This window comes from Bradyrhizobium sp. HKCCYLRH1030 (assembly GCF_051168395.1).
Taxonomy (GTDB): Bacteria; Pseudomonadota; Alphaproteobacteria; order Rhizobiales; family Xanthobacteraceae; genus Bradyrhizobium.
Genome location: NZ_JBNPUY010000009.1, coordinates 1 through 113421, shown reverse-complemented (window position 1 = coordinate 113421; position 113421 = coordinate 1). Strand labels below are relative to the sequence as shown.

Sequence of the window (113421 nt, the reverse complement as noted above, 5' to 3'; positions counted from 1 at the left end):
GCTGGTCGGCGGCGCGACGCGGCTGACCGAATCCGGGCTGTCGATCGTCGAGTGGAAGCCGGTCACGGGCACCTTGCCGCCGCTGTCCGCGCAGGCCTGGACCGACGCCTTCGAGGCCTACAAGACCATTCCGCAGTATCGGCAGATGAACGCCGGCATGACCCTGCACGAATTCAAGACGATCTTCTGGTGGGAGTGGAGCCACCGGCTGCTCGGCCGGGTCATCGGCATGGTCTACCTGCTGCCCTTCCTGTGGTTCCTGTGGCGCGGCGCCGTCTCCGGGCCGCTCGGCCGCAGGCTGTGGCTGATCTTCGGCCTCGGCGCGCTGCAGGGCGCGGTCGGCTGGTGGATGGTGGCCTCCGGCCTCACGGAGCGCACCGAGGTGGCGCCGGTCCGTCTCGCGACGCACCTCTCGCTGGCGCTGTTGATCTATGCGTCGATCGTCTGGACGCTGCGGCGGCTCGCGCCGCGCGAGGAGGCCGAGGTGCCGGCGCGGCTGCGGCTGACGGCCTGGGTGCTGGTCGGCGTCACCTTCGTGCAGCTCTATCTCGGCGCGCTGGTCGCCGGCCTGCGCGCCGGCCTCGTCTACAACACCTGGCCGGAGATCGACGGCGGCCTGATCCCGAAGGCGGCCAATCTGTGGATCCATTCGCCGTGGTGGATCAATCTGTTCGAGAACGATCTGACGGTGCAGTTCATGCATCGCATGACCGCCTACACGCTGCTGGCATTGGCAGCCTGGCACGCCTTCGACGTGATGCGTGCCGGCGTCGGCCGCGACGTGGTGCGCGGCGCGCACCGGCTGCTCGCCGCGATCCTGGTGCAGGCCGTGCTTGGGATCTTGACCCTGCTGGCGCTGGTGCCGATCTCGCTCGCGCTGCTGCATCAGGGCACGGCCATCATCGTGCTGACCTTCGCCGTGCTGCAAGCCGAACGCCTGTCGCCGCGACGTGTCGCTGTTGTCGCCGTGCCGCGGACGGCCGTGGCGGCCGGGCAGGCGGGGTAGGGCGTTCTCGCGCTCGCTGTTGCAGCGACCTCCGCCGTCATTCCGGGGCGCCCGCAGGGCGAGCCCGGAATCCATTGAGCCGCGAGACACGCTGGAAAATGGATTCCGGGCTCGTGCTGCGCACGCCCCGGAATGACGGTGGAGAGACATTCGCGCAAGCCAACAAGCGTGACTACGCACGCTGCGCAATGATGTGAAGACAAACATCCTCTTCCTCGCGCGCCATCACGCCGAGTTCTGCCGGTCGTTTCACCCTCGAAACACGCGAGGGCGCAGGGAAGGCCGGATGCCTGGCCGGCACCCATGGCCCGCGTGCAAAGAAAAGAGCACGCGGCGGTCACCACAGGTACGGCCTGATACATCCGGCCTTCCCCGCGCGATGGTTTTAACGCTTATACGCGATCTCCCCGGGGACCGGGCTCTCTTGCCCCCGTCATCTCGCGCGATGCGTTGAGCACCGACACGAGACTTAGCGCCAGCGTCGGGGCGCCAGGACCACGCGACTTCGCCGTCCGTAACGGATCGCTCGTCCGCGCGAACTTTCGTCCGCGCACGGCCCGCCACGTCCACCGCATTCCTGCCCTACGCAACTGGACGATCCGGAAGCGCCCCTCGGCTGGACAGGAACAAAAAGAGAACATAAGCTGATTTGCGTCGTTTGGCAAGCGTGGCGTGTCGCGGACATCACCGGGTGGGGCGGACCATGCAATTCGAGTTCGATTGGGATCCGGCCAAGGCAGAGAGCAATCTGCGCAAGCATGGCGTTGCGTTTGAGCGGGCGATGAGCATCTTCGGCGATCCGTTGGCGCTCTCGCGTCTCGATGACGGATCTGGCGCAGGCGAGGAACGATGGGTTACGATGGGACGCAATATTGCTCACGAGCTACTGCTGGTCGTGCATACGTACACGGAGCTATCGGCAGACCGCGCAGCGATCCGCATCATTTCTGTCCGTCGCCCGACCCGGCGCGAAATCCGCTCCTACGAGAATGGGTGATCCGATGAAGGATGAATACGATTTCTCGAACGCCGAACGCGGCAAGTTCTTTCGCAAGGGCGCGCGAATGCTGCCTCCGGTGCATCTCGAGCCTGATGTGCTCGATCACCTGACCGGGCTGGCCAGCGCGCGGGGCGTCTCGTTGACCGAATTGGTCAACACGCTTCTCAAGGAGGATATTGAGCGGATCGAGGCTGCGAAATAGCTCTTTGGGAGTTTATGCGAGCACCTCATGATGCCTTGGCGATCAGACTTCCGCGACACGGTTCGGGCGCGCGCGGACCGCGATCCGGCGTTTCGCGAGGCGTTGTTCCAGGAAGCCGTGAGTGCGCTGCCGCGCGGAGAGGTCGATGACGGCCGCGCCGGCCTGCGTGCGTATATCAACGCAACGATCGGCTTCGAGGCGTTGAGCAACGCGCTCGGGCGGCCGTCGAAGAGCCCGATGCGCATGTTAGGGCCATCCGGCAATCCCACGGCCGAGAACCTGCTTGGCGTGATCGGCGTGTTGCAGGCAGAGACAGGCGTGCAGTTCGACGTGCGCGTCGTGGTCGCGGAGTGAGTTACTGGCGCGCGCGGATCAACAAGATCACAGCTGCTCTCAACCAATGAAGAACGAATACGACTTCTCGAACGCCGCCGCTGATCTCGGCAATATCCGATGGCCGTCTGTCGCAGGCGACCGCGGCGGATGAGGCTGTCTCCGCCGTTGCCGTTTGCACGGATACCGCGGGCTTCAATCGGGCGCATACGCGTCCGGGTCGGGACTGCTGCTGGGCGACTTGAACGCGGCGCGCAGGGGGGCCGGCATCTGGTAGTTGAAGTTGATCCCGGTCGGCGGCACCGGTGATTCGAACCACTTCTTGTAGAGCGCCTCGATGGCGGGGCTCTGATAGAGCTCGGCGGTGACGCGATCGGCGATGGCCTTGAACGGCGCATCGTCCTTGCGCAGCATGATGCCGAAAGGTTCGGGCTTGGAGAATGCGTCGTTGCTGATCATGTACGCCGCCGGGTCCTTCGACCGTGCGATGGCGACCGCGAGCTGGACGTCGTCGAGCACATAGGCCTGAGCCCGGTCGGTCTCCAGCATCAGGAACGCTTCGGCCTGGTCCTTGGCCGGAACGATGTTGATGCCGAGCTTGCGTTCGACATTGACCTTGTTCAGTTGGGCGATGTTGGTCGATCCGGCGATCGCGACGGCCGTCTTTCCCCTGAGGTCGTCGATCGTCTGGAGCGAGAGCGATTTCTTGGCCGCATAGCGTGTGGCGCTGAGAAAGTGCGTATTGGCAAAGGCCACGAGCTTCTGACGTTCGGCGTTGTTGGTGGTGGAGGCGCACAGGAGGTCGATCGTGCCGTTCGTCATCAGCGGGATGCGATTGGAGGACGTCACCGGAACGGTTTCGATCGTGAGGTCAGGAAGCCCCAGCTCCTTTTTGACCGCATCCGCGATCCGGCCGCAGATGTCGAGCGCGTAGCCCACCGGCTTCTGGTTGCCGTCGAGATAGCTGAACGGCACCGACGATTCCTGGAAGCCGATCGATATCCTGTTCGTCTCTTTGATCTTCTGGAGCGTGCCCGTCAGTTCCTCGGCGCCGGCGGCGTTTGCAGCGAGCGCTGCCGTCAGCAGAAGTCCCCAAATGCGCATCAAAGCCTCTCCTCGCAGCAATCCTCTTCGCGCGTGCAGCGTTGCACGCGCAGCGACGATGCAGCCTCGCTGCGTCCAGCCTGGATGAAAAGGGATAAAACCGCCTTCTTTCTCATTCCTGGAGGTGATGGATCGCCGCGCCGGGCGTCGTCGCCGGGTTCACCTACCCGGTCTAACCTTCGAGTTGACGGCCGAAATCGCAGGTCTGGCGCGCCAGCTCCGCTACGGCGGCCGCGAAGGCCGAGGGTCTGTCGTTGCGATACATGGCCGCATAGGGCACGGCCGGCAGCGTCGGCTTGACGGGCAGGATGACCAGCTTCTTCTGCTCGAACAGAGGACGAAAACAGCGTTGCGGAAGATAGCTGATGCCGAGGCCGGCCACGGCGAGCCCGACCAGCGCAGTCAGATTGTCGACCGAGATGGCGCGCTTGAAGGAGACGCCGTTGGCCGCGAGCCATTTGTTGACGAAGAGGCCGGAGCCCGAGCGACGGCCCTGCATCAGAATCGTATGATGACCAAGCTCGTCGAAATCGAGGCTCCGGCGCGATCTGACCAGGCCGGGGCGCGCCGTCCACACGTTCTGCACTTCGGCAAGCCGCACCGACGTCACCTCCGGGTCGGAGAAGACGTCCGGGATGACGACGAGATCGAGGCTGCCCTCGATCAGCCGATCGTAGAGGCTTCGGGAGGTTTCGACCTCAGGCTCGATCATCACCGCCGGATGGGCTTCGCGAATCGCCGAAACCAGACGCGGCAGCCATGTCAGCGCTGACAGCTCCGTCGCCCCGAGCCGCAGGCGGCGGGCCGGTGACTGCCGGCCGTCCTTCAACTCCAGGATCTGGTCCTGCAACGCCAACATCTGCCGGCCAAGAGCAAGGATCTGCTCGCCACGTTCGGTCAGGCGAGCCCCGCGCTGGCTGCGATCGAACAGCGGAACGCGCGCGGAGGCCTCCAGCTCCTGGATGCGCTTCGAGATCGCCGATTGCGTCGTGTTCAGCTTGGCTGCGGCGCGTTCGAACGTGCCGAGCTCCGCGATCCAGTTCAAAGCTTCCAGCTGCTTCAGGGTGACCATTTTTCGCATTCAAAAAAGAGATGGATCGATATCTCCATTTATCGGTTTTCTGAATTCAAGACGAGTCCTACACCGCCGAGGCGGGTCGCTATCGGGCGACGCTCTGGACTGTGCAAGACGGGGAGCGAGAATGGGTGAGGGACAAGCGCAGCCTGGTGCGCCGATCGATGCGGCGGTCGTCGCCGCGTTCAAGAGCGTTTCCACGGCCGTGATCAGTGACAACCTTCAGCGGCTGCCTGGTGCAGCCAGTCTACGGCCATTCTATACGGGCTCGCCGATGGCCGGGATCGCGCTGACCGTGAATACGGCGCCGGGGGACAATCTCTTCATTCATCGCGCGCTCGATCTCATCACGCCCGGCGACGTCCTCGTCGTCAATGGCGGCGGCGACGAGACGCGGGCATTGGTCGGCGAGATCATCGCCGCCATCGCGAGGGAACGCGGCGCGGCCGGGATCGTCGTCGACGGCGCGATCAGGGACTCCGGCGTGCTGATGAAGTCCGACTTCCCCGTGTTCGCGCGTGCGGTCAATCACCGCGGCCCCTACAAGAACGGTCCGGGTGAGATCAACGTGCCGGTGTCGATCGGCGGCATGATCGTCACGCCAGGCGATATCGTGGTCGCCGACGCCGACGGGGTGGTCGCTTTCGCGCCGGCGATCGCGTCCGAGCTGCTCGAGTCCGCCCGCGCGCAGGAACAGCGTGAAGCCGAGATCCTGGCGAGCATCCGCGCAGGGCGCTATGCCGGTGCCTACGCAAAATAGCCGGCTATTGCGGTCGTCCGCACGAGCCTCGGTGGTATGCGGAACCTCGTCCTTGTCGTCCCGGATGTCGCTTCGCCCATCCGGGCTACTTACATGCCAACGGCACCCCGCTCAGCAATACCCATACACGCCACACGCGTAGGGCAGGCGGAACATGTAGTTGGTATAGCCTTCGCCGCCGTAATAGGGGCCCTGGTAGTCGTAGGAGAAGGCGCGGCCGTAATAGCCGGGCAGCTCCTGGCGGCCGAACAGCAGCGGCGTCGAGGGCCACATCGGGGAGATCAGCGAGTCCTGGTCCCTGACGACGACGACCGTCGGCGGCGGCGCTCTCACGGCGCGGCGGGCCTTGGTGTGCACGATCTTGTCGTGGACGGCCGGCAGGTCGGCCGCGAGCACGACGCCGTTCGCCGCGATGGCCGCCAGCAGCATCATGATCACCAACGTTCGCATCCTGCTCTCCTCGACTTCTGTTCGGGTGGCGTCGGCGCTTCGCGATACATCCACCGCTGCTTTCACGCGGGTCCGGAAGGCGATTCCACGGGCGGCAGGATGAGCCGGGTATGGTTAACGAAATCCTTCCGGCATCCGACAGTTGGCTGCAATCATCCGTAGAAGGACGGGCATTTTCAGCTTTTGTTAAGTTCTGCGGGTGCAAGTTTACTGCTGCCGGCGATTTTGAAGGTCGGCCGAATGCAGCCCGGCCGCTGCGTCCGGGCGCGAAAATCTCTGCTGCATTTCATCAGAGTCTCAGACCAGAAGGTTTCGAGCATGTCGGTGATCATGTTTTCGGCGTCGGCGCGCCAAAATCTCCAATCACGGACCGGCTTAGTCAACGCTGAACTCGCTGCCATCGACGAGCGCGCCGCCGGCCTGCAGGCGCTGTCGGCGAGCCGGCTGATCGCGGCCTCCGCGCTGCCTCTGGCCGGCCAGATGCACGCGCGCCTGTTGCAGCTGATGAGATGATCACCTGGAGTTAACGAGGGCGCGGTCCGAGAAGCCGGCAACGGCCCGGCCGTGGGACGAAGGAGAGCGCGGAAGCCCAAGGGGGCCGCCCGCGCTCTCTTTGTTTTCGGGGCCGCTTGCTGCCTCAGCTGTCAGTTGTTCGTCATGCGCGGGCTTTTCCCGCCTGCGGGGCCGAAGCGCCTTCGGCGCGGCGACGGCCCGCGCATCCACGTCGTCATTGCCGGGGCAAAGACATGAATGGCCGGGACAAGCCCGGCCATGACGTGGTGAGAGATGCGCTCGTCATGCCGCATGTCGACGCGCGGCGCGATCCGTGGAGCGAAACGCGCCTTACGCGCTCAGCGCCTGCTCGAGGTCGGCGATCAGGTCTTCCTTGTCCTCGATGCCGACGGAGATGCGGACGATGTCGGGGCCGGCGCCGGCCTTGATCTTCGCGGCGTCGTCGAGCTGGCTGTGCGTGGTCGAGGCCGGGTGGATCACCAGCGAGCGGGTGTCGCCGACATTGGCGAGATGCGAGAACAGCTTCAGGTTCGACACCAGCTTGACGCCGGCGTCGTAGCCGCCCTTGAGCGAGAAGGTGAACACGGCGCCGGCGCCCTTCGGGCAGTATTTGCGGGCGAGCGTGTAATACTTGTCCTCGGGCAGGCCGGCGTAGTTCACCGAGGCCACGCCGGGATGCTTGCTGAGATATTCGGCGACCGCCTTGGCATTGTCGCAGTGCTTCTGCATGCGCAGCGGCAGGGTCTCGATGCCGGTGAGGATCATGAAGGCGTTGAATGGCGACAGCGCCGGTCCGAGATCACGCAAGCCCAGCACGCGGCAGGCGATCGCGAAGGCGAAATTGCCGAACGTCTCGTGCAGGCGAATGCCGTGATATTCGGGACGCGGCTGCGTCAGCATCGGATATTTGTCGCCACTGCCGGCCCAGTCGAAGGTGCCGGCATCGACGATGACGCCGCCGATCGAGTTGCCGTGGCCGCCAAGGAACTTGGTCAGCGAGTGCAGCACGATGTCGGCGCCGTGATCGATCGGGCGGATCAGGTAGGGCGAAGCCAAGGTGTTGTCGACGATCAGCGGCACGCCCGCCTTGCGCGCCACCTGCGCGACCGCCTCGATGTCGGTGATGGTGCCGCCGGGATTGGCGATCGACTCGATGAATACAGCCTTGGTGCGTGGGCTCACCGCCGCCTCGAAGCTCGCGACGTCATCGGTGTCGGCCCACACCACGTTCCAGCCAAAGCTCTTGAACGAATGCGTGAACTGGTTGATCGAGCCGCCATAGAGTTTTCGCGCGGCGATGAACTCGTCGCCGGGGGACAGCAACTGCTGCAGCGCCACGACCTGCGCGGCATGGCCTGAGGCAACGGCAAGCGCGGCGGTGCCGCCCTCGAGCGCGGCGACGCGCTCCTCCAGCACGGCGTTGGTCGGGTTGCCGATGCGGGTGTAGATGTTGCCGAATGCCTGCAGCCCGAACAGCGAGGCGGCGTGGTCGGCATCGTTGAACACGAACGACGTGGTCTGGTAGATCGGCGTCGCCCGCGCGCCGGTGGTCGGGTCGGGCTGGGCGCCGGCGTGAATGGCAAGGGTGGCAAATCCCGGGGGACGTTCGGTCATGGTGTTTCCTCTTGGCTTGATCCGTTGCGCGCCGGCGCCGGCTGGCGCAGGGATCGATGATGGGAGACGGTGTCGATAGCGCGCATCGTGCGCCTCCGCGTCATCCCGGCGGAGGACATTTGCCAGCGGCCAGGATGGCGTCAAGGCTGCCGGCGCCGATCGCTCCGATTTGAAATGCGCTGCTGTGTCGCGCCGTCGTCGCGACACGTTCCTTTCGCAGATGCGTCAGGCGGGATCGCTTCTGTCCTTCGCGGCGCGGTCGGCCGCGGCCGTCGTGCCGCCGCCGACGCTGGTGCGGTTCAGCGACAGCCGCATGCCTTGCGTCGGGATCGGCGCGCGCTTGGCGCTGATTGTGCGCGAGTTGACGCCCATCCAGGAGATCTCCGACGACAGCCGGCCATATTCGATCTTGGGGCAGCGGTTCATCACGACCTTCAGTCCAGCGGCCTCGGCCTTTTCGGCCGCCGCATCGTCACGCGCGCCGAGCTGCATCCAGATCACCTTCGGCAAAGGTGAGAGCTTCAGCGCCTCGTCGACGACGGGCATGATGTGCTGCGAGCTCCGGAAGATGTCGACCATGTCGAGCGGGCGGCCAATGTCGGCGAGCGAGGCGACGAAGGGGCGGCCCATCAGGCTCTTGCCGACATGGCCGGGGTTCACCGGGATCATGTCGTAGCCGCGCTGCACCAGATATTTGAAGGCGAAGAAGCTCGGCCGGATCTCCGACGGCGAGGCGCCGACCATCGCGATCACCTTCACGCCGTTGAGAATGCCGCGGATGTAGTCGTCGGGATAGGTGTCGTGATTCATGAGCGGTGCAATCTGTTAGTTGCTGTCATTCCGGGGCGTGCGCAGCACGAGCCCGGAATCCATACTCCCGATCGTGGTTATGGATTCCGGGCTCGCCCTCCGGGCGCCCCGGAATGACGAGCCAGTTTCAGTTTCTGTCATTGCGAGGAGCACTTGCGACGAAGCAATCCAGGGGCTCGGGCGGGACTCTGGATTGCTTCGCTGCGCTCGCAATGACGAAGGAGAGAGCAGGGCGAGCTTCACTCGTCCCGCCAATTCGGCGTCCGCTTCTCGATGAAGGCGCCGATGCCTTCTTCCGCGTCGCGGGCCAGCATGTTTTCGGTCATCACCTCTGCCGCATAGCGATAGGCGTCGGCAAGGCTCATCTCGGCCTGGCGGTAGAATGCCTCCTTGCCGAGCTTGATCGTATAGGCTGATTTGCGCGCCACTTGTTGTGCCAGCGCAATCGCGGTGTCGCGTTCCGTGCCGGCCGTGACCACGCGGTTGACGAGGCCCAATTCGCGGGCGCGGACAGCGGGAACCGGCTCGCCGGTCAGCAGCATCTCCATCGCCTGCTTGCGGGGTACGTTGCGCGACAGCGCCACCATCGGCGTCGAGCAGAACAGGCCGATGTCGACGCCGGGCGTGGCGAACGAGGCGCGCTCGGAGGCGACGGCGAGATCGCAGCTCGCGACCAGTTGGCAGCCGGCGGCGGTGGCGATGCCCTGCACGGACGCGACAACCGGCTTGGGCAGATGCACGATCGCCTGCATCATCGCGCTGCAGGCGTTCATCAGCCGGGCGAAGAAGGCGCGGCCGCGGTCGGCCTCGCTGCGATGCGCGGTGAGTTCCTTGAGGTCATGGCCGGCGCAGAACGCAGGGCCATTCGCTGCGATCACCACGGCGCGCACGGCCTTGTCGGCGCCGATCTCGGCCAGGGCCTGATGCAGCTCTGCGATCAGCGGCTCCGACAGGCTGTTGCGCTGTGCCGGGCGGTTGAGCGTGAGCACGGCGACGGGGCCCGCCATCTCGCGCAACAGAATCGGCGTATCGGCGGCGTCGGCGAGGGCAGGGACGGACATTGCGATTTCCATATGGGCGCGTCGATGCAGCTAATGTAACAGATGAGCAACGACGAGAGCAGGGGGAGAGATGACGGCGAAGATGACCATCGCGGAGCTGGAAGCGTTCCTGCACGCGGAATTTCCCCAGGCGTTCCGCACCGGCGGTGACATTTCGATCGAGAGCGCCGACGGCAAGAGCTGCCGGATGCGCCAGCGCTTCAATGAGCGCATGTTGCGCCCCGGCGGCACCGTCTCCGGGCCGACATTGATGGCGCTGGCCGATTTCGCGATGTACGTGGTGCTCTTGTCGGCGATCGGCCCGGTCGGTCTTGCCGTGACCACGAATCTCAACATCAACTTCCTGCGCAAGGGCGCGGCCGGCGCCGATGTGCTGGCGGAGGCGCGGCTGCTCAAGCTCGGCAAGCGGCTCGCGGTCGGCGAAGTCACGCTGCTGTCAGGGGAATCGCCCGATCCGATCGCCCATGTCACGGCGACCTATTCCATTCCGAATGCGTAGGGTTTTCGTGGGTATTATTGCACCATATTTGCAAGCTGCTGTTTTTGTTGTATTAATTTGACGCCGATGGCGTTGACGAATGCAGGCCGCTTCTCTAGAAGCTGCGATCAGTTCGGTGCGTCACCCGCGCCGCATTCTCCCTGTCACGGATATCTCTCATGAAAACCTTTTCGGCAAAGCCGGCCGAGGTCCAGAAGAAGTGGGTCGTGATCGACGCCAAGGGTCTGGTCGTCGGCCGTCTCGCCACGCTGGTCGCCATGCGGCTGCGCGGCAAGCACCTCCCGATCTACACGCCGCACGTCGACTGCGGCGACAACGTCATCATCGTCAATGCCGCGCACGCCGTGCTGACCGGCCGCAAGCGCGAGCAGAAGGTGTACTACAAGCACACCGGCTATGTCGGCCACGTCAAGGAGCGCACCGCGCGCCAGATCCTCGAGGGCCGCTTCCCCGAGCGCGTGATCGAGAAGGCCATCGAGCGCATGATCCCGCGCGGGCCGCTCGGCCGCGTGCAGATGGGCAATCTGCGTGTCTATGGCGGACCCGATCATCCGCACGAAGCGCAGAACCCCGAGAAGATCGACATCGCCAAGTTGAACCGCAAGAACACGAGGGCCGCATAAGATGGCCGAAAGCATCCAGTCTCTCGATCAGCTGTCGCAGCTCAAGGGGGCCGTCACGGCTCCCGACGCTCCGAAGTATGAGAAGAAGGTCGACAAGTTCGGCCGCGCCTATGCCACCGGCAAGCGCAAGGACGCGGTCGCCCGCGTCTGGATCAAGCCGGGCTCCGGCAAGGTCACCGTCAACACCCGCGACATCGAGGTCTACTTCGCCCGTCCGGTGCTGCGCATGATGATCGAGCAGCCGATGGTCGTCGCTGCCCGCAAGGGCCAGTACGACGTGATCTGCACGGTCGCCGGCGGCGGCCTGTCCGGCCAGGCCGGTGCGGTCCGTCACGGCCTGTCCAAGGCGCTGACGAATTTCGAGCCGGAGCTGCGCGGCGTCCTCAAGAAGGGCGGCTTCCTGACCCGCGACTCGCGCGTCGTCGAGCGTAAGAAGTACGGCAAGGCCAAGGCCCGCCGCTCCTTCCAGTTCTCGAAGCGCTGATCGCCTGGCTCCGGCTCCGTCCGGATCCATCAGCTTCAAATACGAACGGGCGCCCTCGCGGGCGCCCGTTTTGCTTTTGACGCAGGCTTGCGCGGGTCAGGCGCTGGCGCGGCGCGCGGTCAGCCATTGGCTCGGCGCCAGCGGTTTCGACACCACGCGGACCTCGCCGATGCTGCCGATGAAGCCGTCCGACGGGGCGCGGTCCCACCAGCCGCAGCCGAGTGCCCAGGGCTGCGACGCCGCCGTCGAGGCGATGCCGTTGCCGCCGATGACGCTGCGCACGACCGGCGCGCCCTCGATGTAGAGCACGGTCGAATTGTCGGCGGGATCGTTGACGATCGCGAGGTGATACCAGGTGTCGAGCATGATCTCGCCGGACCAGTCGGTCTGCGGCTGCCGGGTCGAACTCGACGGCACGACCTCCCACTGCACCTCGCGCAGGTTGGAGATGGCGAACAGGATCGGCGGTGACTCCGGATCGCCGCCGGCATAGCCCGGCAGCCAGCCGCGGTTGCCGAAGCGGGTCAGGATGTTGCACCAGGCGTGGTCGGCGGCCTTCCAGTTCGGATCGATCTTGATGAAGGCTTCGACGGTGTAGCCGGATGCGAACGTTGCCGCGTTGATCGGCGCGTTGGCCGCGGTCGTGAACCAGCTGAAGCGGCCGGCGCCCTGCTTGGTCGTGTTGAGGAACTGCACGCTGCCCGGCGCCGACGACAGGCGATGCTTGTCGGCTGTGAAGACGACGTCGGCGACCTCCGCGGCACCCGCCAGCGTGGCGCGCTGCATCGGGTTGGCGGCGGTGAGGTCCGACAGCGCGGTGCCGGCGGCCACGGCCTTGCCGATCGCCGACGACGTGATCCGCCAATGCGCAACGGTCTCGGCCACGAGCGGATAGTCCTGCTCGTTCGCGGGCGGCACCACCACCGGTTCGGGCGCCTCGGTGTAGTTGACGTAGAGATCCTGCTTGAGGCGCGGCAGGATCGGCGTGCCGGCGAAGGCCGGCAGATGGCAGAAATTGGTGAAGCGTGAAAAACGCCGGCGGAAGTCGACGGGAATCGAGAACGCGTGATTGTCCTCGGACAGCCAGGCGCGGTCGAACTGCTTCAGGCTGTCCTTCGGCTTCTCGACCACCCAGGGCGAGAACGAGGCGACGTCGATCTTGTTGGCCGTGAAGTCGAACTCGTACAGCCGCATCAGGCCGTTGCCGCCCTGATAGGCCATCTGATAGTCGACCACCATCTGATGGACGGGGTTATGGAAGTCGTTGATCTTCGTCAGCAGCGCGCCACCGTGATAGTGGCCGTTCAGGGTCATGAAGATCTGGTCGTTGCTGCGGATCAGCTTCTCCCACAGGTACTGGCCGTAGGCGACCTCGAGCGGGCTCGTGCCGTCATTGGCGATGTTCAGCAACTGGTGATTGGCGAGGATCACCGGCAGCATCGGATGCCGCGCGATCATGCTGCGCGCCCAGGCGATCGCATCGTCCGAGGCGCGCCACGACAGCGACAGCACCATGAAACTGACGCCGCAGGCATGGAACACATGCGCCTCGTGCCAGCCGCTCGGATGCCGCTCCAGGAAGGTCCGCTGCTTCGCGGCGCGGCTCGTCGGAAACCATGTGAGATAAGGCTCGGACGCGCCGCGCTGCGCATCGGTGCCCGCGCCCTGGCTCGCCGCGTTCTCGAATTCCAGCGCCGAAAGCACGTCGTGATTGCCCGCGAGCACCGAATACGGCCGGCCGGCGTTCTCTAAGAGCTTCATCGCGGCATCGGCGACCGCCCATTGCTGCGGATGCTTGGACTGGTCGACGACGTCGCCGAGGTGGATCGTGAACGGGATGTGGTACTTCGCGGCGTTGTCGACGATGAACTGCGTCTGCGCGGGGTAGGGCGTGCTGCCATATTGCCGCTGATAGGCCTGGCCTTCTTCTGACGTCGCATAGCGCGAGTAGAACTGCGTATCGGGAAGGACGGCGAGCGCGAAGCTGGTCGTGACGTGACGATGGTGACGGTGCATGCGCCAATGCGCGTGCGCCGCCTGGCCGGGCAGCAGGCTGGCGCCGAGGCCGAGCGCCGAGACGCCCATGGCATTGCGCAGCAGGGTGCGGCGATCGACGCCCTGCGCCGGCTGCGGGTCGCGCGCCGGATGATCGCCTGCGGCCGCCTTGTTGTTCGATGAATCGTCGTCGAAAGACATCCTTGTCCCCACCTCGAGCGGCGGATCGCGCCGCGGTCGGGACGTGTTAGGGAGAGATGATCTCAAATTTGAGAAGGTTTCTTATCGTTTCGATGAGTGTTCGCCGCAGGACGGGAAACCATTGATTCCGCACGATGGGGCGCACAACTATCAATGAATGACGCTGTGCCGTGTACAATCAGGGCGGGCGGTCGCGCGGATTGCCCCGGCATTTTTGAATCCTGTTTGCAGATTTCTTGCGCAGCAATTTGCTGACGAGTTGTGCCGAGCTTTTCGAGAAAACTTGGTATCCCAGGCAAACCTCTTTCCAACAAACCGCCCGCTAGGTTGATCGCGATAAGGCCGCGCTAACCCTGAATTTCCGCGCCGCCGCAGCAAGCGAGGTGATCGATGGCGCTTGATAGCATGACGCTCGACATCGTAGCGACCATGGTCGCAGCGCTGCTTGGCGCTATGTTGCTCCACTTCGGCCGGCAGGAGAACACGCCGGCGCTGCGCTGGTGGGGCGCGGCCTACGTCCTCGGCGCGGTCGCGATCGCGCTGTGGACCTTGATCGGCGAGCTCTACGGCGAGGTGGTGTCGCTGTTCCTGAGCTCCATCGGCCTGATCGCCACCGCCATGGTGTGGAACGCCGCGCGCGTGTTCCACGGCAAGCCGGCGAGCGTGCCCGGGCTCGTGCTCGGCGCGACGGTCTGGATCGCCAGCGGCATGCTGCTCGATGCGTCGGCGCAGGCGCTGCGGCTGACGATCGGCGCAGCGATCGTCGTGATCTACGCCATGCTGACCGCGGCCGAGCTGTGGCAGGAGCGGCGGCGGACCCTGCACAAGCGCTGGCCGGCGCTGATCGTACCGGTGATGCATGGCTTCGTGCTGATGTTGCCGATCCTGCTCGGCAACATGCTGCGCGATTCCGACGGCGCCTTCGCCGCCGCCTGGGTCACGATCTTCTCGATCGAACTCGTGCTGTATGCGGTCGGCACCGTGTTCGTGATCTTCATGCTGGTGTCCGAGCGCATCGTCAGCGCCCACAAGCGCGCGGCGACCACCGACCCGCTGACGGGCCTGCTCAACCGCCGCGGCTTTGCCGAGTCCTGCGCGCAGCTGATCGAGCGCGAGGCGCGCGAGCAGCGCCCGGTCAGCGTGCTGATCTTCGACATCGATCATTTCAAGTCGATCAACGACCGCTTCGGTCACGCCGAGGGCGACGAGGTCCTGAAGCTGTTCGCAAACGTCGTGGTCAACAATCTACGCCTCACCGATCTCTCGGGCCGGATCGGCGGCGAGGAGTTCGCAGCACTTCTGCCCTGTTCCATCGAAGAGGCCATGGTCGCCGCCGAGCGTGTCCGCGAGGCGTTCGCGGCCTCCGGCGTGGTGTGCGAGGACAAGCCGGTCGATACCACCGTCAGCATCGGCGTTGCCGGCGGGCCGGGCGGGACCGATCTCGACGTGCTGCTCGCGGCCGCCGATACCGCGCTCTACAAGGCCAAGCGCTCCGGTCGCAACCGGGTCGAGGCCTCGGCGGAGCTGCCGCTGTCGCTCGACCGCTACCGCCGCCAGCGCGCTGCCGCGGCTGCCAGCCTGCCGCAGTCGGGAGAGGCGGTGTTGTCCAGCTGAGGTGCGGCTTTCGCTCTCCCGAGGTCTGGGCTAGACAAGCGGCCCACACCAGGGGAGGCCGACAGAACATGATCACGGAAATCGCCCAGATCGACGTCAAGCCGGGCACGGAGAAGGATTTCGAGGCCGCGGTCGCGAAAGCACGCGCCGCCTTCGGCCGCTCCAAGGGCTTTCACGGCTTCGAGCTGCACAAATCGATCGAGAAGCCGCAGCGCTACCGCCTGATGGTGAAGTGGGAAACGCTCGAGAACCACACGGTCGATTTCCGCGGCTCGGAGAACTTCACCGAATGGCGTGGCCTGGTCGGGCAGTATTTTGCCAATCCTCCGGATGTCGAGCACACCGAGACGGTGCTGACCTCGGCCGGCTGAGGCCGCGCGTCAGCGCTGCTCCGCCACGGAACACAACATGACGCACGACGATCTGGTCGAAGCCTACTCTGCCGGGGGACGGCACTACCACGATCTTCGCCACGTCCAGGATTGCCTGGACCAGCTCGATCGCGTCGCGGACCTCAGCGTCCGCGAGCGCGAGGTCCTGACGCTGGCGATCTGGTGGCACGACGCCGTGTATGATCCCACGCGGTCCGACAATGAAGAGCAGAGCGCCATCCTTGCCGAGCGTCACGTCGCGCCCGAGCTGCGCGACGAGGTCGGACGCCTGATCCGGCTGACCCGGACGCACGATGTCGCGCCCGACGATCGGCTGGGCGCGCTGCTCGTCTCGATCGATCTCGCCATTCTCGGCGCCGACGAGGCCAGCTACGACGTCTACGCGGATGCGATCCGGCGCGAATATGCGCATGTGCCGGACGACGCCTACCGCGCCGGGCGCGCGGCGGTGCTGGAGCGGTTCGCGCGGCGCCCCGTGATCTATCCAGATGCGGGCTTTGCCGCTGCGCTCGACCAGAAGGCGCGGGCCAACCTCGCGCGCGAGCTGCGCGGCCTTCGATCATAAGCAGGATCGGCTCAGGCGTTTCGCGCGGCCGCGTCGCCGCGGCAATGCAGGCTGCGCAGCATCGCATGTGCTGATAGCGCTTGTCTTTTGCCGTGGCCCGACATGCAATGGGATGACATGCGCGTCGCCATGACGCGCTCCTCATTTTCTGGAACTCCGTCATGCCGATCATCAACCGCGCCGCCGAGCTGGCGGAAGACGCCAAGGTCTGGCGCCGCGATTTCCACCAGCATCCCGAGCTCCAATATGAGGTGCATCGGACGGCCGGGCGCGTCGCCGAGCTCTTGACCTCGTTCGGTGTCGACGAGGTCGTCACCGGCATCGGCCGGACCGGCGTCGTCGGCGTCATCCGCGGCCGCGAGTCGTCGCCGCGGGTGATCGGCCTGCGCGCCGACATGGACGCGCTGCCGCTGCAGGAGGTCAGCGACATCCCGCACAAGTCCACCATTCCCGGCAAGATGCACGCCTGCGGCCATGACGGCCACACCGCGATGCTGCTGGGCGCGGCGCGCTATCTCGCCGAGACGCGCAACTTCGCCGGCACGGCCATCGTCATCTTCCAGCCAGCCGAGGAGGGTGGGGCCGGTGGCCGTGCGATGGTCGAGGATGGCCTGATGGAGCGCTTCGGCATCGAGGAGGTCTACGGCCTGCACAATGCGCCGGGCCTGCCGCTCGGAACGGTCGCGACGCGCACCGGCGCGGTGATGGCCGCGGCCGACACCTTCGAGGTGCGTCTGAAGGGCCTCGGCGGCCACGCCGCGCGGCCGAACAAATGCGTCGATCCGATCATCGCCGGCGCGCAGATCGTGACCGCGCTGCAGACGATCGTGGCGCGCAACGTCGATCCGGTCGAAAGCGCGGTGCTGTCGATCACGCGCTTTCACGCGGGGACGACCGCCGACAACATCATTCCGCAGACCGCTGTCATTGGCGGCACCGTGCGCACGCTCGATGAGGACATCCGCCGCTTGATGGACGAACGCTTCAAGGGCCTGGTGACGGCGCTCGCGAGCGGCATGGGCGTGGAGGCGGAGATCGACTACGAATGGGGCTATCCGGTCGTCATCAACCATGCGGAGCAGACTGCGTTCGCGGCCGACGTGGCGCGCAGCGTCGTCGGGCCGGAACAGGTCATCACCGACATGCCGCCCCGGCTCGGCGGCGAGGACTTCGCCTACATGCTGCAGGCGCGGCCCGGCGCGTTCGTCTTCATGGGCATCGGCGATGGGGCCGGCGTGCATCACCCGGAATATGATTTCAACGACGACGTGATCCCGCACGGCATCAGCTATTGGGCCAAGCTGGTCGAGACCGCGATGCCGGCCGGCTGAGCGGGCTCTGACCGGGCCTCAGATCGCGGCCGCGGCGTCCTTGGTGCGGCGGTCGCTCTTGAAATAGTCGATCATGACCTTGGCGATCGCCATCAGCGGCAGCGCCAGGGTCAGGCCCCAGACGCCGAACACGATGCCGAGCAGGATCTGGAACGCAAACAGCGTGGCCGGCGGGATGTCCAGCGCCTGGCGCTGGATCAGCGGCGTCAGCACGTAGCTCTCCATCGCGTGCACGCCGAGGAACAGCACGAAGGCGCTGACCGCAGCGACCCAGCCGGAGGCGAGGCTCGCCAGCACCACGATGACGCCGGCGATGATCGCGCCGACGGTCGGAATGAACGCCAGCAGGCCGGCCTGGATGCCCAGGATGAACGAGCTCTGCACGCCGATGATGGCGAGGCCGATCCAGGTGACGAGGAAGACTGCGAACATCGTCGTGATCTGGGCGATCAGCCAGCGTTCCAGCGTGTAGCTGATGCGGTCCACGATCACGGTGGCCTGGTCCCGGTACTTCGCCGGCGCCAGGAAAAGCAATCCGCTGCGGTAGACCGCCGGCTGGGCCGCGAAGGCCAATCCCAGGAACAGCACGATGAAGAAGTTGCCGACGGCGCTGACGGTGCCGAGCAGCAGCTTGAAGGTCTGGCTGACGATGGCGCCGCCGGAGGAGGCCAGCGCGCTCGGCGAGGGCAGGCCGCCCGGCAGGCCATGGGACGGCGTCTGGGTCGGTGTGGTCGAGCCGCCATCAGGCGCGGCAGTGGCCGTGCTCGCGGCGTTGAAGTCGAAGAAGCTGGTGTCGATGCCGTTGCGGTCGAGGAAGCCCTTGATGTTGCCGAGCTGCGACTTGATCGTATCGCTCAGCACCTTGGCCTGGTCCGCGATGGTGGTGCCGCCGAGGAAGACGATGCCGACGAGCACGGCCGCGAGCGCCAGGCAGACGATGACGAGCCGCGCCGGATGCGGCCAGGGCAGGACGCGGCCGAGCAGGCTGGTCATCGCGTTGAGCGCGACGCCGAGCAGCATGCCCGCGAACAACAGGAAGATCGCAGCCGCGTAATACCAGGTGAAGGCCATGCCGGCCATGAACAGGGTTACCCCGATGCCGCCCACGGCAATGGCCCAGGCCAGGTCGCTGCGGGCCTGGAGGCGTGGGTCGGCGGGGGCGGTCATGAGGCATCCTCTGTGCTGATCGGCCCCCACACATTGGCGAAAACGGCTGGCGGATCAAGCACAGGCTTGGGGAAGCGGGGTGCTGCAGGACGCTTGCGGGGGTGTCGGAATTGGCATTGGGGACCCGCGTGGCCATATGTTGATCCTGCCGTGCGACGCAGGCATGATTTGTGCCTGCCACACTGGCGGACGCGGCCGCCAACGGCCACATAAGAGGGGAGAGAAACAAAAACAATGAAACGTCCGGTGGTCGGCGTGATCGGCAACAGCCATCGCGTCGAGAACAGGTTCACCGTGCAGATGGTGGGCGAGCGCAACCTGAGCGCCGTGGCCGAGGTCGCGGGCGCGCTACCGCTGATGTTTGCCGGCGTTCCCGAGATCACCGACATCGCCGCGCTGCTCGATGTCGTCGACGGCGTGGTGCTGACCGGCGCCCGCGCCAACGTGCACCCGACCCGCTTCAACACCGAGCCGAGCCTCAAGCACGAGCCCTACGACGTCCATCGCGACGAGGTCGCGCTGCAGCTGTCGGAAGCCTGCGTCTCCAGAGGCATCCCGCTGTTCGGCATCTGCCGCGGCTTGCAGGAGATGAACGTCGCCTTCGGCGGCTCGCTGCATCCGGAGATTCGCGAAATTCCCGGCCGCATGAACCACCGCATGCCGAGGCTGGAGAACGGCGAGATCCATCCCGATCCCAACGTCGTGTTCGCCGATCGCCACGAGGTGCGGCTCGCGCCGGGCGGTGCCTTCGCCAGCATCCTCGGTTGCGACAGCATCAAGGTCAATTCGCTGCATGGTCAGGGCATCCTGGAGCCGGGCGACCGCGTCGTGATCGAGGGCATCGCCGAGGACGGCACCATCGAGGCCATCCGCATCGCGGACGCGCCATCCTTTGCGCTCGGCGTGCAATGGCATGCCGAATATGACCCGCAGAAGAACCCGATCAATCGCAAGCTGTTCGAGGCGTTCGGTGAGGCGGTGAGGAAGCGGCAGCTGTCATCCTGACGTCGGGGCTGAACCGGGTTTCCAAAACGGCAGACGAAGCTGCAGAGACGGCTCATCGTGAGCTCGTCACAAGGAATCCGTGATGCGCCACGTCCTGACTGTCGCCATTGTGCTCCTCGCCGCTCCGGCCTTGGCCCAAGGCACGCCGCCGATGGAAGGCCCGATCACCTGCTCGTCGCCGGTCGCGGCCACCGATTCGGCAAACAGCCTCAAGCAGCGCTATGGCGACGAGGCCGTGGTTCAGGATCTGCCGGGCGCCGAGGGCGAGACCTACAAGGGCCTCGTGCTGTTTCCGCGGGCGATGGACCGGCGCATCGAGGTCGGCTTCATCGACGATAAGGTCGCGACGGTGTCCGGGCTCACCTTGCGCGATACGGCCAAGACGAGCCGCTGGAGCGTGGCCGGCATCACCATCGGGGCCAGCCTCGTCGAGGTCCAGAAGGCCAATGGCAAGTCGTTCGTCGTGAGCGGCTTCGGCTGGGACTATGGCGGCTTCGTCACCGACTTCAAGAACGGCGCGCTGGGACGCATCCTGCCGGGCGGCTGCTCGATCACCGTGCGCTTCGGCAAGGACAAGGACCCACCGCGAGCGCTCTCGGGCGATGGCGTGAAGGTGTCGTCCGACAATCCGGCGCTGGTGAAATTCGCGCCCGTCGTCACCGAGATCGGCATCAATTTCGCCGCGAAGTGATGGCTTCATAGTCGCAGGACTGACCGGGATGAGCATGCGCCGAACGAGCTTGTTGTTGATGCTTCTGGCTGCGCCGGCATGGGCACAGACCGCGCCGCCTGCCGATGGGCCGATCACCTGCACCTCGCCGGTGTCGGTCACGGACTCCGCCAAGAGCCTGATGCAGCGCTACGGCCAGGAGGCGGTGGTAGACGACCAGTTGTTCACCGGGGTGGAGGACATCACCTATCAAGGCGTCGTGCTGTCGCCAAAAGTGCCGGACTGGCGTATCGAGATCGGCTTTGCTGACGAGACGATGCGGCGGGTGTCACGTCTCACCTTGATCGACTCCAAGACGAGTCATTGGAACGTTGCCGGCGTGACGCTCGGCTCCACTTTGGCCGAGGTGCAGAAGATCAATGGCAGGCCGTTTCTGATCCGCGAGTTCTTCACCGATGGTGGCGGCTTCGTTGTCGACTGGAAAGGCGGCACGCTGAGCCGTCCTTTGCCGGGTGGATGCTCCGTCAGCGTTCGCTTCGGCAGTGACGACCACGAGGGAAACCCGATCGGTGATCGCATCCGACAAGGCGGAGTTGCGCAAATGGGGACCGGTGGTCGAGCAGATCGTGGTGAGGTTTCCCGAGAAATAGCGGCTGAATGCGCCCTCGGGCCTCATGGTTCGAGACGGCGCGCACTTCTGTCGGATGATCTCATTGACTCATGGGCGCGCGCCTCCTCACCATGAGGAGAAACCGCGGCCTCGCGCGACCTCCATCTCCTCATCCTTAAGGAGCTTGGCGATAGCCGAGCGTCTCGAAGGACGAGTCCCGTTGGATCATCGTAGATGAGCAGCCACCAACAAAAGGCGCCCGGTGAAGGGCGCTGGGGGCAGGGGTGGTGCGGCAAGATCTCCATCAGGAAAGCTTGCCGCGTTTCTCGATAGCCACGACAACGCAGCGCTCGTCAATGGGCGCCGGTCGCAGGCGCGTCCGGCGGATTCTCCGAGAGCGGCCGTCTCCTACGGCCAAGCCCAATCCGTGCAGTTCGTCCCGCGCGTGGCGAGAGCGCAGCTCCGCTCAGGGCTTTGCGAGATGCCAGGCGTTGTTCAGGAAGCCGTCGCCTGTGATGTCGCCGGGCTTCTGATCCTTGGCGAAGGTGTAGAGCGGCTTGCCCTTGTAAGCCCACTGCCTGGAGCCGTCGTCCCGGGTGATGATGGTGTAGTTGGCGTCGGCCTTGTCGCTGGCTTCGGCTTTCAGGACCGGCCAGTTGGTCGCGCAGGGACCGTTGCAGGCTGATTTGCCGTCGACGTCCTTGTCGAACGTGTAGAGCGTCATGCCCTTGTTGTCGGTGAGGATGTCACCCTTCGTGCTGCTGCCGCTCTTGGTTGGAGGCGCCGCGCTGGCGGACGAGATCGCCGCGAGTGAGATTGCGGCGGTCAGGAAGAGGCGCGAGATCGAAAGCCTGGTCATTCGAAATCTCCCAATGCATGTGGATCACAGGGATAGAAACTCATTCCGGCCCGATCTATTCCTTGCGCCTGTCCCTATTCGTCATTGGGAGGAATGTCGTACCGCCGTTCTGGCGCTCATGCCGGCCTTGGCATTCGCAGCACGGCACTGCGACACCAATGAAAAGGGCGCCCCGTGAGGGGCGCCCTGGTGTCGTCATCCGCCGATCAATCGGGCTGTCAGCCCGAGTAGTACATGTCGAATTCGACCGGGTGCGGGGTCATTTCGAAGCGCTCGACCTCGGTCATCTTCAGCGCGATGTAGCTGTCGATGAAGTCGTCGTCGAACACGCCGCCGGCCTTCAGGAAGGCGCGGTCCTTGTCGAGGTTCTCGAGCGCCTCGCGCAAGCTGCCGCAGACGGTCGGGATCTGCTTCAGCTCCTCCTTCGGCAGGTCGTAGAGGTCCTTGTCCATCGCCGGGCCCGGATCGAGCTTGTTCTTCACGCCGTCGAGGCCGGCCATCAGCATCGCGGCAAAGCCGAGATAGGGATTGGCGAGCGGATCGGGGAAGCGGACCTCGACGCGCTTGGCCTTCGGCGACGAGGTATAGGGGATGCGGCAGGACGCCGAGCGGTTGCGCGCGGAGTAGGCGAGCAGCACCGGCGCCTCATAGCCCGGGACCAGACGCTTGTAGGAGTTGGTCGACGGGTTGGTGAAGGCGTTGATGGCCTTGGCGTGCTTGATGATGCCGGCGATGTAGGACAGGCAGGTCTCCGACAGGTCGGAGTACTTGTTGCCCGCGAACACCGGCTTGCCGTCCTTCCAGATCGACTGGTGGACGTGCATGCCCGAGCCGTTGTCGCCATAGACCGGCTTCGGCATGAAGGTGGCGGTCTTGCCGTAGATGTGCGCGACCTGATGGATGCAGTATTTGTAGATCTGCATCTGGTCGGCCATCAAGGTCAGCGTGTCGAACTTCATGCCGAGCTCGTGCTGGGCCGACGCCACTTCGTGATGGTGCTTCTCGACCTTGACGCCCATGCGCGCCATGGCGCCGAGCATCTCCGAGCGCATGTCCTGCACCGAGTCCTGCGGCGGCACCGGGAAATAGCCCGCCTTGGTGCGGATGCGGTGGCCGAGATTGCCGCCCTCATATTCGGTGTCGGAGTTGGTCGGCAGCTCCGAGGAGTCCAGGCGGAAGCCGGTGTTGTACGGCGACGAGCTGTAGCGCACGTCGTCGAATACGAAGAACTCGGCTTCGGGGCCGACGAACACGGTGTCGCCCACGCCCATCGACTTCACCATCGCCTCAGCCTTCTTGGCGATGCCGCGGGGGTCGCGGTTGTACGGCTCGCCGGTGGTCGGCTCGAGCACGTCGCAGGTGATGATCATGGTGGTCTCGGCGAAGAACGGATCGATCGTCGCGGTCACCGGGTCGGGCATCAGGCACATGTCGGATTCATTGATCGCCTTCCAGCCGGCGATCGAGGAGCCGTCGAACATCGTGCCTTCGGCAAAAATGTCTTCGTCGATCATGCTGACGTCGAAGGTCACGTGCTGCCACTTGCCCCGCGGGTCGGTGAAGCGGAGGTCGACGTATTTGACGTCATTGTCCTTGATTGCTTTCAAGACGTCCTTGGCGGTCTTCATGAATACCCCTCTTGGCTTATAACGTCACGGCCCGGCGCGGGACGGCGTCCGCGGGTCATGCTCCATAGCCTCGTGCGGGAGCCAAGACAACATCGGAAACGGCAAAACGGCCGCGTGCAAGCGCCTCGCAGAGGACACTCGAGCTGCCGTGGGGGCTGCTGGCGCAGCAAACGTTCCGTGGGGGGCCCGGAGCGGACGGTCCGTTGAGGCCCCCCGGTCAGGCTAGATCGCGTCCAGCCCGGATTCTCCGGTTCGGATGCGGATGGCTTCCTCGATGTTGGACACGAAGATCTTGCCGTCGCCGATGCGGCCGGTCTGGGCGGCGCGGCGGATCGCCTCGATCGCGCGCTCGACCAAATCGTCGCCGATCACGATCTCGATCTTCACCTTGGGCAGGAAATCAACGATGTATTCGGCGCCCCGGTAGAGCTCGGCATGGCCTTTTTGCCGGCCGAAACCCTTCGCTTCGGTAACGGTGATGCCCTGAAGTCCCACCTCCTGAAGCGCCTCCTTCACCTCGTCGAGCTTGAACGGCTTGATGATGGCTTCGATCTTCTTCACTGAGCGCCTCCCGGGCATTCCGCTATAAACAACATGTGGGTCATCGTCAGGCTGCGCCCACGCGCAAGTCGTTCGATCATTTCGTTACCGGGCCCAACACTCTCCGGCGGAGGCCCGGTGATTGATTGCCCGACTTGCCCCGTGCCGAAGTGGCTCCACAAAAGCAGGGTCTATGCCAAGTCGTTAACGGGCCCAAATGGAGCCGATATTCAGGCATTTCACCAGCACCCGACGATTCCCTCAAGGAACGTCTAGAATACCGGAGCCTTGAGATTAGGCAAACAGATCAAACATTGTGCAGGTCTTGACGGCGGAGCCGCGCGTTGTCCGAAATGCCCAGGGAAAAGGCGACGTGCCGGGTTTCGTTGCGTCTTGCCAGATGTGCAGCGCCCTTGGAAGTTGCGGGCTGCCGCGGCAATAGGGAGCGCGGGATTCGCCCGCACCGGCTCCGAGGGACGGGGCGCCGACGTCCGCTGCGAGGCGACGGGGACGACATCACGCAGCCGGCGCAAGACGGCGGCTGGGGACGAGAGCGGTAATGGACATCTTGACCACGAGCGAAATGGAGCGCGCCGACCGGCTGACCATCGCGGCCGGCACGCCGGGCTTTTCGCTGATGCTGAGCGCCGGACAGGCGGTGGCCGAGGCGGCCATGGACCTGGTCGAGACCGGGCCGATCGTGGTCGTGTGTGGGCCGGGCAACAATGGCGGCGACGGCTTCGTTGCCGCGGCCGAGCTCGCCGCGCAGGGCAGGGACGTGTCGGTCATCCTGATGTGCGAGCGCGACGCGCTGCACGGCGACGCGGCCTCCGCCGCCAAGGGCTGGAAGTTTCCGGTGCTGCCGTTCACGCCGCAGGCGATCGGCAAGCCGGCGCTGATCATCGACGCGCTGTTCGGCGCAGGTCTCAGCCGGCCCGTCACCGGCGAGCCCCATGACGTCATCGCAGCGATCAACGGCAATGGCGCGCCGGTGCTCGCCGTCGACCTGCCGAGCGGCATCAACGGCACCACGGCCGCGGTGATGGGCATCGCGGTCCGCGCCACCGAGACGGTGACCTTCTTCCGCAAGAAGCCGGCGCACCTGCTGCTGCCGGGCCGCCAGCATTGCGGGCGCGTCCGGCTCGCCGACATCGGCATCGATCCCCAGGTGCTCGCCGAGATCAGGCCGCAGGCCTTCGAGAACGATCCCGAGCTGTGGCAGGGCCATTTTCCGGTGCCACGCATCGACGGCCACAAATACGCCCGCGGGCACGTGCTGGCGATGTCCGGCGACGTCACCGCCACGGGCGCGGCGCGGATGGCCGCGCGGGCCGCATTGCGGGCGGGCGCCGGCCTGGTCACGCTGGCCTCGCCGCGCGATGCGCTGGCGGTCAATGCTGCGGCGCTGACGGCGGTGATGGTGCGCGCCGCCGACACCGCGATCGAGTTCGGCGAGCTGCTCGGCGACAAGCGCTACAACACCTGCATCATCGGGCCCGGAACGGGCGTCAGCGAGCGCACGCGCGACCTCGTCTTCACCGCGCTGTCGGCGCAGCGTCATCTCGTGCTCGATGCCGACGCATTGACGAGCTTCGCCGATGCGCCGGAGCGGTTGTTCGAGCAGATCAGGGCGATGGCCGACGCGCAGATCGTGCTGACGCCGCACGAGGGCGAATTCCCGCGCCTGTTCTCGGATCTCAGCAACAAGCATCCCGGCCGCTCCAAGCTGGAGCGCGTCCGCGCGGCGGCCGTGCGCTGCGGCGCCGTGGTGCTGTTGAAGGGCGCCGACACGACGGTGGCCGCGCCCGACGGCCGCGCCGCGATCGCCGCCAACGCGCCGCCCTGGCTCGCCACCGCCGGCGCCGGCGACGTGCTCGCCGGCATCATCGCCGGCTTGCTGGCGCAGGGTGTGCCGGCGTTCGAGGCCGCCTGCATCGGCGTCTGGATGCATGGCGAGGCGGGCAACGAGGCGGGACCGGGGCTGATCGCGGAGGATCTGACGGAGACCTTGCCTGCGGTGTTCCGGCGGCTCTATGACCGGTTCGGCGTCGAGTATTGATTAGGGGCGAGTCGTCGCCTCAACCACGCTGTCATGCCCGCGAAGGCGGGCATCCAGTACGCCGCGGCCTATCGATTTAGCCACCGATGTCTCGGCGTACCGGATCGCCCGGTCGCGGGTGATGACAGTTGGGGGTGAGGCGGCGACGGCGCGTCCTGCTCTTGGCTGTGCTCACGTCACCTGATATTTCGCCACCGCGCTCTCGTTCCAGGCGAGGCCGAGGCCGGGACCTTTGGCTGTCACCTTGCCATCCACCACCCGCAGCGGCTCGGCGAGAATGGCGCCGGCGAAGTCCAGCACCTCGAGCCAGTGCGCCGTCGGCGTCACTGCCAGCACATGGGCGCTCGCCTCGGGCAGGATGTGGCTCGACATCGGGATCGAGGCGGCGTCGGCTTGCCCCGCGACGTTGAGCCAGCCGGTGATGCCGCCGACCTTCATCAGGTCGGGCATGATGAAGTCGGAGGCGCCGGCGGCGATCGCCTCGGCAAAGCCGCGCGGAAACCACCAGTTTTCGCCGGCCTGGATCGGGATCTCCGAGCGCTCGCGCACCCGGGCATGGCCGGAGAGGTTTTCCTGCGGCACCGGCTCCTCGATCCAGGTCAGGTCGTAGGCAGCAAGGTTGGTAATTCGACGTGTCGCCTCAGCGGGATCGAGCGACTGGTTGAAGTCGAGCATCAGCGCCGTGTCCGGGCCGAGCAGGGCGCGCAGGCCCTTGATCATCGCTTCGTCGGTCGCGAGATCGCCATGACCGCCCTTGGTCTTGATGGCGCGGAAGCCGTGCTCGTCGCGCGCGGCGCGCAAGGTGCGCTCGTCGTCCTTGGCATCGAGCACGCCATAGCTGTCATAGGCCGGAATCGGCCGCGCCGTGCCGCCGAGCAGCTCGACGACGGGCTTGCCCGCGAGCTGACCGAGCGCATCCCAGAACGCCATGTCGAGGCCCGAGACGGCCATGCCGACGAGGCCCTGCCAGCCGAGCAGGCGGAATTTGGCGTCCATGAGTTTCATCAGGTCGAACGGGACCAGGGCTTGGCCCTTGAGCTCTCGGCCGATCTCCTCGACCAGATGCAGCAGCGGTTTCAAGGCGAGCCTGGTGTAAGCGAACAGGTAGGAATGGCCGGTAACCCCCTGATCGGTTGCGACGTCGATCAGCACCAGCGGTCCGGAGTCGATGATCCCGAACGCGTTGCGCAGGGGGCGCTTCATGGGCGTGATCACGGCGCGCGCCGTGACCCCTGTGATGGCGGCAGTGGTCATGGGGACTGTTCCCTCAGGTTCGTTTCCTCACCTGATCTCATACCACCGCAGCAGCCGCGGCGCCGCCCAGTTGGTCGCCATGCTCTCGACCAGGAATCGGCCGGATTGCTCGGCAAGGAATGCAATGCGCTGGGTCTGGCCGGCCTCCAGCGCCAGCGTGTCGAGCCAATAGGGCTTCCAGCCGTCGTCGAGCCGGTCGAGCAGCCGAAACGGCTGGCCATGAAGGTGGACCACATGGGTGCCGGCGGTCTTGTTCGCCAATGCCAGCACGACCACTTGGCCGGCCTTGGCCTGGAAGGTGGGGGCGCCGGCGGCGTTGAACGCGGCGGGCGGTTGCCAGCCGGCGCCGTCGAGCGCGAGCTCGGCCCGAGCGGCGGTCCTCAGGTCCAGCTTGTCCGGCAACCCGTTCGACGGCAAAGGCGGCGCCGGCGGCGGTGGGGCGGCACGGAGCGGCGGCTCGCTCGACGCCACCAGCCGGGCGAGGGGACGCGGATTGCTGCCGTCGTGCAGCAGCACGGCCAGCACCGTCTTGGCGGCGGGCATGTCGATGAAGACGTCGGTGCGGCCGCCGGGCGGCAGCACCACCGCGCCATTTCGAGCCAGGAAAGGCTCGGCCGGCTGGCCGTCGATGGCCATCACGCGGACGGCGTCGAGGTCGGCGATTTTGATCGCGATCACAGCGCGTTGACAGCCGTTGATGAACCGCAGCCTGACCCGCTCATGGGTCCGCAGCGCGATCTCGGGCAGGACGTGCCCATTGACGGTGTAGATGAGCTCGGTGTCTCGCGCTTCGGTTCCTGGCGCAACCGCGGTGCCGTCCGCCTTGAGCCTGAAATCCTCGACCAGGAAAATTTCGTCGCGGTCGACAGTTACCGTCGCGGCCTCATCGACGATGACAGGCAGCGGGCGGATCGGCACGGCGTCGGCGAGCAGCCGCAGGTCGAGCAGGCCGGTCCCGGCGCGCGACGCCAGGGCTGGAATGGTGGCCCGGCCGCCGGGGCCGATCTCCGCCTGCGCCAGCAGCGGTGCGGGCAAAGCGAGGCCGCGGCTGGACAATGCGGCCGGGATCGAAAGGCCATTCGAAAGGTCAAGGTCGAGCGCCGTGCCGCGGGCGAGCCGGACCACCGGGGCCGGTGCAGCCAGCCGCCAGAGCGGGCTGGCCGAACGTCCCTGGGCCAGCACGAGAGATTCGCCGCGAGCGCTCAACGAAACCGAGATTCGGCCACCGGCCCGAGCCGAGCGGGCAAACGAGGCCGCGCCGGCTGCCGCAAGGCCGCCGAGCAGGGCGCGGCGGCTGAGCCCCTCCGACGGTTCCGTCATGCGACAAAACATCGTGCGATGAGGGGGATGCGGATCATGCTGTTTTCCCTTATCTGTGCGTGCGACACGGTCGATCGGCCTGCCGGTGGTGCTTTCGACAGCCCATTTTTTTGCTGCGGACGGTTTCGTGCGTGGTATAAGCCGCGCCGCCCGCGGCACCGCGGCCGGGCTATCGATGCAGTTCACGCGGGCGTGGCGGAACTGGTAGACGCGCTGGATTTAGGTTCCAGTGACGAAAGTTGTGGGGGTTCGAGTCCCTCCGCCCGCACCAAGCGCTTCTCCGGCGTTTGCCCCAAGTTTTACCGGCAGACCCGCTCTCTCGCACAGAGAAGCGGGGCCGCCGATCCCACCGGCGCAAAGCCTTTTGCTGCGCGTCGTCCACAATTGAGTCAGATGTGTCCGGATCGCAAGGGTTCGGACCGAAGCGGAAGAAGATTGACGCCATGCAGGTCACAGAAACCTTGTCGGAAGGCTTGAAGCACGAGTTCCAGATCAGCGTTCCGGCGGCGGATCTCGACGCCAAGGCGGACGCCAAGCTGGTCGATCTCAAGGACAAGGTCCGCATCAACGGCTTCCGCCCCGGCAAGGTGCCGGTCGCGCATCTGAAGAAGATCTATGGCAAGTCGGTCATGGCGGAGACCATCGACCAGACCATCCGCGACACCAACACGCAGATCTTCACCGAGCGCGGCTTCCGCCTCGCCACCGAGCCGAAGGTGACGATGCCGACGGAGGAGGCCGAGGTCGAGAAGATCCTCTCCGGCCAGTCGGACCTGACCTACACCGTGGCCGTCGAGGTCGTGCCGGCGATTGCGCTCGCCGACTTCAAGACCTTCTCGGTCGAGAAGCCGGTGGCCGACATCACCGATGCCGATGTCGACGAGGCGATCAAGCGCCTGGCCGATGCCAACCGCAGCTACGCGGCGAAGGCCGAGGGCGCGAAGGCCGCGAGCGGTGACCGCGTGAAGATCAACTTCAAGGGCACGATCGACGGCGTCGCCTTCGAGGGCGGCACGGGTGAGGGCATCGACGTCGTGATCGGCTCGAACACCTTCATTCCCGGCTTCGAGGACCAGCTGATCGGTATCGGCGTCGGCGAGACCCGCACGCTGAAGGTCACGTTCCCGACCAATTATCTCAACAACGAGCTGGCCGGGAAGGCGGCGGAGTTCGAAACCACCGCCACCGCCATCGAGGCGCCCGAAGACAAGGTGGTGGACGATGAGTTCGCCAAGACGCTCGGCCTCGAATCGCTCGACAAGCTGAAGCAGTTGATGCGCGATCGTCTCGCCGGCGAGTTCAGCCAGGCGACCCGCCAGCGCGTCAAGCGCGCGCTGCTCGACCGTCTCGACGAGACCCACAAGTTCGATGCACCGCCGTCGCTGATCGACGAGGAGTTCAACCTGATGTGGAACTCGGTCAAGGCCGAGATGGATTCCAGCGGCAAGACCTTCGCCGACGAGAACACCACCGAGGACAAGGCGAAGGAGGAGTACCGCACCATCGCCGACCGCCGCGTGCGCCTCGGCCTCGTGCTGTCGGAGATCGGCGAGAAGAACAAGATCACCGTGACCGACGACGAGGTCAGCCGCGCCGTGATCGAGCGTGCGCGCTCGATGCCGGGCCGCGAGAAGGAGGTCTGGGACTTCTATCGCAGCAACCCGCAGGCGCTCGCGCAGCTGCGCGCGCCAATCTACGAGGACAAGGTCGTCGACTTCATCCTCGAACTCGCCAACGTGACCGAGAAGAAGGTCTCCAAGGACGAGCTGTTCAAGGACGACGACAGCGACAAGGCGGCCTGATCAGGCTGTCCATCGTAGGGTTCGCGACATAAGCGCGAGATTAAGGTTGACCGGCGAAAGCGCCGGTCGTCCAGGTTCCGGCGCTGGCCGCCGCCGCGGGAATCAGCTTGAACAGGGCAACGACCTCGCTTGCGGCGGCCCAGGGCACCCGGTCTTGTCACCGGCAAATTGGTCCATATCTGTGGGCTCGGTCTTGAAGTTCTGCATCACGGGACACCTGTCCGTCGCTGCTCGTTGAAATGAGCCTCACCTGCGGCGGCCGGTCGTCTCAACTGCTGGTCCAACCCTTGGGTGATTCATGCGCGATCCCGTCGAAACCTATATGAACCTTGTGCCTATGGTGGTCGAACAGACCAACCGCGGCGAGCGCGCCTACGACATCTTCTCGCGCCTCCTGAAGGAGCGCATCATCTTCGTGACCGGTCCGGTCGAGGACGGCATGGCGACCCTGATCGTCGCTCAGCTCCTGTTCCTCGAGGCCGAGAACCCGAAGAAGGAAATCGCGATGTACATCAACTCGCCCGGTGGCGTGGTGACGTCGGGCCTCGCGATCTACGACACGATGCAGTTCATCCGTCCGGCGGTGTCGACGCTGTGCACCGGCCAGGCGGCCTCGATGGGCTCGCTGCTGCTCTGTGCCGGCCACAAGGACATGCGCTTCTCGCTGCCGAACTCGCGCATCATGGTGCATCAGCCGTCCGGCGGGTTCCAGGGCCAGGCGACCGATATCATGCTGCACGCCCAGGAGATCCTGAACCTGAAGAAGCGGCTGAACGAGATCTACGTCAAGCACACCGGCCAGCCCTACAAGGCGATTGAGGACGCCCTGGAGCGCGACAAGTTCCTCACGGCGGAAGCCGCCCAGGAGTTCGGCCTGATCGACAAGGTCATCGACAAGCGGCCGGAAGATCCGGCGGCGATGGGCAAGTGAGCCAACAGTAAGCGACGCGGGGCCCGATGGACGGGCCTGGGGGATGTAACGGCGGCTCCTTTACCGGCTTCGGTCGGCAAAGGTGCTGAGGTAGGGTCCCAAAAGAGCCGCAACCTTGCCGTGCGGCCGGCAAATAGGCGTGGCAAACACGCAACGCTCCGCTGATTTCGCGTGTTATTGCCGTGTCAAGCCCCAAAATCACGGTAATGTCACGGTCTAGGGTCTGTGCTCCGATTAGCGAATTCTTGATAGTCGGATGACAGCATGATTGGCTAGAGTGTCGAGTTATGGATCGTGGGGGATTCGCGTAGGTCGTGGGTGCACGACAGGTGAAGAACAAGGTGTTAATTTTGGTACGAAATTTGCTCTTTCACCAGTCTGGTCCGGCCCGTGCCGGATCGGGACGAACGAGCGGACAAGAGCGAACCGCGGACGGAGACAGGAATGAGTAAGGTCGGCACGAGCGACTCGAAGAACACGCTATATTGCTCGTTCTGCGGCAAGAGCCAGCACGAAGTCCGCAAACTGATCGCAGGTCCAACCGTCTTCATCTGCGACGAGTGCGTCGAACTCTGCATGGACATCATCCGCGAGGAGAACAAGTCCTCGCTGGTCAAGTCGCGCGACGGGATTCCGACCCCGAAGGAGATCTGCAAGGTTCTCGACGATTACGTGATCGGTCAGAACCATGCGAAGAAGGTGCTCTCGGTCGCCGTCCACAACCACTACAAGCGGCTGAATCACCAGACCAAGCACTCGGACGTCGAACTCGCGAAGTCGAACATCCTGCTGATCGGTCCGACCGGCTCGGGCAAGACGCTGCTCGCCCAGACGCTCGCCCGCATCCTGGACGTGCCGTTCACGATGGCGGATGCGACGACCCTGACCGAGGCCGGCTATGTCGGTGAGGACGTCGAGAATATCATCCTGAAGCTGTTGCAGGCGGCCGACTACAATGTCGAGCGCGCGCAGCGTGGCATTGTCTACATCGACGAGATCGACAAGATCAGTCGCAAGTCGGACAATCCCTCGATCACCCGCGACGTGTCGGGCGAGGGCGTCCAGCAGGCGCTGCTCAAGATCATGGAGGGTACGGTTGCGTCGGTTCCGCCGCAGGGCGGCCGCAAGCATCCGCAGCAGGAGTTCCTGCAGGTCGACACCACCAACATCCTGTTCATCTGCGGTGGTGCGTTCTCCGGCCTCGAGAAGATCATCTCGGCGCGCGGCCGGTCGACCTCGATCGGCTTCGCCGCCCAGGTTCTGGCGCCGGAGGACCGCCGCACCGGCGAGATCTTCCGTCACGTCGAGCCTGAGGATCTCCTGAAGTACGGCCTGATCCCCGAGTTCGTCGGCCGTCTTCCGGTCGTTGCGACGCTCGAGGACCTCGACGAGAACTCGCTGAAGAAGATCCTGACCGAGCCCAAGAACGCGCTGGTGAAGCAGTATCAGCGGCTGTTCGAGATGGAGAACATCGAGCTCACCTTCGCCGACGAGGCGCTGGGCGCGGTGGCGCGCAAGGCCATCGAGCGCAAGACCGGCGCGCGTGGTCTGCGGTCGATCCTCGAGAGCATCCTGCTCGAGACGATGTTCGACCTGCCGGGTCTCGAGGGTGTCGAGGAAGTGGTCATCTCGCGTGAAGTGGTCGAGGGCACCGCCCGCCCGCTGTACATTTACGCCGATCGCTCCGATCGCGCGGTGGAAAGCAGCGCCAGCGCGTGAGGCGCGCTGGTACGAGAGACAGAAGACCTCGATTTATTAGATCGGCGATCGCCGCGGACGTCATGTCCGCGGCATCGCAGCGTTTCAGCGTCCCGCCGCGTAAAGCCATTTTTGGCGGGTGTTTACCGATACTTGACACCCCCCGGGTCGATAGCCACCTAATGTCGCGTGGCGATACAAATCTCAATCCCGGGATTCGCCTCAACAACGATCCGAAACAAGCGGGCGATATCGACGCGTCAGTGATGTCCGGATCAGATCGCACCTTGTGGCGGTTGCGCACGATGGCGGACTGCGTGCAAGGGGGCTAAACAAAAGGAACAGGCCATGACGACCCCCAAACCCCGGCCGACCATCGTTTACGGCGAGAGCCACGCCTATCCGGTTCTGCCGCTCCGCGACATCGTCGTCTTCCCGCACAACATCGTTCCGCTGTTCGTCGGCCGCGAGAAATCCATCCGCGCCCTCGAAGAGGTGATGAAGAACGACGCGCTGGTGATGCTCGCGACGCAGAAGAACGCGTCCGACGACGATCCAGCTCCGGATGCGATCTACGAGACCGGGACGCTCGCCAGCGTGCTGCAACTCCTGAAGCTGCCCGACGGCACCGTGAAGGTGCTGGTCGAGGGCCTGGAGCGCGCGCGCGTCGAGAAATACACCGATCGTGCCGACTACTACGAAGCCACTGCCGTTGCGCTCGAGGACACCGACGCCAAGTCGGTCGAAGCCGAGGCACTCGGGCGCTCCGTCGTGTCGGATTTCGAGAGCTATGTGAAGCTGAACAAGAAGATCTCTGCAGAGGTCGTCGGCGTCGTTCAGTCGATCACCGATTTCGGTAAGCTGGCCGACACCGTCGCCTCGCATCTCGCCGTCAAGATCGCCGATCGCCAGGGCATCCTGGAGACGCTGTCCGTCACCACGCGCCTGGAGAAGGTGCTGGGCCTGATGGAGAGCGAGATCTCGGTGCTGCAGGTCGAGAAGCGCATCCGCTCGCGTGTCAAGCGCCAGATGGAGAAGACCCAGCGCGAGTACTACCTGAATGAGCAGATGAAGGCCATTCAGAAGGAGCTGGGCGACGAGGACGGCCGCGACGAGCTCGCCGATCTGGAAGAGCGCATCAACAAGACCAAGCTCTCCAAGGAAGCGCGCGAGAAGGCCCAGCATGAGCTGAAGAAGCTGCGCCAGATGTCGCCGATGTCCGCGGAAGCGACCGTCGTGCGCAACTATCTGGATTGGCTGCTGTCGATCCCGTGGAACAAGAAGTCCAAGGTGAAGAAGGATCTGGAGGCCGCGCAGGCGGTTCTGGATGCGGATCACTATGGGCTGGAGAAGGTCAAGGACCGTATCGTCGAGTATCTGGCGGTGCAGTCGCGCGCCAACAAGCTGACCGGCCCGATCCTGTGCCTGGTCGGACCTCCCGGCGTCGGCAAGACCTCGCTCGGCAAGTCGATCGCGAAGGCCACCGGCCGCGAGTTCGTTCGCGTGTCGCTGGGCGGAGTGCGCGACGAGGCGGAGATCCGCGGTCATCGCCGGACCTATATCGGCTCGATGCCCGGCAAGATCATCCAGTCGATGCGCAAGGCCAAGACCTCGAACCCGCTGTTCCTCTTGGACGAGATCGACAAGATGGGCTCGGACTTCCGGGGTGACCCGTCGTCGGCGCTGCTGGAGGTCCTGGACCCCGAGCAGAACACGACCTTCAACGATCACTATCTGGAGGTCGACTACGACCTGTCGAACGTCATGTTCATCACGACCGCGAATACGCTGAATATTCCCGGGCCGCTGATGGACCGCATGGAGATCATCCGCATCGCGGGCTACACCGAGACCGAAAAGCTCGAGATCGCCCGCAAGCACCTGATCCCCAGCGCGATCTCCAAGCACGGACTGGACTCGAAGGAGTGGTCGATCGACGACGACGCATTGCTGCTCGTGATCCGGCGCTACACCCGCGAAGCGGGCGTACGTAATCTGGAGCGTGAGATTTCCACACTGGCCCGCAAGGCCGTGAAGGAGCTCATGATGTCCAAGAAGAAGTCGGTGAAGATCACCGAGAAGACCGTCGAGGAATTCTTGGGTGTTCCGAAGTTCCGCTTCGGTGAGATCGAGAGCGACGATCAGATCGGGATCGTCACGGGTCTGGCATGGACCGATGTCGGCGGTGAGCTGCTCACCATTGAAGGCGTCATGATGCCCGGCAAGGGCAAGATGACGGTGACGGGCAATCTGCGCGACGTCATGAAGGAGTCGATCTCGGCGGCGGCGTCCTACGTCCGCTCGCGGGCGATCGTCTACGGCATCGAGCCGCCGATGTTCGACCGCCGCGACATCCACGTCCACGTTCCGGAGGGGGCGACCCCGAAGGACGGTCCGTCGGCGGGCGTCGCGATGGCAACCGCAATCATCTCGGTCATGACGGGCATTCCGATCCGTCACGACGTCGCGATGACCGGTGAGATCACCTTGCGTGGTCGCGTGCTGCCGATCGGCGGTCTGAAGGAGAAGCTCCTGGCCGCGGCCCGCGGCGGCATCAAGACGGTGCTGATCCCCGAGGACAACGCCAAGGATCTCACGGAGATTTCCGATGCGATCAAGGGCGGCATGGAGATCATCCCGGTCTCCCGTCTCGACGACGTCGTCGCCCGGGCCCTGGTCCGCAAGCCGGTGCCGATCGTCTGGGAAGAGGACACCAAGGTCCCGGTGAAGGCCGATGGCGACGAAGCCGCCGGCGGCCTGACCGCCCACTGAGGTCCGAACTGATCCCAGGAAACGGCGCCCGTAAGGGCGCCGTTTTCGTTTGGGGGATCGAGCCACCGACCCTTCGAGCGTGCGTGGTCTGCCCCCACCGGTCCCGCTGCGGCGGTTTCTCGCTGCCGCCGCGTGGTTCCGGCGTTGATTGAGGATCGGGCAGGGGGTAAAGAAGCGCGACGTGAGGGCGGCTAGCTCAGCTGGTTAGAGCATCTCGTTTACACCGAGAGGGTCGGGAGTTCGAATCTCTCGCCGCCTACCATTAGCATCCGCTGGGACGCACCCTCGCAATGGTGACGCTGCTATTGTGGTGCGTCGATTTTCCAAGCTGATGGCGATACTCTCCAGAAGCGCGTTTGTGCGTCGGGTTTCATCGATCTGCTGCTCTCCAAGCTGAGCCACCTTGCCATCGAGCCTCGGCGGCTGAGCCAAACCCACGTCCCGATCACGATGATGGCGCCGCCGAGTGCTCAATTCGGACAAGGGTTCAAAATCCTTTGCGACAGCTGGTGCGAAGCGCCCGGACGATTTCGCGTGGCGATGAACCGTTCTTCGGCTAGCTTGGCGCGCGGCGTGAACATCGCGGGCGAACCGATGACCGACTTCCTGCGCCACTGCACCGGCGGACATGAGCGCGCCATTCCGGCGGGCACCATGCTGCTCGAGGAGGGGCACAACACTGGGCATCTCTACATCCTGCTCGACGGAGAGCTGGAGGTGATCAAGGCCGGCGCCACGGTGGCCGTCATCTCCGAGCCGGGCGCGCTGTTCGGCGAGATGTCGCTCCTGCTGGAGCAGCCGCACACGGCGACCGTGCGGGCGCTCGTCGATTGCCGGATCTACGAGATCCCGGATGCGCCACGCTTCCTCAGTGAAAATCCCGAGGCGACGCTCGCGATTGCGCGCATGCTGGCGCAGCGCCTCAACGTCGCCAACAGCTATCTCGCCGACCTGAAGCGGCAATATGCCGGCCATGGCACCCATCTTTCGATGGTCGGCGAGGTGCTGCAGGGCATGATCAACCTGCCGCCGCAGCAGGTTTCGCCAGGAACGGATCTGGAATCCGATCCACGACTCTGAGCCAGTCCGGCGCCGCCGTCACCGGCTGCGCCGGGCGTTGCAGGGGGCCGGCGAGATCGATCCATTCGGCTTGCCCCGCCGCCAACCAGAAGGCGCGCCCTTCGTCGGTGTCGAGCACCATGTAGGTCGGCGGTCGCCCGGGTTGCCGCCCGGTGTTGAAGACCCAAGTCTCACCGACGCGATCGAACCAGGACCCATCCGTGATGAAGGGCGACTGGTGGACGTGGCCGGAGATCACCATCGCCGGGCGGTGCCGCGCGATGAAGCCTTCGAGCTCGGTGTCGCCGAAGAAGCGCTTGCCGCCCCAGCTCACCGGCGAGTTGGCCGGCGGCGCATGATGCACCCAGATCCAGCGGGCTGTGTCGCGCCTCGCGGCGGCATCGAGCTGGCTTGCGATGGCGGCCTTGACGAGAGGACCGTCCCACCATGGGCAAACCGAGAACAGCGTGTCGCCGATCAGAAGGTCATCGCCGTCGGCTGCGATGCCGAGCTCGCGGACCGTCCTGATCCAGGCCGCGATCTTCTCGCCATCCGGGTTGCGCTCCTCCAGGTCATGATTGCCCGAGCAGATCATGACCCGCGTCTTGGCCGCCAGGAGCGCGAGATATGTCTTCACGACCACGATCTGGGCGCGAATGTCGACGATCGAGGCGAGATCGAGCGCATCGCCGGCGAACACCACCGCATCAAAATGATCGGCAGCCGCCACCAGCCAGTCGAACTGCGGCAGCGAGTAATGAAGATCGGCAACGAGGAGTGCGCGCATGTGGCTCCTGACGCACCTGATCGAAGCAAGAGCGAGACCAGACCCGACGACACCAGAGGCTGTCCCGCTATTGCATTGCGCTACGGCGCTCGCCAGCAGGTCCGCGCGCATCTATCGATCCCTCACCCGCGGCGGTATGATGGGGCCGTTGTTCAGCCGCAGCTGCCAATTGCGAGTGTCCCATGTCTCGTCGTCCGCGACCGCCAATGACTGTTTCCTTCGTCCGCACCGGCGAACGCCGCTACGCGGTGCGCGCGACGCTCGGCGACGGACACACCCTCGAAATGAGCCCGGCGCCTGGCTTCGATCCCTGGATGCCGCATGATCTGCAACACTTCATCGTCGAAAAGCATCTCGGGATTGACGGCGCCGTATTCGGGCGGCTCGCGGCCGGCGGCACGGCCGGGACCTTTCATTTGGTCCCGCATGCGACCTCGTCCCGCGAGGCCGCGCGGCTGCGTCGCAGGCATGAGACCAGGGACCAGCGCCTGATGCCGGATCGCAGCGAGGACTATGCCCGCTCCGAGCGCGCTACATATGTGTGCTGGCAGGACTGGCTGCAGCAGGCTGACGATCCGGCGCTGCGGGCGCGCGGGGCCGAGATGGCACCGTCGGCGCGCAGTCTGCTGGACGGGATGTCAGCGGAGGAGCGCGCGGCCTACACGCCGGCGCGGCGCGACGCCATCCGACAGAAGTTCGCGCGTCTGAGCCGACGTTGGAGCGCTCTCGCCATCGGCGAAAGTCTCTCCGAACCGTGGTGAGGAACGGCCCACTTTCTTCCTCAAGCGCATCGCGGCCTCGTGCCTTGACAGGACAGGCGGCTGCATGCGCCATGCCGGCTCTTGCGATGACCTCAATCAGACAGGGCACATCATGCAATTGCCGGCAGGGGACGACCGCAACGCCGACCAGATCGCCTATTGGAACGGGCCCGGCGGCCAGCGCTGGTCCGATCGCCAGGAGGCGCAGGATATCCTGCTCGCACCGGTGTCGCAGATCCTGATCGAGCGTATCGCCGCGAAGCCGGGTGATCGCATTCTCGACATCGGCTGCGGCTGTGGTGGTTTGTCGATCGCACTGGCCGGGCAGGTGGCGCCCGGCGGCTCCGTTCTCGGCGTCGACATCTCCGCACCGATGCTCGAGCGGGCGCGCGCGGTGGCGCCGGCCGGGCTTCCCGCCGAGTTCGTGCTGGCCGACGCGACCGTGTATCCGTTCGCGCCGGCGAGCTTCGATCTGCTGGTGTCGCGGTTCGGGGTGATGTTCTTTGCCGATCCGGTGGCGTCGTTCGCCAACATCCGCCGCGCGCTGAAGCCGAGCGGCCGGGTCGTGTTCGCCTGCTGGCGCGAGCCGAAGGCCAATCCCTGGATGATCGCGCCGCTGCAGGCGGTCTATCGTCACGTCCCGAAGCTGCCGGAGATGGCGCCGGAGGATCCTGGCCCGTTCGCCTTCGCATCCGAAGCGCGAGTGGCGCGGATCCTGGGCGAGGCCGGCTTCAGCGACGTCGCGCTGGAGGCGCATGCGCTGTCACTCGACATCGCCCGCGGGCAGGGTCTCGAGGCGGCAGTGGAGTCGGCCTTCGAAATCGGCCCCGCCAGCCGCGCGCTGGAGGGGCATCCCCAGGAGACGCGCGAGGCGGCGCGGCAGTCGGTCCGCGAGCTGCTGACGCAGCATGTACGCGGCGACAGCGTGACGCTCGCCGGCTCGATCTGGCTGGTGACGGCGCGCGTCTGACGCGCGCCGGACGGCGCTCAGGATCGCTCTTCCCAGATCATCGCCAGATGGACGATGGTCTGCGCCGCCTTCTCCATGTCCTGGACGCTGACCCATTCGAGACGCGAGTGGAAGGCATGCTCGCCGGCAAAGATGTTGGGGCAGGGCAGTCCCATGAACGACAGCCGCGAACCGTCGGTGCCGCCGCGGATCGATGTCCTGACCGGCGTCAGGCCGGCGCGGCGGATCGCCTCCTCGGCATAGGTCACGATCTCCGGATGCAGATCGATGACCTCCTTCATGTTGCGGTATTGCTGCCGAACCTCCATCCGATAGCTCGAGCGCGGATAGTCCTTCAGGACATCCCTGACGATGTCCTCGAGCAGCGCTTCCTTCTGCCGCAGGCCCTGCTCGCTGAAATCGCGCACGATGAAGTCGAGTCGCGCCTGTTCGAGCGCGCCGGAGATCCCGACCGGATGCAGGAAGCCTTCCTTGCCCTCCGTCGTCTCCGGCGAGCAGCCATCCTTCGGGAGCCGATCGACGATTGCGGACGCGATCTTGATCGCGTGCTCCATCTTGCCCTTGGCAAAGCCGGGATGGGCGCTGACGCCGTTGATGAGGATGGTGGCGCCGTCGGCGGCAAAGGTCTCGTCCTCGATGTTGCCGGCGGTTTCGCCATCCATCGTGTAGCCGAAGTCGGCGCCGAGCTTCTTCAGGTCGACCCGGTCGACGCCACGGCCGATCTCCTCGTCCGGCGTGAACAGGATCTTGATGGTGCCATGCTTGATCTGCGGATTGCTGATCAGGAACTGCGCCGCGTCCATGATCTCGGCGATGCCGGCTTTGTTATCGGCCCCGAGCAGGGTGGTGCCGTCGGTGGTGACGATGTCGTTGCCGATCTGGTCCTTCAATGCAGGATGCTCAGCCGCACGGATGATCTGGCTCGGGTCCCCCGGCAGCACGATGTCGCCGCCCTGGTAGTTGCGCACGATCTGCGGCTTCACGTTGGCCCCGGAGCAATCGGGCGACGTGTCCATGTGCGAGCAGAAGCAGATCACCGGCACGGCCTTGTCGGTGGTGGCGGGGATGGTCGCATAGACGTAGCCATGGTCGTCCAGGTGGGCGTCCGAGAGGCCCATTGCCTGCAGCTCGGCTGCGAGCATCCGGCCGAGATTCTTCTGTTTGAGCGTCGAAGGACAGGTCGGCGACGTCGGGTCCGACTGGGTGTCGATCGCGGCGTAGCGGAGCAGGCGCTCGGTGACGGAGTGGGTGTAGCTGCGAAGCGGGTCGGACATGGGCACCAAGAGAGAGAGAGGGAGACGTTACTGGAGGTATCAGTATACTAATATATCAGTTATTGCATGCCAGATACCAGGGGGTGGCAACCTATCAATGGTTTCCGCTCTGATCAAAGATCGTCCGCCAGCTCCCGTGCGGAATACGGCGGGTCGCGGGCCGGCGTTGATCAGCACCGCCTCGCCGACAGCAGGATTGCGCACTCCGGCGCGCGCCACCTGCAGGATACCGACTCCGGCGATTCGAAGCTCATCTTCCTCGCACCGGTGGCGGGCGATTCGTGGGCAGCGTCCGCGAGGATTCTCCTCTCACTCGCTTCCTGGTCAGCAAGTGCGCCTCGGTGGGGACCGCGGCCGGAAATTTCAATGCCCGGTCGGAAGCATGCGCGGTCGGACTTGGCGCCCATTTTGCCATATCCGGCCTGCGACGTCGTCGCGAAGCGACCGCCAGCGCCGCCGCCGCGGGGCGGGGTTGCCGCGGTCCGGAAGGAGAGACGCGGGACAGGTCGATTTGGCCCGTCACCGTGCGGCGACTAACGTCGGCTGCCCGGGCCCAGCCAAGGAGATCGGGCGTCCTGCATTGCTCCCCCATCAAGGACTTCGCACAGCTGTCGGTTCATTGTCCTTGACTTCGAAACATCGCCCCTTTAAGTCGCACTCCTCCGCGGATTTCGCGATCACGCGGGAGTAGCTCAGTTGGTTAGAGCGCCGGCCTGTCACGCCGGAGGTCGCGGGTTCGAGCCCCGTCTCTCGCGCCATGTTTTCAATGGCTTAGCTTTTGATGTGATCTGTCCGCTGGCGCAATCAGCGCCGCCGCGCGATCCCCTCCCGTCTACGACCTGGCGCTCCGCCGGACTGCAAGTGCTCCGTCGCCGATTTTCCGATCGGGCATGAAAAAGGCCACCCGGCGGGTGGCCTGCGATTGCCGTCAGATGGCAGCGGAGCAGTGGCCTCAGCGGACGACCATCGAGTCGCTGGAACTCGTCATGGTCACCGGCTTGCCTGCCTTCACGACGTGCGATGCCGTCTGGCTGTAGTCGACGTTGGCGCGGGTCGCGATGCCGAAAGCGGTCACCGCGATGCCGGCGACCAGGGCAACGACGACGATCTTCAGATGGGTCGATCGGTCTGCGGAATGCAGCGAGTGGTTCATGTCAGCCTCCCGGCGTCTCAGAGCGCCACTTTGTTGCCTGGACATGTACCCCCGCTTTGTTTCGATCCCGTTTCTTCGTTTCCTCAAAATGGTTTCATCGGTTGCAGCCGCCGCGGCGGCAATCGGGAGTATGCGGCCGGGGCTAACAGCGCGCGGCGGTGCCGGTATCGACGGCGGCCGTGGATGATCTTGATCCGGTGGCCCTTCGTGACCATCTCCCGCGGTAACGGAAGCCTATCGGGTGACGGTCCCGTCGCCTCGTTTGGATCTCCCGATCGAGCGCTGATCCGCATCCGTCTCCGACCAGCCAGCCTGCGCACACCGGCGTGCGTCCTCGCGATTGCTGATCGCCTCAGCGTCCTGCGTTGGACCGTGCGGCACCGTAATGCTGCGGGTCTGCAATGCGGCTCCTGCACGCGTCATCCGCGGCGCCGTTGCTCGGTGTGTCCGGGTTTCCGCAATGTGGGGAGGGATGACACCGGCGAGACGGCTTGTCTTGCGCGGCTTGGTGCGCTGCGCTAAGGCTTCGACCAATTCCAATGCAACGAGTCTGCGGTTTGCACCGAAACCGCAGAGGAAAGTGGCGCCGATGACCGGCATCCTTCAGAACTATCTCCCCCTCGTCGTTTTCATAGGTGTCGCAGCCATCATCGGGGTGGTGCTGCTGATCGCGCCGTTCCTGGTCGCCTACCAGCAGCCCGATCCCGAGAAGCTCTCCGCGTACGAGTGCGGCTTCAATGCGTTCGACGACGCCCGCATGAAGTTCGACGTCCGCTTCTATCTGGTTGCCATCCTTTTCATCATCTTCGACCTCGAAGTCGCCTTCCTGTTCCCCTGGGCAGTCGCATTCGGCAAGCTCGGCGCGGCCGGCTTCTGGTCGATGCTGGTGTTCCTGGCCGTGTTGACGGTCGGGTTTGCCTACGAATGGAAGAAAGGCGCGCTTGAATGGGATTGAGCCCGACCACGTCCTCGACCGGGCCGGCGATCGCTCCGGCCCCGAAGGGCATTCTCGATCCCGCGACCGGCAGGCCGATCGGTGCCAACGACCCGTATTTCCTCGAGGTCAGGCACGAACTGTCGGACAAGGGATTCTTCGTCGCCACCGCTGACGATCTCATCACCTGGGCCCGCACCGGCTCGCTGATGTGGATGACGTTCGGCCTGGCCTGCTGCGCCGTCGAGATGATGCAGGTCTCGATGCCGCGCTACGACGTCGAGCGGTTCGGCTTCGCGCCGCGCGCCTCGCCGCGCCAGTCCGACGTGATGATCGTCGCCGGCACGCTGACCAACAAGATGGCGCCGGCGCTGCGCAAGGTCTACGACCAGATGCCGGAGCCGCGCTACGTCATCTCGATGGGGTCGTGCGCCAATGGCGGCGGCTACTATCACTATTCTTATTCGGTGGTCCGCGGCTGCGATCGCATCGTTCCCATTGACATCTACGTGCCCGGCTGTCCGCCGACCGCCGAAGCGCTGCTGTACGGTGTGCTGCTGCTGCAGAAGAAGATCCGGCGCACCGGCACCATCGAACGCTGAAGGTTTTTCGTTATGGACGACGGCAGGCTCGACACCCTTGGGCAGACGATCGTAAGCGCGCTCCCGGGCGCCGCGATCGGCCATACGGTCGCTTTCAATCAGCTCACGGTGAACGTGGAGCCCGCCCGGATCGTCGAGGTCGTGACACATCTGCGCGACGATCCGGCTCTCCGCTTCGTCAACATCACCGACATCACGGCGGTCGACTATCCTGAGCGCGCCAAGCGTTTCGATGTTGTCTATCACTTCCTGTCACCGACGCTGAACGCGCGCATCCGGCTGAAGGCCGAGGCCGACGAGACGACGCAGGTGCCGTCGCTGATCGATGTCTTTCCGGGCGCCGATTGGTTCGAGCGCGAGGCCTACGACCTCTACGGCGTGATCTTCGTCGGCCACCCGGACATGCGCCGCCTGCTGACGGATTACGGATTCGACGGCCATCCGCTGCGCAAGGACTTCCCGACGACGGGGTTCGTCGAGGTGCGCTACGACGATCAGGAGAAGCGGGTCATCTACGAGCCGGTGCGGCTCAACCAGGAATTCCGCAAGTTCGATTTCCTGTCGCCCTGGGAAGGTGCGGACTATCCGCTGCCGGGCGATGAGAAGGCGACGAAGTGAATTGGGCGAATAGGGAATAGCGAGTAGCGAATAGGGATGATGGTTGACCTCGCAGCCGATAAATTCATATCGCGACCTCCGGGTTTGGCAGGATGCCATGTCCCTTGCGGAGGCGTGTTATCGGCTGACGCGCCAATTTCCTCGCGAGGAGCAGTTCGGACTGACGTCACAGATCAGGCGGTCATCAGGTTCGATTGCCGCCAACATCGCCGAGGGGCACGGGCGAGAGAACACCGGCAGCTTCGTCCAGTCTTTGCGAATCGCGCAAGGCTCACTGAAAGAACTCGAAACACATCTGATCTTGGCGGAGCGTGTTGGCCTTTTGCCGTCGTCGGACCTGAAAGCCTCGCTCACGCAATGCGAGAACTTGGGCAAGATGGTTCGCGCGCTCATCCGGTCGTTACAGGACAAGTCGCCGAAATGACGTTCGCTATTCGCTATTCGCCATTCGCTACTCGCCAGGAAGCGGGAGCTTCAGCATGAACGAGCAGAGCCCGGCCCTCCGCAACTTCACGATCAATTTCGGCCCGCAGCATCCGGCGGCCCATGGCGTTCTGCGCCTGGTGCTGGAGCTGGACGGCGAGGTGGTCGAGCGCGTCGATCCGCATATCGGCCTGCTGCATCGCGGCACCGAGAAGCTGATCGAGACCAAGACCTACATGCAGGCGATGCCCTATTTCGATCGGCTCGACTACGTCGCGCCGATGAATCAGGAGCATGCCTTCTGCCTCGCCGCCGAACGCCTGCTCGGCATCGAGGTTCCGCGCCGCGGCCAGCTGATCCGCGTGCTCTACTCCGAGATCGGACGGCTGCTGTCGCATCTGCTCAACGTCACCACCCAGGCGATGGACGTCGGCGCGCTGACGCCGCCGCTGTGGGGCTTCGAGGAGCGCGAGAAGCTGATGGTGTTCTATGAGCGCGCCTCCGGCTCGCGCATGCACGCCAACTACTTCCGCATCGGTGGCGTCCACCAGGACCTGCCGCCGAAGCTGATCGACGACATCGACGCATTCTGCGATCCGTTCCTGAAGGTGGTCGACGATCTCGACCGGCTCCTCACCGGCAACCGCATCTTCAAGCAGCGTAACGTCGACATCGGCGTCGTGACCCTGAAGCAGGCCTGGGAGTGGGGCTTCTCCGGCGTGATGGTGCGCGGCTCGGGCGCGGCCTGGGACCTGCGCAAGTCGCAGCCCTACGACGTCTATGCCGAGATGGAGTTCGACGTTCCGATCGGCAAGAACGGCGACTGCTACGACCGCTATCTGATCCGCATGGAAGAGATGCGCCAGTCGGTGCGTATCATGAAGCAGTGCATCCAAAAGCTGCGAGCACCGGACGGGCAGGGCCCGGTGATGATCACCGACAACAAGATCGCTCCGCCGCGCCGTGGCGAGATGAAGCGCTCGATGGAAGCGCTGATCCACCACTTCAAACTCTACACCGAGGGCGTGCACGTGCCGGCAGGCGAGATCTATGCGGCCGTCGAGGCGCCGAAGGGTGAGTTCGGCGTCTATCTCGTCGCCGACGGCACCAACAAGCCGTACAAGTGCAAGATCCGCGCTCCGGGCTTCGCGCATCTACAGGCGATGGATTTCATCTGCCGCGGCCATCTGCTCGCCGACGTCTCGGCCATTCTCGGCTCGCTCGACATCGTGTTCGGAGAGGTGGACCGCTGATGGGCCATGCGCCGATCCAGTTCGATCGTGCTTCCGGAGCGCTCGAAGGAGCGAACCTCTGGGAGCGCACGGCTGCATTGGCGCTGTCGACCGGCTCGAAGATTTCCTCGCATTTCTCGCATCGCGGCTACAACCGCTGTGCCAATCTGCTGCGGCTGGCGCTGCCCGAACGCGACATCGCGGTGAAGCTCAACCCGGACGCCGTGTTCGAGTTTCCCTATGGCGACGGCTATTGGAGCAAGCTGCTCAACCGCGACTATCACTATGAGGACGAACTCGAGTTCCTGTTTCTCGGCACTGTCGATGTCGACTACACCTTCATCGACGGCGGGGCCAATTACGGCTACTGGTCGGTGCTGGTGTCGAGCACGCCCTACGGCGCGCACAAGGCGATCGCGATCGAGCCGTCCTCGGCGAACTTCGCCAAGCTCGCGAACAATGCGCAGATCAACGGCGGCCGCTTCGAAGTGATGAAGTGCGCCATCGGCGAACGCCGCGGCGTCGCGCATCTCACCGGTACCAAGCACGAGGCCTTCAGTATCGCCGGCGACAACGCCGGCGGCGAGCAGGTGCCGGTGATGGCGCTCGACGATCTGATCGACGACGGCAAGGTCGCCGCTTCCGGCAAGTACCTGATCAAGCTCGACGTCGAGGGCGTCGAGATCGAGGCGATCAAGGGCGGGGCGCGGCTGCTCGCGACCGACAGCATGATCCTGTGCGAGGAGCACGGCCAGGATCGCAACCATACGGTCTCGCGCTACATCCTCGATCAGACGCCGATGCAACTGATGGTCTACGACCCCGCAAGCGGCCGCCTCGAGACCGTGACAGAGCTGTCGATCCTCGACCGGATCAAGGCGTCCGCCCACGTCGGCTATAACGTGTTCGGAACTGCAAGTGCCTTCTGGCAGAATCGCGTCGCAGCGCTCAATGCAAGTGCCGCGCGCCGCATGCAATGAAAGATTGAAGAGCCATGTCCGTCCGCCGTCTTGCCCCGAAGGAAGTCCAGCCCGCGAGCTTTGCGTTCACGGACGAGAACCTTGCCTTCGCCAAAGCGCAGATCGCGAAATATCCGGAAGGCCGCCAGGCCTCGGCCGTGATCGCGATCCTGTGGCGCGCGCAGGAGCAGAACGAGGGCTGGGTGTCGGAGGCGGCCATCCGCGTCGTCGCCGACATGCTCGGCATGCCCTACATCCGCGTGCTCGAAGTCGCGACCTTCTACACGATGTTCCAGCTGCAGCCGGTCGGCAAGAAGGCGCATGTGCAGGTGTGCGGCACCACGCCGTGCCGTCTGCGCGGCGCCGAAGAACTGATCGAGGTCTGCAAGCATCGCATCCATCACGATCCCTTCCACCTGTCGAAGGACGGCGACTTCAGCTGGGAAGAGGTCGAGTGCCTGGGCGCCTGCGTGAACGCGCCGATGGTGCAGGTCTGGAAGGACACCTATGAGGACCTGACGCCGGAGAGCTTCGGCAAGGTGCTCGACGGCTTCGCGACCGGCAACCTGCCGACGCCGGGTCCGCAGAATGGCCGCCAGTTCTCGGCGCCGGCGGGCGGGCCGACCACGCTGAAGGAGAAGACATGAGCCGCAATCGCACCCGCGTTGCGGCCCTGACCGAAGAGGGCGCCGCAATGAAGAACTGGCGCTACGTGGCACTGCATACGCTCGCAGCCGCCGCTTTCATTTTCGTGCTGCAGCGGTTCGCGCTCAATGCGACGCTGGAGTCCAGTCTGCTGTGGGCCTTGGTGTTCGGCGGCTGCGCCGCCTTCATCGCCACCATGCAGTCGAACCGCTGACACCCGAGGAAGCCGTCTGATCATGCTCGACGACAAGGACCGCATCTTCACCAACCTCTATGGCCTGCATGATTGGGGCCTCGAAGGCGCACGCCGGCGCGGCAGCTGGGATGGCACCAAGGCGCTGATCGAAAAAGGTCGCGACTGGATCATCAACGAGATGAAGGCTTCCGGCCTGCGCGGCCGCGGCGGCGCCGGCTTCCCGACCGGCTTGAAATGGTCGTTCATGCCGAAGGAATCGACCGACGGTCGGCCGAGCTACCTCGTGGTCAACGCCGACGAGTCCGAGCCCGGCACCTGCAAGGATCGCGAGATCATGCGGCACGATCCGCATCATCTCGTCGAGGGCTGCCTGCTGGCCAGCTTCGCGATGAACGCGCATGCCTGCTACATCTATGTGCGCGGCGAGTTCATCCGCGAGCGCGAGCGGCTGCAGGCGGCGATCGATCAGGCCTATGAGGCCAACCTGATCGGCAAGAACAACATCCATGGCTGGCCGTTCGATCTCTATGTCGCGCATGGCGCCGGCGCCTATATCTGCGGCGAGGAGACCGCGCTGCTGGAGAGCCTCGAAGGCAAAAAGGGCCAGCCGCGGCTGAAGCCGCCTTTCCCAGCGAACGTCGGCCTCTATGGCTGCCCGACCACCGTCAACAACGTCGAGTCGATCGCGGTGGCGCCGACCATCCTGCGCCGCGGCGCCGCGTGGTTTGCCGGCATCGGCCGTCCGAACAATGTCGGCACAAAACTGTTCTGCATCTCCGGTCACGTCGAGCGGCCTTGCAACGTCGAAGAGGCGATGGGCATCCCGTTCCGCGAGCTGATCGAGAAGCATTGCGGCGGCATCCGTGGCGGCTGGGACAATCTGAAGGCGGTCATCCCCGGCGGCTCGTCCGTGCGCATGGTGCCGGCCGAGCAGATCATCGATACGCCGATGGATTTCGACAGCCTGTCGAAGCTGCGCTCCGGCCTCGGCACCGCGGCCGTGATCGTGATGGACAAGTCGACCGACCTGATCCGGGCGATCGCGCGCATTTCCTACTTCTACAAGCATGAGAGCTGCGGCCAGTGTACGCCGTGCCGCGAGGGCACCGGCTGGATGTGGCGCGTGCTGACGCGCATGGCCGAGGGCCGGGCGCACAAGCGCGAGATCGACATGCTGCTCGAAGTCACCAAGCAGATCGAGGGCCACACGATCTGCGCGCTGGGCGACGCGGCAGCTTGGCCGATCCAGGGGCTGATCACGCATTTCCGTCACGAGATCGAGGCGCGCATTGACCAGTATTCGCACAAGGCCGATGTCGACGACGTGGGCGTGCGCGATCCCGCGCACATGGTAGCGGCGGAGTAGGTGATGGCGGCCCGGTTCGCCAGCAACGTTTTCCCCGCGCTCGCGCCCTCACGGTGCGCAGCGGCGCGGTGGTCCGTGGTTTGAGAGAGATGTGAGGCAATGACCAAGATCATCATCGATGGCAAAGAGATCGATGTGCCGCCGGAGTACACGCTGTTGCAGGCGTGCGAGGCGGCGGGCGCCGAGATCCCGCGCTTCTGCTATCATGAGCGGCTGTCGATCGCCGGCAACTGCCGGATGTGCCTCGTCGAGGTGAAGGGCGGACCGAAACCGGTCGCGAGCTGCGCCTGGGGCGTGCGCGACTGCCGGCCGGGCCCGAAGGGCGAGCCGCCGGAGATCTCGACGCGGTCGCCGATGGTCAAGAAGGCGCGCGAAGGCGTGATGGAATTCCTTCTGATCAACCATCCGCTGGACTGCCCGATCTGCGACCAGGGCGGCGAGTGTGACCTGCAGGACCAGGCGATGGGCTATGGTGTGGACACCAGCCGCTTCGCCGAGAACAAGCGCGCCGTTGAGGACAAGTATCTCGGCGCATTGGTCAAGACCTCGATGAACCGCTGCATCCAGTGCACGCGTTGCGTCCGCTTCTCGGCGGAAGTCTGCGGCGTGCCGGAAATGGGCGCGATCGGCCGTGGCGAGGACATGGAGATCACGACGTATCTCGAGCAGGCGCTGAGTTCGGAGCTGCAGGGCAATCTGGTCGACATCTGCCCGGTCGGTGCGCTGACCTCGAAGCCCTACGCTTTCGCCGCACGCCCCTGGGAGCTCGGCAAGACGCAGTCGATCGACGTCATGGACGGCGTGGGCTCGGCGATCCGTGTCGACACCCGTGGCCGCGAGGTGATGCGCATCCTGCCGCGCATCAACGATGCCGTGAACGAGGAGTGGATCTCCGACAAGACCCGCCATGTCGTCGACGGCCTGCGCACGCAGCGGCTCGATCGTCCCTACGTTCGCGAGGATGGCAAGCTGCGCGCCGCCTCCTGGCCGGAGGCTTTCAAGGCGATTGCCACCAAGCTGTCGCGCATCGACGGCAAGCGCATCGGCGCGATCGCCGGCGATCTCGCCGCGGTCGAAGAGATGTTCGCGCTCAAGGATCTGCTCGCCAAGCTCGGCTCGACCAACGTCGCGGTGCAAGGCGGTGACAGCTTCGATGCCAAGCTCGGCCGTGCGTCCTATCTGTTCAATCCGACCATCGCGGGTATCGAGCAGGCCGACGCGATCCTGATCATTGGCGCCAATCCGCGCAAGGAAGCGGCCGTGCTCAACGCCCGCATCCGCAAGCGCTGGCGCTCGGGCCAGCTCAAGGTCGGCGTGGTCGGTCCCAAGGCCGACCTGACCTATGCCTATGAGCACATCGGCGCGGGCACGGACTCGCTGAGCGACGTCGCCGCCGGCAAGCACTCGTTTGCGACCACCTTCCGCAACGCCAAGAACCCGATCGTGCTGGTCGGTGCCGGCGCCGCGGCGCGCCACGATGGCGGCGCGATCCTGTCGCTGGCCGCCAAGATCGCGATGGACGTCAACGCCGTGCGCGACGACTGGAACGGCTTTGCCGTGCTGCACGACACCGCCTCGCGGGTCGGCGCCCTCGACATCGGCTTCAACGGCACCGGCCTCACGGCTGCGCAGATGACGACGTTCGGCACCATGGACGTGATGTTCCTGCTCGGCGCCGACGAGGTCGATGTGCCCGAGGGCGTTTTCGTCGTCTACATCGGTACCCATGGCGACCGCGGTGCCCATCGTGCCGATGTCATCCTGCCGGGGGCTGCCTACACCGAGAAGTCCGGGCTCTACGTCAACACCGAGGGCCGGGTGCAGATGACGGGCCGGGCGTCATTCCCGCCGGGCGAGGCACGCGAGGACTGGGCGATCATCCGGGCGCTGTCCGACGTGCTCGGCAGGAAGCTCGGCTACGACTCGCTGGCCGCGCTGCGCGTTGCGATCATCAAGGCCGTGCCGCATCTTGGCCGCGTCGACCAGATCGAGGCGGGCAAGATCGCCGACATCAAGACCCTGGCTGGCAAGGGCGGCAACCTCGAGAAGGCACCGTTCAAGCCGCTGATCGACGACTTCTATCTCACCAATCCGATCGCGCGCGCATCGGCGGTCATGGCGGAATGTTCCCGTCTGGCTTCCGGGCAGATGCTGACGGCAGCGGAGTGAGCGTGACCTGATGGCTGATTTCTTCGCAAGCTCGTTCTGGACCGGCTTCCTCTGGCCGCTGATCATCATGGTCGCGCAGAGCGTCCTGCTGCTCGTCGTCCTGTTGGTCGCGATCGCCTACATCCTGCTGGCCGACCGGAAGATCTGGGCGGCGGTGCAGATCCGCCGGGGTCCCAACGTGGTCGGGCCCTGGGGCCTGTTCCAGTCGTTCGCAGACCTGCTGAAGTTCGTGCTCAAGGAGCCGATCATTCCGGCCGGCGCCAACAAGGGCGTGTTCCTGCTGGCACCGCTGGTCTCCTGCGTGCTGGCGCTGGCGGCCTGGGCGGTGATTCCGACCAATCTCGGCTGGGCGATCGCCGACATCAATGTCGGCATTCTCTTCATCTTCGCGATCTCGTCACTGTCGATCTACGGCATCATCATGGCCGGCTGGTCGTCGAACTCGAAGTATCCGTTCCTGGCGGCGCTGCGCTCGGCGGCGCAGATGGTGTCCTACGAGGTCTCGATCGGCTTCGTCATCATCACCGTGCTGCTCTGCGCCGGCACCTTGAACCTGTCGGCGGTGGTCGAGGCGCAGCATGCCCGCGGGCTTGCGAGCCTGATCGGCCTGCCGCAGCTGACGATCCTGAATTGGTACGTCTGGCCGCTGTTCCCGATGTTCGTGGTGTTCTACGTCTCGGCGCTGGCCGAGACCAACCGTCCGCCCTTCGATCTCGTCGAGGCGGAATCGGAGCTCGTTGCCGGCTTCATGGTGGAATACGGCTCGACGCCGTATCTCCTGTTCATGCTCGGCGAGTATGTCGCGATCACCACGATGTGCGCGCTGGCGACGATCCTGTTTCTGGGCGGCTGGCTGCCGCCGATCGACCTGCCGCCGTTCAACTGGGTGCCGGGCGTCATCTGGTTCTCGCTCAAGCTGTTCTTCATGTTCTTCCTGATCGCGATGGCGAAAGCGATCGTGCCGCGCTACCGCTACGACCAGTTGATGCGACTGGGCTGGAAAGTGTTCCTGCCGCTGTCGCTGGCCATGGTGGTCATCGTCGCAGGCGTGCTGCACTTCGCCGGCATCGCGCCGAAATGAGGCTGTCATGAACATTTCCGCCACCGCACGGTCGCTGCTGCTGCAGGAGTTCGTCTCCGCGTTCTTCCTCGCGATGCGCTACTTCTTCCAGCCGAAGCCGACCCTGAACTATCCGTTCGAGAAGGGCCCGATCTCGCCGCGCTTCCGCGGCGAGCACGCGTTGCGGCGCTATCCCAATGGCGAAGAGCGCTGCATCGCCTGCAAGCTGTGCGAGGCGGTCTGTCCCGCGCAGGCGATCACGATCGAGGCCGGTCCGCGCCGCAACGACGGCACCCGCCGCACGGTGCGCTACGACATCGACATGGTGAAGTGCATCTATTGCGGCCTGTGCCAGGAAGCCTGTCCGGTCGACGCCATCGTCGAAGGACCGAACTTCGAGTTCGCGACCGAGACCCGCGAGGAGCTGTATTATGACAAGGCCAAGCTGCTCGCGAATGGCGACCGCTGGGAGCGCGAGATCTCCAAAGCCATCGCGCTCGACGCGCCATACCGCTGAGGCCGTCCGATGATCCTTCCTGCGCTCTTCTTCTATCTCTTCGCGGCGGTCTGCGTGGCCTCGGCCGTGATGGTGATCGTCTCGAAGAACCCCGTTCACTCGGTGCTCTATCTGATCCTCGCCTTCGTCAACGCCTCCGGCCTGTTCGTGCTGATGGGCGCCGAATTCCTGGCGATGATCCTCGTGGTCGTCTACGTCGGCGCGGTCGCGGTGCTGTTCCTGTTCGTGATCATGATGCTCGATGTCGACTTCACGGAGCTGCGCGAGGGCTTCCTGCAGTACATGCCGATCGGACTGGTCATCGGCGGCATCTTCCTGTTCGAGCTGCTGCTGACGGTGTCCTACTGGGTCATCAACCCGACGACGCCGAAGGCGATCACCGCGGCGATCCCGACCAACGTCACCAATACCGAGGCGCTCGGCCTCGTGCTCTATACGAAGTACATCCATTACTTCCAGCTCTCCGGCATGATCCTGCTGGTGGCGATGATCGGCGCGATCGTGCTGACGCTGCGCCACAAGGCGAGCGTCAAGCGCCAGGACATCAACGTCCAGAACGCGCGCACGCCGGAGATGGCGATGGCGGTCCGCAAGGTCGCGGTCGGGCAGGGGCTGCAGGACACGGACGCGGCGGAGTGGGTGAAATGACCATCGGATTGGGGCACTATCTCGCCGTCGCGGCCATGCTGTTCACGCTCGGCATCCTCGGCATCTTCCTGAACCGCAAGAACATCATCGTCATCTTGATGTCGGTCGAGCTGATCCTGCTTGCGGTGAACATCAATCTGGTGGCGTTCTCGACATTCCTGGGCGACATCGTCGGGCAGGTGTTCGCGCTGCTGGTTTTGACAGTTGCGGCGGCGGAAGCCGCGATCGGCCTTGCCGTGCTGGTGGTCTACTTCCGCAACCGCGGCTCGATTGCGGTCGAAGACGTCAATATGATGAAGGGCTAAGGGCGCATGATCCGCACAGATGGGGGCCGGCTCGCCGGCAAGGTCATGCGTAAGGGAACGGGCGAATGATCCAGGCCATTGTCTTTCTGCCGCTGCTGGGCGCGATCCTGGCCGGCCTGATCGCGCTGCTCGGCGCGCATGCGCGCCATCCGAGCGGTGATACGGTCGAGCATCATCACGACGACGGTCATCACCACGGCGCCGCCGACGCGCACGCGCACGCGCATGACGATCACGGCCACGGACACGACGACCATCATGTCGCCGAGCCGCCGGCCTCCGGCACCTGGGCGGCGCAGGTGATCACGACGGCGCTGCTGTTCGTGTCGGCCGGCCTGTCCTGGGCGATGCTGATCAGCGTCGGCTTCATGCACCACGAGGCGGGTGTGAAAGAGCTGTTGCCCTGGATCAATTCCGGCGAGCTGCAGGTGTCCTGGGCGCTGCGTGTCGACACGCTCACGGCGGTGATGCTGGTCGTTGTGACCAGCGTGTCCTCGCTCGTCCACCTCTATTCGATCGGCTATATGGACGAGGATCCGAACCGTCCGCGCTTCTTCGCTTATCTGTCGCTGTTCACCTTCGCGATGCTGATGCTGGTGACCGCGAACAACCTCGTGCAACTGTTCTTCGGCTGGGAGGGCGTCGGTCTGGCGAGCTACCTGCTGATCGGCTTCTGGTTCCAGAAGCCGTCGGCCAACGCTGCCGCCATCAAGGCCTTCGTCGTCAACCGCGTCGGCGATTTCGGCTTCGCGCTCGGCATCTTCGCCGTGTTCCTGCTGGCGAAGTCGACCGACTTCGAGACCATCTTCGCCGCCGCGCCGAGCTTTGCCGGCAAGACGATCAACTTCCTCGGCTGGCATGCCGACGCGCTGACCCTGACCTGCCTGCTGCTGTTCATGGGCGCCATGGGCAAGTCGGCGCAGTTCCTGCTGCACACCTGGCTGCCGGACGCGATGGAAGGTCCGACCCCGGTCTCGGCGCTGATCCATGCCGCGACCATGGTCACTGCCGGCGTCTTCATGGTCGCGCGCCTGTCGCCGCTGTTCGAGCTCGCCCCGAACGCCCAGGCCGTCGTGATGTTCTTCGGCGCGACCACGGCGTTCTTCGCAGCGACCGTCGGCCTCGTGCAGAACGACATCAAGCGCATCGTCGCCTACTCGACCTGCTCGCAGCTCGGCTACATGTTCGTGGCGATGGGAGCAGGGGCCTACTCGGTCGGCATGTTCCATCTGTTCACGCATGCCTTCTTCAAGGCGCTGCTGTTCTTGGGCTCTGGCTCGGTGATCTACGCGATGCATCACGAGCAGGACATCCGCAACATGGGCGGCCTGTGGCGCAAGATCCCATACACCTTCGCGGTGATGACGGTCGGCACCCTGGCGCTCACCGGCTTCCCCGGCTTCGCAGGCTTCTTCTCCAAGGATGCGATCATCGAGGCGGCGTACGCAGCGCACAATCCGTTCGCGACCTACGCGTATTTCCTCACCATTGTCGCCGCCGGCCTGACCTCGTTCTATTCCTGGCGCCTGGTGTTCAAGACCTTCTTCGGCACGCCGCACGATCAGCACCATTATGATGCCGCACATGAGAGCCCGATCTGGATGCTGATCCCGATCGGCGTGCTCGCGGCAGGCTCGATCCTGGCCGGCCTCCCGTTCAAGGGCGTGTTCACCGATCCCCATGGCGTCGAGCACTTCTTCGGCGAGTCGCTGAAGATGAACCCGCACATTCTCGAAGACATGGAGCACATGCCGGCCTGGCTCGCTCAGCTTCCCTTCGTCATGATGGTGCTGGGATTTGTGGTCTCCTACATCTTCTACGTCAGACGTCCGGACATCCCGGAGGAGCTCGCCGCGCAGCAGCCGCTGCTCTACAAGTTCCTGCTCAACAAGTGGTACTTCGACGAGCTGTATGACGTGATCTTCGTCCGTCCGGCGAAGTGGCTCGGCCGCTTCCTCTGGAAGAAAGGCGACGGCTTCGTCATCGACGGCTTCGGTCCGGACGGTGTCTCGGCGCGGGTGCTCGACATCACGCGCAACGTCGTCAAGATCCAGACCGGGTACCTCTATCATTACGCCTTTGCCATGCTGATCGGCGTCGCCGGCCTGATCACCTGGTTCATGTTCATGGGGGGCCAGCAATGACCACCTGGCCAATTCTCTCCGTCGTCACCTTCCTGCCGATCGTCGGTGCGCTGCTGATCTATCTGGTCCGCGGCGACGACGAGGCGGCTAGGCGCAATGCGCGCTGGATCGCGCTGTGGACCACGCTGATCACGTTCGCGGTGTCGGTGATCCTGGTACTGCGCTTCGATCCCGCCCAGACCGACTTCCAATTCGTCGAGAAGTCGAACTGGCTGGCGGCCGGCATCAGCTACCACATGGGCGTCGACGGCATTTCGCTGCCGTTCGTGATCCTGACCACCGCTTTGATGCCGTTCTGCATCGTCGCGAGCTGGAAGTCGGTGACCAACCGGCTGCGCGAATACATGATGGCGTTCCTGATCCTGGAAACGCTGATGGTCGGCACGTTCTCGGCGCTCGACCTCGTGCTGTTCTATTTGTTCTTCGAGGGCGGCCTGATTCCGATGTTCCTGATCATCGGGGTCTGGGGCGGTCCGCGCCGGGTCTACGCCTCGTTCAAGTTCTTCCTCTACACGCTGCTCGGCTCGGTGCTGATGCTGCTCGCCATCATGGCGCTGTACTGGAACGCCGGCACGACCGACATTCCGACCTTGATGCATACGGCGGTGCCGCGGTCCTTGCAGACCTGGGCGTGGCTGGCGTTCTTCGCCTCCTTTGCGGTGAAGATGCCGATGTGGCCGGTGCACACCTGGCTGCCGGACGCGCACGTCGAGGCGCCGACCGCGGGCTCGGTGATCCTGGCCGCGATCCTCTTGAAGATGGGTGGCTACGGCTTCCTGCGCTTCTCGCTGCCGATGTTCCCGCTGGCCTCGCACGACTTCGCGCCGCTGGTGTTCACGCTCTCGGCGATCGCGATCATCTACACCTCGCTGGTCGCGCTGATGCAGGAGGACATCAAGAAGCTGATCGCCTACTCATCGGTGGCGCATATGGGCTTCGTCACCATGGGCATCTTCGCGGGCACCATGCAGGGTGTCGCCGGAGGCGTGTTCCAGATGATTTCGCACGGTATCGTCTCGGGCGCGCTGTTCCTTTGCGTCGGCGTGGTCTATGACCGCATGCATACCCGCGAGATCGCGGCCTACGGCGGCCTCGTGAACCGGATGCCGGTCTACGCGCTGGTGTTCATGGTGTTCACGATGGCCAATGTCGGCCTGCCCGGCACGTCCGGCTTCGTCGGCGAGTTCATGACTCTGCTCGGCACTTTCAAGGTGTCGATCCCGACCGCGTTCTTCGCGACATCAGGCGTCATCCTCTCGGCGGCCTACGCGTTGTGGCTTTACCGCAAGGTGGTGTTCGGTGCGCTGACCAAGCCGTCGCTCGCCAGCATCAAAGATCTCACCCTGCGTGAGGGCGTGATCCTGTTTCCGCTGGTGGCGCTGACCATCCTGTTCGGCGTTTATCCGAAGCCGATCCTCGACATGTCGGCGGCGTCGGTGCAGCAGCTCGTCAACAACTACAATACCGCCGTGACGGCCGTGAAGGCCGCCGCGCTGCTCCAATGATGAGACCTTGAGGGGTCGGGACACAGACGATGATCGAGAATCTTGGGCCTCAGCTTTGGGTGGTGCTGCCGGAGCTGTTGTTGGCCGTGGGGGCCATGGCGCTGTTGATGCTGGGCGCGTTTCGCGGGCAGGAGACGACGGGGCTCGTCACGTGGTTGGCGGTCGCTCTGCTGATCGTGGTCGGCATCCTCGTGCTCAGGCAGCCGGGCGGCCAGGCCTTCGGCGGCAGCTTCATTGCTGACAGCTATGCGCGCTTCCTGAAGATCCTGGCGCTGATCGGCTCGATCGCGACCCTGATCATGTCGGCGGAGTTCCTGTCGAAGCCCGATCGTCGTATCTTCGAATATGCGATCCTCGTGCTGCTCTCGACCTTGGGCATGCTGGTGCTGATCTCGGCCGGCGACCTGATCACGCTCTATCTCGGCCTCGAGCTGATGTCGCTCGCGCTCTACGTTGTCGCGGCCAGCCATCGCGACAACGTCAAGTCGACCGAAGCCGGCCTGAAGTATTTCGTGCTCGGCGCGCTGTCCTCCGGCATGCTGCTCTACGGCGCCTCGCTGATCTACGGCTTCACCGGCACGGTGAGCTTTGCCGGGATCGCGGCGGCGACGAAGACCGGCAGCGTCGGCATCATTTTCGGCCTCGTCTTCCTGTTCGCCGGCATGTGCTTCAAGGTCTCGGCGGTGCCGTTCCACATGTGGACGCCGGACGTCTATGAAGGCGCGCCGACGCCGGTGACGGCGTTCTTCGCCTCCGCGCCCAAGGTCGCGGCGATGGCCGTGTTCGCGCGCGTCGCGCTGACGGCGTTTCCCGGCATCACCTTCCAGTGGCAGCAGATCATCGTGTTCGTCTCGATCGCCTCGATGGCGCTCGGCTCGTTCGCCGCGATCGGCCAGACCAACATCAAGCGCCTGATGGCCTATTCGTCGATCGGCCACATGGGCTTCGCGCTGGTCGGTCTCGCCGCCGGTACGGTCGAGGGCGCGCAGGGCGTGCTGACCTACATCGCGATCTATGTCGCGATGACGCTCGGCTCGTTCGCCGTGATCATGGCGATCAAGCGCAACGGCCAGTCGTTCGAGAAGATCAGCGACTTCTCGGGGCTGTCGCGCACCAATCCGCTGCTTGCCTTCTTCTTCGCGATGCTGCTGTTCTCGCTGGCCGGCGTGCCGCCGCTCGCGGGCTTCTTCGCCAAATGGTACGTCTTCGTCGCCGCCATCAAGGCCGGGCTGTTCACGCTGTCGGTGATCGGCGTGCTCACCAGCGTGGTCGGCGCCTACTATTATCTCCTGATCGTCAAGACGATGTATTTCGACGAGCCGCTGCCGACGCTCGATCCGGTCCGTATCGAGCTGCGCACGGTGCTCGCGATCTCCGGCGTCTTCAACATCCTGTTCTTCGCCTATCCCGGCCCGCTGGTCAGCGCGGCCGCGGCCGCGGCGAAGTCGCTGTTCTAGATGACGTTTGCGCTAGGGTCCCAGGCTGACAAGGCTGGCTACCGACTCGTCACGTTCGACCAGACCGGCTCAACCAATGTCGAGGCGCTGAAGTCGGCCCGAGAGGGCGGCAGGGCGCCGTGCTGGTTCGTCACGTCTGAGCAGACGGCCGGGCGCGGCCGGCGCCAGCGCCCGTGGATCGCCCCGCGCGGCAATCTGGCCTCGAGCGTGCTGGAAGTGCTGAACGTGGCTCCTGCGATCGCAGCCACACTCGGCTTCGCCGCCGGCCTCTCCATCGAGAGCGCGTTGCGCCAGGTGAGCATCGAGGCCGCGCTGCGGTCCGGAGCACGCGCGTCATTCGCGCTGAAATGGCCCAACGACGTGCTGGCTGACGGCCGCAAGATCGTCGGCATGCTGCTCGAGGCGGAGCAGGTGGCTCAAGGGCTTGCGGTGGTTGCCGGTATTGGAACCAACGTGGTCGCGGCGCCGCTGGATACCCCGACACCGGCGGTGTCGTTGGCGGACCTCGGCATCCAGGTGACCGCCGAGGACCTGTTCTCGGCGCTGTCGGATGCCTGGGTCGAGTATTTCGGCATCTGGAACGAGGGACGGGGCTTCGGTGACATCCGGAAACTCTGGCTCGAGCGCGCCGCAGGCCTCGGCCAGCCGGTCGCCATCAGGTCCGGACATGCTATCATCGAGGGGATTTTCGACACGATCGACGAACAGGGTTGTATGCTGGTGCGGACCGCGGAGGGACGATTGGAGCCGATCACGGCCGGTGATGTTCATTTCGGCTCGGTCGCATCCAAAGGAGCGGTCTAGATGGCACGTCCCGACGAACTGACATTTGCGCCGCTCGGAGGTGTCGGCGAGATCGGCATGAACCTGTCGATCTACGGGCTCGGCAATCGCCACCAGCGCTCGTGGCTCGCGATCGATCTTGGCGTCTCCTTCGGCGACGAGGAGCATCTGCCGGGCATCGACCTGATCATGCCCGACGTCGCTTTCCTGGAGAAGGAGCGCAACAATCTCGTCGGCCTCGTGCTGACCCACGCGCATGAGGATCATTTCGGCGCGATCATAGACCTGTGGCCGCGGCTGAAATGCCCGATCTACGCGACCAAGTTCAGCGCCGCACTGTTCGAGGCCAAGTGCGAGGCCGAGCGCCTCCCAGCCAAGATCCCGGTCAAGGTGATCCCCTCCGGCGGCCGCGTCGACATCGGTCCGTTCAACGTCGAGTTCATTCCGGTCGCGCATTCGATCCCTGAATCGCACGCGCTGGCGATCCACACCGAGGTCGGCACTGTCCTGCATACCGGCGACTGGAAGATCGATCCGACGCCGGTGCTGGGCGCGCCGACCGACGAGAAGCGGCTGCGCGAGCTCGGTGATGCCGGATTGCTCGCACTGATCGGCGATTCCACCAATGCCGTGCGCGAGGGACGCTCGCCGTCCGAGGCCGAGGTTGCCAAGACGATCGCGGCTTTGGTGAAGGAAGCAAAGGGCCGCGTGGCCGTGACCACCTTCGCCTCCAACGTCGCGCGTATCCGCGCCGTTGCCGAAGCGGCGCGCGAGGCCGAGCGCGAGGTCGTCATCGTCGGCCGTGCCATGGAACGCGTGGTCCAGGTCGCGCGTGAGACCGGTTATCTCGACGGCGTGCAGAACTTCCGCGGCATGGATCTCTACGGCCATTTCCCGGCCGACAAGGTGCTCGCGCTCTGCACCGGCAGCCAGGGCGAGCCGCGCGCGGCGCTCTCGCGCATCGCCAATGACGATCATCCGCTGGTCACCTTGAACAAGGGCGACACCGTCATCTTCTCGTCGCGCACCATCCCCGGCAACGAGAAGGCGGTCGGCGCCGTCATCAACGGGCTGGTGCAGCAGGGCATCGAGATCATCACCGACCGCAACCATCTCGTCCATGTCTCCGGCCACCCGCGCCGCGACGAGCTGCGCGACATGATCGCGTGGACGCGGCCGCAGCTCCTGATCCCCGTGCATGGCGAGGCGCTGCATCTGCACGAGCACGCGAGGCTGGCGCGCGCCTGCGGCGTGCCCAAGGTCATCACCTGCCGCAATGGCGACCTCGTCAAGCTCGGCCCCGGTGATCCCGGGATCATCGACCAACTGCCGGCGGGGCGGCTCTACAAGGACGGCAGCATCGTCGAGGATTCGAAGTCGCGCGCCGTGGTCGAGCGTCGCAAGATGGCCTTTGCCGGCTGCATCTTCGTGGCGCTTGCCATCACCGAGAAGGGCGAGCTGGCCGACGATCCCGAGGTCGACATGGTCGGCATCCCCGAGAAGAATGCGGCGGGCGAGGAGATGGACGACATCGTCTTCGATGCTGTCGTTTCCACCTTCGAAGGTCTTCCGCGGGCGCGTCGGCGCGATTCTGACGCAGCGGCAGAATCCGTCCGGCGGGCCGTGCGTTCGGCGGTCAATGAGCAGTGGGGCAAGAAGCCGATCTGTCTCGTCCATGTGTTGGAAGTCTGACGCGGGCCTGCTGAACGGCCTTTCAAAAAGAAGAAGTGGAGGATGTCATGCTGGGCCGGCTCAACCACGTCGCCATCGCGGTCAAGGACGCCGAAAAGGCCGCCAGGATTTATGGCGCGGCATTCGGTGCTGAGATTTCGGCGGCGGTACCGCTGCCGGAGCATGGCGTGATCACGGTGTTCGTCACTCTGCCCAACACCAAGATCGAGTTCATCCAGCCGCTGGGCGAGGCGTCACCGATCGCCAAATTCCTCGAGCGCAACGCGGACGGCGGCATCCATCACGTCTGCTACGAGGTGGCCGACATCATCGCCTCGCGCGACACCCTGATCAAGGAGGGTGCCCGCGTGCTCGGCGACGGCCAGCCGAAGATCGGCGCGCATGGCAAGCCGGTTCTGTTCCTGCATCCGAAGGATTTTTCCGGCGCGCTCGTCGAGATCGAGCAGGCCTGAGGCAGCGGGGCGACCATGGCCTATACGATCTCCACCTGGCTCGCGATCTACTTCGTGATGTGGTGGGTCACGCTGTTCGTGACCCTGCCGTTCGGCATCCGCAGCCAGCACGAGTCCGGCGGAGGCCCGCTAGGCACCGACCCCGGTGCGCCGACGATCAGCCGAATGGGGCGGCGCCTGATCTGGACGACGCTGCTGTCGGCCGCGATCTTCGCCCTGTCACTCGTGGCCTATCAGGCCGGCTATCTCAGCGTTGAGCGGCTTTCGCGGCTGATGGGGATTCCGTTCTAGCCCCGCTCGCATCGCACAACGTTCTCTCGAAGCCGATGCGCGGACGTGCGTCGGCTTTTTTGCTATAGGAGGTCAAAACAAGACCGACAGGGAGGTTGCGCGTGATGACATCGGCCGAGGCCCGGAACGGGACGCAATCGGGCTATCGCATTCTGAACGAGGTTGATCTTCGAAACTATCTCGCGGGGATCCCTTCAGTTGCAGGGCAACTCGGCGGACCGGCCGAGCGCTGGTCAATCACCGAGGTCGGCGATGGCAACCTCAATCTGGTCTTCATCGTCAAGGGATCGTCCGGCGGTCTCGCGGTGAAGCAGGCGCTGCCTTACGTGCGGCTGGTCGGCGAGAGCTGGCCGCTGCCGCTGTCACGCGCCCACTATGAGCATCTGGCGCTGACGCATCAGAACCGCCTTGCCCCCGGCCTCGTGCCGGCCATCGTTCATCATGATCCGGCGCTGGCGCTGACGGCGATGGAGTTGCTGGAGCCGCACATCATCATGCGCAAGGGGCTGGTCGCGGGCACAACCTATCCGGCCTTCGTCGATCACATCACGACCTTCATGGCGCGGACGCTGTTCTTCTCGTCCGACCTCGCACTGTCTGCCGCCGAGAAGAAGGAGGCGATCGCAAGCTTTGCCGGCAATCATGCGCTGTGCAAGATCACCGAGGATTTGATCTTCACCGATCCCTATCGCATCGCCGAACAGAATCGCTGGACGTCACCGTGGCTCGACGCGACCGCGGCCGACATTCGCGGCGATCTCGATCTGCACGTCGCGATCTCCAGGCTCAAGCTGAAATTCCTGTCGTGTGCCGAGGCGCTGATCCATGGCGACCTGCACACCGGGTCGATCATGGTGACGGACACCGAGACCAAGGTGATCGACCCCGAATTCGCCTTCTACGGTCCGATGGGATTCGACGTCGGTGCGGTCCTCGCCAATCTGCTGATGGCCTATTTTGCGTCCGAAGGACACGAGCAGCGGGCGGGCGAGCGGGAGCACTTCGAGGGATGGGTGCTGGCGGCAGTCGATGAGGTCTGGAACGGTTTCGCGGACAAGTTCCTGGCGCTGTGGCGCAGCGAGGCGACCGGCGACGCGTATCCGCGGTCACTGTTTCCGGGTGAAGCGGGCGCCGCACGCCTGGAGACCGAGCGTCAGGCCTACGTGGCGAGATTGTTCCAGGACGCCATCGGTTTCACCGCAGCCAAGATCATTCGTCGCATCCTCGGCCTCGCTCACAACATCGATTTCGAACTGATCGAGGACGCCAAGCGGCGCGCGACCTGCGAGGTGCGGGCACTGCGGTTGGCACGGTCGCTGATGGTGGAGACGACGACGTTCACGACGATCGGGGCGGTGACGCGGGCTGCCCGCGAGTTGCGCCACTGGCAGCCGGGGCTTTAATTTCGTCGCCTCGTTTTTTTGCGTCGTTATGAGGAGCGAGTTGCGCTCGCAACGTCGCGGAAGAGCTCGTAGCCCGGATGAGCGAAGCGACATCCGGGTTTTCCGATACGGCTCGTGTGATCGCGGATGTCGCTTCCGGGCTACGGCAGCGCGCGTCGCAGCCCGCTCAATCCGCCGCCTTCGCCCGCAGCCGTTGGGCATAGACGTTGATCACCAGGGCGGCGAGCAGGATCAGGCCGCGGATCAGGATCTTCAGGAAACTGTCGATGTTGACGTGGTCGAGGCCGTTGTTGAGCACGCCGAGCACGAACAGGCCGACGATGGTGTTGCCGATGCCCCCGCGGCCGCCGAACAGGCTGGTGCCGCCGACCACGACGGCGGCGATCGAATCCAGCAGGTAGGTGTCGAACTCGTTCTGCTGCGCGCTGCCGAAATGCGCTACGCCGAGCATGCCGCCGATCCCCGAGCAGACGGCTGAGATCACCATCACGCTGCCGAGGATCAGCTTGACGTTCAGCCCCGAATACTCCGCCGCCTCGCGGTTGCCGCCGACCATGTAGACGTAGCGGCCGAACCGCGTGTAGGTCAGCACGAGGTGACCGAGCAACAGCATCAGGGCGGCCACGATCACGATCCAGGGCACCCCCGCCACGGAACTGGAGCCGAGCGTCGTGATGATGGGGGGAACCTTGTAGGCGATCTGGCCGCGCACCAGCATCGCCGAGATGCCGGCGGCGATCTGCATCATCGCGAGCGTCATGATGAAGGAGGGAATGCCGATCACGGTCAGGCCGAAGGCGTTGACCAGCCCGAGCAACGCGCACAGCGCCAGCGCGAGCAGGATGGCGACAAAACCGGGCATCGGCACGTTGGCGATGTTGACGTAGGACTCCTGCATCGTGAAGTAGGCAACGGCGATGCCGGTCACGTTGGCGATGGCGGCGATCGACAGGTCGATCTCGGCGCACAGGATCACGAAGGTGAGGCCGACCGCGATGATGCCGGTGACCGACACCTGGGTCAGGATGTTGCCGACGTTGTCGAGCGTGGCGAAGGACGGACTCGCGATCGCGAAGAACGCCGTGAGGAAGATCAAGGTCAGGAACGGCGCGATGTTGCGCATCTGCGAACGCAGCAGCGATGCGACCCCGCCTGCGCGCCGCGACGGCGCCTCCGGCATCGGAACGGTCTCGCCATGCGCCATGACAATCTCCCTACGCCGCCTCGAGCAGACGGTCTTTGCTGATGGTTTCGCCGGCAAATTCGCGCACGACCTCGCCGCGCTTGAGCACGATGACACGGTCGGCCATCGACAGCACGGTCTCCGGCTCGGTCGAGAGCACGATCACGGCGATGCCCTGGTCGCGCAGCTTCCGCACGATTCCGATGACGTCGCTCTTGGCGCCGACATCCATACCGCGGGTCGGCTCGCACAGCACGAGCAGCCGCGGCGGATGGCTCAGCCATTTGGCCAGCGCGACCTTCTGCTGGTTGCCGCCGGAGAGCAGGCCGAGGTCGATCTCGACATCCGCGGGCCTGATCTGCAACTGCTCGACCTGGCGCTTGGCGAGCGCGCGCTCGCGCGCCGGCTTCAACAGCACGGCGTTGATGCGGTCGAGGATGCTGATCGAGATGTTCTTGTAGACGGGCTCCTGCAGGAACAGCATGTCGCGCCGGCTCTCCGGCACGAAGGCGATGCCGGCGCGGCGCGCATCCGCCGTGCTCTTGAAGCGGTTGCGCTGGCCTGATACGCGCAGCTCGCCGGCGTCGGGCGCAAGCTTGCCGAACAGGATGCGCGCCAGCTCGAGCTGGCCGCAGCCCATGAAGCCGTAGATGCCGAGCACCTCGCCGGCACGCACGGCGAACGAGACGCGCTTCAGATTGCGCGCCAGCGACAGGCCCTCGGCTTCGACGACCACGGGCTTGTCGGCCGTCGGCGCGGGCAGGGTGATGTCGTGGGTGTAGCTGTCCTCCAGCGCATCGCGTCCCTTGCCGATCATGGCCTCGATCAGCGCGGCCTTGCTGGTGTCGGCGGCACGCGTCTCCATGATCTTGCGGCCGTTGCGGAACACCGTGACCTCGTCGGAGATCAGCAGGATGTCCTCGATGAAGTGTGAGATGAAGACGATGCCGGTGCCCTGCTCGCGCAGCTTGCGCAACGCCGCGAACAGCCGCTCGACCTCGGGCGGCGACAGCGCCGAGGTCGGCTCGTCCAGGATGATGATGCGCGCGCCGGAGAACAGCACCCGCGCGATCTCGATCAGCTGCTGAACGCCGATCGGCAGATCTCCCAGCCGGCTCATCGGATCGGCGTCGATGCCGAGCCGCTTGAGCTGCTCGGTGGCCTCGCGTGCCATGCGACGCCACTGCACGATGCCCAGCGCATTGGTCGGCTGGTTGCCGAGAAACACGTTCTCGGCCACGGTGAGGTCCGGCGCGACGCTGAGTTCCTGGTGCACCATCGCGATGCCGGCCGCGCGGGCGTCCCGCACGGAGCTGAAATGAACCTCGCGGCCGTCGAGCAGGAAACGGCCGGAGAAACCGGTGTGCACGCCGGCGATGATCTTCATCAGCGTGCTCTTGCCGGCGCCGTTCTCCCCGACGAGACCATGGATCTCGCCGGGGCGAAGAGTGAAGTCGACGCCGCGCAACGCGGTGACGCCGCCGAACGACTTGGTGATGTCCTGCAATTCCAGAAGAGGCGGGCGGCTGTTCGACATGGGGAGGGACTTCAGATCAGGAAGTGATCCTCCATCCATTGCATGCCGGCGGCATTGGCCTTGGTCACGACGGGTCCGTCGGTGATGACGTGCTTCGGAATGCCCTGGCCGCTCTTTTCGCCGGCGGTGACCGCGGCGACGCCCGCGACGATCGCGCCGCCATGGATGCGGCAGGACGGATTGCGCACGGTCGCGAACATGCGGCCCTCGCTGACCGCCTGGATCGCCGGCGGCATGGCGTCGACACCGCCGATCAGGATGTTGGTGCGGTTGCGCGCCTTCATGATGTTGTAGGCGGCGAGGGCCATGTCGTCATTGTGGAAGAACGCCGCGTCGATCTGCGGATATTTCGTGAGATAGGTCTCCCACAGCCGTGCCGCCTTCGACACGTCCCAGTCGGCCGGCTGCGTGTCCAGCACCTCGATGTTCGGAAACTGCTTGATCACCGAGTTGAAGCCCTTGGCGCGGCCCTGCGCGCCGGTGTGGCCGAGCGCGCCCTGCGTCATGATGATCTTGCCCTTGCCGCCCATCGCAGTCGCCAGAGCCTGCGTGACCGATGCGCCCATGAACTCGTTGTCGGGTGCGAGGAAGGAGTGGACGTTGATCTGATCGAGCGGCGCGATCAGCGTGTCCATGTCGATCACGGGAATGCCGGCATCGATCATCTTCTGCACCGGCTGAGTCAGGGTTCCGATGCCGAACGCCTGGATCGCGACGAAGTCCCACTTCTGGGACGCCATGTTGTCGATCGCGGCGCGCTGCTTCACCGCATCGAGTTGGCCGTCGAACCAGGTCACCTCGACATTGAGCAGCTTGCCCCACCATTCCGCAGCCTGCTTGCCCTGGGCGCACCAGGTCGCCTGCAAGCCGGCATTGGAGAAGGCTGCCTTGAGCGGCTTTTCGGAGCGGCCCATCTCGGCGGCCATCGCCGGAGTGATGCCAAAGCCGGCGAGAAGGGCCGCCGCAGAGCCCGCGGCCGTCGCCGCCTGGAGAAGATCGCGCCTCGTCGTGGACGTTTTTTTAGTGCCGGACATCCCGTGCTCCCTGTCCCATCGTTGTCCGGCGGCGTCATTGATCGCGCCGCCGAGAGCAGCAGTGTTTCACAACCCCATTGATCACGCCACAGCCGGATGTTGTGCGTTGCACCGAGCGACCTTCGCGCTGCACGCGCGATGTCAGAAAACCGTGATGCGCCCGTGGTACGCGGCAGCGCAGCTTTGGGAGAGAGCCTTTGGCAACGACGCGCATCGCCGTGATCGCCGACATCCATCACGGCCGGGATACGCCCACGAAGCGGGGATCGGTGGCGCTGCAATTGCTCGAGCGCTTCGTCACGGAAGTGAACGCCGAAGACATCGATGCGGTCATCGATCTTGGCGACCGGATTTCTGACGAAGATCCCGAGCGCGATCGGCTGCTGCAAAGCGATGTCGCGATGTGCTTCGCGAAGCTCGCACCGACGCATCATCACGTCAGTGGCAATCATGATGTCGCATTGCTCAGCCTCGCCGACAATGAAGCGATCCTCGATCGTCCGAGCGGATCGCGCGCGGTGATCGTCGGTGATGTCAGATGTGTGTTCTGGCAGCCCGACGTGAGTCTGACGCCGACGCGCGGCTTTCGCCTGTCCGCGAGCGATCTCGACGCGCTGGTCCAGCTGCTCGCTCAGGATGACCGGCCGACCTTGCTCGTCAGCCACGTGCCGTTGTCAGGACATGCTCAGACCGGCAACTACTACTTCGAAGCCAATCCGGGACACGCGGCCTATGCCGAGACCGACGCGATCCGCGCGGCGATCGCGGATGCGCCGTGCCCGATCGTCGGACTCGCCGGCCACGTTCATTGGAATACGCTGACAACGGTCGATGGCACACCGCATCTGACCTTGCAGTCGCTGACAGAGACGTTCATCTCGGGCGATCCAGCCGAAGCGGCGGGCATCCTCACGATCGGCGATGGTTCGTTGCGCTGGACCGTGACTGGCCGCGAACCGCTGTCGGTGACACTGCCATGGCCGAGGGCCAAGGCGCGGTGGTGCGCTCCGTTGTCGTGTTTTGCGACGGCTGCGATGGCCTGAGGTGATTGCGTGTTCAGACAGCGTTCATGCGGCCCGCGATACCGTCAGCGGGAAATATTGTGGCGCGCTGCGACGACTGCCAAAAAAATAGAGCAGGGCAGCGGGCCCTGCTCGGAAATTGTGTCGACCCTTTAGATATCCCGCAAGTTCAGATTTGATCTTGTTAAGCGGGGTGACGCTGCTTGTTGCGCGCCAGGGCTCCTCCCGAGACTTGGACCACCAGACTTCCGCAAGCGATAGCCTGAGGCCCGAATTCGTAGACGATCTTTTGGCGTTTGTCATCCTTTTCGGCAACGATTGTTCAAATTTCGCGCACTTCCTGAAATGATCGGTAAGTGCTTGCAATTGACGAGCTTTATTTTCGAGTCTTCTCGCGGTAGGTGCTGAATTACCTTGGAGGCTGGCGTCCCGCGAAGGCCCATCCGGGCGTAGCGGATTGTTCTTAATCAACGACCGCTGGCGAAATGTGCTGACTGTGCCCTGCGCGACCTCGACTCCGGGCGTTCGCTCGGGCACAACAATTCAGTTCATTTGGCAGGCTTTCATGCGGCAGCGGCTGCAGGCGTTTCTCCCGATCATGCTGATCGCACTGATGGTGCAGATCCTGGCGCCGATCGGCGTTGCCTGGGCGGCCGCGTCAGCCGTGGCTGATCCCTTGCACGGCCTCGAAATCTGCCACAGCCAGCCCGGTTCCCAGTCGGTGGACGACGAGTCGCCGGCCAAGCCCGCGCTCCACGGCTGTTCGCTGTGCTGCCTGGCGCAGCCGGTCACCCTGGATGGGCCGGAGCTGTCCGTCATCGCCACGCCGCAACGGGATTCGGGCGAGGTCGTGTGGCGGGCCGGTGATCCGGCCGGCCGGATGACCAAGGCCTTCTCGAACGCGCAGGCAAGGGCTCCGCCCGCAGCGTGACGCGCTGGCCGCTGTGCGGCCCTCATCTCCCAAATCGCAAGATTACGACCTGCGTTGTCTGCTCGGCCCTAGCCGTGCGGACACGCGCCAATCGATCAAGCTGGCGCATCGCCGCCAAGAAAAGGATAACGACATGACCTTCCTCGGACGCTCTCTGCTCGCATTCGCTCTCCTGTTGGGAGGATCTTCTGCCGCCTTCGCCGCGGACGTGAAGGCCGGTGACCTCGTCATCACCCAGCCATGGAGCCGCGCCACGCCGGGTGGCGCCAAGACGGGCGCCGGCTATCTGACCATCGAGAACAAGGGCAGCGCGCCGGACCGCCTCGTCGCGGTGACCGGCGATGTCGCCGGGCGAGTCGAGATTCACGAGATGGCCGTCACCAACGGCGTGATGACCATGCGTCCGCTCGACAAGGGAGTCACGATTGAGCCGGGCAAGACCGTCGCGCTGGCGCCGGGCGGCTATCACCTGATGCTGATGGATCTGAAGAGCCCGCTGAAGCAGGGCGACAAGCTGCCGGTCACGCTGGAGTTCGAGAAGGCCGGCAAGGTGTCCGTGACGCTCGAGGTGCAGGCGGTCGGCGCCAAGGGGCCGGGCGGAGAGGGCGGCAGCATGATGAAGCAGCACGATCATTCCGGCATGAAGATGTAGGCCGGGCGCCCCGCGACTCCGACGGAGGGCCGGTCTCGATGAAGCAACGGGTGTTGAACGCCGCCATGACAGCCGGTTCGCGCGCGAGCCGGCTGGTGGCGGCTGACCGTGCCCGACGTCCTGCCAATGTCCGTCAGAAGCTTGGCCGATATCTGCCGGTCGTGCTGCTAGCAATGCTGTTGCAGGTGCTGGCGCCAGTGGCGGCGTCCGCCCTGAGCGCCGCGACGATCGCGACGGCCGATCCGTTCGGCGGGATGGCGATCTGTCATGCCGAGACGGATGCGGCGCCCCCTGGTGGCGATACCGACCGCACCGCCTGCGGCCTTGACTGCGTCATGTGCTGCGTGCTGCACGCCGCCGCGGCGCTCGATACGCCGCCCGCGCCGTTCGATGCGGCTCCGCTGGGTCTGACGGCGTCCATCGTCTGGACGGCGCGCGAGCTCCGCCTCGTTCATCTGCTTGCCCGGGCACAGGCGCAACCAAGAGGACCTCCCTCCCTCTCCTGAGGACAGAAATCGTCATCGGCCGCAGCCGCGCGCCGATCCGTTTTGAATCAGGAAGACCGGCCGTGCAGAGCCGGCATCGGGGAAGTCAAACATGTTCCGTCGTCATGCCCTGGGTGGTGTGAGCGTGCTCGCACTGCAGCTCTTGCTGCTGCAATCGTCCACGATCGCGCGCGCCGAGACCGAGAAGGAATTGCCGTCCGTCACCGTCGACGCGCCGCGTGCCGCACCACAACGGGCCGTGCGCAAGCCGGTCACGCAGGCAACGTCCGTCCGCGCGCGCGCGCCAAAGCCGGCTGCCGCATCCGTGGTCAGCAGCTCCGGACAGGGAGGAGCGGTGTCCGACCGAGCCTCGGGTGCCGGCGCCGCCCGCAACCAGCTCAGCCAGTCGCCGACCGGCCAGACCGCGACCACGATCGACCGCAGCCGCTACGATGACCGGCCTGCGTTTTCCGTCGGCGACATCCTGCGCGAAAGCCCCGGCGTCTCGCTCAAGCAGGGCAACGGACCGCGCGACCTTGGCATCTCGATCCGCGGCTCCAATGCCCGCAACGGCTTCGGCATCCGCAACATCGTGCTGTTCGAGGACGGATTTCCAGTCACCCAGCCGGACGGGCTGTCGCGCAGCGACCTGATCGATCCCCACGCCTATGGTGCGGTCGACGTGATCCGCGGGCCGTCCTCGGCGCTCTACGGCAACTATGCGACCGGAGGCGCGATCAATTTCCGCACCCGCCCGGGCAGCAGCATCGACGGTGCGGAGATCGGCAGCGAAGGCGGCAGCTTCGGCTATCTCAGCAACTACATGACGTTCGGCAAGAAGGTCGGCAATTTCGAGGGCTCGTTGTTCACCAGCGACGTCCGCGGCGATGGCTATCTCGGCAACAGCTGGTTCAACACCCAGACCGTCAACTTCCTCGGCACCTACAAGGCGACGCCGGATGACCGCTTTACGGTCAAGATCATCAACAACGACCTGTTCACGCGGCTGCCAATCCGGTCGTCGCTGAATCAGTACTATCAGAACCCTTATCAGCAGGGCTGCGCGACGTGGACGACAGCAGCCGCGGGCTGCGGCAGCGTCACGTTGTTCAACAACGGGTTCAACAACTCGGCTGGAACTGACAAAGAGACGGCGCTGCAGGCCGGGCTCGGCCGCAACGACCGCCGCACCATCGTCGGCGGGCGCTGGGAGCACGATTTCGACAACAACACGACCTGGCGCAATCAGTTCGTGTTCGATGACCGCAACATCAGCCAGCCGACCGGGTCGACCAGCGCGGTCGGCGACTATCCGTCCTACAACTACATGAGCGACATCACCCGGCGGGGCGAGATCTTCGGCCTGGAATCGACCAGCTTCTTCGGCGCCTTCTACAATACGCTCACCGCGTCCGGAGACACGTTCAACGTCATGCCGGGCGGCAACGGCACGCTCGGCCGCTTGTCGACCAACCTTCTGAGCGAGACGACGAATTTCGGCGTGCGGGCGCGCGAGGAGCTCAAGCTGACGTCGGCCTTGACCGCGGTGGCCGGTCTCGGCTGGGAGCGCACCCACCTTCGCGGCGTGAACACGGCAGGGGGGACCGGGACGACGCTCACGACCGCGGACCGGCAGTTCGACAATCTCGCGCCCGAGTTTGCGCTGCTCTACAAGGTGAACAGCGACTGGCTGGTGCGGGCGCGCGTCGCATCGGGATATGGCACGCCGCAGGTCTCGAACCTGTTTGTGCTCCCGAGCGGCACAGCCGGAAACAACACCAATCTCGCCTCGCAAAGCAATCTCGGCTACGATTTGGGCTTTGACTGGACTCCCAACAAGTCGGTCACCCTGAGCGCAACCGGCTTCTACGAATTCTTCCGCAACGAGATCGTCAACCAGGCAACGCCGGTTGTCGGCGTGACCTATGCGTTCAACGCCCCGCGCTCGGAGCATCGCGGCGTCGAGCTGGCCGCCGACTGGAGATTCCTGCCCGGCTGGCGCTTCACGGCCGCCTACACCTATCTCGACGAGATTTATACCGACTATACGGAGAACCTGACCTCCACGACGGCGCCGACAAGCGGCACGGTCTTCCGCTTCAACCGCGCCGGCAACAAGATTCCAGGGATTTCCCCGAACGAGCTGACGGCCCGACTGGGGTATGATCACGCCAGCGGAAGGCTTGCAGGGCTGGGTGCCTTCGTCGAGGTCCAATGGAAGGATTCCTTCTATATGGACAACGCGAACCTGCTCAGGGCGTCCGGCTACGAGCTGGTCAACCTGAACGTCCACTACAGGACCGAGCTTGCGTCCGAAGCCTTCAAGTCGCTCAACGTCTTCTTCGAGGTCAGGAACGTGTTCGACCGCACCTATATTGCGTCGGCCAACAACATCGCGAACTCGGTCACGTCTGCAGGCGTTCAAAATCCCGCCAGCGTTCTGGCCAATACCACTGGCTCGATCTATGCCGGCTCACCGCGCGCCTTCGTCGCTGGCATGAAGGTGGCATTCCGATGAGGCACAACATGACAAGGACGCCATTGCTTCGAGGCTGCGTCGTCGGACTCGCCATGGCCCTGATGTGGCCGCTGTCCGTACAGGCCCAGATGGCGCACCAGCACGGATCGGAGGCAGCATGCGAGGGCACCGAGCTCCGATGCGCCACCAAGGTGACGCCGTTCTTCGCTGAAGACGGCAAGCTCTGGCTCGTCTGGATGGCCGGAGGACGGGTGTCGGTGGCGGGCTCGACCGACGGCGGGAAAACGTATTCCGCCGCCGTACCGGTCACCGAGCAGCAGCTCAATCTCGACTGGGGGCCCGATGCCCGTCCGAAGCTGGTGGTCGACGGCAAAGGCGTCATAGCGGTGGCGTTCTCGATCTTCCGCGACCAGGCGTTCAACGGGCAGGTGCTGTACTCCCGGTCGGATGATGGCGGCAAAAGCTTCGCGGCGCCTCGTCCCATCACGCCAAACAACGAAAGCCAGCGCTTCGAGGCGCTGGCGCTGGACCAGGACGGCACCGTCTTCGTGGCGTGGCTCGACAAGCGCAACCGGGTGCCGGCGAAGGCCGCCGGGCGCGCCTACGAGGGCGCGGGATTGTTCTTCTCATCATCGCGCGATGGCGGCGCCACCTATGCCGAAGCGACGCTGGCCCAGGACAACACCTGCGAATGTTGCCGGCTCGGCGTTGCCTTCGCGGGGCCGGGACGTCCGGTGGTGATGTTCCGCAATATCTTCGAAGGCAGCGTGCGCGACCACGCCGTGATCACCTTCAGCGACCTCGCCAAACCGGGCGAGGTCTACCGGGTCAGCACCGATGATTGGCAGATCAAGGCCTGCCCGCATCAGGGGCCGAGCCTGACCGTGTCGCCGGCGGGCACGTATCATGTCGCCTGGTTCACAAGCGGCAAGGTTCGCAAAGGGCTGTTCTACGCGCATTCGCGCGACGGTGGCCGGACGTTCTCGGAACCCATGGCGATCGGCCAGGCCGACCGCAATCCGACGCGGCCCTATGTGCTCGCGACCCAGGACAGCACGACGCTGGTGTGGAAGGAGTTCGACGGCGAGCGCACCACGGTGATGGGAATGCAATCGCGGGACGATGGCGAGACGTGGTCGAAGCCGCGCGCCCTTGCCAGCACGGACAATGCGTCGGATCACCCGCTGCTGGTCGCCCATGGCAGGCAGATCTTCCTGTCCTGGATGACCAAGTCTGATGGCTATCGGTTGCAGCCGATCGGAGATGAGTCATGAAACGCCCATTCGCCGCCCTTGCGATCTTTGGCTTCGTCGCCTTGACGGCGTCGAGCACCGCAGCACCGCCATCGCTCAAGCCGTTCGAGCGCGGCACCTGGCGCGAGGTGCTGCGGGCCCATGCGGGTCGTCCGACGCTGATCCATTTCTGGGGCGTCACCTGCGGCCCCTGCAAGATCGAGCTGCCGCAGCTCGGCAAGTTCATGTCCGATCATCCCGAGATCGACGTCGTCACCGTCAGCGCCGATTTGGTGCCGAACCTGAACGCTGCGACCCAGGCCATGCTGGACAAGGCCGGACTCACCACGGCGGAGAACTTCATCTTCAACGACGGATATATCGAGCGTCTCCGGTTCGAGATCGATCCGTCCTGGCAGGGTGATATCCCGCGCACGATACTCGTGACCCGCGAGGGCGCGGTCTCGACCATCGAAGGCAGCGCCGAGATCGGCGATCTCGACAAATGGTCCTCGGAGCAGGGGCGGGGGCACTAAGACGGCCGGGGCGCGGGGATCTTGCCCGGTCGCCCTGCGCGAGCCTCATCACGGCGACGTGCGCCGTTCATCCTCCACTTCAGCGGAACCGGTAAATTGATTGGGAATCCGGCGGCTTAGCCGCCTTTTTTCAAACCCAGCCTTGTGTTTTGCCGCCTGATCCGGTTTGACTGCGCCAGCTCGAACCGAATCTCGAAGGCCTCGCCCATGCGTCTGTCGCGGTTTTTCCTGCCCATTCTGAAAGAAAATCCGAAGGAAGCCGAGATCGTCTCGCACCGGTTGATGCTGCGCGCCGGCATGCTGCGGCAGGAGGCGGCCGGCATCTATGCCTGGCTGCCGCTGGGCTTCAAGGTGCTGAAGAAGATCGAGCAGATCGTGCGCGAGGAGCAGAACCGCGCCGGTGCGCTGGAGCTGTTGATGCCGACCCTGCAGCTCGCTGACCTCTGGCGCGAGAGCGGCCGCTACGATGCCTATGGCCCGGAGATGCTGCGTATCAGCGACCGCCACAAGCGTGAGTTGTTGTACGGGCCGACCAACGAGGAAATGATCACGGAAATCTTCCGTGCCTATGTGAAGTCCTACCGCAACCTGCCGCTCAATCTCTATCATATCCAATGGAAATTCCGCGACGAGCAGCGTCCGCGTTTCGGCGTGATGCGCGGCCGCGAGTTCCTGATGAAGGACGCCTATTCGTTCGACCTCGACGAGGCCGGCGCGCGGCGCGCCTACAACAGGATGTTCGTCGCGTACTTGCGCACCTTCGCGCGGATGGGCCTGAAGGGCATCCCGATGCGCGCCGAGACCGGTCCGATCGGCGGCGATCTCAGCCACGAATTCATCGTGCTCGCGGAGACCGGTGAATCCGGCGTCTACTGCGACCGCGACGTGCTCGACCTGCCGATCCCGCCGGCGTCCGTCGATTATGACGGCGACCTGACGCCGATCATCAAGCAATGGACGTCGCTCTATGCGGCGACCGAGGACGTCCATGACGCCGCCCGCTTCGAAGCCGAGGTGCCGGCTGAGCGGCGGGTCCATACCCGCGGCATCGAGGTCGGCCAGATCTTCTATTTCGGCACCAAATATTCCGAGCCGATGAAGGCGCTGGTCGCCGGCCCCGATGGGGCGGAGGTCACCATCCATGGCGGCTCCTACGGCGTCGGCGTGTCACGGCTGGCTGGTGCGATCATCGAGGCCTGTCACGACGAGGCCGGCATCAAATGGCCGGAGGAGGTCGCCCCGTTCCGCGCCGTCATCCTCAACCTGAAGCAGGGCGGTTCCGACACCGATGTCGCCTGCGAGCAGCTTTATCGCGATCTCCTCGCCAAGGGGGTCGACGTGCTTTACGACGACACCGAGCAGCGCGCCGGCGGCAAGTTCGCCACGGCGGACCTCATCGGCATCCCCTGGCAGATCATGGTTGGCCCCAAGAGCCTCGCCGAGGGCAAGGTCGAGGTGAAGACCCGCAGCGACGGCGCCCGCCAGATGATGTCCCCCGCGGACGTCGTGGCACGGCTCGGCGGCGGGACATTGGCTGGCTGAGACGCGCGTTCGATCATCGGATTATCCACCGGGGCTGCCCGTCCCCTTCAGGCCAATCCGGCCACATTCGGCCCGAATCATGGGATGATCGCACAATGGATGACGCCATGACCGAACCGGTGCAGACCACCACCCCCTTCGCTCCCTTCGAGTGGATGCTGTCGGGGCGCTATCTGCGCGCGCGCCGCAGGGAAGGGTTCATCTCCGTCATCGCGGGGTTCTCCTTCCTCGGCATCATGCTGGGCGTCGCCACCCTGATCATCGTGATGGCGGTGATGAACGGCTTCCGCAAGGAGCTGCTCGACAAGATCCTCGGTCTGAACGGGCATCTGCTGGTGCAGCCGCTGGAGTCGCCGCTCACCGACTGGAAGGACGTCTCCGAGCGGATCGCGCAGGTGCAGGGCATCCGACTTGCCGCGCCGGTGGTTGACGGACAGGGTCTGGGCTCGTCGCCATTCAATGCGTCAGGCGTGTTCATCCGCGGCATTCGCGCGCAGGACCTCACGAACCTGACGTCGATCGCCAAGAACATCAAGCAGGGTTCGCTGGAAGGTTTCGACGAAGGCCAGGGCGTCGCGATCGGCCGCCGGCTCGCGGACCAATTGTCGCTGCATGCCGGTGACAGCATCACCCTGGTCGCCCCGAAGGGCGCCGTGACGCCGATGGGCACCACGCCGCGCATCAAGCCCTACAAGATCGCGGCGGTGTTCGAGATCGGCATGTCGGAATACGACGCCAGCTTCGTCTTCATGCCGCTGGCCGAGGCGCAGGCCTATTTCAACCGCAACAACGACGTCACCGCGATCGAGATCTTCACCAGCAATCCCGACAAGGTGGAGGAGTTTCGCAAGACGGTCACCGAGGCGGCCGGCCGCCCGATCTTTCTCGTCGACTGGCGCCAGCGTAACTCGACCTTCTTCAATGCGCTGCAGGTCGAGCGTAACGTGATGTTCCTGATCCTGACCTTGATCGTGCTGGTCGCCGCGCTCAACATCGTTTCGGGACTGATCATGCTGGTCAAGGACAAGGGCCAGGACATCGCCGTGCTGCGGACCATGGGGGCTTCGCAGGGGGCGATCATGCGGATATTCCTGATCACCGGCGCCTCGATCGGGGTGGTCGGCACGCTCACCGGATTCGTCGTCGGCCTCCTGATCTCGATGAACATCGATTCGATCAGGAAGTTTTTGTCCTGGCTGACGAGCACCGATCTGTTTCCCAATGAACTCTATTTCCTGTCGAAGCTGCCGGCTGAGATCGATGCCGGCGAGACTGCGGCCGTTCTGATCATGGCCTTGACCCTGTCTTTCCTGGCTACGCTGTATCCATCCTGGCGCGCGGCCCGATTAGACCCGGTCGAAGCGCTTCGCTACGAGTGAGGCGCTGATGGAAGAGCAGGGGGCAGAGGATGTGCCGGTCGTTTATCTCCACGAGATCAAGCGGCGGTACATGCAGGGTGAGCAGCAACTGACCATTCTGGACGGCGCCAAGCTGGCGCTGTGGGCCGGTCAGTCGGTGGCGCTGGTGGCGCCGTCGGGCTCGGGCAAGTCGACATTGCTGCACATCGCGGGCCTCCTGGAGAGCCCCGACGAGGGCGAGGTCTATGTCGGAGGCGTGCCGACGTCGCAGTTGACCGACATCGAGCGCACCCAGATGCGCAGGACCGACATCGGTTTCGTCTACCAGTCGCACCGGCTGCTGCCGGAGTTCACGGCGCTGGAGAACGTGATGCTGCCGCAAATGATCCGCGGCTTGAAACGGTCCGAGACGGTGAAGCGGGCGACCGAGATCCTGGCTTATCTCGGGCTCGGCGAGCGCATCAAGCACCGCCCGGCCGAGCTTTCCGGCGGCGAGCAGCAACGCGTCGCGATCGCGCGTGCGGTCGCCAATGCGCCGCGTGCGCTGCTGGCGGACGAGCCGACCGGCAATCTCGATCCTGGTACCGCCGATCACGTCTTTCACGCGCTGATGCAGCTCGTGAAGGCCACGCGGGTCGCGATGCTGATCGCGACCCACAACATGGAGCTGGCCGGCCGCATGGACCGGCGCGTCTCCATCGTCGGCGGCAAGGTCGTCGAGCTCGACTGAGTCCGGCCGCAGTCAGGGCCTGATCACCGTCATCTTGAACGGCTCGCGATGGGCGGCGGCATGGGCGACCGCGTCGTTGGCATGGTCGAGGTCGAAACAGGTCGGCTCGAACTGCGCGAGGTCGAGCAGTCCGGCCCTGATCAGTCCCACCATCTTCACTGTCGCTGTCGGCGGGCACATCCAAACGCCGCGGATGGTGATGCAGTCGCGCATGATCCAGGGATAGGGCAGCTCGAGCCCGGGGCCGCCGAGCATGCCGACTCCGCCCATCAACACCACGCGCCCATAGGGACGTACGGTCATCAGGGCGGTCCGCACGACATTGGTCGTGACCGAGGGCGGCATGATGTCGAGCACGCAGTCGATCGGGCCGGGCGCGGCGCGCTTCATGCGCTCGGTGTCCTCGCTTTCATGGCCCGACAGCCTGACTGGATGGATGCGTGCGCCGAACCGGCGCTGGAGCTCGGCCAGCATGGCCTCGTTGCGACCGGGCGCCACGACCGCAGCGGCGCCCATGGCCAGCGCCACCGCGACTGCGGCGCTGCCGAACCTGCCGGTGGCGCCGCTGACCAGCACGGTCTCGCCCGCCTGCAGATTGGCGGCAAGAAAGCCGCCATAGGGCACGAGCAGGGTGCCGAGCGCGCACCACCGCGCCGCGTCGCGGGCATCGATGACACCGATCGGCTTGGCGTTCTCCGTTGGCAGCCGCATGCGCTCGGCGAACGAGCCGTGCCGGAAATGCCGTTGTAGCTTGAGCCCGCCCGGTCCGCGCGCGCTCAGGCCTTGCAGGGTTATGTCGGGGGCGAGCGCATTGTCACGTGAGCGCACCGTCGGATCGCAGAACACCCAGTCGCCAATCGCAAGATGCGTGGCATCGGGGCCGAGCGCGCTGACCCTGCCGATGCCGCTCGTTCCCGGGATGACCGGCAGTTCCAGCAGATATTTGCGTTCTCCGCTGAACACTTCATTCGCATAGGACAGCACGCCGGCTGCGGCGATGTCGACGATCACCTCGCCGGTGCCGAGCACGGGGTCTTCGACATGCTCGATCTCGAGCGGCGATCCAAATCGTTTGAGCACTGCGGCCTTCATGATCTTCTCCATTTTCGCGATGGCGAGGCACCAGTCTGCCGGTCTATCCTACGCGCAAGAAGGCCTGGTATTATCCTAGGGTTGAAGAAGCCCAGGCTGGGCGCACTGCCATCGGGGGCGAACCATGAGTGATCTCGGAGATGAGTGATCCAAGACATGCCGAACTCGGCAACTTCCTGCGCTCGCGGCGCGAGAAGCTGACGCCGCAGGCGGTCGGGCTCGCGGCCGGGCGGCGGCGACGCACCGCGGGGCTGCGGCGGGAGGAAGTGGCCGAGCTCGCCGGCATCGGTGTCGACTGGTACATCCGAATCGAGCAGGGCCGCGCCGTGAAGCCGTCCTCCTCGACCATCGATGCGCTGGCGCGCGCCCTGCGCCTGAGCCGAACCGAGCACGCTCATCTCAAGGCGCTGGTGCGCGATCCCGCGCGCAAGCCGTTCGTGCGCGAGCAGGTGCCGCTGCGACTGCGCGAACTCGTGCAGAGTCTGAACCAGCCGGCCTACATCTCCGGACGGCGGTGGGACGTGCTGGCCTGGAATGCCGCGGCAGACGAGATCTTCGGCTTCTCGCAACTCGCCGACGATGAGCGCAACACGTTGGTGCTGATGCTGTGCAAGCCCGGCGTGCGCCGGCTGTTCGGCGCGCAATGGAAGGAGCTGGCGCAACGCATGGTCGCGCAGTTTCGCGCGACCTATGATCTGTGGGCGGGCGATCCCGCCTTCGTCGATCTGATCGCGCGGCTGCGGCGCGGCAGCCGCGAGTTCGATGGCCTGTGGGCGGCGCACGACGTCAATGCGCTTGCTGCCGGCGAGAAGCTGCTCGAGCATCCGAAGAAGGGCCGCGTGAGGCTGCGATACGCGACGTTCCAGTCCAACGACGATCCCGCGCTGAAGTTGGCGATCTACTGCACGTGATGACGATGCGGCTCCGGACGAGCGTGCATTCCGCGTCGGCCGGGAAGCACCACACATTCGTCCGCTTTGCGCATGATGATGCTACGCATTCGCAAGACTCGTCGTGCTGCCCTGAAGAATTCACGACTGAGACGTGACAGGGGTCGTTCCGTGACCGGGAGTTTCCCGATCACGATTTTGCCGTCGCTCGCATTGTGGCCATGGATGGACGCCGGCCACGACTCCTCCTTACATCTTATTAGTTGTTTGTTCATGTTGCCGGCAAAGCCTTGAAAAACAGGCCTTTGCGTCCAATCCCATAAAAGCCGGAAAGAATGGTTCTGATCTGCACATCGGTTGATGTCGGCGGAGCGAATGCGGGTGGCATAGTCGCTTCGTCGCGCTGCATGTTTTTCGCACGGAACCAGGGGGCCTGGGGACTTTGGGACAGAAGCTACGGAGTTCGATGATGAAGACGCTTTTCGGCGCAACGGTGGGGCTCGGCGCAATCGCCGCGGCGACGTCTGCATTCGCAGCTGATCTTCCAATGAAGAAGGGGCCGTACACCAAGGCGCCGCCCGCCGTCGTGGCGACGGTGTATGACTGGAGCGGCTTCTATGTCGGCTTCAACGCCGGCGGAGGTTCCAGCCGGGATTGCTGGAATCTGGTTTCGAACGCCGGTGTGGCGGTGAACCCAGCAGCCAACCGCGAAGGTTGCTCCGGCGGCGGCGGCGCGGCCGTCGGCGGCCAGGTCGGCTACCGCTATCAGATGGCCAACTGGGTGTTCGGCGTCGAGGCGCAGGGCGACTGGGCGAATTTCAAAGGCACGAATCGCAACCTGATTCTTCCCAATGTCAGCGACCGTTCACGCACCAACGGCTTCGGCCTGTTCACCGGCCAGGTCGGCTATGCCTTCGACAACATTCTCGGCTATATCAAGGGCGGTGCCGCGGTCGTCGGCGATCGCTACGACACCTTCACCACGGGCACCAACGTGATGCTCGATCGCGCCAACACGACGCGTTGGGGCGGTACGATCGGTGCCGGCCTCGAATATGGCTTTGCGCCGAACTGGTCGGTCGGCGTCGAGTACGACCACATCTTCCTGGGCAACAAGAACCTGAACTTCGTCGCCGCGGCCGGCGCGCCCGCGATGACTCATCGCATCAAGCAGGACGTCGACATCGGGCTCGTGAAGCTGAACTACAAGTTCGGCCCGGGTTTCGGGATGATGCGCTGACGCAACGTCACCCTTGATTGCTCCGGTTCGTCGAAGCCGCGGCTTCGACGAACCTTCGATGGTATGGCCTGAGACGGCGGCTCGCTGCGTCGAAGGCGGGGACGGGTCAGTCCTCTTCGAACACGAACGGGTTGGGGAACGGCGCGTAGGGATTCGGCGCCGGCGGACGCGGCCTGATCCGCTGCCTGTGCGGATACGGATAGGGCGTCGCGCGCGGGTCATTGCTGACACCGGCGAAATAGGGGTTCGCGATGCAGTTCAGCAGGCGTCCCGACGCCGTCGCCTGGCATTGCGCGTAAGTGTCGAAGGTGCAGTGGCTCAAGCCCGGAAACTCATCACCCTGCAGACAGAACGCATGCCTGACACCGACGGCGTGAGCCGGCGCATGGGTTGCGACCACGAGGCCGGCTGCAGCCAGGGCCGCAAATAAAACCTCACGCATCAACGATCTCCCTTCATCCCTTGATGACCAGAACGCGCGCGCTTCATGGCGAAGCGCCGGCGCGACGGCCCTCACGCGTGTGTAGTCGGTCGGCCCTCGATTGCAAGCTGGAAAGTTCCATCAACACACTGTGATTAAAGATTAATTTCCTAACATGTCTCGTGGCCTTTCAGCAGCGAGCTGTGACTGAGCGGCTACAGCAATTGTGGCGCAGATCGGTAAGAGGTGCGGCTGGCCTGGGGGCCAAATGAGACGAGACTGGACCTGTGATGAAGAAACTTCTGTTGACGACGACGGCGCTCGTGGTGCTGGCCTCGCCGGCGCTTGCCGCGGATCTCGCTGCGCGTCCCTACACGAAGGCACCGCCGCCGGTGATGGCTGCGATCTATGACTGGAGCGGCTTCTACATCGGCGCGAACGGTGGCGGCGGCTGGAGCGAGAACACCTGGGATCTGGTCGGCGGCGGCCGCGAGGGTTCGCATGATGCATCCGGCGGCACCGTCGGTGGCCAGGTCGGCTATCGCTGGCAGATGGGCCAGATCGTGTTCGGCGTTGAGGCGCAGGGCAACTGGGCCGACCTCACCGGCGACAATCAGAGCGCGCTGTTCGGAACGCGTAACCGCACCAAGACCGATGCGTTCGGCCTGTTCACCGGCCAGGTCGGCTACGCCATCAACAACGTGCTGCTCTACGCCAAGGGCGGCGCGGCCGTGACCAGCAACAAGTACACGATCACCAACGCGGCGACCGGCGCGTTCCTCGCCTCCAACGACGACACGCGCTGGGGCGGCGTGGTCGGTGCCGGCGTCGAATACGGCTTTGCGCCGAACTGGTCGCTGGGCGTCGAGTACGACCATCTGTTCATGGACCGCCAGACCGTCAGCTTCGGCGCGCTCGGCTCCGACAGCATCAAGCAGGACGTCGATCTGTTCACCGCCCGCCTGAACTACCGCTTCGGCGGCCCGGTCGCGACGCGGTACTGAGTCGATCCTCGCTCGATCGGCGGATTGGAAAGCCCCGGCGTTCGCGCCGGGGCTTTTTGTTTGCGGAGGCGGGTTAACCATTTGCTGTGCCGGCGCGGCGATGATCCGATCAGCGCGCTTGACCTGAGAACAGAAAAGGAACATTGTTCTTCATATGTTCTGACTCAGGGAGGTCCCGATGCTGAAGGTTTTCGTTCAAGAAGCCGCCACGCTGGCGTCGATCACGCTGTTCGTCGGCATGATCGCGCTCTGGGCGCAAATCATTCCACAGCTTTAGTTTTCCGAGCGCAGCGGCTGGGGACAAGGCAGGCGAGGGCGCCGGACTCGCCGGAGGTCGTCCGATATGATGCGGAGCGAGTCGGTCGGGGTCTAGGGTCATGGCGGTTCATGACTTCGAGCCGAGCCCAAGGCTTGGCCCCGCACCGTGATCTCGGAACAAGCCCCAGGGAAGCTGCAAGGCGAGCATGTCCAGCGCCGGATTCGTCCATCTCCACGTCCATTCCGCCTATTCGCTGCTGAAGGGCTCGATCAAGATCGGCAAGCTCGGCGAACTCGCCAAGGCCGACCGTCAGCCGGCGCTGGCGCTGACCGACACCGACAACATGTTCGGTGCGCTCGAATTCTCCGACAAGATGGCGAGCTATGGCATCCAGCCGATTGCCGGCTGCGAGCTCGCCATCGATTTCGGCGACATGGACCCGAATGCCCGCAATGCCGGCGCGGTCGCGCAGCCCTCGCGAATCGTCCTGCTCGCCGCACGCGAGGAGGGCTACCGCCACCTGATGCGGCTGAACTCGCGCGCCTTCCTGGAGACGCCGACGCACCAGGCGCCGCACATCAAGTTCGAGTGGCTGAACGAGGGTGTCGATGGTCTGATCGCGCTCACGGGCGGGCCCGATGGCCCGATCTCGCTCGCGATCCAGCACGACATGGCGGCACTTGCGACGCAGCGCTGCGAGCGGCTGGCAAGCCTGTTCGGCGACCGCCTCTACATCGAGCTGCAGCGCCACGGCGTCGACCGCGAGCGCCGCGTCGAAGGCGGCCTGATCGATATCGCCTATGGCAAGGGCCTGCCGCTGGTCGCGACCAACGAGCCGTATTTCGCGACCGCCGACGACTACGAGGCGCATGATGCGCTGCTGTGCATCGCCGGCGGCCATCTGATCGCCGACACCGAGCGCGTGCAGCTGACGCCGGATCACCGCTTCAAGACCCGTGCCGAGATGGCGGTGCTGTTCGCCGACCTTCCGGAGGCCTTGGCCTCGACGATCGAGATCGCCGAGCGCTGTTCGTACCGGCCGCGGACGCGCAAGCCGATCCTGCCGTTCTTCACGGTCGGCGCCGGCACCGGCAGCGATGCCGTGGACGCCGCCAGCGCCGAGGCCGCCGAGCTGAAGCGACAGGCGGAGGAGGGTCTGGAGCGGCGCCTCAAGGTGCACGGCATGGCGCCGGGCATGACCGAGGAGGACTATCAGAAGCGGCTCGCCTTTGAGCTCGACGTCATCATGCGCATGAAGTACGCGGGCTACTTCCTGATCGTGTCGGACTTCATCAAATGGGCCAAGGCGCACGGCATCCCGGTGGGACCGGGGCGCGGCTCCGGTGCAGGCTCGCTGGTCGCCTGGGTCTTGACCATCACCGACCTCGACCCGATGCGGTTCGCGCTGCTGTTCGAGCGCTTCCTCAATCCCGAGCGCGTCTCGATGCCGGACTTCGACATCGACTTCTGCCAGGACCGCCGCGGCGAGGTGATCTCCTACGTGCAGCAGCGCTACGGCCGCGACCAGGTGGCGCAGATCATCACCTTCGGCACGCTGCAGGCGCGCGGCGTGCTGCGCGACGTCGGCCGCGTGCTGCAGATGCCCTACGGGCAGGTCGACAAGCTCACCAAGCTGGTGCCGCAGAATCCGGCCGCGCCGGTGACGCTCGCCGCCGCGATCGAGGGCGAGCCGAAGCTGCAGGCCTTCCGCGACGAGGACCCGGTGGTGGCGCGCGCCTTCGACATCGCGATGCGCCTCGAAGGCCTGACGCGGCATGCCTCGACCCACGCCGCCGGCATCGTCATCGGCGACCGGCCGCTGAGCGAGCTGGTGCCGATGTATCGCGATCCAAAATCGGACATGCCGGTCACCCAGTTCAACATGAAGTGGGTCGAGCCCGCCGGCCTCGTCAAGTTCGACTTCCTCGGCCTGAAGACGCTGACCGTGCTCGACGTCGCCGTGAAGCTGCTGAAGCAGCGCGACGTCCACGTCGATCTCGCGACCCTGCCGATCGACGACGCGCCGAGCTATCAGATGCTGGCGCGGGGCGACGTGGTCGGCGTGTTCCAGGTTGAAAGCCAGGGCATGCGGCGGGCGCTGATCGACATGCGCCCGGACCGCTTCGAGGACATCATCGCGCTGGTGGCGCTGTATCGTCCCGGTCCGATGGCCAACATTCCGACCTACTGCGCCCGCAAGCACGGCGAGGAGGAGCCGGAATATCTGCACCCGATCCTGGAGCCGATCCTGAAGGAGACCTTCGGCGTCATCATCTACCAGGAGCAGGTGATGCAGGTCGCGCAGCAGATGTCCGGCTATTCGCTCGGCGAAGCCGATCTCCTGCGGCGCGCCATGGGCAAGAAGATCCGCGCCGAGATGGACAAGCAGCGCGTACGCTTCGTCGAAGGCGCCGTCAAGAACGGCGTGCCGAAGGACCAGGCCGACACGATCTTCGACCTGCTCGCCAAATTCGCCGACTACGGCTTCAACAAGTCGCACGCGGCCGCCTATGCGCTGGTGTCCTACCACACCGCCTACATGAAGGCGCATTATCCGGTGGAGTTCATCGCGGCGTCGATGACGCTCGATCTCAACAACACCGACAAGCTCTCGGAATTTCGTGCCGAGGCGCAGCGCCTCGGCATCAAGGTCGAGCCGCCGTCGATCAACCGCTCGGGGCCGACCTTCGAGGTCAGCGGCAACACCATCTTCTACGCGCTCGCGGCGTTGAAAGGCGTCGGCCCGCAGGCGATCGAGATGATCGTCGAGGCCCGCAACAAGGGCGGCCCGTTCACCTCGCTCGCCGACTTCGCCTCTCGCGTCAATCCGCGCGCGATCAACAAGCGCATCATCGAGACGTTGGCGGCGGCCGGTGCGTTCGACGTGCTCGACAAGAACCGCGCCCGCGTGTTCGCCGGCGCGGACGCGATCGTCGCCGCCTGCCAGCGCGCGCACGAGGCCGCCACCTCCGGCCAGAACGACATGTTCGGCAACGCCGCCGATGCGCCCGCGATCATCCTGCCGAACATCGAGAACTGGCTGCCGGCCGAGCGTCTGCGGCGCGAATATGATGCGATCGGCTTCTTCCTGTCGGGCCATCCGCTCGACGACTACGCGGCGGCGCTGAAGCGCCTGCGCGTGCAGAGCTGGGCCGAGTTTTCGCGTGCGGTGAAGACCGGCGCGACCGCGGGCAAGGTTGCCGCCACCGTGGTGTCGCGCATGGAGCGGCGCACCAAGACCGGCAACAAGATGGGCATCATGGGTCTGTCGGATCCGACCGGCCATTTCGAGGCCGTGCTGTTCTCTGAGGGCCTCGCACAATATCGCGACGTGCTCGAGCCGGGCGCGGCGGTGCTGCTGCAGCTCGGCGCCGAGCTGCAGGGCGAGGATGTCCGCGCGCGGGTGCTGCATGCCGAGCCGCTCGATGATGCCGCCGCCAAGACGCAGCGCGGATTGCGCATCTTCCTGCGCGACACCAAGCCGCTCGATTCCATCGTCAAGCGCCTGCAGGGGCCGGAAGGTGCCGCGGTCAATGGCAACGGGGCGATCGCCAAGAGCGCCGCGCCGCCGTTGGCGCCCCGCACCGCAGCAGGCGAAGGCGAGGTGTCGCTGGTCATGATGCTGGACCTCGAAACCGAGGTCGAGATGAAGCTGCCGGGGCGCTTCAAGGTTTCGCCACAAATCGCAGGTGCCATCAAGGCGGTGACCGGCGTGGTCGACGTGCAGCAGCTGTAATCGAGGCGATCGTTCCGCTGGAGCGGCTGCGTCCGGCGATCTTGCTGGTCGAACGGGGGGACGAGGAACAAAAAAGCTGCGCGTGGGCTGTACGGACATGCCTCCGTTCAACCGCGGTTCAGCCATTCTCCCGCTGAATCCGCGGCGGGTGCCTCGAAGGGGCTTGAACCATGCGCTTGACCAAGATCACCGCGAAGATCGTCCTGAGTGTCTCGCTCTGCCTGCTCGCCTTGGCGGCCTTGCCGCGGCTTGCCGCAGCGCAGCAGCCCGGCGCCGAAAAGCGTATCGCTCTGGTGATCGGCAACGGGGCCTATGCCAAGGGCCCGCTGGCGACGGCGGCCAACGACGCCGGCCTGATCGCGCAGACGCTGCAGGCCGCGGGCTTCGATGTGGTCGGCGCGCGCGATCTCGATGCCGACACGCTGCGCAAGAGCTTTCGCGATTTCATTCACAAGGCCCAGTCAGCCGACACCAACACCGTCGCAATGGTCTATCTGGCCGGCTACGGCATGCAGCTCGCCGGCGAGAACTATTTTCTTCCCGTCGACGCCAACATCGGCAGCGACGTCGACATTCCGACCGAAGGCCTGCGCCTCAGCGACTACATCCGCCAGCTTGCGGCGACGCCGGTGAAGGCCAGCGTCGTGGTGCTCGATGCCGCCCGCCAGCAGCCCTTCATCGCCAGCGGTCCGGCGATCGCCGGCGGCCTGGCGCTGGTCGAGCCCGATGCCAACATGCTGATCGCCTTCAATGCGGCGCCGGGCACGATCGCGCCGAACGAGACCGGCGCCTACGGCGTCTACGCGCGCTCGCTCGCGGAGATGATCCGCACCGGCGGCCTGTCGCTGCCGGAGGTGTTCGACCGGCTGCGGCTGCGCGTCAACGAGGAGACCAAGGGCGCGCAGGTGCCGTGGGATGCGCAGAAGATCCAGGCCGCCTTCACCTTCTTCGAGCGGGCGCCGGACGCGCCGGCCACGCCGGATTCGCCGGAGCAGACCGCGGCGCTGCGCTCGCGCCCGATCCGCGAGCTGCCGGTGCAGGAGGCCTATGCCGCGGCGCTGGAGCGCGACACGCTGCAGGGCTATGAGGATTTCATCGCCGCCTATCCGAGCGACCCGCTGGCGCGGCGCGTGCGCGCCCTCGTCGCCGCTCGCCGCGAGGCGCTGACCTGGCGACGGACGTTTCGCACCGACAGCCCGGAGGCCTATTGGTCCTACCTGAAGCGCTATCCCTATGGCGCGCATGCCGAGGACGCCCGGCGGCGGCTGGCGATGTTGTCGGCACAGCCGGCGCCGCCGCCGACCTTCGCGATGATCGAATATGACGTGCCGCCGCCGCCGCTCGACGAGGTGATCTATGTCGAACGTCCGGTGCTGCTGTTCTCGGATCCCGAATTCGATTTCGTGCCGCCGCCCCCGCCGCCGGTCTACATCCTGCCGCCGCCTCTGCCGGAGTTCGTGGAGCTGCCGCCGCCGTTCGCTCCGGTCGGCCTGTTCATCCTGCCGCGGCCGGTGTTCGTGCCGATCCCGGTCTATGTCCGGCCGCCGGCTTTCGTTGCCCCGCCGCCGAACAACATCATCTACCAGAACATCCACAACCCGACCGTCATCAACACCGTGATCAATCGTCCGGCGCCGCCGGCCGCGCCGATCACTGCCGGCCCCGCGGCCGTGACGACGCCGGCCGTGGCGGTGGCACCGGCCTTGCCGCCGGCCGTCGCGCAGCGCGCCACGCTGATCCAGCAGGGCAAGGTCCCGCCGCCGGGAGGACCGCTCACCAATCCCACGGTCCGGCCCGGTGCAGCACCGGCCATTCAGGCCAACGCTCCGCCGGGCGGACCCTCGCCGGCCATGACGGGACCCGGGCAGGGGCATGCCAATGTCAATCCGCTGCCGGTGCCCGGTCGCGGTGGTCCGCCGGTGCCACCATCGGTTCAGGCTCCTAGTCTGCGCCAGCCGGCACCGGCATCGCCCTCTGCCGCGCTGCCACCGCCCGCGCGCCAGGATCTGCGCGCGAACCGCACGCCGCCGGGCGCAGTCGTGCCGCAGCCCGCAAGGCCATCGGTGACGCCGTCCCGTCCGGTCATGCCGTCAGCCGTTCCGCGCGGGCCTGAGGTGAGCCCGCGCATTCAGCAGGCGACGCCACCGCAGATCCAGCGCCGCCCGCCGCCACCACCGGCGACGGCGCGTCTGAGCCCGCCACCGGCGCCGCCACGACCGCCGGTTGCACCGATGGTTCGGGCGGCTCCGCCACCTCGGCCGGCGCCACCGCCGCCGCAAGTCATGCGTCCGTCCGCTCCGCCACCGATGGCGCGTCCTGCGCCTCCACCGCAGATGGCGCGTCCCAGTCCGCCGCCGATGGCCGCCGTGGCCCGGCCGGCGCCGCCGCCGATGGCGCGGCCCGCGCCGCCGCCGCCACGTCCGGCGGCCCCGCCGCCGGGCAAGAGATGTCCGCCGAACGTCCCGCATTGCTGAGCCGCGGCGCGTTGGCCTGAGGTCGGCGCGGTTGCAACATCGGCCTGTTTTCGATATGGCCGGACCGCCGGACTGATCGATCGTGGGCGCAGGACGTCGGCGGCCGACGACGTGTTGCGGGGGCATCAGTGATATCAGCGTTTGTCGGGACCTTGCGCACGCTGTCTTTGCGAAGCTCAATCATGGCCGCGCTTTGCGGCGTCGGTATCGCCGGCCTGCCATCGCCAAGCGATGCTCAAGCGCTGCCGGGCGCCGAAGCCGTCTATGCCTCGGCGCCGCCGCGCCTGCTCCAGATCCGCACGCTCGTGGCCGATGCCGGCCGCCAGACCTCGACCGGATCCGGCTTTCTGGTCTCCGCCGACGGGCTCGCGGTCACGAACTATCACGTTGTGTCGGATGCAGCACTCGAGCCGAAGACATACCGGCTCGAATATACGGGAGCCGATGGCACGCAGGGCGGCGTCACGTTGCTCGCTGTCGACCTGCCCAACGATCTCGCGCTCGTTCGCGTCGACAAGCAGAACGCGCCGTTCTTTTCGTTCGACAAGGCCGCGCTCGACGGCAGCCTGCCGAAAGGCGAGCGGCTCTATTCGCTCGGCAACCCGCTCGACCTCGGCTTCACCATCATCGAGGGAACGTATAACGGTCTCGTCGAGCACAGCTACAACGATCACATCCATTTCACCGGCGCGCTCAATCCCGGCATGAGCGGCGGGCCCGCGGTGAATGCGCAAGGCCAGGTGGTCGGCATCAACGTCGCCACGCGCCGCGGCGGCCAGCTCATCAGCTTCCTAGTGCCCGCCCGCTTCGCGGCCGCGCTCCTGGCGCGCGGCCAGGATGCCAGGCCGGCGGCGGCCGATCTGCACAAGGACGTGATCGCGCAGCTTACGAGCTGGCGTGGAGCGCTCTACAAGTCGCTGGGCGAGGAGGGCTTCCGCGATCGGGTGTTCGGCTCCTATCAGGCGCCGGAGACGCGCGCGGGCTGGTTCGAATGCTGGGCGAGCACCAATGCCAGCGCGTCGCCGAAGCCGCGCGCCAGCATCAATTCGACCAGTTGCAAGGCCGAGGCCAGCGTCTATGTCGCGTCCGACCTCAACACCGGCGTGGTCGAGGTCAGCCACTCCTACGCGAAATCGATCGACCTCAATCAATTCCAGTTCGCGACCGTGCTGACGCAGCTGGCGCAGCCGCGACTCACCCAGGGCGGCTCGTTCCGCAAATGGTACACGCCGCAGCATTGCCATGCCGATTTCGTCGGCGTGACGCCGGCGGCCGCTCATCCGCCGCTACGCGTGCTGTGGTGCGCGCAGGGCTATCGCGAGTTCGACGGCCTCTATGACGTCGTGCTGGTCGCGGTGACGCAGGACCATGCCGACGAGGCGCTGGTGTCGCGGCTGAACCTGCAGGCGATCGCCTATGACGACGCCTTGCGCCTCGGCAAGAGCTTCCTCGAACGCCTGCAGGTCGCACGATGATCTGGATCGAGATCCTCTCCAAGCATCGCGACGTCGCCGGCCGCTTCCGCGTCGATGCCGCCGAGATCAGCATCGGCCGCGGCTACGACAATCACGTCATCCTCGACGATCCCTATGTCGCCGCGCGCCATGTGCGAATTTTCCGCGACGGCGAGGGGCGCCTGGTCGCCGAGGATCTCGGCAGCGCCAATGGCCTCTTTCTCGATCGCGGCAAGAGCCGGAAGCCGCAGCTCGTCCTCGACGGCGCCAAGCCGATCCGGATCGGCCAGACGCTGCTTCGGATCCGCGACGCCGGCCATGCCGTCGAGCCGGAGCGCCTCGCGGGCTCCGAACGCGGCGCGCTGCCGATCATCGCCGCGATCGCCCTCGGTGTCGTCCTGCTCGCGATCAACGCGGTGATGACCTGGTTTGCGCAGACCTCCGAGGCGCATCTGTCCGATTATCTTGTGCCGACCGTCACGATGATCGGGGTGGTCGTCGCATGGGTTGGCGTCTGGGCGCTGCTGGCGCGGCTGTTTTCCGGCCGCTCGCATTTTCTGCGCCACCTCCTGATCGCGCAGGCCGGTCTGATTGCGTTCTGGGTCTACAGCGAGTTCGCCCAGATTGCCTCGTTCGCCCTGACCTGGAGCGCTGTCTTCATCTACGGCTACGTCGTCTCGTGGATTGTTCTCGCCGCGACCTGCTTGCTGCATCTGCGTGAGGTCGGACGCACCCATATGCTCGCCAAGAGCCTGGTGGTCGGCCTTTTGCTGGTGGTCGCGATCGCGATCCAGACCGTGCAGCGGTCGGAGGCGTTGGCGAATTCCGGCCGTCCCAACGTCAGCCACGTGCTGATGCCGCCGTCCCTGCGCCTGGTCCCGGTGCAGGACGATCAGACCTTCTTCGGAGACGCCGCGCGGCTGAGGGCGAAGCTCGATGCCGACCGCGCCGCGCTGGCCCCGGCCGGTGTGGAGCGCTGATCACAGTTCCACTGTCTTTGCTCCCGGAGGTTGAAAGTTCCCTGGTTCCCGTCATAGCCTCGAAGCCCGGGTTTCTACGGGGAGGGGGCAATGAACAGGCGAGCGCTGTTGGGATTGGGAGCGGCATTTCTGGTATCAGGATGCCTGACAGGGAAGGAAGGCACCGAATACGCTGTGGTGTCACAGAAGATCGGGGCACCGCGTGCCGGGCAGTCCCGCATCATCATCATGAGCTTGAAGGATGCCTGGCTGGACCGGACCACGTGCGACGCCAAGGTCGATGGCGTCGCGCTGAGCCGCCTGATCCCCGGAACCTATGTCTACGTCGACCGTCCGGCCGGTCCGCACCACCTCGTCGCCACCCAGACCCTGTTCCCAGGCGACTCGGTGCTCGATTTCAACACCGAGCCGGGGCGGACCTATTTCTTCTCGATCAGGCCCAGTGATCGGTCCAGGGCTATGCAGGGCGGCGGCATGGCGTTCGGCCTGCTCGGCATGGGCGTCATGGCCGCGGCCTCGTCGGGCGCCGACAACAAGGGTCCGGTCGACTTCGTTCCGCTGCAGGAGGGGCAGGCCCGGACGGCGATGGTTGAGCTTCTGCAGGCCGAATAAGCCCATTTTCCTTGCGTTGCGCCAAAATCCGGCTATATAGCGCGCCATCTCACACGGAAACTTGGCTCTCCTAGAGGGCGTCCGGTGGCAAGCCGGGCCTTGACGGCCCGTTTTTGCTCACGCGTTTCCGGAGGAATCAACCGGAGAATATCCAATGGCGCTGCCTGAATTCACGATGCGTCAGCTGCTCGAAGCTGGCGTGCACTTTGGTCACCAGTCTCACCGCTGGAATCCGAAAATGGCCGATTTCATTTTCGGAGCCCGCAACAACATCCACATCATCGATCTCGCCCAGACCGTGCCGCTGCTGCACACGGCGCTGCAGGCCGTCAGCGACACCGTCGCCAAGGGCGGCCGCATCCTGTTCGTCGGCACCAAGCGCCAGGCGCAGGACAACGTGGCCGATGCAGCCAAGCGCTGCGCGCAGTATTTCGTCAATTCGCGCTGGCTCGGCGGCACGCTGACCAACTGGAAGACGATCTCGGCCTCGATCAAGCGCCTGCGTCATCTCGACGAGGTGCTGTCCTCGGGCGAAGCCAACTCCTACACCAAGAAGGAGCGGCTGACCCTGCAGCGCGAGCGCGACAAGCTCGACCGCTCGCTCGGCGGCATCAAGGACATGGGCGGTCTGCCCGACATGATCTTCGTGATCGACACCAACAAGGAAGACATCGCGATCCAGGAGGCCCAGCGCCTCAAGATCCCGGTGGCCGCGATCGTCGACACCAATTGCGATCCGAAGGGCATCACCTACGTCGTGCCCGGCAATGACGACGCCGGCCGCGCCATTTCGCTGTACTGCGACCTGATCGCGCGAGCCGCCATCGACGGCATCTCGCGCGCGCAGGGCGAGCTCGGGATCGACGTCGGCGCCTCGGCGGCTCCGCTCGAGGAAGATCTTCCGGCTGCGTCCACTTCGACGTTCCAGGGTCTGCCTGGTCCGCGCGGAACCGCCGATGATCTCAAGAAGCTCACCGGCGTGTCCGGTGCGATCGAGAAGAAGCTCAACGACCTCGGCATCTTCCACTACTGGCAGCTCGCCGAGCTCAACCACGACACCGCGCACCAGATCGGCGAAGAAGTCGGTCTCCCGAGCCGGGCCGATGCCTGGGTCGCGCAGGCCAAGTCGCTCGCCGACGCGTAAGACGACACAACACCATTCTGGCCGGCGTCTCACGCCGGCCATCGCGACTGAGATAGGTTTTTCCTGGCAGCGGGCGGCGACGAGCCATCCGCTGCGTCGCGCTTTGGACAGGCAAAAGGACGTTCAACGATGGCTAATATCACCGCAGCGATGGTGAAGGACCTGCGCGAGTCGACCGGCGCGGGCATGATGGACTGCAAGGCCGCGCTCACCGAGAACGGCGGCGACATGCAGGCCGCGCAGGATTGGCTGCGCAAGAAGGGCCTGTCGAAGGCCGCCAAGAAGGCCGGTCGCGTTGCGGCCGAGGGCCTGATCGGCGCGCTGACCTCCGGCAAGAAGGGCGTGGTCGTCGAGGTCAATTCCGAGACCGACTTCGTCGCCCGCAACGAGCACTTCCAGGGTCTGGTCAAGATGATTGCCCAGGTCGCGCTCGACGTCGGGGCCGACGTGGAGAAGATCAAGGCCGCCAAGGTGGGCAGCATCACGGTCGAGGCCGCGATTGCCGATTCGATCGCCACCATCGGTGAGAACCAGACGCTGCGGCGTGCGGCTTCGCTCGAAGTGAGCCAGGGCGTCGTGTCGAGCTACGTCCATGGCGCCGTCATCGAGGGTGCCGGCAAGCTCGGCGTGATCGTGGCGCTGGAGTCGCCCGGCAAGACCGACGAGCTCGCCGTGCTCGGCCGTCAGCTCGCGATGCACGTCGCCGCGGCCAATCCGCAGGCGATCGATGCGGCGGGTCTCGATCCGGAGCTCGTCAAGCGCGAGAAGGACGTGCTCGCCGACAAGTATCGTCAGCAGGGCAAGCCGGAAAACGTGATCGAGAAGATCGTCGAGTCCGGTCTGAAGACCTACTACAAGGAAGTCACCCTGCTCGAGCAGGCCTTCATCCATGACAGCGGCAAGTCGGTCGCGCAGGCGCTGAAGGAAGCCGAAGGCAAGGTCGGCGGTCCGATCAAGGTTGCCGGTTTCGTCCGCTATGCCCTCGGTGAGGGTATCGAGAAGGAAGAGACCGACTTCGCTGCCGAAGTCGCCGCCGCCAGCGGCAAGAAGTAACGACTGAGCACAGTCACGATCCGGCGCGGCGTTCGCGCCGGATCTCAACGCGCGGGATAGGAGAGCATTGGCACATGGCTGAGCCGGTCTATCGTCGCGTCGTGGTCAAGCTGTCCGGCGAATATCTCGCGGGCCCTCATTCCTTCGGCATCGACCAGCCGACCGTCGACCGCATCGCCGATGACCTCATCGCGGCCCAGAAGCTCGGCGTCGAGATCGCAGTCGTGGTCGGCGGCGGCAACATGGTGCGCGGCGTCGAGGTGTCGTCGCAGGGCGTGTCGCGTCCGACCGGCGACACCATGGGCATGCTCGCCACCGTCATGAACTGCCTGGCGCTGGAAGCCGCCATCCAGCGCAAGGGCACCCCGGCGCAGGCGCTCTCGGCTTTCGTCATGCCGGAGGTGTGCGAGCTGTTCACCCGCGCTGCGGCGCACAAGTCGCTGGCCGAAGGACGCATCGTCGTGCTCGGGGGCGGCACCGGCAATCCCTATTTCACGACCGATACCACAGCGGTCTTGCGGGCGGCCGAGATCGGTGCCCAGGCCGTGCTCAAGGCCACCAATGTCGACGGGGTCTATAGCGCCGATCCCAAGAAGGATCCGGCCGCCAAGCGCTTCGACCGGCTGACCCATTCACAGGCCATCGAGGGCGGCTACAAGGTCATGGACGCGACCGCATTCGCCCTTGCCCGGGAAACGTCGCTGCCTATCATTGTGTTCTCCATTGCCGAACCGGGCTCGATCGGCGCGATGCTGCAGGGCGAAGGGCGCGGCACCATCGTCGCGGGGTGAGCCGCGGCACCGTCGGCCGCCGGTGTTGGACCGATCCCGAGCCTGCGGTAGAAGCGTAAGCGAGACAGGAATTCATCCGGGAGTCGCCCGAGTCCGGCCGCAGGCATTTCAAGGCCTGGCAGAGCCGGCCGCAACGCCCCGGATTGCAGAAAGGAAAGCGTGATGAGCACGGGCAATTTCGACCTCAACGAACTGAAGCGCCGCATGCAGGGCGCGACCCAGGCGCTGAAGCACGAGCTCGGCGGCCTGCGCACCGGCCGCGCCTCGGCATCGATGGTGGAGCCGGTCCAGGTCGAGGCCTATGGCTCGCACATGCCGCTCAACCAGCTCGCGACCGTCTCCGTGCCCGAGCCGCGCCTGCTCTCGGTGCAGGTCTGGGACCGCTCCATGGTCAAGGCCGTCGAGAAGGCGATCGTCGATTCCAACCTCGGCCTGTCGCCGGCGACCGAAGGCCAGGTGATCCGGCTGCGCATTCCCGAGCTCAACCAGGAGCGGCGCAAGGAGCTGGTCAAGGTCGCGCATAAATATGCGGAAGCTGCCCGTGTCGCCGTCCGCCATGTCCGCCGCGACGGTCTCGATACCCTCAAGAAGCTCGAGAAGAATCACGAGATGTCCGAGGACGATCAGGAGCGCCTCGCTGCCGATGTGCAGAAGGCGACCGACAGCGTGATCTCGGAGATCGACCAGCTGCTGGCGGCGAAGGAAAAGGAAATCCTCACCGTCTGAAGGATGCGCTTGATGTCCAATGCCGCGGCCCCGATGACGGAGGCGCCGGACCGGTCCGACGGACCGGCCCATGTTGCCATCATCATGGATGGCAACGGCCGCTGGGCTGCGGCCCGCGGGCTGCCGCGCGCGGAAGGGCATCGCCGTGGCGTCGAGGCGTTGCGCCGCGTGGTGCGCGCCTCGCATGAGCTCGGCATTCGCTATCTCACCATCTTCTCGTTCTCGTCCGAGAACTGGTCGCGTCCGGCCAGCGAGATCGGCGACCTGTTTGGGCTGCTCCGCCGCTTCATCCGCAACGATCTCGCGACCCTGCATCGCGACGGCGTGCGTGTCAGGGTGATCGGCGAGCGCGACGGGCTCGAGCCCGACATCTGCGCGCTCCTCAGCGAGGCCGAGGAACTGACCCGGGGCAACACGAAGCTGACGCTCGTGGTCGCCTTCAACTACGGCTCGCGCCAGGAGATCGCGCGCGCGGCGCAGCGTCTGGCCAGCGAGGTCGCCGAGGGCCGGCGCGATCCGGCTTCGATCGATGCCGATGCGATCGGCGCTCATCTCGATGCGCCCGATATTCCAGATCCCGATCTCATCATCCGCACCAGCGGCGAGCAGCGGCTGTCCAACTTCCTGATGTGGCAGGCGGCCTATAGCGAGCTGGTGTTCGTGCCGATCCATTGGCCCGACTTCGACAAGGCCGCGCTGGAGGGCGCGATCGCCGAGTTCGGCCGGCGTGAACGCCGCTTCGGCGGTCTCGTGGCGAAAACCGCCTCGTGACCAAACCGGATACCGCTGCCGTGAGAGACGCCGCCAACGCCGCGCAGCGCAATGATCCCGCGCCGCCGAAAAAGGCTGCAACCAGCAATCTGGTGATGCGGGTTGCCGCGGCGCTGGTGCTGGTGCCGCTGGCGCTCGGCGCCGCCTATGCCGGCGGCGTATTCTGGACCGCACTGGTCACGGTGGTCGCGGTCGGCCTGTATCTCGAATGGCTGATGGTGGTGGGCGAGGTTCGCACGGCCAGCGTCGGCACGGCCGGCGCACTGGCCATCGGCGTTGCCGGCCTTTGCTGCGCCTATGGCCTGATCGACTTCGCCGTCGTCGTGCTTGGGCTCGGCCTGGTCGCGGTCACGGCGCTCGCTGCGGGACGTCGCGCCTGGGTGGCCGCCGGCTTCGCCTACGCGTCGGCCGCCGAGCTCGGCTCGGTGCTGGTGCGCTTCGATGCGGCCGAGGGATGGCATGCGCTGGTGCTGGTGTTTCTGGTCGTATGGGCCAGCGACATCGGCGGCTACGTTGCGGGCCGCAGCATCGGCGGGCCGAAGCTCGCGCCGCGGATCAGCCCGAACAAGACCTGGGCCGGCGCCGTCGGCGGCTTCGCCGCCAGCCTCGTCGCCGCGGCCGCCTGGTCGATGGCCGGCGCCGGCGGCCTGATGGCGATGCTCATGCTCGCCGCGGCGCTGTCGGTGGTCTCGCAGCTCGGCGACCTGCTCGAATCTGCGGTGAAGCGGCAGTTCGGGGTCAAGGACTCCAGTCACATCATTCCCGGCCATGGCGGCCTGTTGGATCGCCTGGACGGCTATGTCGCGGCGATCGTCGTCGCCGCGTTGCTCGGTTTGCTGCGCGGCGGCCTCGATGGCGTCGGCCGCGGTCTTCTGGTTTGGTGACCGGCAGCGCGGCTGGCCGGTCGAGATTGTTTGGTGAGAACATGAGCGCAGTGCCATTGCGGAACAACAAGGCCGGTCTCGCGGAGGTGCGCAGCGTCACCGTGCTCGGCGCCACCGGCTCGATCGGCGATTCGACCATGGACCTCGTGCGCGGCGCGCCGGAGCGCTACCGCGTCGAGGCGTTGACCGGCAACAGCAACGTCCAGGGCCTGGTGAAGCTGGCCCGGGAGTTCAACCCGCGCTTCGTGGCGGTGGCCGATCCGGCCGGCCTCGACGAGCTGCGCGACGCGCTGGCGGGCACCGGGATCGAATGCGGGGCAGGGGAGAGCGCCATCATCGAGGCGGCAGCCCGTCCCGCCGACTGGGTCATGGCCGCCGTCTCCGGCGCCGCCGGCCTCAAGCCGGCGCTCGCCGCGGTGGACCGCGGCGCGACCGTGGCGCTCGCCAACAAGGAATGCCTGGTCTGTGCCGGCGATTTCTTCATGGAGCGGGCCGCGCGGGCTGGCGCCTGCATCCTGCCGGCCGATTCGGAGCACAACGCGCTGTTCCAGGCGCTGTCCTCGGGCAATCGCGAGGAACTGGTGCGGGTGATCATCACCGCCTCCGGTGGCCCGTTCCGCACCTGGGCGCCGGCCGATATCGAGCAGGCGACCTTGGCCCAGGCGCTGAAACATCCGAACTGGAGCATGGGCCAGAAGATCACGATCGATTCGGCCTCGATGATGAACAAGGGCCTCGAGGTGATCGAGGCGTCCTACCTGTTCGCGCTGTCGCCCGACGAGATCGACGTCCTGGTGCATCCGCAGTCGATCGTCCACGGCATGGTCGAGTTCTCCGACCGTTCGGTGGTGGCGCAGCTCGGCGCGCCGGACATGAGGATTCCGATCGCCCACTGCCTGGGCTGGCCGGAGCGCATCAAGGGGCCGTCGGCCCGGCTCGATCTCGCCAAGATCGGCACGCTGACCTTCGAGGCCCCGGACTTCGAGCGGTTCCCCGGTCTGCGGCTGGCGTACGATTCGCTGCGCACCGGGCGCGGCGCGACGACGGTGTTCAACGCGGCCAACGAGGTCGCCGTCGCGGCCTTCATCGCTGGTCACATCCGGTTCGGTGCGATCGCCCGGCTGGTCGAGGCGACCCTCGAGGACTGGACGCGTTCGGGTAATCTGGCACCGTTGACCTCGGCGGATGACGCCATCGCCATTGACCATGACGCGCGAAAAAGGGCCTCCGGCCTCTTGCCTCAAATCGCCGCAAAAGCATCTTAAAGGGTTGGACGGGCCACCGGCCCATCGGGAAGGTCATCGATGTCGGAATTTTTCCACCATATCTTCAATACGTTGAGCCACGGCCTTCTCGGCTACATCGTCCCGTTCCTGTTCGTGCTGACGATCGTGGTGTTTTTCCACGAACTCGGCCATTTCCTGATCGCACGCTGGGCCGGCGTGAAGGTGTTGACGTTTTCGCTCGGATTTGGCCCAGAACTGATCGGTTTCAACGACCGCCACAACACCCGCTGGAAGATCTCGGCGATCCCGCTCGGCGGCTACGTGAAGTTCTTCGGCGACGAATCCGAGGCCTCGACGCCTTCGGCCGAGGCGCTCGCCAAGATGACGGCCGAGGAGCGGGCCGACAGCTTCCACCACAAGACCGTCGGTCAGCGCGCTGCGATCGTCGCGGCCGGCCCGATCGCCAATTTCATCCTCGCGGTCATCATCTTCGCCGGCATGGCGCTGTATTTCGGCAAGCCGAACACGACCCCGCGGGTCGATGCCGTCCAGCCGGACAGCGTCGCGGCCCAGGCCGGCTTCAAGGACGGTGACGTCGTCGCCGCCATCGACGGCCGGGCGATCGAGACCTTCGCCGACATGCAGCGCGTCGTCTCGGTCAGCGCCGGCACCGAATTGTCCTTCCTGATCAAGCGGGACGGCACGGAACTCACCCTGAAGGCGACGCCGGCGCTCAAGGAGGTCAAGGACCTGTTCGGCAACAGCCACCGGATCGGCGTGCTTGGCATCCAGTACAACGCCAAGCCGGACGAATCGCGGTCGATCCCCGTCGGGTTCCTCGAGTCGATCAAGATCGGTTTCGAGCAGGTCTGGTTCATCATCTCCACGACCTTCAAGTTCATCGCCTCGCTGTTCGCGGGCGCCGGGAGCGCTGGCGACGTCGGCGGTCCGATCCGAATCGCACAACTCTCGGGACAGGCAGCCAGCCTCGGCTTCCAGTTCGTTGTGCAACTGTGCGCGACGCTGTCGGTCTCGATCGGGCTCCTGAACCTGTTCCCGGTTCCGCTGCTCGATGGCGGACACCTGTTGTTCTATGGGGTCGAGGCCGTCCGCGGCCGGCCGCTGTCGGAGCGGGCACAGGAGATGGGGTTCCGAATCGGCCTCGGGCTGGTCCTCATGCTGATGGTCTTTGCAACCTATAACGATATCCTTCACCTCGCCGGGTCCTGAGCGCGGCTTTTTTACGACGTGGCCGTTGGGCAACGTTTTGAAACGAATTTGAAAATTCAGAGAGATCCGGCGTTTGCCGCCGGGTCCAAATTGGCTACAAGCGAACGACAAATGGGAATCTGTCGGGTTCGTAGGGGTACGGAACCGGCAACGGAATATAAGGGCGCGTAGCGCATGAAGTTCGGATTGCGGGTGCGGGGGGGCTTGGCGGCCGCCTTTATCATGTTCGCCGGCCCGGTGGCTTTGCCGCTGGCGAGCGTGGTTCTTTCGTCGCCAGCTGCGGCTCAGACGGTCAACTCGATCGAAGTGGTCGGTAACCGCCGCGTCGAGCTGGAGACCATCCGCTCGTACTTCAAGCCGGGCCCCGGCGGGACGCTCGACGCCGGCCGGGTCGATGACGGCCTCAAGGCGCTGATCGAGACCGGCCTGTTCTCCGACGTGAAGATCAACCGCCAGGGCGGGCGCCTGATCGTCACGGTCGTCGAGAACCCGGTGATCGGCCGCGTCGCGTTCGAGGGCAACAAGAAGGTCAAGGACGAGCAGCTCCAGGCGGAAGTGCAGTCGAAGCCGCGCGGCACGCTGTCGCGCCCGATGGTGCAGTCCGACGCCCAGCGCATCGCGGAGATCTATCGCCGCTCGGGCCGTTACGACGTGCGCGTCACGCCGGAAATGATCGAGCAGCCGAACAACCGCGTCGACCTGATCTTCACGATCGAGGAAGGCGCGAAGACCGGCGTGAAGTCGATCGAGTTCGTCGGCAACAACGCCTTCTCGTCCTATCGCCTCAAGGACGTCATCAAGACCCGCGAGACCAACCTCCTGAGCTTCCTCGGCTCGGGCGACGTCTACGATCCGGACCGTGTCGAGGCCGACCGCGACCTGATTCGCCGCTTCTACCTGAAGAACGGCTATGCCGACGTGCAGGTCGTGGCTGCGCTCAGCGAGTACGATCCGGAGCGCAAGGGTTTCCTCGTGACCTTCAAGATCGAGGAAGGCCAGCAGTACCGGGTCGGTTCGGTCGACTTCCAGTCGTCGATCGCGACGCTCGACGCCACCACGCTGCGCGGATATTCGCGCGTCAGCGTCGGCTCGCTCTACAACGTCGAGAACATCGAGAAGTCGGTCGAGGAGATGCAGATCGAGGCCTCGCGGCGCGGCTACGCGTTCGCGGTGGTCCGTCCGCGCGGCGATCGCAACTTCGAGGCTCATACGGTGTCGGTCGTGTTCGCCATCGACGAGGGCCCGCGCACCTATATCGAGCGCATCAACATCCGCGGCAACACCCGCACCCGTGACTACGTCATTCGCCGCGAGTTCGACATCTCCGAGGGCGACGCCTACAACCGCGCCCTGGTGGACCGTGCCGAGCGCCGCCTGAAGAACCTCGACTTCTTCAAGGACGTGAAGATCGTCACCGAGCCGGGCTCTTCGAGCGACCGCGTGGTCCTGAACGTCAACCTGGAAGAGAAGTCGACCGGTGACTTCTCGATCTCCGGCGGTTATTCGACCACGGACGGTGCGCTCGCCGAGGTCTCGATCTCCGAGCGCAACTTCCTCGGCCGCGGCCTGTTCGCCAAGGCGTCGGTGACCTACGGCCAGTTCGCCCGCGGCTACTCGCTGTCGTTCGTCGAGCCCTATCTGCTCGACTACCGGGTCGCGCTGGGCCTCGACCTCTACCAGCGCCAGCAGCTCGCCAACAACTTCATCTCCTACGGCACCAAGACGCTCGGCTTCAGCCCGCGCCTCGGCTTCCAGTTGCGGGAAGACCTGTCGCTGCAGCTGCGCTACTCGATCTATCGCCAGGAGATCTCGCTGCCGGCGACGCTGTCGGACTGTAACAACGTCGCGGCCGGCACCCTGATCGGCAACCGCTTCGTGCCGTTCAATCCGACGCCGGCGTTCATCAATGCGAATGGTCTCGCCGATCCGAACGGCGGTCTCGGCTGCTTTGCCAATGGCGAGGCCTCGCTGCCGGTCCGCCAGGAGCTGGCGAACGGCGCGACGCTGACCTCGGCACTCGGCTACACGCTGAACTACAACACGCTCGACAACAACAAGAACCCGACCGACGGCCTGCTGGTCGACTTCAAGCAGGACTTCGCGGGTGTCGGCGGCGATGTGTCGTACCTGAAGACCGCGTTCGATGCGAAGTACTTCACCCCGCTGGTGTCGGACATCGTCAGCATCGTCCACCTCCAGGGCGGCATCCTGAACAAGATCGGCAATACGCAGCTGCGCATGCTCGATCACTTCCAGATGGGTCCGAACCTGGTTCGCGGCTTCGCTCCGAACGGCATTGGTCCGCGCGATATCAATCCATTCGGCACGCAGGACGCGCTGGGCGGCACCAAGTACTGGGGCGCTTCGCTCGAACTGCAGATGCCGTTCTGGTTCCTGCCCAAGGAGACGGGCCTGAAGGGTGCCGTTTACGCCGACGCTGGCGGCCTGTGGGGCTATCAGGGTCCGACGTCCTGGGCTGCGACGGGCGAGGTTAATACCCCCGGCTGTATCAAGCCGACGCGCAACCCGAACAACGCCGGCACCTGCCTTGGTCTGCAGTTCGATGACCAGAACAAGGTCCGGACCTCGGTCGGCGTGGGTCTGGTGTGGGCGTCGCCGTTCGGTCCGCTGCGCTTCGACTACGCGATCCCGCTCACCAAGGGTCAGTTCGACCGGACGCAGGAATTCCGGTTCGGCGGCGGTACATCGTTCTGAGCCTGGGCCGATCGAATCCGGGTTGGCATCGACCAACCTCGCCGGTGTAAGAAATGGGAGCTCGGTTCCGGGACACCGGAGCCGGGCTCTGACTTTTTGTCTTGAGAGTACGACGGAATGGCCCAGCCGACCTTCTTCCAATCGCCGCCGCCCACGACCCTGGCAGCGATCGCCGCCGCCGCCAAGGCCACCCTGGTCGACCCATCCCGCGGCGAGCAGGTCGTCAAGGGACTGGCGTCGCTCGACGAGGCCGGCCCGATGCATCTGGCGTTCTTCGACAACCTCAGATACGCTGGCCAGCTCGCCGGGACCAAAGCGGGCGCCTGCCTGGTCAGTCCGCGATTCGAGGCGCGCGTGCCGTCCCACGTCGCAGTGCTTCGCGCCAATCAGCCGTTCCGCGCCTTCGTGCAGCTCGCGCGCGAGTTCCATGCCGACGCACTGCGGCCGCAGCCCTGGTTCGGCGACGATGGAATCTCGCCTCAAGCCATCATCGATCCCACCGCGCGGCTGGAGGACGGCGTCATCGTCGAGCCGCTGGCGGTGATCGGCGCCCATGTCGAGATCGGCTCGGGGACGATCGTTGGTGCGGGTGCCGTGATCGGTCCCCACGTCAAGATCGGTCGCGACTGCAATGTCGGCGCCCGCACCGTCATCCAGTGCGCGCTGATCGGCAACGACGTCCTGATCCATCCTGGCTGCAGCATCGGCCAGGATGGCTACGGCTTCATCTTCTTCGGCGCGGATGGGCACACCAAGGTGCCGCAGACCGGGCGGGTGCTGATCCAGAACCATGTCGAGGTCGGCGCCGGCACGACGATCGACCGTGGCAGCCTGCGCGACACGGTGATCGGCGAGGGCACCAAGATCGACAACCAGGTGCAGATTGGCCACAATGTCACAATCGGACGGCATTGCCTGCTGGCGGCCCAGATCGGGCTGGCAGGAAGTCTCACGATCGGCGACAACGTCGCGCTCGGGGCGAAGGTTGGTATCAACAATCACCTGACGATCGGCGATGGTGCGCAGGTGACGGCGATGAGCGGCGTCAAGGACGACATTCCGCCGAACGGCCGGTGGGGCGGTTTCTTCGCCAAGCCGACCAAGCAGTGGTTCCGCGAGATCGTTGCGGTGGAACGGCTGGTGCGAGATTCGACCGCGACGAACAGGGACGAGGGACGGGAGTGATGGAGGAGTCACCCATCAGGTTTGCGGACGTCGACATCAACGAGATTCTCAAGACGCTGCCGCACCGTTATCCATTTCTCCTGATCGACCGCGTGAAGAACATCCGGGCCGACTACAGCGGCATCGGCGTCAAGAACGTTTCGATCGGCGAGCCCTGCTTCCAGGGGCACTTTCCGGAGCGGCCGGTCTATCCGGGCGTGCTGATGATCGAGGGCATGGCCCAGACCGCCGGCGTGATCGGCATCAAGTCGGTCGAGGGCACGGAAAAGCCGCGCGCGGTGTATTTCCTCACCATCGACAAGTGCAAGTTCCGCAAGCCGGTGCTGCCCGGCCAGACCATCGAGTATCACATGCGCTCGATCGGCCGGCGCAAGACGATGTGGTGGTTCCACGGCGATGCCAAGGTCGACGGCGTCGTCGTCGCCGAGGCCGATGTCGGCGCTATGCTGACCGACTGACGGGCTGGTAGAAAGTTGATTGCGTCGAAATGAGCAAGATTGATCCCACCGCACGCGTCGAGGATGGCGCCGTCATCGGTGAGGGGACCGTGATCGGTCCTTACTGCATCGTCGGCCCCAACGTCGTGATCGGGGCCAACTGCAAGCTGATCAGCCACGTCCAGATCATGGGCCACACCACGCTCGGCGATGACAACGTGATCTCGCCCTTCGTCGTGCTCGGCGGCGCGCCGCAGGATCTCAGCTATCGCGGCGAGCCGCATCGGCTCGAGATCGGCTCCGGCTGCACCTTCCGTGAAGGCGTGACGATGAACATCGGCACCACGAAAGGCGGCGGCCTGACCAAGGTCGGCAATGCCGGGTTCTTCATGAACAATGCCCATGTCGCCCACGATTGCGTTGTCGGCGACAACGTGATCTTCGCGACCTCGGCGACACTTGGCGGCCATGTTGAGGTCGGTGATTCCGTCTACATCGGCGGCCTGTCCGCGGTGCATCAGTTCACCCGCATCGGCCATGGCGTGATGGTCGGCGGCGTCTGCGGCGTACGCGGCGATATCATTCCGTATGGCCTCGCCAACGGCCAGTATGCCGCGCTCGAAGGTCTCAACGTCATTGGCATGAAGCGCCGCAAGTTCACACGCGAGCGCCTCGCCACGGTGCGTGCCTTCTATCAAAAGCTTTTCCATGGCCCCGGCGTGTTCGCCGATCGCCTCGCGGCGGTGCGGCCGCTGGCCGGCGAGGATCCCGCCATTGCCGAGATCCTCGCCTTCATCGATGGCGGCCGACATCGCGCCTTGTGCCTGCCCGAGATCGGCAGGCCGGCCATCGAGCCGTAGCGCCATGGCGACGCCGGCCGCCGTGACCTCTCCGCCGATCGGCATGATCGCCGCGGGCGGGGTGCTGCCTTTCGCGGTCGCCGATGCCATCGTCGCGCGCGGCCAGACGCCGGTGCTGTTCGCCTTGAAGGGCATCTGCGATCCAAAGCCGCTGGCGCGCTTCCGTCATCACTGGATCGGCCTCGGCCAACTCGGCAATGCCCTGAAGCTCCTGAAGGCCGAGGGCGTTCGCGATCTCATGTTCATCGGCAATCTCGTTCGTCCGGCCGTGTCGGAGATCCGCTTCGACTGGGGCACGCTGCGCGAGCTGCCCTACATCTGGTCGGCCTTTCGCGGCGGTGACGATCATCTGCTGTCCGGCGTCGGCCGCATCTTCGAGCGTCACGGCTTTCACATGATCGGCGTCAAGGACGTCGCCCCCAATCTGCTCGTGCCCGAAGGGCGGCTGACGCGGAGCGGGCCCAACGATCTGGTGACTGGCGACATCGCCAAAGGAATGTCCGTGCTCCGCGCCATGGCGCCGTTCGATGTCGGGCAGGCCGTGGTCGTGATCGACGGCCACGTCGTTGCGCTCGAGGACATCGAGGGCACCGACGGGCTGCTGGCCCGCGTGGCGCGGCTGCGCGCCGATCGCCGCATTCGTGCTGCTGCCGGGCGCGGCGTGCTGGTGAAGGCGCCCAAGGCCGGCCAGGACCTCCGCTACGACCTGCCGACCATCGGTCCGCGAACCATCGAGGGACTTTCGGCCGCGGGTCTCGCCGGAGTCGCCGTCGCTGCCGCCTATACTCTGCTCGCCGATCCCCAGGAGACAGTGGCTGCCGCCGATCGGGCAGGCGTGTTCATCACGGGTGTCACGGCGTGACGCCCCGGCCTCCGGCAGGCCCGGCCATGCGCAGGATCTGCCTGGTCGCGACCGAAGAGTCCGGTGATCGCCTCGGCGCCAGCCTGATGAAGGTGCTGCGCCAGCGGCTCGGCGACGGCGTCGAATTCTCCGGCGTCGGCGGCCGCGGCATGACACGCGAGGGGCTCGCCTCGCTGTTTCCGATCGAGGAGCTCTCGATCGTCGGCTTCGCGGCGGTGCTGAAGCAGCTGCCCAAGATCCTCCGCCTGATCCGCGGCACCGTCGATGCGATCGTTGCGGACCAGCCCGACGTGCTCGTCATCATCGACAGTCCCGATTTCACCCAGCGCGTGGCGAAGCGGGTTCACGCGCGCGATCCCGAGATTCCGATCGTGAACTACGTGGCACCGACCGTATGGGCGTGGCGCCCGGGCCGGGCACGCGCGATGCGCGGCTACGTCGATCACGTGCTGGGCTTGCTGCCGTTCGAGCCGGAGGCGTTCCGAAGGCTCAATGGTCCGCCCTGTACCTATGTCGGCCATCCCCTGATCGAACAGCTCGCCAACCTGCGCCCCAATGCGGCAGAGCAGGCGCGCCGAGATGCCGACCCTCCCGTTCTGCTGGTGCTTCCTGGCAGCCGGCGCAGCGAGGTCGCTCGCCACATCGCCGTGTTCGGCGAGACATTGGCGCGGCTGCGCGCCCAAAACCTGGCCTTCGAATCCGTGCTGCCCACCACGCCGCATCTCGAAGCCGCGGTGCGGGCTGGAGTCGCAAACTGGCCGCTCGTTCCGGAGATCATCACGGGCGAGGCCGAGAAGCGGGCAGCCTTCAGGCGCGCGCGCGCCGCGCTCGCCAAGTCCGGCACGGTGACCCTGGAGCTCGCGCTGTCCGGCGTGCCGATGGTGACGGCGTATCGCGTCGGCGAGATCGAGGCGTTCATTCTCCGGCGAGTCGTCAACGTGCAATCGGTCATTCTCGCCAATCTCGTGATCGGCGAGAACGTCATTCCGGAATTCCTTCAGGAAGCCTGCACCGCCGACAATCTCGCGCCCGTTCTCGCCGATCTCCTGGGCCACGGTCCGATACGTTCGCGCCAGGTCGAAGCGTTCGATCGCCTCGACGCGATCATGTCCACGGGCGCGGCCTCGCCAAGCGTGCGCGCAGCCGACATCGTGCTGGCAACGATGCGCAGCGGACGGCGCTGATCAGGCCTCAAGCGGCATCTTGAATTCGAAGGTCGCTCTGTCGCCGGTCGACGTGGCCTGGAGCGTGCCGCCATGCGCTCGCGCAATCTCAGAGGCGATGTAGAGTCCGAGCCCGAGACCATGCTGGCTCGGACGCTCGCCACGCATGTAGGGCTTGAACAGATTCTGCATCGCCTTGTCCGAGATCGGCGGTCCGTGATTGGTGACGGCGAGCACGAAAGAGCCTTCGCTCGTTGTTGCGGAGACCTGGATCGGCTTGTCCTTGTCGCCGTAGGAGATGGCGTTGCCGAGCAGGTTCGAGAACAATTGCCCGATCTTGCTGCGGTCGCATTTGACCGGCTCCGCGATGTTGATCCGGGTCTCGATCTCGTGATCGGGCCAGGCCAGCCGGATCTCGGAGATGACCTGCTCGATCACCGGCGCCAGCGGTTGCCGCGCGTCGGGCTTGATCGTCAGGCCGCCGCCGAGGCGCCCCCGGGCGAAATCCATGATGTTGTCGACCAGTCCGGCCATGCGCATGACTGATTTCTGAATCATGGAAATGATCTCAGGCGCTCTGGCGCTGTCCTGACTGCGGAGCAGCACGCGCATTCCGGCGTCGATCGAGGCCAGCGGATTGCGGAGGTCATGGCCGAGAACGCCGATGAATTGCTCTCTCAGCTCGGCGGTCCGGCGCTCGTCGAGCAGGTCAGCCTGGGTGATCTTCAGCCGTTCCTCGGTCGAAAACCTGCGCTTCTCGCTGAGGCCGAGGCTGGCCTGACTGAGCGCGAAGCGCTGATGAAGCTCCAGCTGGGCCGCGATCAACTCCCCGAACAGCTGAAAGGTGCTGACGATCTCGGGCCGGTCCAGCTCGCGCGGCGCTGGATCGATCGCACACAGGGTGCCCCAGATGGTCCCGTCGGACAGGGTGATCGGAGCGGAGATATAGCTGCGAAAGCCGTAGAGCTTTGGCGTCGGGTGATCGCGAAACATGCGATCCGTCTCGACGTCACAGATGACGACAGCTTTGCCTCGCTCCCGGACCTCGCTGCAGATCGTCGTCTTGACGCGCAGCTCGCCACCCTTTTTCAGGCCGAAATTGATGTCGTCGCGAACCGCACAACAGACCCATCGATCCGAGGTCACGCGCGCGACCGCAACGAATCCCATCCCGGTGATCCTGCTCACCGAGTCCAGAATTTTGGGAACGGCGTCGAGCTGCTGGACAGCGTCGACGTCCGGGTTGGGATTGGTCGTCATCGTATGCTCGAGCTGGTCCCCGATCCAGGATGCAAGTCGTGTCTTCGATTTGCACCGTTCAACGCATTCAGCCCCGGAACGTTCGCCGGAACAAAATGATCGTCGTGCGATTGAATGAGATTGGACAGGAGACAGAGTGTCCCGCGTTCGGCTCACAAGAAAAACAGTTCTGGTCGTTGAGGACGAGGGGCTGATCCGCGCCAACGCTGTCGACATGATCAGAGACCTCGGTTTCGAAGTCATCGAGGCAGCTGACGCCGATCAGGCCATTTCGCTTCTCGAACGATGTGACCGCATATCGGTGGTCTTCACGGACGTCCAAATGCCGGGGTCGATGGATGGCCTGCGGCTGGTCGCCGTCATCAGGGACCGCTGGCCTCCGGTCGCGCTCCTGGTGACGTCAGGTCAGGTGACCCCTTCGGAACTGCCGTCCGGCGCGCGCTTCCTTGCCAAGCCATACGGGGCCGAGCAGCTCAGGTCTCATCTCGAGGCGCTGGCCTGATGCACTCCCGGCCGATGCCGCGAGTCAGAAAGGTGCGACCTCACAAACGAAACGGCGCCGTCGGGATCGACGGCGCCGTTCGAAAGCGGAATTGCGCTGCGCTCAGCCGCGCTTGTCCATCTCGACATAGTCGCGTGTCGCGACGCCGGTGTAGAGCTGGCGCGGACGGCCGATCTTCTGTTGCGGATCCTCGATCATCTCGCTCCACTGGCTGATCCAGCCGACGGTGCGGGCGACGGCGAACAGCACGGTGAACATCGACACCGGGAAGCCCATCGCCTTCAGGGTGATGCCCGAGTAGAAGTCGACGTTCGGATAGAGCTTGCGCTCGATGAAGTACTGATCGCTGAGCGCGATCTTCTCGAGCTCCATCGCGACCTTGAGCATCTGATCGTCGGCGTGGCCCGTCTCCTTGAGCACCGCGTGACACATCTTCTGCATGATCTTGGCGCGCGGGTCGTAGTTCTTGTAGACGCGATGGCCGAAGCCCATCAGGCGCACGTCGCTGTTCTTGTCCTTCACCTTGGCAATGAAGTCCGGAATCTTGTCGACGGTGCCGATCTCGGCCAGCATGTTCAGTGCCGCCTCGTTGGCGCCGCCATGCGCCGGACCCCACAGGCAGGCGATGCCGGCGGCGATGCACGCGAACGGGTTGGCGCCCGAGGAGCCGGCGATGCGCACCGTCGAGGTCGAGGCGTTCTGCTCGTGATCGGCGTGCAGGATGAAGATCTTGTCGAGCGCGTCGGCGAGAACCGGGTTCGGCTTGTACTCCTCGCACGGCACCGCGAAGCACATGTGCAGGAAGTTCTCGGCGAACGAGAGCGAGTTCTTCGGATAAACGAAAGGCTGGCCGATGGTGTATTTGTAGGCCATCGCCGCCAGGGTCGGAATCTTCGCGATCATCCGCATCGACGCGATCATGCGCTGCTTCGGATCGTTGATGTCGGTGGAGTCGTGGTAGAACGCGGCGAGCGCGCCGACCGAAGCGACCATGACCGCCATCGGATGCGCGTCGCGGCGGAAGCCGTGGAAGAAGCGCGACATCTGCTCGTGCACCATCGTGTGGTGGGTCACGCGATAGTCGAAATCCTGCTTCTGGGCCTTGGTGGGAAGCTCCCCGTACAGCAGCAGATAGCAGGTCTCCAGGAAGTCGCCCTTCTCGGCGAGCTGCTCGATCGGATATCCGCGGTATTCCAGGACGCCGGCGTCGCCGTCGATATAGGTGATCTTGGACTGGCAGCTGCCGGTCGAGGTGAAGCCGGGATCATAGGTGAACATCCCGGTCTGGGCGTAGAGCTTGCCGATGTCGATGACGTCGGGACCCACGGTGCCGCTCAGGATCGGAAGATCGAAATTCTTGTTGCCGACGGTGAGGGTCGCGGTCTTGCTTGCGGATTTTGCGTCCATCGTTTGTCCCCGATGAGATCGTTAGGCTTGGCCCTTGTTCTTTTTGAGAGATGGCAGGGCAGGTGGACTTTATCTAGTGCGGTGGCTTTGACATTCGCGTCACTGTCGCTGCCAACAGCTTAAGCGAAGGTCAAATCCGAAACCGTACTGGAATCTTATACTTACTAGTGTCCTTCGGCCCTAACATCCGTCAACGAGCCCGCCGCAACGTGTGAAGGATGTTCGAGCCGGGAAAACCAGTGGGTGCCGCGCAAATGCGTATCGTATTGCCCTGTGCGCTGCAAGATGGGGGTCCATGAGACCTTATGAGGTGGTCTGGTCCTCCAGACGGCCCAAGGATTCATCACGCCCCAGGATCGCCAGAACGTCGAAAATACCGGGTGAGGTGGTTCGGCCGGTGAGCGCCGCGCGGAGCGGCTGCGCCACCGCGCCCAGCTTGAGATTGTTGGCTTCAGCAAACGCACGCAGCGCGGCTTCTGTGGCCGGTCCGCTCCAGGACGCGACAGCGGCCAGCGCGTCACGCAGCCGGCCGATCAGGGCGCGGCTGTCCGGCGTCAGCAGGGCCGCGGCCTTGGCGTCGATCGGAAGCGGCCGGTCGGCAAAGATGAAGGCGGCGCCGTCGATCAGCTCCAAGAGCGTCTTGGCGCGCTCCTTCAGGCTCGGCATCGCCAAAGTGAGCTGCGCGCGCGTGGCGTCGTTGAGCTTGGCCTTGAGAGCCGCGCCGTTCGGCACGTAATTCAGCACGTCCTCGAACTGGCGCACCAGCGCCGCATCGTCGCTGTGGCGGATGTAGTGGCCGTTGAGATTTTCCAGCTTGGCAAAGTCGAACCGCGCCGCCGAGCGGCCGATCGCCGGCAGGTCGAACGCCTTGATCATCTCCTCGGTCGAGAAGATCTCCTGGTCGCCATGGCTCCAGCCGAGCCGCACCAGGTAATTGCGCAGTGCCGACGGCAGATATCCCATCGCACGGTAGGCGTCGACGCCGAGCGCGCCGTGGCGCTTCGACAGCTTCGAGCCATCGGGCCCGTGAATCAGCGGGATGTGCGACATCGACGGCACCGTCCAGCCGAGCGCATCGTAGATCTGCTTCTGGCGCGCGGCGTTGATCAGATGGTCGTCGCCGCGGATGACGTGGGTGACGCCCATGTCGTGGTCGTCGACGACGACCGCCAGCATGTAGGTCGGATTGCCATCGCCTCGCAGCAGCACGAGGTCGTCGAGGTTCTCGTTCTGCCAGACCACGCGGCCCTGCACCTGATCCTCGATCACGGTCTCGCCGGTCAGCGGCGCGCGCAGCCGGATCGTCGGCTTGACGCCTTCGGGCGCCTCCTTGGGATCGCGGTCGCGCCACATGCCGTCGTAGAGCCGGGTGCGGCCTTCCGCGCGCGCCTTCTCGCGCATCGCGGCCAGCTCCTCGGCGGTGGCATAGCAGCGATACGCCATGCCGCTGGCGAGCAGTTGCTCGGCGACCTCGCGATGGCGCGCGGCGCGGCTATATTGGTAGATGACCTCGCCGTCCCAATCGAGCTCGAGCCATTTCAGGCCGTCGAGGATGGCGTCGATCGCCGCACTGGTCGAGCGCTCGCGGTCGGTGTCCTCGATCCTGAGCAGCATCTTGCCGCCGCGGCCGCGCGCATACAGCCAGTTGAACAGGGCCGTCCGGGCGCCTCCGATGTGGAGAAAGCCGGTCGGGGAGGGGGCAAAGCGCGTGACGATCGGGGAGGTCATGGGCGGCAGCACGAAATCCAGGCAGGGGCTCAAGAGGGCGGGGGGTGTATAGCAGGCCTATCGCATAACTAAAGCCTTCCTTGGGGGAAGCGGATTTGGCAGATAGGCTGCCAAATTCCGGAGCAGGATATTCTTGATGACCACGACGACAGACACGGCGGCGACGGCAGAGGCAGGGCGCGACTTCATCCGCGACATCGTCCAGGCCGATCTCGACAGCGGCAGGCACAAGACGGTCGTCACCCGGTTCCCGCCGGAGCCGAACGGCTACCTGCATATCGGCCATGCCAAGTCGATCGGCCTCAACTTCGGCATTGCCCAGGAGTTCGGCGGCCGCTGCAATCTGCGCTTCGACGACACCAATCCGACCAAGGAAGAGCAGGAATATATCGATTCCATCCAAGCTGACGTGCGCTGGCTCGGCTACGACTGGGGCGACAACCTGTTCTTCGCCTCGGATTATTTCGAGCGCCTCTACGACTGGGCCGAGGGCCTGATCAAGGCCGGCTTGGCCTATGTCGACGACCAGTCTCAGGAAGACATTCGGCTGTCGCGCGGCACGCTGACCGAGCCCGGCAGGAACAGCCCGTTCCGCGACCGTTCGGTCGAGGAGAATCTCGACCTGTTCCGGCGCATGAAGGCCGGCGAATTCCCGAACGGCGCGCGCGTGCTGCGCGCCAAGATCGACATGGCCGCCGGCAACATCAACCTGCGCGACCCCGTGCTGTACCGGATCCTGCACGCCCACCACCCGCGCACCGGCGACGCCTGGAAGATCTATCCGAGCTATGACTACGCGCACGGGCAGTCGGACGCGATCGAGGGCGTGACGCACTCGATCTGCACGCTCGAGTTCGAGGATCACCGTCCCCTCTACGACTGGTTCCTGGACAAGCTGCCGGTGCCGTCGCATCCGCACCAGTACGAGTTCGCGCGCCTCAATCTCACCTATACTCTGCTATCCAAGCGCGTGCTGACGCGGCTGGTGCAGGACGGCCATGTCGCCGGCTGGAACGATCCACGCATGCCGACCATCGCCGGCCTGAAGCGGCGCGGCGTGCCGCCGGCGGCGGTGCGCGAGTTCATCAAGCGCATCGGCATCGCCAAGGCGAACAGCATCGTCGACGTCGGCATGCTCGAATTCTGCATCCGCGAGGAGCTGAATCGCACGGCGCTGCGCCGGATGGCGGTGCTGCGGCCGCTGAAGGTGGTGATCGAGAACTATCCGGAAGGCCAGGTCGA

The 113421-nt window shown here is 65.2% G+C and carries 104 protein-coding genes and 3 tRNA genes (1 of these 107 only partly in view); 83 read left to right on the top strand and 24 right to left on the bottom strand.

The features are described from left to right. The 4 genes from ACQR1E_RS24960 to ACQR1E_RS24945 all read left to right on the top strand — a co-directional run. Positions 1 to 1006 carry the 3' portion of a COX15/CtaA family protein gene (locus tag ACQR1E_RS24960; protein ID WP_315827187.1) on the top strand. Its footprint begins 83 nt before the window's first position, so the window shows 1006 of its 1089 coding nt (coding positions 84-1089); the start codon falls outside the window, past its left edge; it ends in the stop codon at positions 1004 to 1006. A gap of 703 nt (positions 1007 to 1709) precedes the next feature. Next, positions 1710 to 2003, top strand: coding sequence for a BrnT family toxin (locus tag ACQR1E_RS24955; RefSeq protein ID WP_315750855.1), 294 nt, complete (start codon positions 1710 to 1712; stop codon positions 2001 to 2003). Continuing rightward, positions 1996 to 2208, top strand: a complete 213-nt coding sequence (locus ACQR1E_RS24950; RefSeq protein ID WP_315711501.1) for a hypothetical protein — start codon at positions 1996 to 1998, stop codon at positions 2206 to 2208. Before ACQR1E_RS24955 ends, ACQR1E_RS24950 begins: the two co-directional genes overlap by 8 nt. A 30-nt stretch (positions 2209 to 2238) precedes the next feature. Beyond that, positions 2239 to 2562 carry a transcriptional regulator gene (locus ACQR1E_RS24945; RefSeq protein ID WP_434897735.1) on the top strand — a complete coding sequence of 108 codons (324 nt, stop codon included), beginning with the start codon at positions 2239 to 2241 and terminating at the stop codon, positions 2560 to 2562. A 174-nt stretch (positions 2563 to 2736) separates the two neighbouring features. On the opposite strand, the gene ACQR1E_RS24940 is transcribed toward ACQR1E_RS24945, so the two are convergent. Together ACQR1E_RS24940 and ACQR1E_RS24935 are read right to left on the bottom strand one after the other, a co-directional pair. Further along, positions 2737 to 3645, bottom strand: a complete 909-nt coding sequence (locus ACQR1E_RS24940; protein ID WP_434897676.1) for an amino acid ABC transporter substrate-binding protein — start codon at positions 3643 to 3645, stop codon at positions 2737 to 2739. A gap of 172 nt (positions 3646 to 3817) precedes the next feature. Continuing rightward, positions 3818 to 4717: a LysR family transcriptional regulator gene (locus ACQR1E_RS24935; protein ID WP_316185768.1), complete on the bottom strand. Its 900-nt coding sequence runs from the start codon at positions 4715 to 4717 to the stop codon at positions 3818 to 3820. Between the two features lie 130 nt (positions 4718 to 4847). On the opposite strand from ACQR1E_RS24935, the gene ACQR1E_RS24930 reads away from it, so the two are divergent. Continuing rightward, entirely contained in the window at positions 4848 to 5480 is a 633-nt protein-coding gene (locus tag ACQR1E_RS24930; protein WP_316194891.1) for an RraA family protein, read from the top strand. Between the two features lie 111 nt (positions 5481 to 5591). Here the strand turns inward: ACQR1E_RS24930 and ACQR1E_RS24925 are convergent, their stop codons facing one another. Then, positions 5592 to 5930 carry a hypothetical protein gene (locus tag ACQR1E_RS24925; RefSeq protein WP_315750861.1) on the bottom strand — a complete coding sequence of 113 codons (339 nt, stop codon included), beginning with the start codon at positions 5928 to 5930 and terminating at the stop codon, positions 5592 to 5594. A gap of 318 nt (positions 5931 to 6248) precedes the next feature. Here ACQR1E_RS24925 and ACQR1E_RS24920 point away from each other — a divergent pair, with 318 nt between their 5' ends. Continuing rightward, a complete protein-coding gene (locus ACQR1E_RS24920) occupies positions 6249 to 6443 on the top strand; it encodes a hypothetical protein (protein WP_315827183.1) in 195 nt (64 codons plus the stop codon). 330 nt (positions 6444 to 6773) lie between these two features. Here ACQR1E_RS24920 and ACQR1E_RS24915 read toward each other — a convergent pair whose 3' ends face one another. From ACQR1E_RS24915 to ACQR1E_RS24905, 3 genes are all read right to left on the bottom strand, one after another. Then, positions 6774 to 8057: an O-acetylhomoserine aminocarboxypropyltransferase gene (locus tag ACQR1E_RS24915; protein ID WP_315750864.1), complete on the bottom strand. Its 1284-nt coding sequence runs from the start codon at positions 8055 to 8057 to the stop codon at positions 6774 to 6776. A 225-nt stretch (positions 8058 to 8282) separates the two neighbouring features. Beyond that, positions 8283 to 8867, bottom strand: a complete 585-nt coding sequence (locus tag ACQR1E_RS24910) for a CoA-binding protein (protein ID WP_315711509.1) — start codon at positions 8865 to 8867, stop codon at positions 8283 to 8285. A 239-nt stretch (positions 8868 to 9106) separates the two neighbouring features. Beyond that, positions 9107 to 9928 carry an enoyl-CoA hydratase gene (locus tag ACQR1E_RS24905; protein ID WP_434844832.1) on the bottom strand — a complete coding sequence of 274 codons (822 nt, stop codon included), beginning with the start codon at positions 9926 to 9928 and terminating at the stop codon, positions 9107 to 9109. Between the two features lie 70 nt (positions 9929 to 9998). On the opposite strand from ACQR1E_RS24905, the gene ACQR1E_RS24900 reads away from it, so the two are divergent. From ACQR1E_RS24900 to rpsI, 3 genes are all read left to right on the top strand, one after another. Next, complete coding sequence (locus ACQR1E_RS24900) at positions 9999 to 10427, top strand: PaaI family thioesterase (RefSeq protein WP_315799672.1); 429 nt, start codon at positions 9999 to 10001, stop codon at positions 10425 to 10427. Between the two features lie 158 nt (positions 10428 to 10585). Continuing rightward, the gene (gene rplM / locus ACQR1E_RS24895) at positions 10586 to 11050 is read left to right on the top strand and encodes a 50S ribosomal protein L13 (RefSeq protein ID WP_315711511.1); all 465 of its coding nucleotides are present in this window, start codon (positions 10586 to 10588) and stop codon (positions 11048 to 11050) included. A gap of 1 nt (position 11051) precedes the next feature. Further along, positions 11052 to 11534: a 30S ribosomal protein S9 gene (gene rpsI, locus ACQR1E_RS24890; protein ID WP_172109671.1), complete on the top strand. Its 483-nt coding sequence runs from the start codon at positions 11052 to 11054 to the stop codon at positions 11532 to 11534. Positions 11535 to 11630: 96 nt separating this feature from the next. Here the strand turns inward: rpsI and ACQR1E_RS24885 are convergent, their stop codons facing one another. Continuing rightward, complete coding sequence (locus tag ACQR1E_RS24885; protein WP_434897675.1) at positions 11631 to 13730, bottom strand: LamG-like jellyroll fold domain-containing protein; 2100 nt, start codon at positions 13728 to 13730, stop codon at positions 11631 to 11633. 390 nt (positions 13731 to 14120) lie between these two features. Here ACQR1E_RS24885 and ACQR1E_RS24880 point away from each other — a divergent pair, with 390 nt between their 5' ends. The 4 genes from ACQR1E_RS24880 (at position 14121) to ACQR1E_RS24865 (ending at position 17632) form a co-directional block, all read left to right on the top strand. After that, on the top strand, positions 14121 to 15344 hold the full coding sequence (locus ACQR1E_RS24880; protein WP_315711515.1) for a GGDEF domain-containing protein: 1224 nt from the start codon (positions 14121 to 14123) through the stop codon (positions 15342 to 15344). 68 nt (positions 15345 to 15412) lie between these two features. Next, positions 15413 to 15715, top strand: coding sequence for an antibiotic biosynthesis monooxygenase family protein (locus ACQR1E_RS24875; protein WP_315711517.1), 303 nt, complete (start codon positions 15413 to 15415; stop codon positions 15713 to 15715). Between the two features lie 37 nt (positions 15716 to 15752). Beyond that, positions 15753 to 16301 (top strand): HD domain-containing protein, encoded by a 549-nt coding sequence (locus ACQR1E_RS24870; protein WP_316226255.1) that lies wholly within the window; start codon positions 15753 to 15755, stop codon positions 16299 to 16301. Between the two features lie 161 nt (positions 16302 to 16462). Further along, a complete protein-coding gene (locus tag ACQR1E_RS24865; RefSeq protein WP_315711520.1) occupies positions 16463 to 17632 on the top strand; it encodes a M20 aminoacylase family protein in 1170 nt (389 codons plus the stop codon). Positions 17633 to 17650: 18 nt separating this feature from the next. Here the strand turns inward: ACQR1E_RS24865 and ACQR1E_RS24860 are convergent, their stop codons facing one another. Further along, positions 17651 to 18799, bottom strand: a complete 1149-nt coding sequence (locus ACQR1E_RS24860; RefSeq protein ID WP_434897674.1) for an AI-2E family transporter — start codon at positions 18797 to 18799, stop codon at positions 17651 to 17653. A gap of 234 nt (positions 18800 to 19033) precedes the next feature. Here ACQR1E_RS24860 and ACQR1E_RS24855 point away from each other — a divergent pair, with 234 nt between their 5' ends. The 3 genes from ACQR1E_RS24855 to ACQR1E_RS24845 all read left to right on the top strand — a co-directional run bounded on the left by ACQR1E_RS24855 (position 19034) and on the right by ACQR1E_RS24845 (position 21219). Then, positions 19034 to 19804 (top strand): gamma-glutamyl-gamma-aminobutyrate hydrolase family protein, encoded by a 771-nt coding sequence (locus ACQR1E_RS24855; RefSeq protein ID WP_316170105.1) that lies wholly within the window; start codon positions 19034 to 19036, stop codon positions 19802 to 19804. An 82-nt stretch (positions 19805 to 19886) separates the two neighbouring features. Then, complete coding sequence (locus ACQR1E_RS24850; RefSeq protein WP_315750875.1) at positions 19887 to 20495, top strand: hypothetical protein; 609 nt, start codon at positions 19887 to 19889, stop codon at positions 20493 to 20495. A gap of 28 nt (positions 20496 to 20523) precedes the next feature. Then, the gene (locus ACQR1E_RS24845; protein ID WP_434897673.1) at positions 20524 to 21219 is read left to right on the top strand and encodes a hypothetical protein; all 696 of its coding nucleotides are present in this window, start codon (positions 20524 to 20526) and stop codon (positions 21217 to 21219) included. Positions 21220 to 21550: 331 nt separating this feature from the next. Here ACQR1E_RS24845 and ACQR1E_RS24840 read toward each other — a convergent pair whose 3' ends face one another. The 3 genes from ACQR1E_RS24840 to ACQR1E_RS24830 form a co-directional block, all read right to left on the bottom strand. Continuing rightward, positions 21551 to 21943, bottom strand: a complete 393-nt coding sequence (locus tag ACQR1E_RS24840; RefSeq protein WP_315711527.1) for a COG4315 family predicted lipoprotein — start codon at positions 21941 to 21943, stop codon at positions 21551 to 21553. A gap of 218 nt (positions 21944 to 22161) precedes the next feature. Further along, entirely contained in the window at positions 22162 to 23571 is a 1410-nt protein-coding gene (gene glnA, locus ACQR1E_RS24835; protein WP_006611030.1) for a type I glutamate--ammonia ligase, read from the bottom strand. A gap of 222 nt (positions 23572 to 23793) precedes the next feature. Further along, complete coding sequence (locus ACQR1E_RS24830) at positions 23794 to 24132, bottom strand: P-II family nitrogen regulator (protein WP_009027873.1); 339 nt, start codon at positions 24130 to 24132, stop codon at positions 23794 to 23796. A gap of 538 nt (positions 24133 to 24670) precedes the next feature. Here ACQR1E_RS24830 and ACQR1E_RS24825 point away from each other — a divergent pair. After that, complete coding sequence (locus tag ACQR1E_RS24825; protein WP_315750877.1) at positions 24671 to 26170, top strand: NAD(P)H-hydrate dehydratase; 1500 nt, start codon at positions 24671 to 24673, stop codon at positions 26168 to 26170. A 171-nt stretch (positions 26171 to 26341) separates the two neighbouring features. Here the strand turns inward: ACQR1E_RS24825 and ACQR1E_RS24820 are convergent, their stop codons facing one another. Beyond that, positions 26342 to 27424, bottom strand: coding sequence for an enolase C-terminal domain-like protein (locus ACQR1E_RS24820; RefSeq protein WP_434844836.1), 1083 nt, complete (start codon positions 27422 to 27424; stop codon positions 26342 to 26344). A gap of 27 nt (positions 27425 to 27451) precedes the next feature. Beyond that, the gene (locus ACQR1E_RS24815) at positions 27452 to 28756 is read right to left on the bottom strand and encodes a multicopper oxidase family protein (RefSeq protein WP_315827294.1); all 1305 of its coding nucleotides are present in this window, start codon (positions 28754 to 28756) and stop codon (positions 27452 to 27454) included. A gap of 174 nt (positions 28757 to 28930) precedes the next feature. On the opposite strand from ACQR1E_RS24815, the gene ACQR1E_RS24810 reads away from it, so the two are divergent. From ACQR1E_RS24810 to ACQR1E_RS24780, 7 genes are all read left to right on the top strand, one after another. Further along, positions 28931 to 29015, top strand: a tRNA-Leu gene (locus tag ACQR1E_RS24810). A 172-nt stretch (positions 29016 to 29187) separates the two neighbouring features. After that, the gene (gene tig, locus ACQR1E_RS24805) at positions 29188 to 30546 is read left to right on the top strand and encodes a trigger factor (protein ID WP_315711530.1); all 1359 of its coding nucleotides are present in this window, start codon (positions 29188 to 29190) and stop codon (positions 30544 to 30546) included. Positions 30547 to 30844: 298 nt separating this feature from the next. Further along, positions 30845 to 31477: an ATP-dependent Clp protease proteolytic subunit gene (locus ACQR1E_RS24800; protein WP_315711531.1), complete on the top strand. Its 633-nt coding sequence runs from the start codon at positions 30845 to 30847 to the stop codon at positions 31475 to 31477. Positions 31478 to 31921: 444 nt separating this feature from the next. Beyond that, on the top strand, positions 31922 to 33196 hold the full coding sequence (gene clpX, locus ACQR1E_RS24795; RefSeq protein WP_012044595.1) for an ATP-dependent Clp protease ATP-binding subunit ClpX: 1275 nt from the start codon (positions 31922 to 31924) through the stop codon (positions 33194 to 33196). Positions 33197 to 33523: 327 nt separating this feature from the next. Next, entirely contained in the window at positions 33524 to 35947 is a 2424-nt protein-coding gene (lon, locus tag ACQR1E_RS24790) for an endopeptidase La (RefSeq protein WP_315711533.1), read from the top strand. Between the two features lie 185 nt (positions 35948 to 36132). Beyond that, positions 36133 to 36209 (top strand) — tRNA-Val (locus ACQR1E_RS24785). Positions 36210 to 36541: 332 nt separating this feature from the next. Further along, positions 36542 to 37027: a Crp/Fnr family transcriptional regulator gene (locus ACQR1E_RS24780; protein WP_316165221.1), complete on the top strand. Its 486-nt coding sequence runs from the start codon at positions 36542 to 36544 to the stop codon at positions 37025 to 37027. Here ACQR1E_RS24780 and ACQR1E_RS24775 read toward each other — a convergent pair. After that, on the bottom strand, positions 36966 to 37793 hold the full coding sequence (locus tag ACQR1E_RS24775) for a metallophosphoesterase family protein (protein WP_434863124.1): 828 nt from the start codon (positions 37791 to 37793) through the stop codon (positions 36966 to 36968). The two genes, ACQR1E_RS24780 and ACQR1E_RS24775, sit on opposite strands and share 62 nt — an antisense overlap. Before the next feature lie 206 nt (positions 37794 to 37999). Here ACQR1E_RS24775 and ACQR1E_RS24770 point away from each other — a divergent pair, with 206 nt between their 5' ends. Further along, a complete protein-coding gene (locus ACQR1E_RS24770) occupies positions 38000 to 38554 on the top strand; it encodes a hypothetical protein (protein ID WP_316165223.1) in 555 nt (184 codons plus the stop codon). 112 nt (positions 38555 to 38666) lie between these two features. Further along, positions 38667 to 39524, top strand: a complete 858-nt coding sequence (locus tag ACQR1E_RS24765) for a class I SAM-dependent methyltransferase (RefSeq protein WP_434897672.1) — start codon at positions 38667 to 38669, stop codon at positions 39522 to 39524. 17 nt (positions 39525 to 39541) lie between these two features. Here ACQR1E_RS24765 and pepT read toward each other — a convergent pair whose 3' ends face one another. Continuing rightward, complete coding sequence (pepT, locus tag ACQR1E_RS24760) at positions 39542 to 40798, bottom strand: peptidase T (protein WP_315711541.1); 1257 nt, start codon at positions 40796 to 40798, stop codon at positions 39542 to 39544. 681 nt (positions 40799 to 41479) lie between these two features. Between pepT and ACQR1E_RS24755 the strand changes: the two genes are divergently transcribed. Then, a tRNA-Asp gene (locus ACQR1E_RS24755) sits at positions 41480 to 41556 on the top strand. A 194-nt stretch (positions 41557 to 41750) separates the two neighbouring features. On the opposite strand, the gene ACQR1E_RS24750 is transcribed toward ACQR1E_RS24755, so the two are convergent. Further along, on the bottom strand, positions 41751 to 41951 hold the full coding sequence (locus tag ACQR1E_RS24750; RefSeq protein ID WP_315711542.1) for a hypothetical protein: 201 nt from the start codon (positions 41949 to 41951) through the stop codon (positions 41751 to 41753). A gap of 589 nt (positions 41952 to 42540) precedes the next feature. Here ACQR1E_RS24750 and ACQR1E_RS24745 point away from each other — a divergent pair. The 22 genes from ACQR1E_RS24745 (at position 42541) to mtnK (ending at position 63352) form a co-directional block, all read left to right on the top strand. Then, the gene (locus ACQR1E_RS24745; protein ID WP_008964559.1) at positions 42541 to 42906 is read left to right on the top strand and encodes an NADH-quinone oxidoreductase subunit A; all 366 of its coding nucleotides are present in this window, start codon (positions 42541 to 42543) and stop codon (positions 42904 to 42906) included. After that, positions 42903 to 43487 (top strand): NuoB/complex I 20 kDa subunit family protein, encoded by a 585-nt coding sequence (locus ACQR1E_RS24740; RefSeq protein ID WP_173424458.1) that lies wholly within the window; start codon positions 42903 to 42905, stop codon positions 43485 to 43487. The genes ACQR1E_RS24745 and ACQR1E_RS24740 overlap by 4 nt, the downstream gene beginning before the upstream one ends. Before the next feature lie 12 nt (positions 43488 to 43499). Further along, positions 43500 to 44105 (top strand): NADH-quinone oxidoreductase subunit C, encoded by a 606-nt coding sequence (locus ACQR1E_RS24735; protein ID WP_315711544.1) that lies wholly within the window; start codon positions 43500 to 43502, stop codon positions 44103 to 44105. Positions 44106 to 44148: 43 nt separating this feature from the next. Further along, positions 44149 to 44529, top strand: a complete 381-nt coding sequence (locus ACQR1E_RS24730) for a four helix bundle protein (protein WP_316170112.1) — start codon at positions 44149 to 44151, stop codon at positions 44527 to 44529. 55 nt (positions 44530 to 44584) lie between these two features. Then, a complete protein-coding gene (locus ACQR1E_RS24725; RefSeq protein WP_315711546.1) occupies positions 44585 to 45781 on the top strand; it encodes an NADH-quinone oxidoreductase subunit D in 1197 nt (398 codons plus the stop codon). Continuing rightward, positions 45781 to 46740 carry an FkbM family methyltransferase gene (locus tag ACQR1E_RS24720; protein WP_315711548.1) on the top strand — a complete coding sequence of 320 codons (960 nt, stop codon included), beginning with the start codon at positions 45781 to 45783 and terminating at the stop codon, positions 46738 to 46740. Before ACQR1E_RS24725 ends, ACQR1E_RS24720 begins: the two co-directional genes overlap by 1 nt. Before the next feature lie 14 nt (positions 46741 to 46754). Beyond that, positions 46755 to 47366: an NADH-quinone oxidoreductase subunit NuoE gene (gene nuoE / locus ACQR1E_RS24715; RefSeq protein ID WP_172109602.1), complete on the top strand. Its 612-nt coding sequence runs from the start codon at positions 46755 to 46757 to the stop codon at positions 47364 to 47366. Then, positions 47363 to 47578 carry a hypothetical protein gene (locus ACQR1E_RS24710; protein ID WP_315711550.1) on the top strand — a complete coding sequence of 72 codons (216 nt, stop codon included), beginning with the start codon at positions 47363 to 47365 and terminating at the stop codon, positions 47576 to 47578. The genes nuoE and ACQR1E_RS24710 overlap by 4 nt, the downstream gene beginning before the upstream one ends. Positions 47579 to 47600: 22 nt before the next feature. Then, positions 47601 to 48926: an NADH-quinone oxidoreductase subunit NuoF gene (gene nuoF, locus ACQR1E_RS24705; RefSeq protein WP_315711552.1), complete on the top strand. Its 1326-nt coding sequence runs from the start codon at positions 47601 to 47603 to the stop codon at positions 48924 to 48926. A 99-nt stretch (positions 48927 to 49025) separates the two neighbouring features. Beyond that, entirely contained in the window at positions 49026 to 51095 is a 2070-nt protein-coding gene (nuoG, locus tag ACQR1E_RS24700) for an NADH-quinone oxidoreductase subunit NuoG (RefSeq protein ID WP_315711555.1), read from the top strand. Positions 51096 to 51105: 10 nt separating this feature from the next. Continuing rightward, a complete protein-coding gene (nuoH, locus tag ACQR1E_RS24695) occupies positions 51106 to 52176 on the top strand; it encodes an NADH-quinone oxidoreductase subunit NuoH (RefSeq protein ID WP_315711556.1) in 1071 nt (356 codons plus the stop codon). Positions 52177 to 52183: 7 nt separating this feature from the next. Beyond that, a complete protein-coding gene (nuoI, locus tag ACQR1E_RS24690) occupies positions 52184 to 52672 on the top strand; it encodes an NADH-quinone oxidoreductase subunit NuoI (RefSeq protein WP_006611003.1) in 489 nt (162 codons plus the stop codon). 9 nt (positions 52673 to 52681) lie between these two features. Further along, a complete protein-coding gene (locus ACQR1E_RS24685; RefSeq protein WP_015666525.1) occupies positions 52682 to 53320 on the top strand; it encodes an NADH-quinone oxidoreductase subunit J in 639 nt (212 codons plus the stop codon). Then, positions 53317 to 53625 (top strand): NADH-quinone oxidoreductase subunit NuoK, encoded by a 309-nt coding sequence (gene nuoK / locus ACQR1E_RS24680; protein WP_315711558.1) that lies wholly within the window; start codon positions 53317 to 53319, stop codon positions 53623 to 53625. The genes ACQR1E_RS24685 and nuoK overlap by 4 nt, the downstream gene beginning before the upstream one ends. Positions 53626 to 53690: 65 nt before the next feature. Then, positions 53691 to 55769: an NADH-quinone oxidoreductase subunit L gene (nuoL, locus tag ACQR1E_RS24675; RefSeq protein WP_315711559.1), complete on the top strand. Its 2079-nt coding sequence runs from the start codon at positions 53691 to 53693 to the stop codon at positions 55767 to 55769. Next, positions 55766 to 57274 (top strand): NADH-quinone oxidoreductase subunit M, encoded by a 1509-nt coding sequence (locus ACQR1E_RS24670; RefSeq protein ID WP_315827168.1) that lies wholly within the window; start codon positions 55766 to 55768, stop codon positions 57272 to 57274. The genes nuoL and ACQR1E_RS24670 overlap by 4 nt, the downstream gene beginning before the upstream one ends. A gap of 29 nt (positions 57275 to 57303) precedes the next feature. After that, the gene (gene nuoN / locus ACQR1E_RS24665; RefSeq protein ID WP_315711561.1) at positions 57304 to 58731 is read left to right on the top strand and encodes an NADH-quinone oxidoreductase subunit NuoN; all 1428 of its coding nucleotides are present in this window, start codon (positions 57304 to 57306) and stop codon (positions 58729 to 58731) included. Next, positions 58732 to 59535 (top strand): biotin--[acetyl-CoA-carboxylase] ligase, encoded by an 804-nt coding sequence (locus ACQR1E_RS24660; protein ID WP_316165228.1) that lies wholly within the window; start codon positions 58732 to 58734, stop codon positions 59533 to 59535. Continuing rightward, a complete protein-coding gene (locus ACQR1E_RS24655) occupies positions 59536 to 61206 on the top strand; it encodes a ribonuclease J (protein WP_315711563.1) in 1671 nt (556 codons plus the stop codon). A 47-nt stretch (positions 61207 to 61253) separates the two neighbouring features. Beyond that, positions 61254 to 61658, top strand: coding sequence for a methylmalonyl-CoA epimerase (gene mce / locus ACQR1E_RS24650; protein WP_315711564.1), 405 nt, complete (start codon positions 61254 to 61256; stop codon positions 61656 to 61658). Between the two features lie 15 nt (positions 61659 to 61673). Beyond that, positions 61674 to 61949, top strand: coding sequence for a DUF1467 family protein (locus tag ACQR1E_RS24645; RefSeq protein ID WP_315711565.1), 276 nt, complete (start codon positions 61674 to 61676; stop codon positions 61947 to 61949). A 101-nt stretch (positions 61950 to 62050) separates the two neighbouring features. Further along, positions 62051 to 63352, top strand: a complete 1302-nt coding sequence (gene mtnK / locus ACQR1E_RS24640) for an S-methyl-5-thioribose kinase (RefSeq protein ID WP_410052224.1) — start codon at positions 62051 to 62053, stop codon at positions 63350 to 63352. Positions 63353 to 63518: 166 nt separating this feature from the next. Here mtnK and ACQR1E_RS24635 read toward each other — a convergent pair whose 3' ends face one another. Genes ACQR1E_RS24635 through ACQR1E_RS24625 form a run of 3 tightly spaced genes read right to left on the bottom strand, consistent with a single transcriptional unit; the run spans position 63519 to position 67106 of the window. Then, entirely contained in the window at positions 63519 to 64556 is a 1038-nt protein-coding gene (locus ACQR1E_RS24635) for an ABC transporter permease (protein ID WP_315711566.1), read from the bottom strand. 10 nt (positions 64557 to 64566) lie between these two features. Continuing rightward, positions 64567 to 66072 (bottom strand): sugar ABC transporter ATP-binding protein, encoded by a 1506-nt coding sequence (locus ACQR1E_RS24630; RefSeq protein ID WP_434897671.1) that lies wholly within the window; start codon positions 66070 to 66072, stop codon positions 64567 to 64569. An 11-nt stretch (positions 66073 to 66083) separates the two neighbouring features. Further along, a complete protein-coding gene (locus ACQR1E_RS24625; RefSeq protein ID WP_315827164.1) occupies positions 66084 to 67106 on the bottom strand; it encodes a sugar ABC transporter substrate-binding protein in 1023 nt (340 codons plus the stop codon). Positions 67107 to 67303: 197 nt separating this feature from the next. Between ACQR1E_RS24625 and ACQR1E_RS24620 the strand changes: the two genes are divergently transcribed. The 10 genes from ACQR1E_RS24620 (at position 67304) to ACQR1E_RS24575 (ending at position 78073) form a co-directional block, all read left to right on the top strand. After that, positions 67304 to 68149, top strand: coding sequence for a metallophosphoesterase family protein (locus ACQR1E_RS24620; RefSeq protein ID WP_315750897.1), 846 nt, complete (start codon positions 67304 to 67306; stop codon positions 68147 to 68149). A 544-nt stretch (positions 68150 to 68693) separates the two neighbouring features. Beyond that, complete coding sequence (locus ACQR1E_RS24615) at positions 68694 to 69059, top strand: DUF2946 family protein (RefSeq protein ID WP_315711572.1); 366 nt, start codon at positions 68694 to 68696, stop codon at positions 69057 to 69059. Positions 69060 to 69192: 133 nt separating this feature from the next. Then, positions 69193 to 69711, top strand: a complete 519-nt coding sequence (locus ACQR1E_RS24610; protein WP_434897670.1) for a copper chaperone PCu(A)C — start codon at positions 69193 to 69195, stop codon at positions 69709 to 69711. 53 nt (positions 69712 to 69764) lie between these two features. Then, entirely contained in the window at positions 69765 to 70217 is a 453-nt protein-coding gene (locus ACQR1E_RS24605) for a DUF2946 family protein (protein WP_434897669.1), read from the top strand. 91 nt (positions 70218 to 70308) lie between these two features. Beyond that, positions 70309 to 72714 carry a TonB-dependent receptor family protein gene (locus ACQR1E_RS24600; protein ID WP_434897668.1) on the top strand — a complete coding sequence of 802 codons (2406 nt, stop codon included), beginning with the start codon at positions 70309 to 70311 and terminating at the stop codon, positions 72712 to 72714. Positions 72715 to 72722: 8 nt separating this feature from the next. Further along, positions 72723 to 73949: an exo-alpha-sialidase gene (locus ACQR1E_RS24595; protein WP_410052161.1), complete on the top strand. Its 1227-nt coding sequence runs from the start codon at positions 72723 to 72725 to the stop codon at positions 73947 to 73949. Then, a complete protein-coding gene (locus tag ACQR1E_RS24590) occupies positions 73946 to 74443 on the top strand; it encodes a TlpA family protein disulfide reductase (RefSeq protein WP_434897667.1) in 498 nt (165 codons plus the stop codon). Before ACQR1E_RS24595 ends, ACQR1E_RS24590 begins: the two co-directional genes overlap by 4 nt. A 207-nt stretch (positions 74444 to 74650) precedes the next feature. Then, on the top strand, positions 74651 to 75985 hold the full coding sequence (gene proS / locus ACQR1E_RS24585; RefSeq protein WP_315750902.1) for a proline--tRNA ligase: 1335 nt from the start codon (positions 74651 to 74653) through the stop codon (positions 75983 to 75985). A gap of 95 nt (positions 75986 to 76080) precedes the next feature. After that, positions 76081 to 77364: a lipoprotein-releasing ABC transporter permease subunit gene (locus ACQR1E_RS24580; RefSeq protein ID WP_315711581.1), complete on the top strand. Its 1284-nt coding sequence runs from the start codon at positions 76081 to 76083 to the stop codon at positions 77362 to 77364. Positions 77365 to 77371: 7 nt separating this feature from the next. Continuing rightward, positions 77372 to 78073, top strand: a complete 702-nt coding sequence (locus ACQR1E_RS24575) for an ABC transporter ATP-binding protein (RefSeq protein ID WP_315738246.1) — start codon at positions 77372 to 77374, stop codon at positions 78071 to 78073. Between the two features lie 12 nt (positions 78074 to 78085). Here ACQR1E_RS24575 and ACQR1E_RS24570 read toward each other — a convergent pair whose 3' ends face one another. Next, positions 78086 to 79165, bottom strand: coding sequence for an alcohol dehydrogenase catalytic domain-containing protein (locus ACQR1E_RS24570; protein WP_434897666.1), 1080 nt, complete (start codon positions 79163 to 79165; stop codon positions 78086 to 78088). Positions 79166 to 79305: 140 nt separating this feature from the next. On the opposite strand from ACQR1E_RS24570, the gene ACQR1E_RS24565 reads away from it, so the two are divergent. After that, positions 79306 to 80076 (top strand): helix-turn-helix transcriptional regulator, encoded by a 771-nt coding sequence (locus ACQR1E_RS24565; RefSeq protein WP_434897665.1) that lies wholly within the window; start codon positions 79306 to 79308, stop codon positions 80074 to 80076. Positions 80077 to 80521: 445 nt separating this feature from the next. Beyond that, positions 80522 to 81295, top strand: coding sequence for an outer membrane protein (locus tag ACQR1E_RS24560; RefSeq protein ID WP_315711586.1), 774 nt, complete (start codon positions 80522 to 80524; stop codon positions 81293 to 81295). A gap of 106 nt (positions 81296 to 81401) precedes the next feature. Here the strand turns inward: ACQR1E_RS24560 and ACQR1E_RS24555 are convergent, their stop codons facing one another. After that, positions 81402 to 81737, bottom strand: coding sequence for a DUF3551 domain-containing protein (locus ACQR1E_RS24555; protein ID WP_315711587.1), 336 nt, complete (start codon positions 81735 to 81737; stop codon positions 81402 to 81404). Between the two features lie 269 nt (positions 81738 to 82006). Here ACQR1E_RS24555 and ACQR1E_RS24550 point away from each other — a divergent pair, with 269 nt between their 5' ends. From ACQR1E_RS24550 to lpxB, 20 genes are all read left to right on the top strand, one after another. Beyond that, on the top strand, positions 82007 to 82720 hold the full coding sequence (locus tag ACQR1E_RS24550; protein WP_315750905.1) for an outer membrane protein: 714 nt from the start codon (positions 82007 to 82009) through the stop codon (positions 82718 to 82720). 464 nt (positions 82721 to 83184) lie between these two features. Continuing rightward, the gene (gene dnaE / locus ACQR1E_RS24545) at positions 83185 to 86715 is read left to right on the top strand and encodes a DNA polymerase III subunit alpha (protein ID WP_316170123.1); all 3531 of its coding nucleotides are present in this window, start codon (positions 83185 to 83187) and stop codon (positions 86713 to 86715) included. A 170-nt stretch (positions 86716 to 86885) separates the two neighbouring features. Then, positions 86886 to 89189, top strand: a complete 2304-nt coding sequence (locus ACQR1E_RS24540; RefSeq protein WP_315711590.1) for a caspase family protein — start codon at positions 86886 to 86888, stop codon at positions 89187 to 89189. A 182-nt stretch (positions 89190 to 89371) separates the two neighbouring features. Then, positions 89372 to 90664 carry a S1C family serine protease gene (locus ACQR1E_RS24535; RefSeq protein WP_315827151.1) on the top strand — a complete coding sequence of 431 codons (1293 nt, stop codon included), beginning with the start codon at positions 89372 to 89374 and terminating at the stop codon, positions 90662 to 90664. After that, complete coding sequence (locus ACQR1E_RS24530; RefSeq protein ID WP_316165244.1) at positions 90661 to 91623, top strand: FHA domain-containing protein; 963 nt, start codon at positions 90661 to 90663, stop codon at positions 91621 to 91623. Before ACQR1E_RS24535 ends, ACQR1E_RS24530 begins: the two co-directional genes overlap by 4 nt. A 90-nt stretch (positions 91624 to 91713) precedes the next feature. Beyond that, on the top strand, positions 91714 to 92235 hold the full coding sequence (locus tag ACQR1E_RS24525; protein WP_315711595.1) for a hypothetical protein: 522 nt from the start codon (positions 91714 to 91716) through the stop codon (positions 92233 to 92235). Positions 92236 to 92389: 154 nt separating this feature from the next. After that, the gene (locus ACQR1E_RS24520) at positions 92390 to 93379 is read left to right on the top strand and encodes a 30S ribosomal protein S2 (RefSeq protein WP_315711596.1); all 990 of its coding nucleotides are present in this window, start codon (positions 92390 to 92392) and stop codon (positions 93377 to 93379) included. A 129-nt stretch (positions 93380 to 93508) separates the two neighbouring features. Next, the gene (gene tsf, locus ACQR1E_RS24515; protein ID WP_315711597.1) at positions 93509 to 94432 is read left to right on the top strand and encodes a translation elongation factor Ts; all 924 of its coding nucleotides are present in this window, start codon (positions 93509 to 93511) and stop codon (positions 94430 to 94432) included. A gap of 74 nt (positions 94433 to 94506) precedes the next feature. Next, complete coding sequence (pyrH, locus tag ACQR1E_RS24510; RefSeq protein ID WP_315711598.1) at positions 94507 to 95223, top strand: UMP kinase; 717 nt, start codon at positions 94507 to 94509, stop codon at positions 95221 to 95223. Positions 95224 to 95385: 162 nt separating this feature from the next. After that, positions 95386 to 95949: a ribosome recycling factor gene (gene frr, locus ACQR1E_RS24505; RefSeq protein WP_315711599.1), complete on the top strand. Its 564-nt coding sequence runs from the start codon at positions 95386 to 95388 to the stop codon at positions 95947 to 95949. A 12-nt stretch (positions 95950 to 95961) separates the two neighbouring features. Then, complete coding sequence (locus ACQR1E_RS24500) at positions 95962 to 96720, top strand: isoprenyl transferase (RefSeq protein WP_315750907.1); 759 nt, start codon at positions 95962 to 95964, stop codon at positions 96718 to 96720. Beyond that, positions 96717 to 97604, top strand: a complete 888-nt coding sequence (locus tag ACQR1E_RS24495) for a phosphatidate cytidylyltransferase (RefSeq protein WP_315827148.1) — start codon at positions 96717 to 96719, stop codon at positions 97602 to 97604. Before ACQR1E_RS24500 ends, ACQR1E_RS24495 begins: the two co-directional genes overlap by 4 nt. Positions 97605 to 97645: 41 nt before the next feature. Next, a complete protein-coding gene (dxr, locus tag ACQR1E_RS24490; protein ID WP_315711602.1) occupies positions 97646 to 98869 on the top strand; it encodes a 1-deoxy-D-xylulose-5-phosphate reductoisomerase in 1224 nt (407 codons plus the stop codon). Positions 98870 to 98908: 39 nt separating this feature from the next. Further along, complete coding sequence (gene rseP / locus ACQR1E_RS24485) at positions 98909 to 100060, top strand: RIP metalloprotease RseP (RefSeq protein WP_315750909.1); 1152 nt, start codon at positions 98909 to 98911, stop codon at positions 100058 to 100060. A 174-nt stretch (positions 100061 to 100234) separates the two neighbouring features. Further along, entirely contained in the window at positions 100235 to 102775 is a 2541-nt protein-coding gene (bamA, locus tag ACQR1E_RS24480; protein WP_315711604.1) for an outer membrane protein assembly factor BamA, read from the top strand. A gap of 117 nt (positions 102776 to 102892) precedes the next feature. Beyond that, the gene (gene lpxD, locus ACQR1E_RS24475; protein WP_315711605.1) at positions 102893 to 103960 is read left to right on the top strand and encodes a UDP-3-O-(3-hydroxymyristoyl)glucosamine N-acyltransferase; all 1068 of its coding nucleotides are present in this window, start codon (positions 102893 to 102895) and stop codon (positions 103958 to 103960) included. Next, positions 103960 to 104418: a 3-hydroxyacyl-ACP dehydratase FabZ gene (fabZ, locus tag ACQR1E_RS24470; protein WP_284418776.1), complete on the top strand. Its 459-nt coding sequence runs from the start codon at positions 103960 to 103962 to the stop codon at positions 104416 to 104418. The genes lpxD and fabZ overlap by 1 nt, the downstream gene beginning before the upstream one ends. Positions 104419 to 104447: 29 nt before the next feature. Next, positions 104448 to 105257 (top strand): acyl-ACP--UDP-N-acetylglucosamine O-acyltransferase, encoded by an 810-nt coding sequence (gene lpxA, locus ACQR1E_RS24465; protein WP_315711606.1) that lies wholly within the window; start codon positions 104448 to 104450, stop codon positions 105255 to 105257. 4 nt (positions 105258 to 105261) lie between these two features. Continuing rightward, on the top strand, positions 105262 to 106119 hold the full coding sequence (locus ACQR1E_RS24460) for an LpxI family protein (protein ID WP_315750910.1): 858 nt from the start codon (positions 105262 to 105264) through the stop codon (positions 106117 to 106119). 26 nt (positions 106120 to 106145) lie between these two features. After that, a complete protein-coding gene (gene lpxB, locus ACQR1E_RS24455) occupies positions 106146 to 107303 on the top strand; it encodes a lipid-A-disaccharide synthase (RefSeq protein ID WP_316185795.1) in 1158 nt (385 codons plus the stop codon). On the opposite strand, the gene ACQR1E_RS24450 is transcribed toward lpxB, so the two are convergent. Next, positions 107304 to 108542 (bottom strand): GAF domain-containing sensor histidine kinase, encoded by a 1239-nt coding sequence (locus ACQR1E_RS24450; protein WP_316185796.1) that lies wholly within the window; start codon positions 108540 to 108542, stop codon positions 107304 to 107306. A 136-nt stretch (positions 108543 to 108678) separates the two neighbouring features. Here ACQR1E_RS24450 and ACQR1E_RS24445 point away from each other — a divergent pair, with 136 nt between their 5' ends. Continuing rightward, positions 108679 to 109044, top strand: a complete 366-nt coding sequence (locus ACQR1E_RS24445) for a response regulator (RefSeq protein ID WP_315711610.1) — start codon at positions 108679 to 108681, stop codon at positions 109042 to 109044. A 102-nt stretch (positions 109045 to 109146) separates the two neighbouring features. Here the strand turns inward: ACQR1E_RS24445 and gltA are convergent, their stop codons facing one another. Both gltA and gltX read right to left on the bottom strand, forming a co-directional pair. Further along, entirely contained in the window at positions 109147 to 110451 is a 1305-nt protein-coding gene (gene gltA / locus ACQR1E_RS24440) for a citrate synthase (RefSeq protein ID WP_315711611.1), read from the bottom strand. Positions 110452 to 110754: 303 nt separating this feature from the next. After that, positions 110755 to 112179 carry a glutamate--tRNA ligase gene (gene gltX, locus ACQR1E_RS24435; protein ID WP_434897664.1) on the bottom strand — a complete coding sequence of 475 codons (1425 nt, stop codon included), beginning with the start codon at positions 112177 to 112179 and terminating at the stop codon, positions 110755 to 110757. Between the two features lie 136 nt (positions 112180 to 112315). On the opposite strand from gltX, the gene glnS reads away from it, so the two are divergent. Further along, a partial coding sequence (gene glnS / locus ACQR1E_RS24430; protein ID WP_434897663.1) for a glutamine--tRNA ligase occupies positions 112316 to 113421 on the top strand: 1106 nt, incomplete at its 3' end.

What these genes read in the sequence shown, in the direction of transcription:
- ACQR1E_RS24955 (WP_315750855.1), top strand. Translation starts at nt 1,710, where the DNA reads ATGCAATTCGAGTTCGATTGGGATCCGGCCAAGGCAGAGAGCAATCTG.
- ACQR1E_RS24950 (WP_315711501.1), top strand. Translation starts at nt 1,996, where the DNA reads ATGGGTGATCCGATGAAGGATGAATACGATTTCTCGAACGCCGAACGC.
- ACQR1E_RS24945 (WP_434897735.1), top strand. Translation starts at nt 2,239, where the DNA reads ATGCCTTGGCGATCAGACTTCCGCGACACGGTTCGGGCGCGCGCGGAC.
- ACQR1E_RS24940 (WP_434897676.1), bottom strand. Translation starts at nt 3,645, where the DNA reads ATGCGCATTTGGGGACTTCTGCTGACGGCAGCGCTCGCTGCAAACGCC.
- ACQR1E_RS24935 (WP_316185768.1), bottom strand. Translation starts at nt 4,717, where the DNA reads ATGGTCACCCTGAAGCAGCTGGAAGCTTTGAACTGGATCGCGGAGCTC.
- ACQR1E_RS24930 (WP_316194891.1), top strand. Translation starts at nt 4,848, where the DNA reads ATGGGTGAGGGACAAGCGCAGCCTGGTGCGCCGATCGATGCGGCGGTC.
- ACQR1E_RS24925 (WP_315750861.1), bottom strand. Translation starts at nt 5,930, where the DNA reads ATGCGAACGTTGGTGATCATGATGCTGCTGGCGGCCATCGCGGCGAAC.
- ACQR1E_RS24920 (WP_315827183.1), top strand. Translation starts at nt 6,249, where the DNA reads ATGTCGGTGATCATGTTTTCGGCGTCGGCGCGCCAAAATCTCCAATCA.
- ACQR1E_RS24915 (WP_315750864.1), bottom strand. Translation starts at nt 8,057, where the DNA reads ATGACCGAACGTCCCCCGGGATTTGCCACCCTTGCCATTCACGCCGGC.
- ACQR1E_RS24910 (WP_315711509.1), bottom strand. Translation starts at nt 8,867, where the DNA reads ATGAATCACGACACCTATCCCGACGACTACATCCGCGGCATTCTCAAC.
- ACQR1E_RS24905 (WP_434844832.1), bottom strand. Translation starts at nt 9,928, where the DNA reads ATGTCCGTCCCTGCCCTCGCCGACGCCGCCGATACGCCGATTCTGTTG.
- ACQR1E_RS24900 (WP_315799672.1), top strand. Translation starts at nt 9,999, where the DNA reads ATGACGGCGAAGATGACCATCGCGGAGCTGGAAGCGTTCCTGCACGCG.
- rplM (WP_315711511.1), top strand. Translation starts at nt 10,586, where the DNA reads ATGAAAACCTTTTCGGCAAAGCCGGCCGAGGTCCAGAAGAAGTGGGTC.
- rpsI (WP_172109671.1), top strand. Translation starts at nt 11,052, where the DNA reads ATGGCCGAAAGCATCCAGTCTCTCGATCAGCTGTCGCAGCTCAAGGGG.
- ACQR1E_RS24885 (WP_434897675.1), bottom strand. Translation starts at nt 13,730, where the DNA reads ATGTCTTTCGACGACGATTCATCGAACAACAAGGCGGCCGCAGGCGAT.
- ACQR1E_RS24880 (WP_315711515.1), top strand. Translation starts at nt 14,121, where the DNA reads ATGGCGCTTGATAGCATGACGCTCGACATCGTAGCGACCATGGTCGCA.
- ACQR1E_RS24875 (WP_315711517.1), top strand. Translation starts at nt 15,413, where the DNA reads ATGATCACGGAAATCGCCCAGATCGACGTCAAGCCGGGCACGGAGAAG.
- ACQR1E_RS24870 (WP_316226255.1), top strand. Translation starts at nt 15,753, where the DNA reads ATGACGCACGACGATCTGGTCGAAGCCTACTCTGCCGGGGGACGGCAC.
- ACQR1E_RS24865 (WP_315711520.1), top strand. Translation starts at nt 16,463, where the DNA reads ATGCCGATCATCAACCGCGCCGCCGAGCTGGCGGAAGACGCCAAGGTC.
- ACQR1E_RS24860 (WP_434897674.1), bottom strand. Translation starts at nt 18,799, where the DNA reads ATGACCGCCCCCGCCGACCCACGCCTCCAGGCCCGCAGCGACCTGGCC.
- ACQR1E_RS24855 (WP_316170105.1), top strand. Translation starts at nt 19,034, where the DNA reads ATGAAACGTCCGGTGGTCGGCGTGATCGGCAACAGCCATCGCGTCGAG.
- ACQR1E_RS24850 (WP_315750875.1), top strand. Translation starts at nt 19,887, where the DNA reads ATGCGCCACGTCCTGACTGTCGCCATTGTGCTCCTCGCCGCTCCGGCC.
- ACQR1E_RS24845 (WP_434897673.1), top strand. Translation starts at nt 20,524, where the DNA reads ATGAGCATGCGCCGAACGAGCTTGTTGTTGATGCTTCTGGCTGCGCCG.
- ACQR1E_RS24840 (WP_315711527.1), bottom strand. Translation starts at nt 21,943, where the DNA reads ATGACCAGGCTTTCGATCTCGCGCCTCTTCCTGACCGCCGCAATCTCA.
- glnA (WP_006611030.1), bottom strand. Translation starts at nt 23,571, where the DNA reads ATGAAGACCGCCAAGGACGTCTTGAAAGCAATCAAGGACAATGACGTC.
- ACQR1E_RS24825 (WP_315750877.1), top strand. Translation starts at nt 24,671, where the DNA reads ATGGACATCTTGACCACGAGCGAAATGGAGCGCGCCGACCGGCTGACC.
- ACQR1E_RS24820 (WP_434844836.1), bottom strand. Translation starts at nt 27,424, where the DNA reads ATGACCACTGCCGCCATCACAGGGGTCACGGCGCGCGCCGTGATCACG.
- ACQR1E_RS24815 (WP_315827294.1), bottom strand. Translation starts at nt 28,756, where the DNA reads ATGTTTTGTCGCATGACGGAACCGTCGGAGGGGCTCAGCCGCCGCGCC.
- tig (WP_315711530.1), top strand. Translation starts at nt 29,188, where the DNA reads ATGCAGGTCACAGAAACCTTGTCGGAAGGCTTGAAGCACGAGTTCCAG.
- ACQR1E_RS24800 (WP_315711531.1), top strand. Translation starts at nt 30,845, where the DNA reads ATGCGCGATCCCGTCGAAACCTATATGAACCTTGTGCCTATGGTGGTC.
- clpX (WP_012044595.1), top strand. Translation starts at nt 31,922, where the DNA reads ATGAGTAAGGTCGGCACGAGCGACTCGAAGAACACGCTATATTGCTCG.
- lon (WP_315711533.1), top strand. Translation starts at nt 33,524, where the DNA reads ATGACGACCCCCAAACCCCGGCCGACCATCGTTTACGGCGAGAGCCAC.
- ACQR1E_RS24780 (WP_316165221.1), top strand. Translation starts at nt 36,542, where the DNA reads ATGACCGACTTCCTGCGCCACTGCACCGGCGGACATGAGCGCGCCATT.
- ACQR1E_RS24775 (WP_434863124.1), bottom strand. Translation starts at nt 37,793, where the DNA reads ATGCGCGCACTCCTCGTTGCCGATCTTCATTACTCGCTGCCGCAGTTC.
- ACQR1E_RS24770 (WP_316165223.1), top strand. Translation starts at nt 38,000, where the DNA reads ATGACTGTTTCCTTCGTCCGCACCGGCGAACGCCGCTACGCGGTGCGC.
- ACQR1E_RS24765 (WP_434897672.1), top strand. Translation starts at nt 38,667, where the DNA reads ATGCAATTGCCGGCAGGGGACGACCGCAACGCCGACCAGATCGCCTAT.
- pepT (WP_315711541.1), bottom strand. Translation starts at nt 40,798, where the DNA reads ATGTCCGACCCGCTTCGCAGCTACACCCACTCCGTCACCGAGCGCCTG.
- ACQR1E_RS24750 (WP_315711542.1), bottom strand. Translation starts at nt 41,951, where the DNA reads ATGAACCACTCGCTGCATTCCGCAGACCGATCGACCCATCTGAAGATC.
- ACQR1E_RS24745 (WP_008964559.1), top strand. Translation starts at nt 42,541, where the DNA reads ATGACCGGCATCCTTCAGAACTATCTCCCCCTCGTCGTTTTCATAGGT.
- ACQR1E_RS24735 (WP_315711544.1), top strand. Translation starts at nt 43,500, where the DNA reads ATGGACGACGGCAGGCTCGACACCCTTGGGCAGACGATCGTAAGCGCG.
- ACQR1E_RS24725 (WP_315711546.1), top strand. Translation starts at nt 44,585, where the DNA reads ATGAACGAGCAGAGCCCGGCCCTCCGCAACTTCACGATCAATTTCGGC.
- ACQR1E_RS24720 (WP_315711548.1), top strand. Translation starts at nt 45,781, where the DNA reads ATGGGCCATGCGCCGATCCAGTTCGATCGTGCTTCCGGAGCGCTCGAA.
- nuoE (WP_172109602.1), top strand. Translation starts at nt 46,755, where the DNA reads ATGTCCGTCCGCCGTCTTGCCCCGAAGGAAGTCCAGCCCGCGAGCTTT.
- ACQR1E_RS24710 (WP_315711550.1), top strand. Translation starts at nt 47,363, where the DNA reads ATGAGCCGCAATCGCACCCGCGTTGCGGCCCTGACCGAAGAGGGCGCC.
- nuoF (WP_315711552.1), top strand. Translation starts at nt 47,601, where the DNA reads ATGCTCGACGACAAGGACCGCATCTTCACCAACCTCTATGGCCTGCAT.
- nuoG (WP_315711555.1), top strand. Translation starts at nt 49,026, where the DNA reads ATGACCAAGATCATCATCGATGGCAAAGAGATCGATGTGCCGCCGGAG.
- nuoH (WP_315711556.1), top strand. Translation starts at nt 51,106, where the DNA reads ATGGCTGATTTCTTCGCAAGCTCGTTCTGGACCGGCTTCCTCTGGCCG.
- nuoI (WP_006611003.1), top strand. Translation starts at nt 52,184, where the DNA reads ATGAACATTTCCGCCACCGCACGGTCGCTGCTGCTGCAGGAGTTCGTC.
- ACQR1E_RS24685 (WP_015666525.1), top strand. Translation starts at nt 52,682, where the DNA reads ATGATCCTTCCTGCGCTCTTCTTCTATCTCTTCGCGGCGGTCTGCGTG.
- nuoK (WP_315711558.1), top strand. Translation starts at nt 53,317, where the DNA reads ATGACCATCGGATTGGGGCACTATCTCGCCGTCGCGGCCATGCTGTTC.
- nuoL (WP_315711559.1), top strand. Translation starts at nt 53,691, where the DNA reads ATGATCCAGGCCATTGTCTTTCTGCCGCTGCTGGGCGCGATCCTGGCC.
- ACQR1E_RS24670 (WP_315827168.1), top strand. Translation starts at nt 55,766, where the DNA reads ATGACCACCTGGCCAATTCTCTCCGTCGTCACCTTCCTGCCGATCGTC.
- nuoN (WP_315711561.1), top strand. Translation starts at nt 57,304, where the DNA reads ATGATCGAGAATCTTGGGCCTCAGCTTTGGGTGGTGCTGCCGGAGCTG.
- ACQR1E_RS24660 (WP_316165228.1), top strand. Translation starts at nt 58,732, where the DNA reads ATGACGTTTGCGCTAGGGTCCCAGGCTGACAAGGCTGGCTACCGACTC.
- ACQR1E_RS24655 (WP_315711563.1), top strand. Translation starts at nt 59,536, where the DNA reads ATGGCACGTCCCGACGAACTGACATTTGCGCCGCTCGGAGGTGTCGGC.
- mce (WP_315711564.1), top strand. Translation starts at nt 61,254, where the DNA reads ATGCTGGGCCGGCTCAACCACGTCGCCATCGCGGTCAAGGACGCCGAA.
- ACQR1E_RS24645 (WP_315711565.1), top strand. Translation starts at nt 61,674, where the DNA reads ATGGCCTATACGATCTCCACCTGGCTCGCGATCTACTTCGTGATGTGG.
- ACQR1E_RS24635 (WP_315711566.1), bottom strand. Translation starts at nt 64,556, where the DNA reads ATGGCGCATGGCGAGACCGTTCCGATGCCGGAGGCGCCGTCGCGGCGC.
- ACQR1E_RS24630 (WP_434897671.1), bottom strand. Translation starts at nt 66,072, where the DNA reads ATGTCGAACAGCCGCCCGCCTCTTCTGGAATTGCAGGACATCACCAAG.
- ACQR1E_RS24625 (WP_315827164.1), bottom strand. Translation starts at nt 67,106, where the DNA reads ATGTCCGGCACTAAAAAAACGTCCACGACGAGGCGCGATCTTCTCCAG.
- ACQR1E_RS24615 (WP_315711572.1), top strand. Translation starts at nt 68,694, where the DNA reads ATGCGGCAGCGGCTGCAGGCGTTTCTCCCGATCATGCTGATCGCACTG.
- ACQR1E_RS24610 (WP_434897670.1), top strand. Translation starts at nt 69,193, where the DNA reads ATGACCTTCCTCGGACGCTCTCTGCTCGCATTCGCTCTCCTGTTGGGA.
- ACQR1E_RS24600 (WP_434897668.1), top strand. Translation starts at nt 70,309, where the DNA reads ATGTTCCGTCGTCATGCCCTGGGTGGTGTGAGCGTGCTCGCACTGCAG.
- ACQR1E_RS24595 (WP_410052161.1), top strand. Translation starts at nt 72,723, where the DNA reads ATGACAAGGACGCCATTGCTTCGAGGCTGCGTCGTCGGACTCGCCATG.
- ACQR1E_RS24590 (WP_434897667.1), top strand. Translation starts at nt 73,946, where the DNA reads ATGAAACGCCCATTCGCCGCCCTTGCGATCTTTGGCTTCGTCGCCTTG.
- proS (WP_315750902.1), top strand. Translation starts at nt 74,651, where the DNA reads ATGCGTCTGTCGCGGTTTTTCCTGCCCATTCTGAAAGAAAATCCGAAG.
- ACQR1E_RS24580 (WP_315711581.1), top strand. Translation starts at nt 76,081, where the DNA reads ATGGATGACGCCATGACCGAACCGGTGCAGACCACCACCCCCTTCGCT.
- ACQR1E_RS24575 (WP_315738246.1), top strand. Translation starts at nt 77,372, where the DNA reads ATGGAAGAGCAGGGGGCAGAGGATGTGCCGGTCGTTTATCTCCACGAG.
- ACQR1E_RS24570 (WP_434897666.1), bottom strand. Translation starts at nt 79,165, where the DNA reads ATGAAGGCCGCAGTGCTCAAACGATTTGGATCGCCGCTCGAGATCGAG.
- ACQR1E_RS24565 (WP_434897665.1), top strand. Translation starts at nt 79,306, where the DNA reads ATGAGTGATCCAAGACATGCCGAACTCGGCAACTTCCTGCGCTCGCGG.
- ACQR1E_RS24560 (WP_315711586.1), top strand. Translation starts at nt 80,522, where the DNA reads ATGATGAAGACGCTTTTCGGCGCAACGGTGGGGCTCGGCGCAATCGCC.
- ACQR1E_RS24555 (WP_315711587.1), bottom strand. Translation starts at nt 81,737, where the DNA reads ATGCGTGAGGTTTTATTTGCGGCCCTGGCTGCAGCCGGCCTCGTGGTC.
- ACQR1E_RS24550 (WP_315750905.1), top strand. Translation starts at nt 82,007, where the DNA reads ATGAAGAAACTTCTGTTGACGACGACGGCGCTCGTGGTGCTGGCCTCG.
- dnaE (WP_316170123.1), top strand. Translation starts at nt 83,185, where the DNA reads ATGTCCAGCGCCGGATTCGTCCATCTCCACGTCCATTCCGCCTATTCG.
- ACQR1E_RS24540 (WP_315711590.1), top strand. Translation starts at nt 86,886, where the DNA reads ATGCGCTTGACCAAGATCACCGCGAAGATCGTCCTGAGTGTCTCGCTC.
- ACQR1E_RS24535 (WP_315827151.1), top strand. Translation starts at nt 89,372, where the DNA reads ATGGCCGCGCTTTGCGGCGTCGGTATCGCCGGCCTGCCATCGCCAAGC.
- ACQR1E_RS24530 (WP_316165244.1), top strand. Translation starts at nt 90,661, where the DNA reads ATGATCTGGATCGAGATCCTCTCCAAGCATCGCGACGTCGCCGGCCGC.
- ACQR1E_RS24525 (WP_315711595.1), top strand. Translation starts at nt 91,714, where the DNA reads ATGAACAGGCGAGCGCTGTTGGGATTGGGAGCGGCATTTCTGGTATCA.
- ACQR1E_RS24520 (WP_315711596.1), top strand. Translation starts at nt 92,390, where the DNA reads ATGGCGCTGCCTGAATTCACGATGCGTCAGCTGCTCGAAGCTGGCGTG.
- tsf (WP_315711597.1), top strand. Translation starts at nt 93,509, where the DNA reads ATGGCTAATATCACCGCAGCGATGGTGAAGGACCTGCGCGAGTCGACC.
- pyrH (WP_315711598.1), top strand. Translation starts at nt 94,507, where the DNA reads ATGGCTGAGCCGGTCTATCGTCGCGTCGTGGTCAAGCTGTCCGGCGAA.
- frr (WP_315711599.1), top strand. Translation starts at nt 95,386, where the DNA reads ATGAGCACGGGCAATTTCGACCTCAACGAACTGAAGCGCCGCATGCAG.
- ACQR1E_RS24500 (WP_315750907.1), top strand. Translation starts at nt 95,962, where the DNA reads ATGTCCAATGCCGCGGCCCCGATGACGGAGGCGCCGGACCGGTCCGAC.
- dxr (WP_315711602.1), top strand. Translation starts at nt 97,646, where the DNA reads ATGAGCGCAGTGCCATTGCGGAACAACAAGGCCGGTCTCGCGGAGGTG.
- rseP (WP_315750909.1), top strand. Translation starts at nt 98,909, where the DNA reads ATGTCGGAATTTTTCCACCATATCTTCAATACGTTGAGCCACGGCCTT.
- bamA (WP_315711604.1), top strand. Translation starts at nt 100,235, where the DNA reads ATGAAGTTCGGATTGCGGGTGCGGGGGGGCTTGGCGGCCGCCTTTATC.
- lpxD (WP_315711605.1), top strand. Translation starts at nt 102,893, where the DNA reads ATGGCCCAGCCGACCTTCTTCCAATCGCCGCCGCCCACGACCCTGGCA.
- fabZ (WP_284418776.1), top strand. Translation starts at nt 103,960, where the DNA reads ATGGAGGAGTCACCCATCAGGTTTGCGGACGTCGACATCAACGAGATT.
- lpxA (WP_315711606.1), top strand. Translation starts at nt 104,448, where the DNA reads ATGAGCAAGATTGATCCCACCGCACGCGTCGAGGATGGCGCCGTCATC.
- ACQR1E_RS24460 (WP_315750910.1), top strand. Translation starts at nt 105,262, where the DNA reads ATGGCGACGCCGGCCGCCGTGACCTCTCCGCCGATCGGCATGATCGCC.
- lpxB (WP_316185795.1), top strand. Translation starts at nt 106,146, where the DNA reads ATGCGCAGGATCTGCCTGGTCGCGACCGAAGAGTCCGGTGATCGCCTC.
- ACQR1E_RS24450 (WP_316185796.1), bottom strand. Translation starts at nt 108,542, where the DNA reads ATGACGACCAATCCCAACCCGGACGTCGACGCTGTCCAGCAGCTCGAC.
- gltA (WP_315711611.1), bottom strand. Translation starts at nt 110,451, where the DNA reads ATGGACGCAAAATCCGCAAGCAAGACCGCGACCCTCACCGTCGGCAAC.
- gltX (WP_434897664.1), bottom strand. Translation starts at nt 112,179, where the DNA reads ATGACCTCCCCGATCGTCACGCGCTTTGCCCCCTCCCCGACCGGCTTT.